Origin of the sequence: Petralouisia muris (assembly GCF_004793545.1) — a bacterium.
Lineage (GTDB): Bacteria > Bacillota > Clostridia > Lachnospirales > Lachnospiraceae > Petralouisia > Petralouisia muris.
On sequence record NZ_SRYA01000023.1, the window covers coordinates 1 to 83377 of the forward strand.

The window sequence follows — 83377 nt, forward strand, 5'->3', positions numbered from 1 at the left end:
TACAACAGAAAGTCCTGTGCGGCATTTTTTTATTAAAAAAGTTGTAAACTGGTGTCTACATAGATAAATCCATACCGTTTACGCAGTTCCCCCGTGGTGAAAGAAACAACATCAATACAGCCCCACGGAGTATATCCCATCAAGTCAACCCCATCATATTCTACCGCTTTTATCATCTCTTCAATATGTGCTTTCAGATATTCAATCCGGTAGCTGTCATCACAAGTACCATCCTCACTCAAAACATCCAGTGCACCAAGTCCATTCTCGACAATAAACAGTGGTTTCTCATAACGCTCATACATAAGATTCAGTGCATATCTAAGCCCAACCGGATCAATCTGCCATCCCCAGTCCGAAGCCTCCAGATAAGTATTGCGCACTGTATGGACATTTCTTCCATCTGTATTTTCATCCCCTTCGAGAACTGCATCTGCTTTTACTGCATGAGACATATAATAACTGAAACCGATATAATCTACTGTTCCTTCCTCCAGAATCTTCTCATCCCCATTCTCCATCACTGGCGCATTATTTTCCCTCTCCCAGATTTTCTTTGCATAAGATCCATAATGCCCCCGTACATGGACATCCATAAAATAGAAACGTTCATGCATGGACTCATGGGCAGTCATGACATCCTCTGGATTCATGGAATAGGGATAATATGGGATAAATGAACACATACACCCAATCTGAAAGTCAGGATTAATCTCATGCCCCTTTTTAACTACAATCGCAGAAGCCAGCAATTCATGATGCGCAACCTGATGCAATGCCTTTTTCGGATTTTCAAATTCAGAATATTTTACACCGGAATTCGTCCATCCATAAATATCCGGATTCGTCTTTACCTGATTATTGATTTCATTAAAAGTCATCCAGTATTTTACTTTATCTTTATACCGTTCCATAACTGTAAGTGCATAGTGTACAAAAAAATCAATGCACTTGCGGTTCAACCAGCCGCCATAATGTTTTGCAAGATAATATGGCATTTCAAAATGGCTCAATGTAATAACCGGTTCAATCCCATAACTTAACAAATTGTCAAACATATCATCATAAAATTTCAGTCCTGCCTCATTAGGCTCTTCCTCATCTCCATTTGGGAAAATACGGCTCCATGATATGGAAGTACGGAAACACTTAAAGCCCAACTCGCCAAACAATGCAATATCATCCTTATAGGTATGGAAAAAGTCAACCCCTTCATGATTTGGATAGCTTTCCCCCTCGAGCACTCCGTCCGTAATCCGGCGCGGAACGCCATGCGCCCCCGCTGTCAAAACATCACTGACAGAAATACCGCGGCCATCTACATCCCAGCCGCCTTCCAACTGGTGCGCAGCAACAGCGCCACCCCAAAGAAATTTTTTTGGTAAACCCATAATGTCCTCCCTTTCTTTCCCAGCACACAATCCAGGGAAATATGCTATATTTGTAAGAAAACACTTATTGAACCTCGTACAATGCCTCTCCTGCTTTTACAGAACCTGATTGCTTTATGAAATTAATTTCCCCATAATCATCAGCATTCGTAATCAGGATAGGCGTAATCGTTTTGAAATCTCTGCTAATTGCATCCAAATCAAATTCCAACAATAAACCGCCGGTTTTTATTTTATCTCCATCCTTTACTTTGGCATCAAAATATTTGCCATTCAAAGTCACTGTCTCTAAACCGACATGAATCAACATTTCACAGCCATTCGGACCACACAGGCAGACAGCATGCTTTGTATCAAATACAGAAGATACCGTACCCTCAAAAGGTGCATACAATCTGCCCTCTGAAGGAATAATGGCTGCTCCCTGTCCTAAAATACCTTCGGAGAAAGTAGCGTCTGGAACTTCGGAAAGCGGCTTTACTTCCCCATTCATTGGTGCACAAACCGTAAACGAACTGCCTTCTGAAATTTCGGAGACCGCTTCCCCCGCATCCGTCTCCGGTATATCCTCAGGAATCTCAACCGGATCATCAAACCCAACAATCTGAACGAATATAAATGTTACTAAAACAGCCACAGCGGTACCTATCAGAATACCAATAACTGAATTAGAATAATTGCCCGCATATCCCAATGCCTCACAATTCGCTGCTGCACTGTCTGTATAAATCGAATTGGGAATAGACAAAAACCCCGGTAATCCGGCATATACAAAATACCTTGAACCAAAGAAGGCTGTAATCGCACAACCAATCGCACTGCCGATGCAGCCGCATATAAAAGGTTTTTTAAAACGAAGGGTTATACCATAAATTGCCGGTTCCGTAATACCAAACAGTCCTGTAGCTGCTGAGGATGCTGCCATATTTTTCACTTTGGCATTTCTACTCTTCCAAAATACGCCAAAGCATGCGGCAACTTGAGCACACACTGCAATGCCTTTAAATGCCTGTAGAGTATCAAATCCCATATTCTGATAATTTGTCAATGAAATTGGCGTAAAACTCCAATGTATTCCAAAGATAACCAATACCTCCCATATCGCACCAAACAGACCGGAAGCCAGCCACGGGATGAATTTATACAACATATTATAAGCAGAAGCCAGACCATTTGACAGCACCGTAGAAACCGGGCCAATTACCAGGATTGTCATTGGCACCATAATTGCCGCACAGATAAACGGCGTTCCAATTGGACGCACCACTTCTGGCAGCCGGGGTTCTGCCCAGTGTTCCAGCTTACTAAGTATTGCCACCAAAATAATAGGCGGTATCACACTGGATGTATATGTTACTGATGTAAGTGGTACAAACAGAAAATCCAGCGCTGTTCCTTCACTGATTGTTGCGGCGATATTGCCCCAGGTAGGATTTGCCAAAGCCATACAGCACCACAAAGCAATATATACGTTACACTTAAAATGTTTTGCACCTGCCACAGCGATAAACACAGGCAAAAACGTAAAAGGCGTCCACGAAATCATGTTATAAATCTGTGCCGCGCCAGTATTCCCGATATCCGCAAACATCTTAATAATGATTAAAATCCCCTGCAATTACCCCGCTGCTGCCATGACGTAGACATATGACGCAATACAGCCGGACATTACGGCAATTACCCTGTTGACCAGGCTCTCTTTTACTTTTGGCGCTTCTTCTGAAAAATTGACCACGCCTGACAGGTGCTCATATACGTCTTTTGCATGTGGGCCAATAACAATCTGATACTGGCCGCCAGACGCCACAACCTGAATCACGCCAGACATCTGTTCTATTTCTTTTGTAGCAGAATCATCAGGCATCTTTTTTAATACTAAACGGAGTCTGGTAGCACAATGAGTTGCTGTCACAATATTTTCCGCACCAATTGTGTCCTTAATATCTGTGGCAAGTTTTTGATAGTCACGAACTTTATTTGCCATATCACATTCCTCCTAAAATTTTTTCTGCCAGATGGCCATTCCAGCAGTTTCCTGAATTGATTCCAGCACTGAAATTCTTTTCTGTTATCATTATAGCAACGGAAAACGACAATGTCATTGCTTCTGACATCAAAAAAAACAAGTCCGCTCTTTTGGAACTTGTTTTTTCTAAAAAACAATTTTGTTTTATTCCTCCTGCAATCGACTGGCAACCCGCTTGGCAAGTGTCTCCGCAACTATAACTGCCGGTGCCTGAGAGGTGTAGTCAATGATTGCTTCCACTCGTGGGTTCATAAAATCAGCATTATTTTCGCCTCTTCTCATTGTAATATAATGGCACAAATTCAATTCAGCAAGCTGGGCAACCGTACATTTTTCTGTATTTGTAATACTGATAATACGGCAATGGTGTTGTTTCAACTGATTTGTAATCTGCGTTACCTGTGAAACTTCACCAGATATGGAAAATACAAGCGCCACGGTATTCTCCATATCATTCATTTGCCACATTGGATAAAATGGATCTGTAATAGCCATACTGAATTTTCCAAACCCGGAAAAATACCGTGCCGCATACTGGGCAACATAACCTGAGTTTGATACGCCAACACAAAAAACACGGTCAGCCTGAGCAATCATAGAAGCTGCCTCATTCAGTTTCTGCTGATATGCTTCTGAGTCCACTCTCTCCAAAAAAACTTTCAATTCTGATAAATCCTCTGGAACATGAACATTTCCCTGGTTTCCTAAATGCTCTTTCATTTTCAATTTAAATTCTAAATACCCATCACATCCTAACTTTTTACAAAATCTTAAAATTGTTGTTGTAGACACGTGGGCATTTGAAGCTAATTCCCGGATACGCATATAAGGAATCGCGTCCTGATGCTGCATCACGTATTGATAAACACTCATTTCCAAATCATTTAGGTCTTGAATGTTTTGTATGGTAAACATCTACTATCTGTTCCCCGCTTTCTTTTATTAAAATATTGAATTACATTATCACATTTTTGTTTCAAAATACCTTGTATGCTTGTCAATATGCTCAATGACATATTACTATTATGCTTTTATATAGTCAAGACATATTAAAATTCAACTGTGCTAGCAGAAAAAATATCTGAAATAACAAACTCCTTAAAACTAACAATTCCAGATTCTATTGCGGCTTTTTATACAAGTATTCTTTACATAAAGTTCCTAATATACAGTTTGTAATCAACTCTATCCAGTCTGAAAATATCAATCAAGCTGCCACGAATAATACCAGCAATATAAGTATAAATTATGTAAAAGAGAATTTCCCCAACACCATTTTGCACAAAACATTTAGTACACATAGGTCACTTCTTGTTACCACTGTTTTGCTGATAGCAACTTACTTGATTTTATGACACTGTACCAACGTAAATATATGTGCAGAGAAGTGAGATGTTAAAAAGATGTGTTATCAACAATTTATGGCATTGGGGTTGTTCCCTCTTAATTTCAATTAAAAGCAGTTCCTTTTTTCCTGTTAAAACAGAGCTGGAAAAAAATATAATTCTATTTATGTCTGTCACAATAATAGACAAATTTGTCCACTATGTTGCATTTACTCCATTCTTCTTCCAGCCTGTCAAACGCTTCCCAGCATTCCTCCGATTTGACAGAATCCCTTGTAAATGCTTTTGACGCTTTACGCAGCGATTTCATCTGCTGCCGGAAAGTGCCACTGTTCTTTAATCTTGCTTCCAAAGGCTCTCCCGTGCGGGCAGCAATATATTCTTCAGACATAAATCCCAAACCTCTCTCATCTCCTTCTGTTAACAGAAATCATATGTTTGTCATTGTTACGAACGTATCCTAACAAACCAATTCCATCCGCTGCTCATTTTTTCCATACTCGTACATTTTCATGGACAACAGCTTGGTAATATTCTCCATACTGCTTATGAGAATTTCTAAATCCTTATCTTCATCCTCCCCCAATCTCCTGCACAGGTTCTGCTTAGCCAGATATGCTCTTTCATGCGATTGAGAACACTCTTTTCCCTCGGCAAATTCATCTTCAACAACCATTTTGGGAGAACCCGAAAAAAATTCTCCTTCCAAAAATCCTTTCATCTTTTCTTAAAAAAGTTCCTTTTGCATAATGCATCCTCCTTTTTCTCTCACTTTTTCAACCGTTTTTATCATTGCATTACTATAAAAACAATACAGATGGTGCAAAAAGTGAGACAAACGTGCGACAAAAAATCACATAAACCGAAATGACAGAAACGTCCACCGCTTCATCAACAATGAAATCAATCACATTTCCCTCGCTGTCCGTAAATCCCTCCACTGAGAGCAGCCTGTGGTTCGTATCCAGCTTTTTCAGATAACACAACCTTGGCAATGACCTCAAACTCTTCCCGTTTTTCAATTCTGTAATCCATTGTCGTTCCTCCTTCTAATGTGATTTTTACGGAAACTCTGGAAAAAGATTTGAGTGTAAGTTTTTCGCTTTTCGCTTGGACAGGCGTAATCCCGTGGAACTTTGTGAATGCCCTGCTAAAACTCTCTGGGCTGTTATATCCGTATTTCAGGGCAATATCTATCACCTTTTCATTTCCAGACGATAAATCCGTTCCTGCCAGTGACAATCGCCGGTTGCGGATATACTCGCCAATAGAATAGCCGCAGATAATATGGAAAACCCTCTGGAAATGGAAGCTGGAAGAATACGCCTGTTTCGCAATTTCAGCATAGTCTATATCTTCTGTAATATGATCTTCAATATAATCTATGGCCTTCTGTAACCCTTTCACCCATTCCATGTTTTTTTCCTCTTTCCGTAACCATAGTATAGTAAACTAACAACGGCCTTTCCTGATATTCTATGCTATGCTTTGCTTTGTTAAGTTTCAATTCTCCCTGCTCACTTAAATTTTAAATCATGCAGCCTGTTATCGCTGATAAATTTCTTCTTTCTTGGGTCGCCCTCTGCACGGTAAATGGCTAAACTTTCCAAGTCAAATATGGAACTCCAAACTGTTTCAAAGTCTGGCTCATTGTCATATTGGCACATAAATCCATAATCGCCTTTCAAAAGCTGCTCGGTAGTCTCGATATAATCGTCCCTTATCTTCCCCGAAGAAAAACTGTCTATGACAACCTTATACCGCTTGTGGGAATCATAATCATTCCCATTTGCATCGTCATAGGGCTTCATTTCATCAGAGATAAAGCTATTGACAGTACAAACAATCCTGTTTCCATAAAAGATTTCCGCTTCACGGACTTTTTTGAGAGTCGGCGTACATTCGACTACTGCCATATTGCCGCTTTTATCCGCAAGTAAAATGTTACAGTTAGAAGCTATTGGCAAATTCATAAGTAACGAAACTGCCTGCTCTGTATCATTTGCCTTTTCAAGCAAATACCGTACAATAAAACATGAGTTAAACCCTGCCTTTATCTTTTTAAGGTCGGTCATTACAAACGTCATTGCCACGGCAAGCCCATGTTCATTCAGCCCCTCTTCCCCGTTGATGAAAGAGGATGTAGTGATATTAAATCTGTTTCCATTCCTCGGTGCGTAAATTTCACTTTTACATCCATCACGCAGATAGGGCGGCAAGTCATTATTTCTGCCATATATCAATCTGCCATTTTGGGAATAGGCAAAAGCCGTACAGCCCCGAATCTCAATAGGGAAGTTATCCTCCAGATTATACATACAGCAGCCCATACACAGCATCCACGAAGCAAAATGCAGATAGTCTGCTCCTATGGCGTCACTTACCCCTCTTATTTCTGCACACACTTCTGGAAAAATCTTTCTTAACATTTCCTCACTTTGTTTTCCATGTTCCAGTTGAAAATTATCTAACTGAAGCGGAAAAGAGATTTGGCATTTGTTAAAAATTTTTCCACGCTTTACACCCATTTCATAATGGTTGCCTTTTAGTCTTAAATGATACATTTCCTATCTGTCCTCCTCTTTGATTGCAATCCATACTTTGGAATGTCCATGTGCCGGCTGGCTGTCACAAATCGGATACACTTCAATGTCTGGCAGTTCAGCATATTTATATCCAGAGAACGGCAGCCATTCCATATAAAACCGTCTGAATACACTTTGGACATCTTCTTTAAAACGTCCATCATTCTCAAATATAACCCAAGTTGCCGCAGGAATTTCATACTCGTACATATCCGCAGGGGCAGAAGCATCTGTAGCAACGCCGATATAATAATAGATTTCTTTTGGACTTTCATATACACTGACTCCTAAAATCCCATTTGGCTCTTGATTAGATAATTTGCATATTTCCGAAAACTGGTTTCCCTGCAATGTGGTTTTCCAAAAATCGGGAACTATCCTTAAATTTTCTTCCATATCACAGGTCAAAGGAATGCGGATTCCCACAATATGCAGGGATTGTTTTTCCGCAATGTGATACACCATAGCACTTCCTCCTGTTATTTCGATTCTAAACTGAATTGACGGATATGCTTGCAGGATACACCCCATAGCTTTCGCTGCTGTTGGCGTAATTCCATGAACATTCTGAAAAGCCCGATTAAACGAAGTCGGAGAGGAATAGCCATACTTCAAAGCAATATCTATTACTTTCTCGCCTGTCCGCTGCAATTCAAACGCTGCCTGTGTCATTTTTCGGCGGCGTATGTATTCTGCCAATGACACGCCCGAAACATAAGAAAAAATACGCTGAAAATAATAGGGAGAGCAACATGCAATGCGGGCTGCTTCGTCATATGATATTTCCTTGTCCAGATTATCTTCTATGTAATCAATGGCTGCTCCAAGTTTTTTCAACCATTCCATCTCCTTACCTCCTCGCAAACAAGAATAGCTTAATCTGCTTTATATTTCCTCTCTTTTTCTGCTATCTTTTGTAAACTTGCATATAGTGTATCTGAATAAAAAATTCGTTTCAATAACTTCCCGAAAAGAAAAACGACAGAGATTTAATCCTCTGTCGCTTTTCTTTTCGGGGAACTTTGATTAAAGTTCATATTTCTGCGCTTGATACAGTTCGTTTGAACGTCTATACTATATACAATACAAAACAGGAGGTCTAAAATGTTTGAATATATGACAGCACAGGAAGCCGCAGAAAAGTGGAATGTATCGCTTAGATGGGTACAACGGCTCTGCAAAGAAAACCGTGTTGAGGGGGCTTTAAATGTTAATCGTGTGTGGCTTATACCGCAAAATACTGTTAAGCCAGACGATGCACGAAAAAATAAAAATATTTCAAAAAACTTGTAAGATTCTTTGAAATGCGAAGTCTTATAAGTGAGTAGGAGGTGAGATAGTGGCAGGTTTTGAAGAAGAATTTGAGAAGATTTATAAAAGATATTTTAATGATGTATTTCTTTTTCTCAAAAAGCTGTCAAAAGACGGAAGTATTGCAGAAGAAATCACAAGCGAAACTTTCTTTAAGGCAATGCATTCAATAGATAATTTTCGTGGCGAAACAGATGTCCGTGTCTGGCTTTGCCAAATTGCAAAAAACTGTTATTTTTCCTACTTGAAAAAGCAACAGCGTATTGAAAATATTGATGATATTGATTTCCCAGACAATCAAGACACCATTGAAGAACAAATATCAAAGCAATATGATGCGATGCAAATACATCTCCTGTTGCATAATTTATCTGAACCTTATAAAGAAGTTTTTATGCTACGGGTCTTTGGAGAGTTAAGTTTTAAACAAATTGCAGATATTTTTCAAAAAACAGATAATTGGGCTTGTGTTACTTATCACAGAGCAAGAAATAAAATATTAACGCAAATGGAGGACAAAGATGAATAATAAATGTAATTTAATCAGAGACATCCTTCCGCTTTATGTAGAAGATATGGTAAGTACGGATACGCGAGAGTTTGTTAGTGAACATCTCGAACATTGTGAAGCGTGCCGTGCAGAGCTTGAACATATGCGGAAACCTGCAGACATTATCCCAAACACTGATATTGTTCCGCTAAGAAGAATAAAAAAGGAGTTATTTATCAAACGCCTTCAGACTGTTTTTTTAACAGCGATTTTGGCATGCGCCATAGTGACGGTTATCTTTGGGATTTTAACATCACCTAAATTTTTCTCCTATTCCGATGACTTGTTTAATGTTGATAGTGGCGCTGACGGGAGCATTACCATCGCCTTTGATAATAAGGTAACAGGTTATAGCTGTATGAAAGAGTTTAATGATGAAACGAAAACAGAGATTTATCAGATAAATGCTTGGACTACGACTTGGGACATATATTCGTCCAATCGTGGGAAACAAAATATGGTTATTCCCTTTGATAGAGAAACTAATGTTCAGATTTACTATGCTCAAAACGATGGTTCCGAAGATGTATTGATTTATGGGATAAATGATAATGCTTATCAAGATACTGTAACATTGCCAAGACAAATTTTCTTGCCATATTTTATGCTAGCTTTTCTTGTCCTTGCCATACTTGCAGTTCTGCGGTTTTTATTGAAAAACAAGCAAGCAATAATTGTATGGATTGACAGATCTCTACTTTTCCCGATATCCTATATGGCAGCGCATCTTTGCACAAAAGGAATTAGCTTTACGAGTTATTCGTCAAAACGAGATTTTTGCATTATCGTTTTGGTTGCGATGCTGTTTTATTTTGCGATGTTGACAGGAATATCCCTTTATAAAGCAAAAAAGAGAACATCTCAAAAGAACTTTGAAGATTAACTCTGAATGCTTTGAGGTGGTAGATATGAAAAAATCTCTATTTAGACCAGCGGATATATTAGAACTAAGCGCTGTGTATATCCTCTGTTTTTCCCTAAATTTTGCGTTTGATTATGTAAAGACTATCGACTTGGACTCCTACATTCTAAAAAGCTATTTTAGGCCATTTTTAGAATATCAACTTCTAATCGTTATATTATTTACATTCATTGTGGTAGTTTTTCATTACCAAATGTTGTGCAGAAAAAAAGCAGAGGTGTTTTGCAGAATACTTGTAGGAGATACGGCGTTTCATATTACAATTCGGTATGCAATGGATTGTCTACTGGTTTTAATGTTTGTTTATCTTCTATCAACTTTGGTAAATGTTTATTGGAATTTCAATTTAATTAGTAATCTTCACTTAGTTGCTATTTTTATCACATATATACTAATCAGTGCATGGCAGGTGCGAAAATATGAAAATTTTTAAGTATTTTATTTCAAAAATATTTTTAAGAAAAGCAGTACTCGGCATAAGCATGATTCTGTTGCTTTGCATGGCAAATTATATAACTTTTACTTCTTCTCGTTCGATTTTATCAACTTTTCAAGGGTATCAAGAAACAAAATATATCAATCAAGAAGGAAACTACATCGCTAACTTAGATCCAGATAGTCATATGGATATGGGTCTAATTAACGAAAATGGAACACAAGCAGTATATAGCTATTTAAATAGTTATTATAATTACGCTTTTTATGTGGATGGATTCATTGTATCTGTTCCTAATGTTGATGATATGGAAGTACACTTAAGCTATATGAATGAGAAGTATTACAAATTAAAACAATTTGAACTTTTACAAGGAGTGGATTTAAGCTTTGACTACCAACTTGATGATGAAATACCTGTTTTAGTTGGGAAAGGATTAAGTAAGACATATCCTGTTGGGTCAACGATTAGAATTGAAGAATCTGCCATTGGGCTTCCGATAACGCTTAAAGTCAAAGGGGTTTTGAAGCAAAATGCTTATCATTCTAATTATTATGCTCTCAATTCCAAGACATACTATAATTTTTCGATTCTCTTTCCTGTAAATAAGGATTTTATAAATCATGCGAATATAGACCTTCAATTGAATGGTCTCATGGATATAACAATCCTACAAACTTCAGAAGAGGGAGTTGCAGATTTAAGTGAGGTCTTGAAAGATAATTTGGGTTTAGACTTTAACTTTTTTAGCCAAAAGGAAAATTACGATTATTTTAATGAATACTATCTTCATTCATTAAAAATCATGGCGACAATAACCTTTGTTTTGCTTGCGGTTATAACTTGTATTTCTGTTTGGAACGCATTAGTCAGTGTTCGCTTAATGCTGAAAGACTTTACTATTAATTTATTGGTTGGATTAAGCTATTCAAAGCTAAGAAAAATATTTTATATCTATTTTGGAATGCTTTCCTTTATTAACCTTGCAGTTGTTTTCATATTCACCGCTTTTAACAGGTATGGCTGTTGGATAAGAAAAGACGCTACTTTTGTTACTTACGGACTATTTGGGTTGATTGGAATGGACTGGCTGGCTTTATTGGTAGTGGTTCTTTTGGATATTATTATTGGAATAATGATTGTCGAAACTATGTTAAGGAAAATCAAAAGAATTCCAATTTCTTTGGGGGTATTACAATGACTAAGATTATCGACTTAAGCATTAAAGAAAAAACCTATAAGAGTAAAAATTCGCAGCTTTCAATATTAAACAATTTCAACCTTGCAGTCGCTGCTGGTGAAAAAACCGCCATTGTAGGAGAATCCGGTGTAGGAAAAAGCTCGTTGCTTAATATTATCGGATTGATAGATAGGAATTATGTTGGCGCATATACTCTTTTTGGTTCGAAAACAAATAGCTTACATACAAGCGAGTTGGCACAGTGGCGAAATCAAAAGATTGGTTTTGTTCTTCAAGAGTCAGCACTTATCAATTCTTTGACAATTGAAGATAATATCAAATTGCCTTTACTTTATGCAGGTTCTGGAAAAAAAGAATTTAAGGCAGAAGATTTCGAAAGTGTAGTTGATGCAATTGGTATTAAACCAATATTAAAAAAGAAGCCGCTTGAATGTTCTGGTGGTGAAAAAGCAAGGGCCGTATTTGCCAGAGGAGTAATTATGAAACCTCAAATTATTTTGGCTGATGAGCCAACAGCATCTCTGGATGTGGAAAACAAAGAAAGAATTGTAACATTGCTTTTCAAAATGAACAAGGAATTTAGCACTACAATTATTACTGTAACTCATGATTTGGAAATAGCTAATCGTCATGATAGAGTAATTCATCTTGAAAGGAATAAATAAAATGGGATTTTTTGCAATGGTAGCGTCAATGTTATTAGGAATATTTTTTATTGCACTCGGAATAGTATTTGTTCTTATTGCGGTTTATTTTTGATATCCCAAATAAAAAAACGGTTTGCAATTTGAGGTAATTATATGCAGAAAAAAAATATGAAATGGTTATTATGTCCTCTTCGCGGCAGTAAAACCCGTAACAGGATTAGAGAGGATACCATTTTGAAAAACTACCCTCTTTGCTGTCGGAAGTGCAAGCAGGAAGTTTTGATTGAAGTCAAGGACTTACAAGTAACTGTCATCAAAGAGCCAGACGCATAAGACGCAGAGCCGATGAGCTTGTGAAATAAATCACAGTTTGTTGGCTCTGTTTTAGTTCATAACATTGGACAAGCGACTTCGGCGAATACCTTGAGGGAATGACAGACAGGGAACGGAATACCGAGGTAAAGACCGTTGCCGATTTACTGGATGAAATTGAGGACGAAACCCTGTATCGGGCATTGCTTACGGTGGACAGGCGTCCCCTGCAAATTATCCTGTTGAAAATGCAGGGCTATTCCACAAAGGAAATTGCCCCGCTTGTTGGATTGACAACAGGGGCTGTCTTTGCAAGGCTAGACCATCTGCATAAAAAGCTGCGGAAGATTTTATAACTATCTAAGATAGACGGTTTTTCAGCGGGCTATTGGATGGGGATAAAACTCTCCCATCCAATTTAAAATTAAATGAATAAAAATCCCGTCCACAGGGAATACTAAAATATTTGCCCAAAATCTTGACATGGGTGCAGCCGCTGCGGTATTCTGGAATACCCATAAGGGAATTGGAAGATTGAAAATGAAATAGCACATAAATGGAAGAATGGAATGTCAGCCAATGGATAAGGCTGACCGCCGCCGAATGTATGCTGCCCTTTTCGGCTGGCGTATGGCAGCATGGTTTTAAATCCCAAAGCCGTTACATAGCATTGCGAATCCGAGCAGGAGAAAACGCTCCCGTTATTCGTGGTGCAGTGTAGCGGCTTTTTCATTTATCCAAGAATTTTTGGGAGCAGAAAGCAAATCCGAAACGGAAGCCCTGCCCAGAAAAGCAATCGCTGACTATGAAGAACAGAAATTCGTTGTGAAGTCTGAAAACATCACGGTTGGCGAAATGCTGGATATGTGGATTGAAGAAGATTTGAAGCCCAGCAATTTTTTTCCCATCTTTTCCCCCTGTTTATTTGCTGCCTATATCTCTGCAATCTTTCCCTATCTGCTTTCCGCCTTTGCCGGAAGATAGGAAAAGCTCCTGCTGCCATGTTCATCATTAGAAGGTTATTTTTACTGTAACAATCCATTACTTTGTAATCCGTCCCGTTAAAGTTGCGCAGGACTTCCCCCATCTGAAAATCATGCTCCCTCTGCTCATAATGGAACATGCACCCTTTAACCCACCGCCCACATCAACGCTGCTCCTTTCCCGCAAAAAAGCACCCAAACCCAATATAAGGCTTAGATGCTTTCATCGGTCATTCTGTTATTATTATAATTTTCCTATGCCTGCGAATGTATTGCATCATTTCTGGATAACAGATATAAGCAATACTGGTTCATGCTGATCCCTTCCTGTTTGGAATGTTCGGAAAGCTGACGGTGCAGGCTTTTGGGAATCCGCAGCTTAAACTGCCCGGAATAATCATTCAGACCATCCGGCCCGGGAATTTCCTGCCCTTCCTCCAGCGCAGCCATAAGCCACTCTTTTTTTGCATCTTCCGCATTGCTTACTGCCGATTCCAGAGTTTCTCCACAGGTCATGCACCCCGGCAGTTCCGGAAACATCACGGCATAGCCTCCTTCTTCCTTATCCGGCACAATCTCCATACGGTAAGGCAGCTCCATATATTCATTCAGCGTCATCGGTATCCACCTCACTCTCTATTACCTCCCCCAGCGACTTCCCCGCCGGAATCTGCGTCGCACTGCTTAAACTGTCATAATAATTCATCTCATCAAAGACTTCTTTCAGATGTTTCTTCCCCTCGTCGTCCATGACATAGGCAGCCGCCTTTGCCGTTGATCCATCACATTCTTTACAAGGATAATGACACCCACCGCACCGATCACGGCAATCACTAACGTCTTTAAGTTGTCAAGCGGCTTTGTGACGGCACTGGTATCTCCATCCCTCTTTCCTGAATTACAAAATCCCCATGTCTCAGTTTATTCATATATCTTTCCCATATACAATATTTTCGCAAATGTTTTGTAATCCACCTTTTCCCAATCTACCGTATCATCAAAAACAGAACAGCCATCCACCCAACTTGCCATCTGTTTAATAATGTTGTGAACCCCCTCTATGTTTAGAGCTTTTTCAGGTAATCCTAAGATATCCGGCTCATCATCAACAAGCATAATTTTATTATTATTCACTTAACAGCACCCTTCCTTTGTTTTGTAGTTCCACCTGCTCGGAAATTTAATAACTCCAGGAACTGTCACAGATTTAACCTCATCTGCTGTCGCAAATCCTTCCATGTTTTCTCCGGCAGATCCCTTATGTCCCAGTAAGGCGGGTGCCAGAAAATATAGAGTTCTATGTGTTGTATTTTCATGTCTTTCAGCTCCGACAGCCTGTCGTTGCCATACTCATCATCAAAATGCCCTGATTCCCTGTGTTCTTTCGCGTCTCTGACTCTGGATATTCTATTATTTTTATACCAGACATTCTCCTTAACTCATCTGCATAATTAATTTGTACAACAAAAAAGTGCCTAAAGATACTATTCTTCAAACACTGTAAAACTGAAAACTCTAAATCACCTTATTGTCCAAATCCCTCGCTGCTTCTGGGGAATATTTCAGAATCTTCATATGCCAAGTCTCGCTTCCACATTATCGGCAGACAGCCATCCCTCCTGTCTCGCAGAAGCTTCTCCTTTTGCAATTTCAGAAAAAAGCGTTTTAATCGCATGTAATTTTTCCAGCTCTTTCCTGCTGACTATAGCAAAATCACCGCCATTCCCACTCGTCAAATAAACCTGATTTCCTATGGAAACTTCCCGCTGCTCGAACATTAGTTTCCGAGCTTGATATGGCGGCGCAGGCGGAAACATCATAGAAAACGCTGTTTCCGCCTGCGCCGCGCAACAGCGACAGAGAATTTTATGCGGACGCTGTGATAAAGATGTAAGAATGTGCTATTTCCTTATTACTGTTTCTTCAGATAACGCAGCCACAGGCTTCCTCCCTCCGTCTGCTTCACTTCTTTTAACGTAAACGCCACAGGCCCCTTGGGCGGAAGGAAATCAGCCCGTTCAAAATCTGCAGCAGCTGCCCGCAGTCAATCTGCCCTGTTCCCGCAAAAAGATATGAAACCTGACGCTCCCTGAGGTATGCAAGGTAATCCTCCGAAACTTTTTCTGTCAAAACCTCAATCACATGGGCTCTGGGACGGCCCTTTTTTTCAATATAACCGGAATCCCACCCCAGAATCCCTTCCGGATCAATGGAAACAATATACTGATCCACATCAGACGATGCAATAGAATCCTCTTTCAGGATATAGGAGGAAGCTTTCGGCAATTCCCCGGCCAATCCGTCCGAGTAACTGCCTTTCATTGTCGTTGTTCCATAAAGCGTTGCCTGGCAGCCGTAAAATTTCCGAATATTCCCATATTCTGCAGACGCCGGAGCGCACTCCGGCGCTGAGAAAAAGGAACCGTCTATTTTACCGTCCAAGGATGTAAGCATATGACAGATTACATATGGCCGTTCCATGACACTCCTCCTAATATTTTAACTTATTCACCCATTTGTTTACCGTTTTCTGAGATGGCACACCATAGAATCCGCGCCCTTTCAGCCAATTTGTTTTGGATGAAATTTTTGCTTTTGTCTTCAGGTTCTTTCCGCTGTCCCCATGGCCGCTGCTGATGGATGTGGAGAAAGGAACTACCGTTTTCCCTTTCAGGCTTACGTTTTCCACAAGGGTATAGACAATATGGGGCGCTTCTCCCCACCAGATCGGGTACCCGATATAAACAACGTCCGCTTTCTTCACTGCCTTCTTAATCGCTTTTAAATTAGCAATTTCCGGACGCACCGTGCTCTGGGCAGGAGAAGCTGCCGATTCATGTTCTTTGACTACGCGGCTGTCATCATTCCCATAATCCAAATCTTCCTCTGTATAAGGTTCTTTTGCTTTGATTTCAAGTACCTTGCCCTTTGTTTTCTTACCAATTCTTCTGGCTGTTGCCTTTGTAGTTCCTGTGCCTGAGAAATAAAGCACTACAATGTCCTTCTTATTCTTTGCTTTTGTTTTCGCCTCAGCGGTTCCTACATCTGTCAATGATATTATCATTACAAGCGCAAGGATAAAAGATACTGCCCGCAAAACATTTTTACTTCCTTTTTTCATCATTTTTACCATTCCTTTCTCTTACTTATTTTCTGCCAATCCTCTTCCAAAACTTTTCTCTCCATACCTGACTACTTGGATGTTACAGCTTCTTCTACATATCTGCTGATAGAAACGCTGTCTCTGGTAAATATACCGTTATCCGCAATTGCCCCTTTTGCACATTCCCTTACAAACGCCACTGACTGTTCATACTGCGAGACGTTCATAGAAGCTGACTGGGAAATTGGATAGATATGCTTTCCACTGAAATCATAACTTTCCAGAAATGTTCCCACTGTCATAGGTGCGGTATGCCACCAGATAGGATAGCACAATATGATTTTATCATACTGTTCTACCGAATCCAACTTTCTTTGATGGAAGGCCAGGCATTGGCTTCCGCTTCATCTTTCGCATCCCCATATGCAGTTTCATTATAATCCGTGCTATAGGGCGTTTCCCGTTCGATCCGGAATGCATCTGCTCCCGTCTGCTCTATCACATTCTGTGCAATCCTTGCACTTGTCTCGCTCCAGGAAAAATATGCTACTAATGCCTTTCCGCCTGCCGGACCACTTTACGCCCCTTTTGGGCCGCTTGATTTAAAGCCGCTTTCAGCTTTACTTTCTTTCCTTTTCAAGGTATATACCCTTTTATCCAAGTGTATGGAATACTTTTTCTCCTGAACCGCCGCCTGAGCCGGCATACACTGTCCCAGGATAAACGATGCCGCAAGTACCTAAATCAGCAGCTTTCTGTGTATTTTCCTTATCTCTAACACTTTCAAATCTTTCTCCCTAATTCACCTGCTTCTCTTTGATTCGTTGCCATCCCAGCATATTCCATCCCATAAAGCTTTGCAAAACGGCTCATGGTATATTCTCCAGCTTCTATCATCCATTTCTCAGGCGCAGCCCCCTGGAACAGAAAATAGAGCGTCCTTCCCGAAAATTCCCCATTTTTCACCAAACCATAAAAACGATCCAGCAGGTTACGTACAGAACCGCAGATATTATGCCAGTACAGAGGCGAACCCATTACAATCACTTCAGCCTCCTTCATCCTGTCAATCACTTCCTCAAGCTGATCGCCTTCCAATTTCTGCCCATAACTGCCAATCCGGTAATCGGTCAAATTCAAACTCTCATACTCTTTCCCTGTCAAAAGAGCTTCTGCCAGTGCAGCGGTATTTCCATGCTTGTTTGGGCTCCCATTAATAAATAAAATCCTCATCTCTGATTTCCCTCCATGATTTTTACTTTAATTGTTCCAAATCCAGATTAATCCGTTATAAATATACTGCATAGCGGCATCCCCATCATGGGAATTCCCTTCCTGCACCCGATATGCCAAATTTCCATCCTTTTCATGGTCAACATCCTTAAAAATTCCCTGGGGTCCTTCCAGCATCCCCTGGATCTGGCTGGAAAATGACCCATAGGCAAAATCCTCGGTTCCCGACATTGCGTAGATAAAGAAATCTTCAGCCCCATACCCGGCGTCAGTCACCAGATTCTCCATATACGCCCCATCAGAGGTCAGGTTGCCGCTGGAAGGCAGAAAATAGCGAAAATAATCCATACAATACTGAAAGGTATGCCATGTGGTGACAGAGCCCATAGAAAATCCGGCAAATGCACGGTAGTCACGGCTTTCTTTCAATTCCTTCAGAGAAGTTCCTTCTGCATACGTGCGGTATTTGCCTTCTACCGCAGGCATCAGGTCATTGACAAGTTCATTATGGTAATTGTCGGTCAGCCGAAGGGCAAGGCCGTAATCACCACTGTCCTCTGGGCTTTCGTTGTTGTATGTGGGACAAACCACAATCATAGGCTTCATTTTCCCCTCCTGTATGCCATGATCAATGACATTTTTCAACACATTCGGATGCTCCGGCGTACCAAGATAAGTGGTCTCATTGCTCCATCCCCCATGCATCAGGTAAAACACATGATACTGCTTCTCTTCGGTATATCCATAAGGCAGATAGACATAAGCCGTCTTCTCCAGTTGTGTTGTCCGGCTTTCATAACTCATGGATTCATAAGTCTGATAACTAAGCCTTTCTATGGTTCCCTGCTCTTGTGCCGGAGTGAAATATTCTTCCGGAATCCGGGCAAGCTCCGAAGGAATCCGGGCCGCATCTGTTTTTCCCTCCATATCTGAAACGCCTCCTGGATCGGATAATTCATTTTCCTCGTTGTTTGTCTCTTCCTGTCCTGGCCGTTCCTCCAAAGCCGTCTGCGTTTCATGGTCCGTTTCTCCTTTAGGGCCAGCACAGGCTGCACAAAACGCCAATAATACGATTGCCAGGCTTAATACGACATTCTTTTTCATTCCCAGCATTCCTCTAAAATTTCAAGGACTTCTTCTCTGGATAGTTTCTTACAGCATCCTGCCGTAAGGTTACAGGTGTCAGCCACCTTCTTTAACACGCTTTTATCCGTTATTCCCATGTCACGGAATGTGGAAGGCAAACCAATTTCCTTTACAAACTCTGCAAGGGCTTCAATTCCTGCTTCTGCCAGCTCCTCTTCCGATTTCCCTTCCGGAGAGATCTCCCATACCATTTGAGCCATACGCGCAAACTGTCTGACGCCGTCTTTACAAATATGGCGATAAAGAACCGGATGAATTACGGCAAGTCCCTGCCCATGATTGCAGTCTGTATAGGCTCCAAGCTGATGCTCTATCTGGTGCGCCTGAAAATCTGTCACTTTTCCAATTTTAAGGATGCCGTTTTCTGCCATGGCAGACGCCCACATCAATTCTGTCCTTGCCTCTTTGTCATTGATATCCTTTAACAGCAGCCGGATATTGCGGATTACATTACGCATTACGGCTTCTGCAATTTCATCCGATAACGTGACCTCCCGTGGGGAACCCAGATACGTTTCCATACTGTGGCTCAACGTATCAAAAGCTCCTGAAATCACCTGTCTTGGAGGAAGGGACATGGTATAGGCTACATCCAGCACTGCGAATTCTGCATAAGCGCCCAATACCCCCGCTTTCTCCTTCGTATCCTCATTAGTGATAACTGCGCCGTTATTCATTTCCGCACCAGTTCCAGAAGCGGTAACAATTGCTCCCATGGGAAGAAATTCCGTGGGATACACATGATCTTTAAATTCCATTTCCCAGATATCTTTTTCGGCCGCTGCCTGTGCCGCTATAATTTTGCAGCAGTCTATCACAGAACCGCCGCCTACTGCAAGGATAAAATCTACGTTTTTTTCTTTTGCAAGGGCTGCGCCTTCCTGCACTTTCTTATAAGTGGGATTGGGCATAATCCCCGGAAAATCAACAATCTCTTTGCCTGCTTCCTTCAGATAGCCGCAGATTTCATCATACACGCCGCTTTTCTTTATGGAGTTTTTGCCGTATGCCAGCATAACGGTTTTTCCTGTTTTTGCAAGTTCTGCCGGAAGCATTTTAGCTGCCGCTTTGTCACCAAAATATACCTTTGTGGGATAAGAATAAATAAAATCCTTCATTGTTTTTCTCCTTTCGCTATTCCTTCTTCGTAAAAATACAGACAGGTTTCACTCTTTTTTCCTCTATATTTTAATTAAAATTCCCAGCCCACTGTCTGATTTCTGCTTCACTGTCCGCAACATCATTTCTGGAAAGGGACAGGGTATTATCGCTTACCGAAGCATCGGGCTGCAATTGGGAAATATCGCTTAACGTATTGGAAAAACCGCTTCCTCCATGTGTAACAAATGGAATAATCGTCTTTCCAGTAAAATCATATTCTTCTAAAAATGTATAAACCGGCATAGGCAAATCACCCCACCAATTGGGATAACCCAAAATAATTCTGTCATACTGTTCTAAGTTTTCTATATGATTTTTCAATTCCGGCCGCAAACTGGCATCCTGTTCCTCTGACACCTGTTCCACTAATGGATCGTGTTCCAGAGGATACTCTTGTGTCGTCTCAATTCGGAATAAATCGCCACCCACTGTCTCCTGCACGATTCTTGCAACATACTCTGTATTGCCGTAAACCTCATTCTCTTTTACCACAATACTTGCACCTGCAATCGCATCCACGCCATCCGTATTTTCATTCTCTGGTATGGAAAAGTAAGCGATTAAAGTCCGTGAAGAACCGGCGCCTTCTGCCTGTTCCTGCTCTGTCCCTGCAGACGCTTCTGTATTGCCCGCAGGAAGCTGCAGCCCATTTACCCATTCCTTCACATCATCCTCCGAAGCCCTTGACTGGAACCTCTCTCCTTCCTGCCAGTCCCCGGTTCCTGCCAGTTCAGACAACAATTTTCCGCTTTCCCCTAACCCGGAAGTGGATGAGGTGCAGAAGGGAATCACCGTTTTCCCTGTAAAATCATTTGCTTCCACAAAGCCATTCACTGGCCATGCGGCAATTCCCCACCAGATAGGATATCCGATAAATACCGTGTCGTAAGAATCCCAGCCAGACACTTCTGTTGACCTCAATTCCACCGCTCTTTCCGCTTCATTGTCATGCTCTCTGGATACCCTGCTGTTTTCATTTGTCCAATCCAGATCCGCATCAGTATATGGCTCTGCGGGCTCCAGTTGAAAAAGCTCCCCGCCTGTTGCTGCTGCAATGTAATTTGCAATATTTTCTGTGTTTCCGGATGCCGAATAATAAACCACCAGCGTTTTCCCGGCTGTGCCGCCTTCATTTTCCTCATCGTTTTTTGCTTCCCCGTCTGAAGCTTCCGACGGCTCTGACACATCCTCGTTTGAATCAGAAACAATTTCCTTCTCCGGTTCACGCTCTGTCTCCCCAGCGGTATTCTGCTGCCGGCTGCTGCAGGCAGTAAGACTAAAGACAAATACAATACTGATCAAACACGCAACAATTTTTCTCATGATAAATTCCTCCTCATTTCTGAAATAAATTTTTCCAATGCATCTATTCCGGCAAAAGCAATTTCTTCCTCTGTCTTGCCCTCCGGGGAAATTCCCCATACATGAAGGGCAAATCTCCGGAACTTTACCGGACGCTCCTGATAAATACCGCGGAAATAAGCTGGAATATCTTCACTGGAATTACATGCTATACAAATTCCCGTCTGATCTCCCTTATAGCTGCATTGAGTATCGATACATTTCCCCAATCGGATGATCCCATTTTTTGCCATCGCTCCATTCCACATCAGGTTGCTTCTCGCCCTGTAATCCTTCGGATTCAAAACTGCCGCTCTGAGATTGCGGATCACACTGCCCATAAGGGCTTCGGCAATATTATCTGATACATTATCTTCATCCGGCCCGCTGAAATAAATTTCCATAATGTTAAAAAAGATTCCTAAACCGCCGGATATCATTTGATTGTTAGGTACACTGTAGGTGTATACAGGGTCCATCAGCGCAAACCTGGGGCTGCATTTGGGGTAATCCCGCCCGATTTTGAGCTGCAGCTTCTCATTGGTGAGAACTGCCCTGCCATTCATTTCGCTTCCAGAACCTGCCGCCGTTACAATTGCCCCGAAAGGCAGCGGCTCACACTCAATAATGCCGGGACGCTCCCAGAATCTCTCCCAGATATCTCCGTCATTAACAGCCGCCAGGGAAATTGCCTTGCAGCAATCCATCACAGAACCGCCGCCTATGCCCAGGATCATATCTGCCTGGTTAGCTCTCGCCAGCTTCCGGCCTTCCAACACTTTTTCATAAGTTGGATTCGGCATGATACCGGAAAACTCAATGATATTTTTCCCGGCTTCCCTCAATATGGAAACCACTTCATCATAAATTCCATTTTTCCTGACGGAGCCTTCTCCATAGCAGAGCATAACCGTATCTCCATAATTTTTCGTCAGACAAGCCAGGTATTCTTTGACACAGCCTTTCCCAAAATAGACTTTTGTTGTATTTTCAAAAATAAAATTATTCATCCAGCTTCACCTCACTTACCCATCTGTTTCTCCCAAAAGGCCACGGCCTCATCCAGCCAGCCCTCTGCCGCTGTTTTTGTTCCCAGCCCGAATCCATGTCCAAGGCCGGGATAACTGTGGAACTCTGCGTCAATCCCAAGACCTTTTAAGGCATTTATTCTGTTTTCCATTGTCCGCCAATTTGCTATCCCGTCATTTTTTCCCACACAGGCGTAAGTGGGCGGATCATTTTCTGTATAATCGGAATGCCCTGTATACTGCATGACCACTGTGCCGGGACGGGGAAGGGAATTCCCTCCGAACTCTTCGGGGCCGTAAGATCCCAGCCAGGCCGCCATTCTTGCCCCTGCAGAACCGCCCCACAGAGAATAGCATTCCGTATCCACCTCCAGTTCTTCGGCATGTTCAAAGATAAAGCTGATTGCCCGCGCCAAATCTTCACAAGCCGTCTGTGCTCTAGGACGATAAATCAATGCAAAAGCGTGATATCCCTTTTTGGATAATTCCAATGCATGGGGAAAACTGTCCTGCATGGCCCCTACATAGGCAAAGCCGCCGCCTGCACTGCACAGGGCAAACTTCTCTCCGGCATTTCCTCGAAAGAAAAACAGGCCGGTATCTTCTTTTGCCGGATCAGCCTCTTTTTCCTCCTGGGTATAAATGTCATAAAAAATCCTTTCTCCGGCTTCTGCCTGGGCTTTCATATAATTTGCAATCTCCACCGTCTTATCCGGATCGATATTGCTGTACCAGGTCAGACTGAGATTCCCCAGCGTATCCCCGCTGTAATATCCGCTGTCTGCTGGAAAAATCAATCTGCCATAGGCTCCAAAATCCGGATTGGATATAACTTCTGATATGGGAGTCTCTGCCGTATATGGTTCTTTGCTTTCTTTGGCTCCTCTCACGGGTTGTTCCTGCCTTTCTTCCTGCTGTCCAAAATCTCCTGCTGTTTCTTCCCCTGTGGATTCCGTATTTTCCACACTTTCCTGTGGATTTCCGGCGCCGCATCCAATCAAGAAAACCAGTAAGCAAACCAGACAAACTTCCGCTGCAATATGTTTCAACGCCTTCACCTCCATTCTTCTGATAACCATTCCGCCTGCACACAACATCCTCAATTTTTACCTGCAGTCCAGAGAACTTTCCTGTTTTCCTATAATATAAACAAAACGAGGCTTCATGAGAAGTCTCGTTTTGTTTCTTAGTTTATACCTAAAAGTTATAACTCAATCTTAAATTCATTTTTCATTCTGTAACTCCATCTTCTGTATCCTCCTTTATCTTCTGTATCCTCAATTCCATTTTGGAACCGTTAAAGCTGATCATCAGGACGCCAGCCATTGCCACCACAAAACCTATGAAAAAGCCTTCTGCACCGCCGCAAGAAATTCTTTCACAGTTTCTGAAGGCTGAAGAGAATACAAAAGCCCATAGGGAATGCTGTGCTCCCACTCCACCGGGATGACCTTTAGCAGAGGATGCACGCTTGCCCAGCCGGAAATGGCCAGCAGCACATCCTCACTGTTTTCACAGCGGTTAAAGGCTTCCATGTTGTAGAAATCAAAATCCACAATATGGATCTGACTGTGATTCTGCCAGATATCATCCCGAAGCCTGTCCACATAATCGCTCCAGTTCCGGCGCATCAGCATCAGATTCTCCCCGTACAAATCCTCTATCTGCAATTTGTCCTTTGCAGCAAGCCGATGGTGAATAGAAACCGCGCAGCAAAAAGGTTCCTGAGATAATTCCAGTCCTGCGCAGCGGCGAAGGCCAAGCATGGTGTCATCAAAAATTCCACCCACCACATCAATATGTTTGCCAAGGTTTCCAAGGATTTCCCTGGCGTTTTCCGGCGTATTTTCAAAGGGAATAATCTGAAACTTCATATCCGGGCAATGCACCTGTATTCTGGTCCAAAGCCCCATCAGAAGCTGTGCCGGGGTCATAGGAGAACTGCCGATCCGGATGACTTTTTCGTCTTTTTGCATGGCGTTTTTTGCCCGCGTCACAGAATCCCTGCAATACTGAATAATATATTTTGTATCCTGATACAAAGACTTTCCTGCGTTTGTCAGGGTTAATCCTCTGTGAGTCCGCTCAAATAATTTAACATCCAAAGAAGCCTCCAGCAGATTAATCTGCTTAATCACTGCGGTGGGAGTAATATAGGCTTCCTCAGCGGCCTTGTTAAAGCTGCCTGCGTCTGCCACCCGGATAAATGTTTCAAGCTGCGGATTATACATGATATTCACCTTCTCTTTCCTTTTTATGCATCCTGGTCTACTGTATAAACCATTCCACTACCATCCCCTGAGCCTTTCTGTCATAATAAATGTCCTGGTACTCCATCCCTTTCTGGCTGATTCTGGTTCCGAGAAACAACCCTGCTTCTTTTCCTTTTTCCGTGACTGCCTTGCAGCGCAGTCCATCCACAAGCTTTTCTTCTGACAATCCTCGCTCCTGGGATCTTCGAATGATTTCAGCTCCTGATGTTTTCTTCACTGTATCGGCGTCCCTCAGTTCATTCAGCTTCACCGCCAGCTCCGGCGCAAGATATTTATCTGCGTAAGGAAACTGCTTTGCCTGGGTTTGGCTGATGAAAAATTCTGCTTTCTTCTTTTTCCTTCCTGTATTTGCCGGCTGCTTGCCAGTTCCAGCTGTACGGCCGGCTTCCTCCATTTCTCCGAAATACAGTTTTTCTCTCTCTTCTCCAGTGTATGCTCTGATTTCTTCCAAAAACGGTTCCCCGTACTTTTTAAATTTATGCTCGCCCACGCCGTTTACTTCCAGCATTTCTTCCCGGGCAAGGGGAAGCCGGACGCACATATCTACCAGTGTTTTATCGGAAAATATAATATAGGGCGGCATTCCCTCCCGTCTGGCAATTTCACTGCGCAGGCTCCGCAGACGTTCAAACAACTCCAGACCCCTGGAATTCAGAATATCGGATTTGCGCCTGGAGACAGAAGAAGCAGGTTTTTCCGGAAGGGAGGATAATCCCCCTTTTACCTCTCTTACCACAACCTTTCCCATTCCCTGTGCAATTTCATCTGATTTGCCTGTCAGCCTTAACAGTGCATATTTATCCGGCGTAACTGTCAGATAACCTTCCATCAACATCTGGTTTATGATCTGCTTAATTCTCTGTTCTCCCAATTCCGCCAGGCTTCCGTAAGAGGAATAAGAGGTCATTCCATATTCCCTAAGCTTCGCCCTGTCGGCTCCTGCCAGCGTGCCTGCCGCCACATTAATTCCATACCTGCCCCGCATCTCTCTCACGCAGGAAATAATTTTTTCGGCCTGAGCCGTCACATCGGTTTCTTCAAATTCTTTTCGGCAATTGCCGCAGTTTTGGCAGTCTCCTCTGCTCTGTTCTCCGAAATAATTTAAAATATAGGCGCGCAGGCAATTTGCAGACAGACAGTAATAATTCATAATGCGCAAACGTTCGGTGTCTTTCTCCCGGATGGCCGCAAGCTCTTCCTCGGTAAATTCCGGATTCTGCTCTTTACTCTCCAGCAGGAACTGATTAATCATCACATCCTGGGGCGAATACAGAAGAATGCATTCTGCCGTCTCCCCGTCACGGCCGGCCCTGCCCGCCTCCTGATAGTAATTTTCCAGGCTCTGGGGCATATTGTAGTGAATCACATAGCGGACATTGGATTTATCAATTCCCATGCCGAATGCATTGGTGGCAGTCATTACAGGACATCTGTCATAAACAAAATCCTCCTGACTCTGTCTGCGTTCCTCCTGGCCCATTCCCGCATGGTATTTTGCAGAAGGGATTGCCAAATCCTGCATTTTTTCAAAGAGAGCGTCCACATTTTTTCTGGTGGAACAGTAAATGATTCCGCTTTCTGCAGGATGCGCTTTTATGTAATCCAGTACAAACCGGTCTTTCTGTTTAGGCGTTTCCACCGCAAAATACAGGTTCCCGCGGTCAAATCCCGTAATCAGAAGTTCGGGCTGTCTCAGCCCGAGAACGCAGACAATATCTTCCCGAACATGCTCCGTGGCCGTTGCGGTAAATGCGCTGACAATGGGGCGGCGCTCCAACTGCTGCAAAAACCGGACGATTTTCAGGTAGCTGGGCCTGAAATCCTGGCCCCACTGGGAAATGCAGTGAGCCTCGTCCACCGTAAGCATAGAGATTTCCGCCTGTTTTGCAAATTCCAAAAAAACATAAGTTTCCAAACGCTCCGGCGCTGCGTAAATAATTTTATAGGTTCCTTTTGCAGCAAGCTGCAGAGCTTTCGCAATTTGATTTTCTGTTAAAGAACTGTTGATATATGCAGCATGGATTCCTGCCTGATTCAATGTCTGAACCTGATCCTTCATCAGGGAAATGAGCGGTGAAATGACAATGGTAATGCCTGGCAAAAGAAGGGCGGGGACTTGATAACACAGGGATTTGCCTGCGCCGGTGGGCATTATGCCCAGTGCGTCCCTTCCTGACAAAACAGCGTCTATCAGGGTTTCTTGTCCCTCTCTGAACTGACTGTAGCCGAAATACTTTTTTAAGATGTCAAATTTATTCATACTGGTATTGAATTTCCTTCCTTTTAAACTTTTTCCCAGGCGCCGATGCGGCCGCTTTATGCATAAAATAGCTGTACAGCTGCATCTCAAAGATCCTGTTTGACACTGCCGCAGCCCCTTCCTTATCTTTAATAAATCCCAGCATCGTTCCAATATTAATCACTTTGTTATATTCATGATATGGATATAACATTCCTCTAAAAAGGATATTCTGCGGCATTATATTAAGTTCCGGATACTCCGTCACTTGTTTTATCATATCATCATACAATGTATTGGGCCTTTTGACCAATATTTTTACTGCTTCTTGAAGCCCTTCTCTTGCCCATGGACATTTTTTCATTCAGCAATTTACAGATATAAGAAACCAAAAACGGATAACCATAGGTATACTCAAATATCAGTTCAGACATCTCTGCCACATTCATACCAGTCATTCTGTTTCCCTCGTATTCCGTCAGCATTTTTTCAATGCCTGCTAGTTTCACCATGGCTTTCCCACACTTTCTCCTTCCGTATTAACTCCCGTTTACAAGTATTAATATACCACACAGCTTGGAAACCTGTAAAGCCTTCGGCCTTTTTAATATTTCCCCAGCGTTTAAGAATTTTCCGATTTGGAAAATATTTTTTTATTAATTCGAAAATTATGGTCTTTTCACCGAACCCAGACAGAGCTATATTATATTTGTTCAAACAAACAAGAAATGGGGCCTGATTTATGGAAATAAGATTATCACAAAAAATAAAAGCAAACAAAAGAAATTTTTCTCCTATGAATTGCGCTACCGGCATTGCGACAGCATCCCCATTGCTTTATAACCATCGTTGTAGCTACCGGGAAGAATAAAACTATCCGGCGCTCCCATTAATCGAGCGGCTTCACGAACAATTAATAAGCGAGCATGAATTTCATCATTTTTTTCACAACGAAATACTGCTTGCTGCTTCCACCTTCCGGCATTCGCAAACAACCGGCAATACCATCGAAGCGCAATTCTAGTTGCTGCTCTCCATGACGTGTTCGGCGATAGCCCGTAGTGACAACCGGATATTCCGGCAGACTCTTGGCTAATGCCTGCATCTGTGTTAGAATAGTCATTAGAGTGTTATCGACTTCTCGTAACACCCACACTGTCTCCTGTACCAGCATTTTGATCGATGGGGTATCGGAAGATACTGTGGGGATGCCTTCTTTTGCCAGCGCATAAATCTTGACAGCTTTATCCTGGCTCTGGTGGTATCCCTTCTCTTTTGCCCATTTTAGATAGCTCTCTATAAGCTGTTCCTCCGATTTCTTCGTGATAATGTCATAATGCCAGTATTCTTCCGCTTCATATTCTTTCAGCCGATACCAATGGTCAATCCCACAGTTAGAGATCGTAACAGCATCCTGCTTATTTCTTTTGACACATCAATTCCTACACTTATCATCTGTAACCTCCAAAATAAATTTGTAATTGTCCCATCCACACTTATTACCACTCATTTTAGTTCGTTACACCAAAGCGCCTTGCGGTTTTCAACCTGCTTAAACGACTGCTTATAATAAGGAGTGGTTGACAGTTTTCATGACGGATGTGGTTAATCCAAAAAGCGCCTCGCCAGACCAATTACTCCCTTATCATAAAAAAATAAGTGCAGAAGGTAAAGCACGAATGATATGCTTTATCTCTTACACTTATATGGCACTAAAAAGCCGGCCTGGAAGAACTGTTCCGGCGCAAAGGCAGCGATTATCTCTGCGGGGAAGGGGCTGCAGACTTTCCGGCGGAAAAAAGCAGCGGATTTCCATTGCAAGGTGTTTTCTAAAAGAGACTTCTGTGCTGATTGCGGATGAAGCTTCTGCTGCGCTGGACTCTGAAACCTCTTTTCATATTATGAATGAGATTCTGCAAATGAAGGTTCTGACAAGGATCGTAGTTTTTCACAGCATGAATCAAAGTCTGCTGAAGCAGTATGATCAGATTATTATCATGAAAAATGGGAAGGTACAGGAGGTTGGAAGGTTTGAGGAGCTGATGGAACGGAAAGGGTATTTTTATTCTTTGTATTGTATTGAGAAAGGACTATAGACCATCAGGGTTCCTCCCGGCTTGCTATGCTGAGGGAGTTCTTGGTTTTGAGCCGGGTCCCTCCTCATGGTAAATCATGGTAAATTCCAAAACTCCTCTATGGTTTTTTTTACTTGGGGGAGGGTTATCTGGAGGCAGTCTGACCATTCCCGGGGGAAGAGGCGTTGATAGCCTTCTTCTATAAAGCGCTCGTCCAGCAAAAGAATCACGCCTCGGTCTTCTCCGGTTCGGATGACCCGTCCTGCGGCCTGCAGTACTTTGTTCATGCCCGGATAACGGAAGGCATACTCAAATCCAGCCCCCTCGGTTTCATCATAAAACTGTTTCAGGATTTCCCGCTCATTGCTGATTTGGGGCAGTCCCGTCCCTACAATCAGAACGCCAATCAAGGAGTCCCCTTTCAAATCGATACCTTCTGCAAAAATCCCGCCCATCACGCAGAACCCAATAAGGGTTTTCTTTCGATTTTCTGAAAAATTCTCCAGAAATTCCTCACGTTCTTGTTCCGTCATACCGCTTTCCTGACAGATACAGTCCATTTCTTCTAAAATTCCCTCTTGTTCCAGAAATTCCTCCCACACCTGATTCATCATCTTATAAGAAGGAAAAAACACCATATAATTCCCCGTCTTTCCCTTTGCCGTCTCATAAATATAGGCGGCAATCCGTTGAAATTCCCGTTTGGTGCGTCTGGCGTATTTACTGCTTACATCTGTTCCCACCGCCAGAAGCCGCTGTTCATTCTCAAAAACCGTACTGGCGTACACGGCATAATTTTCTTCCCTGGTGCTGAGCAGCTTCTTATAATATTGTATGGGCAGCAGTGTAGCGGAGAAAAAAACGGCGCTTCTGCCTTTCTCCAGGCATTCCTGCAAATTAGCTGCAGGATTAACGCAAAACAGCTTCAGCTTAAACCTTTTGTCCTTTTCCTGTTCCGTATAGGTCACATAATTTTCATCCGCCCGGTCATACATATTCAGAAAATGCCGCACTTCCAGGTAGAATTCCTGCAGCTCTTTTTTCTCCGGAAAATTATTTTCCGTCTGAAAAAATTCTTCCAGGGCGGCTCCAAGCTGCATCAGAGAAAATACCAGATCGCCGATACTGTCTAACACCTGGTAATTTGCACACTGGCGTTTCAGCTCCAACAGCCGCTTATTGCACCGTTCCAGCGCCTGGACACATTTACGGCTGTGTGACTGCATTGCCTTTTTAAAACGCAGAAAGTCTTCTTTATACAGAACTGCACTGTACATCTCTCTTGCCCGATCCACCAAATTGTGGGCTTCGTCCACCAGAAACAGATATTCCCCTTTTACTCCCTCGGAAAAGAAACGTTTCAGGTACACATTCGGATCGAACACATAATTGTAATCGCAGATAATCACATCCACCCAAAGGGAAGCATCCAGACACATTTCAAAGGGACAGACCTGAAACTGTTCTGCCTGGGTCAGCAGAACCTCCCTTGTGATATCACGTTCTTTCAAAAGCAGATCAAACACTGCATCATTGACCCGATCGTAATGGCCTTTTGCATACATACAGTGCACAGGATTACAGTCCATTTCCTGACAAAAACAGAGCTTCTCCTTAGCTGTAATGGTAAGCACGCGCCCCTGATACCCTTTGCTTCGCAATATATCAAAGGCTTCCTTCGCCACTGTGCGGGTAATGGTCTTAGCGGTCAAATAAAAAATCTTATCCGCCAGCTCCTCCCCCACCGCCTTCACTGCCGGAAACACGGTGGTGATGGTTTTTCCAGTTCCTGTTGGCGCCTGAATAAACAGAATTTTCTTCCGGTTAATGGTGCGGTACACATCTCCTGCCAGCTCCCGCTGACCCTTTCGGTAAGGAAAAGGAAACTCCAGCCCCGCAATGGAAGCATTCCGTTCCAGCTTTGCCTCATACTGAAAATCAGCCCATTTCTCATAAGCCGCAATCAATTCTTCAAACCACTGCTGCAGCTCCAAAAAAGAATACGTTTCCCGGAATCTTCGGATTTCTTCCGTGTCCAAATTACAGTAAGTCATCTGTACCGAAATTTCCGATAGCTGCTGCTGTCGCGCCGCAATATAGGCATAACATTTTGCCTGAGCTAAATGTACCCCCGCCGGCCGTTCCATAATATTCACATCTTGGTAAATTCCTTTGATTTCATCCACAGTCACCTGTTCTTCTTCCACAATAAGCCCGTCTGCCCTGCCTTCAATGATCATAAGGTACCGCTGCCGCTTTAATTCTATTTTCAACGGAACCTCCGACTGATAGGAGGCCCCCATCCTTCTCTGAATTTTCCTGTGTATTTTGCTGCCCTCCTGCATGGCCTCCTTTTGAGCTGCCCGCCCATGCCGGTTATCAATATCACCGGAGCGCATAATAAATTCCACGAGATTTCTCACGGAAATTTTTATCTGTTCCATGCTGTGCCATTTCCCTTCATTTATTGTCTGGTCAGAAAAGTTTTCTCTGACCGCCCTGCCAGGTGCGGTCACGCAATGACATTTTCCATCCGCAGGGGTGCGCATCCGATCGTCTACACAAAAAAAGATGCATAACTTATTATGCATCTTTTTCTGACTTTTGTCTATTCCGTTGTTCCAATTTACGCTACAGCATATTTATTTAATACATTTTCAAAGGAAAGATCCTCGCCGCCGTATTTTACGGTCAGTTCTTTTCTGATACCCAGTCCCATCACTCCCAAAATAGACTTGGCGTCAATTACCATGCGCTGGTCTGAAATATCTATATCGAAATCACACATGCCAGCAGCACGAACAAAATCACATACTTCTTCAACATCTGCTAATCTAATAATCTTTTCATTCATAATTGATACCATCCTTTCTATACATTTGGACTACAGTTAAGTTCTCATCTGAACTTGTGGCAAATTATGCCACCTTTTTCCTATTTTGTCAACTCTTCTTTTTTCCTTCTCTCTTAGTAAAAAACACGAAAAACAACCATATTTTTTATACAAAACAAACTTCTTTTTTCCCAAATTCCACTAATTTCAAGTACTTCTTTCCTATAGTCCTATTCTCTTAATTGTTCACTTTTCTATCTTTTTACCGATTTTTTGTAAAAATTTGTGAAAGTTTCCATATTTTAAAAAAATCTATGTTTTGCACATAACCACCATTTCCCAATGCTTTCCTATTAAATTGTTCCCAATATCCAGAAAACTAAACTGTAATAATATTTTTTTGCATTTCTGAATGCTTTCTTGACTATTTTACGATAAAATTCTATAATAATTCGTAACTATTCAGAACTCCATGAAAGTAGAAGGTCAAAAAGGAGGCTGCCATGGAATCAAAACACATGTTATCCATTTTACAGCAGGTACAGGAAGGCGCTCTTGACATCCATACTGCTTATGAAAAATTAAAAATCAGCCCTTTCGAAGATCTGGGCTATGCCAAAATTGACCATCACAGAAAGATACGTCAAGGCGCTCCGGAGGTCATCTACGGCGCTGGAAAGACTGCGGAACAGATGGAAGGCATCATCCATTCTCTTTTGTCCCACTGCCCGGAAAATATTCTGATTACCCGGCTGTCTGAGGAATCTGCCTCTTATCTGTCCCAGCGTTTTCCTCTTACTTATGATAAACTTTCCCGCACAGGAATTGTAAACCGCAAAGAATGCATCACCGCCTCTGGAACAATTCTGGTTGCCACAGGCGGCACCAGCGACATTCCTGTTGCTGAAGAAGCCGCCCTCACTGCGGAAGTACTGGGCAACCGGGTGACGCGTCTCTATGATGTGGGAGTTGCGGGCATTCACAGGCTCCTTTCCCATGTGGACAGCATTTCCAAGGCAACGGTGATTGTGGCGGTTGCAGGTATGGAAGGGGCTCTTGCCAGCGTCATCGGAGGCTTAAGCGACTGCCCGGTGATTGCCGTTCCCACCAGTATCGGGTACGGAGCTAATTTTCAGGGATTGTCCGCATTGCTTTCCATGCTGAATTCCTGCGCCAGCGGAGTCAGCGTAGTGAATATTGATAATGGATTTGGTGCCGGCTATCTTGCCAGCATGATTAATCATATAGGAGGTAATGAATCATGAAAACATTATTTATTGAATGCAACATGGGCGCAGCCGGCGATATGCTGATGGGCGCCCTCTACGAGCTTCTAACGGAACCGGAGCAAAAACAGTTTCTGGAAACCATGAACGGCCTGTTCCCCGGCAAAATCATGATAAACGCGGTTCCTTCCGAAAAATGCGGGATCTGGGGAACTAAAATGAATGTTGTAATCTTAGGGCAGACTAACGCATCCGCTTCTCCGGAAAATGAAGAAAGACATTCTCACCCGGAGGAACATTCCCATGGGCATCATGCAGATGGCTTAGAGGGACATCCTCATGAGCACCGCCACCCACTCCATACAAGCTATCCGGAAATGCTTGCTCAAATTGACAGCCTTCCGGTTTCCGTCTATGTCAAAGAGCATGCAAAAGCAGTCTATACCCTGATCGGCGAAGCGGAAAGCTCTGCCCACCACACAGACATCTCCCAGATCCACTTCCATGAAGTGGGAACCTTGGATGCATTGATGGATGTGGTAGGATGCTGCACACTTCTGGAACTCCTGAATCCAGAACAAATTCTTGCATCCCCGATTCATGTGGGAAGCGGCAGCGTCCGCTGCGCCCATGGAATTCTCCCGGTTCCCGCTCCCGCCACAGCAGAAATCTTAAAAGACGTTCCCATATACGGCGGAACCATAGAAGGAGAACTCTGCACCCCCACCGGAGCTGCATTGCTCAAGCATTTCATCAGCCAGTTTACCCCTATGCCCCCGATGGCTGTGGAGAAAACAGGCTACGGCATGGGAACCAAAGATTTCTCCTCCGCCAACTGTCTGCGGGCTTTTCAGGGCAGCATGAGCATTTTGCCGGTTCCCTCACCCAGACAGCTTCCGGACTCCTATTCCGAAAGACCTCTTACCCGGATCACAGAGGAAGAGACGCATCCCGATTTCTACACAGAACAATTCCACAGCCTGGAACAGATTCTGGAGCTTTCCTGCAATCTGGATGACATGACGCCGGAAGCCATTTCCTATGCGGTAAACCTTCTGATGGAAGCAGGCGCATTAGACGTCTTTACCACTTCCATTCATATGAAGAAAAACCGCCCCGGCCTTCTTCTCACCTGCCTGTGCAACTTAGAGGAAGAAAGCCGTTTCAGCAGACTGATTCTGACCCATACCACCACCCGGGGAATCCGCATCCAGCCCTGCTACCGGAGAACACTGGATGCACAGTTTCGGAAAGTCCGCACCCCCTATGGAGAAATCACGGTGAAAATCAGTACTGGTTACGGCATCCACAAATATAAACCGGAATATGAAGATGTGGCTGCCGCCGCAAGGCAGTGTAAAGTGCCTTTTGCCAAAGTGCAGGAAGCTGTTCTGGAAGCCTGCCGCCATATGCAGGGATGAAACTTCATAACAGCACAGTCTTTTCCTATCCTATAAATCCTGTGAGAAAAAGAGCCTTTATCGCAATGATAAAGGCTCTTTATGTAGTACCTGCTTCGTATGGATATCTATGCAGCCCGTCAAAAGACTGGCCAATCCAAACATTTGTTCCTTACGGCAATGTGGATGCTGCTTCTGTATCAAACAAGCTTTCCTGCAATTTCACAATATCTTCTTCATTGGGAGTCCAAACCTTATCCTTCAATTCCACACGAACGATAACGCTCTGCTCATCCTCATAAGATACATTTGCCAATGCGTCCTTGAATGCATCTCTCAGCATAATAACAATCTGTTCATTTAATGCATCTTCATCGGAAGTATCTCCGTCATAAGCTTCTACTGCTGCATAAAAACTCTCCATGGTAGGTGCAAAAATATCCATCTTCTGACATTTTACTTCTACTTCGTAAACGTCATCTTTCTTTGTTGCATCTCCAACCGTATACTTCACACTCTTGTACACATCTTCTACTACCTGTCTGAATTCTGCTTCTAAATCTTCAGAAATCTGTATGCCGGTTGTCATGGTTGACATTTCTGTGTCAATCCCTTCCACATACAGCTTCTCAGCTTCTTCCTTCGTGCCAACCTTCTGCTCTACAAATTCTGTAGAATCACCCTTGTAAGAATTGTCCAACAAAGCTTTTACATAACCGCTGGCGTCAAAAGAACTGCCGCATCCTCCTAACATTGCTGCTGCCAAAACTGCAACCAGCAGTAAGGCTACTTTTCTCATTCTCTTCATAACATTACTCCTTTTCGTAAATTTAGCTACAGTATTATAGTAATCTCTTTTGCCTGTCCCGTCAATCTTTTTTTCCAGAAAATTTTCTTCAATTTGAATAAAACGACAAAGATCTGGCATACTATCAGTGAAAACTTTGCTTCCGCCGGGACAATTTGTGCCGCAGGAGGAATCTTTCTAAATGAACCCCGTATATTCTGCCCTCGGCAGAGACAACAGACAGCAAAAGGAGACTGGAATGAAAAAAAATTTTCTTCTTTGCGGATTTACCGGATGGTGCCTCGAAATACTTTTTACCGCTTTCGATTCCTTCCGCAGACGCGAACTGCAGCTTATGGGAAAAACCTCCCTCTGGATGTTTCCCATCTACGGCATGGCTGCTTTTTTCAAGCCTTTCTGCCATCTGATGAAACGTCTGCCTGCTTTGATTCGGGCATTTTTTTATTCCTGTTTTATTTTTCTAGGGGAATATGTAAGCGGCAGCATCCTGAAAAAGTATCAGATGTGCCCCTGGGATTACAGCAGCTCTCCAGCAAATATAAAAGGGGTAATCCGCTTAGACTATGCCCCGCTTTGGATGATCGCCGGACTTATTTTTGAAAAACTGCTGACAAAGTCCCCGGCAAAACAAGAGAAGAAATCTTACTGAATCTACTCTTTTGCCTCCCTTCCTCTTCCACTGTCAAAATAAAATCCAATTATCCTCTTGCGATTGATGAAACTTTATCTTGAAATTTGCCCCCTTCTGTTATATGATAATCAAAACCCATGATCCAAACTATTAAATTTCAGGAGGAAAAATATGCAACATTTAATGAGTCCGCTTGATTTGTCTGTGGAAGAACTGGACAAGCTGCTTACACTGGCAAACGATATTGAAAAAAATCCTCATAAATATGCCAAAGCATGCGAGGGGAAAAAGCTTGCAACTTGTTTCTACGAACCCAGTACCCGGACAAGGCTCAGCTTTGAAGCCGCTATGTTAAACCTTGGCGGAAGCGTCCTTGGATTTTCCAGTGCAGACAGCAGTTCCGCATCCAAAGGAGAAAGTGTTTCCGATACCATCCGCGTGATTTCCTGTTATGCAGATATATGCGCAATGCGCCATCCCAAAGAGGGTGCTCCCCTGGTAGCATCCCAGAGATCTACAATTCCTGTCATCAATGCCGGAGACGGCGGACATCAGCATCCTACCCAGACCTTAACCGATTTGCTTACCATTCGTTCCCTGAAGGGACGGCTCGATAATCTTACCATCGGTCTCTGCGGCGATCTGAAATTCGGACGTACCGTCCATTCCCTGATTCATGCTTTAATCCGTTATCCTCATATCAAATTTGTCCTGATCTCCCCAGAAGAGCTTCGGGTACCAAGCTATATCCGGGAAGACGTGCTGGTGAAAAATTATATCTCTTTTCGTGAAGTAGAGCGTTTAGAAGACGCTATGGGAGATTTGGACATCCTGTACATGACCAGGGTACAGCGGGAACGTTTCTTCAACGAGGATGATTATGTGAGAATGAAAGATTTCTATATTCTGGATCGGAAGAAAATGACCCTTGCCAAAGAGGATATGATTGTGATGCATCCCCTTCCAAGGGTAAACGAAATATCTGTAGACGTGGATGACGACCCAAGAGCTGCTTACTTCAAGCAGGCACAATACGGCGTCTATGTGCGTATGGCGCTGATTCTCACATTACTGGAGGTGGAAGTATGTTAAATGTAGGATTAATTACGGAAGGCTTTGTCTTAGACCATATTCAGGCAGGCACCAGCCTGTCCATCTATCACGATTTAAAGCTGGATCAGCTGGACTGCTGCGTTGCCATTATCAAAAACGCCCGCAGCAACAAAATGGGAAAGAAAGATATTCTGAAGGTAGAATGCGACATCGACACTCTGGATCTGGATGTGTTGGGTTTTATCGATCACAACATCACGGTGAATATCATCAAAGGGGAAACAATTGTAGAAAAACGGGAGCTTCATCTCCCCAAAGAAGTGAAAAACATTGTGCGCTGCAAGAATCCCCGCTGCATCACTTCCATTGAACAAGAGCTGGATCAGATTTTCCTGCTGACTGATCCAAAAACCGCTACCTACCGCTGCAAATACTGCGAGGAAAAGTACAAAGGTCATAAAAAATTACAATAATTATTATACTTCAAATCTCTGAACGGAACAGTAAAAAGGGGCATAAGCCCCCTTTTTATTGCCTGAATCAACAGGGCTTTTTATGATTTAGCAACCCCCTTTCCGGCAAATGATTTACAAAGATTCTCAGTCTGCACTGCTAACATTTCTTGCCCTCCTTTTTCCTTTTAAATAATGCCGCTGATATCATATAAAATACTGCGGACAATCCAACGCACCAAAGAAGAGAAACGATAAATCCGGAAACTTCTAAAGGCTTTCCTGCCAGCGCATTCCGCATGGTATCAATCACTGGCGTCATAGGCTGATATTCTGCAAAAACTCTCATAACCGGAGGCAGCGTTTCTGCCGGCGCAAATCCTGAGCTTAAATAAGGCAATATGACCATAAGAGCGGAACATGCGCTGGCCCCTTCAGCGCTGTTGGCCGCAATTCCAACCATGGCAGCCCCATAGGAAAAGGCCAGAATGCTGACAGACAGCAGGAGAAACAGCACGCCCAAATCAAAGATTTCAAGGGATGGGCGAACTCCCAGCAGCAGCGCCACCAACAGCACTACAAAAGAGGTAAGGCCGCTTCTCAAGAAGGCTTCCAGAATGTGTCCGTTTAAAATGGACGACTGTTTGATGGGCAATGTGCAAAACCTGTTCACAATGCCGCTTGTCATATCCTTATTTATCATGACGGCAGTTACGGAGGAACATTGACCGATACACTGCAGTAAAACCCCCGGCACAATATAATTTACATAAGAAACTCCTTCTATATGGATAAGACTTCCAAACAGGGACACAAACAAAATCATCATTAAGGCTGGAAGCATAATGCTGGTCAGCAATGTATCAGGATTTCTTCTGGAGCACAGTAAACAGCGCTTTGCCATCACAGCCGTATCCTTCCATCTTCTAACATAAGCTTCCATTTGATTCACCTCCTTTTTCCTGAATCATTGCCAGAAACACGTCTTCCAAATCCGGCGTCAATCTTGCAAAGTCCTGAATACTTACTTTATTTTTATAAAGTCTGTAAAAAATTTCTGCCAGCGTATCTGCTTTTCCGTCCGTAAATACCAATAATTCACGCTTCTCTGATTCCATGGACATTCTGTAAGTTTTTAAAAGATTCTTTGCCCGTTCCAGATTTTCGGCATCCTGAAATGACAATTTTATGACCCCCTGAGGAAGATACGCCTTTAATTCTTCAGGAGTTCCCTCTGCGATGATGCTTCCCTGATCCAAAATAGCAATGATATCGGCCAATTGCTCCGCTTCTTCCAGATATTGAGTAGTTAAAAAAACGGTCACTCCGGAATGATTCAGGTCTCGAATCATATTCCACATACTATACCGGCTCTGAGGGTCCAGTCCTGTGGTGGGTTCGTCTAAAAAAATCACTTTCGGATTCCCAACCAGGCTCATGGCAATATCCAGTTTCCGTTTCATACCGCCGGAAAACACAGATACCGATTTGTCAGCATCCTCTGACAGCCCAAAATATTTCAGTAATTCGCAAGCTTTCTTTTCAGGGGAAGATAGATGGTGAAGCTCTCCCATCATAATTAGATTTTCTTTTCCCGTCAAAACACTGTCCACCGCTGAAAACTGCCCGGTCAGACTGATAATTTCATGAACTTTCCGGGGGTGTTTTCCCACATCATATCCTGCAATTTCAACCTTCCCGCTGTCTGCTTTCAAAAGCGTGGTTAGGATTCGGACGGCCGTTGTTTTCCCTGCGCCGTTAGAGCCCAGCAAAGCATAAATCGTTCCGCTGGAAACCGAGAAATCAATGCCCTTGAGCACTTCCTTATCCTGGAAACATTTCCTCAAACCGGATACGGAAATTGCTGTCTTTAACTCTTCCATGTTCATACCTCCATTTGATATCTGTGTGCAGGATTTCCTGTTTCATTGATATCCTCTCTGAATTTTAAATACCGACCAAATGTATGTATATGACCTTAATAAAATTGCCTGTCATAAGGCAATTCTATTTTTCTTATTCAAAATAAGGCAATCTGCTTACACTGTTCTCGATTTCATCATCCAAAAGGGGCAGTCCCATTTTCTCAAGCATTTCTTTGATGCACCGAAACCGCCTTTGTATTTCCTCTTTATCACCAGGAAAAACAGATGGAATCAGCCAGATATCTGTCAGAACTAAAAATTCCGCCAGTTCTTTGGCATATTGTGTCTTTATGGAACCGTCCTTCTGCCCTTCCTCAATAAGTTCCTGCCAGTAAGGGCACAGCATCCGGCGGTTTGATTCAATCATTCCCGCCAGAACACGAGGATTTTTAAGCAGCGGCATTGCCTGCTCTGTCAGTTTTATCTTCATTTCTTCAGACTGATTCAGCAGGATTGCCATTTTCATTTTCTCAAGTCCGTTCAAATCCTTCCGCCGTTTCACTTTCTCAAAGGGATTGTCGCTAAAAAACATTTTATCCCCCAAAGCGTCCATAATTTCCTCTTTGGATTTAAAATGATGATAAATTGCTCCTTTTGTCAAGCCTCCTAACTCATCCACAATATCCTGAATCGTTGTGTTGTCATAGCCTTTTTCCAGAAATAACCGCTGTGACGCCTCCAATATTTTATCAACGGTGACCTCGGGATATTTATTCCTTGCCATCTTAAGAACCTCCTACATACATTCATATGGTATGTTTGTATCATAGCATGTAATTGTTTTTCTGTCAATGCTCTTCTGCCTCTGTAAAGCGTCATTCCATCCCTGTCACTGTCTGACATCAAGGTTCTTAACTCTTTTTGATAAATTCAGTCTTGCATTTCGGGCAGGTAATGCAGATCTTCCCTTTTCCTTTCGGAACCCGCACCTTCTGCTTACAGGAGGGGCACTTATAGAAATGATAAATCTTCCTCTGCTTGAAATGTTCCTTTCTCCGGTTCTTCTTCACCGCTAGCTGGTAGCGCCAATTTAAAAACTTCTGATTCTCCTGATACCGCTTTTCCACCTGTCTGGACAGCATCCGGTAATATTCATAACTCATCAGCCCCAATGCCAGCACATAAAAAATATTCCAGCGGGAAAAAAGAGAAATGAGCAGCAGTACCATGGAAGCCCCAAGATATATCTGTCCTAACTGGTCTGCGCCGTACCTTCCTGCCATAAAACGCTGCATCTTCTGTTTCATTCCTATCAACTCCTGTATTCTGTGATTTTCCTTCCATGTTTCGAAATATGTTTCCGAAACAGTGACTTGTTACAGTCTATGGTAGCGCAGAATATACAGGAAGTCAACGGAGTTATTTTCTTTTAAGAATATTTTATATTTTGTTTATTCCCAAATTTTAGCAGGTTTATTTTGGTGTATTACTGCTTCTTACTGAAAATCCCCGCAGCAAGCTGCGGGGATTATAAGCAGGGCTGTAAGCCGGGTTATGTCCTGGATAATCATCTGTCTAGCCTGACTGTTGCCAGTCAGATCCTGCGACCTACCTGAAGCTGGCGGGCCGCGTCAACGCTTCGAATCGGTCTTGCTTCGGATGGGGTTTACATGTGCCCCGGCTGTTGCCAGCCGGGCGGTAGTCTCTTACACTGCCCTTCCACCCTTACTATTATTGCTAATAGCGGTTCATTTCTGTTGCACTGTCCTTAGAGTTGCCTCCACCGGCCGTTAACCGGCATCCTGCCCTGTGAAGCCCGGACTTTCCTCACCTGCGGTCTTTCGACGCCTGCAGGCGCGATTATCTGCCCTACTTGATTGATATAACTGCAATACAGTACATATTTATCATACAATACACAGAATATTTTTTCAACAAAAACTTATATTCTGTCAGACATTAAAACAGCTTCCCCCGATAAACTCTCTTAAAATCGAATTCTTCTCAATATCCTCACTGGGCACCGGAAGAAAGTAATCCAGGAATTTCAATAGACGCTTGGCTTCCGTATATTCCGGACAATTTTTATCAATCTGAAACAGCAGCGGCTCCGCATATTGTTTCAGCACTGCAAGCTCATAAATCAAAGCGGAATTGAACATAACATCCGCTTCGTCCTGGAATGGAAAAATATACTGTTCTTCTCCCCGCCGCACAGAATCCCACATAGCAATGGTTTCTTTGGCAGAAATATTTCTGTTTCTGGCGTCCCTGACCATTCTCCGTATCATTCTTCCGTCTGTGGTGGGCAGATTATTGTGTTCGTCTATACTTAACTGTGTTAACGCACTGATGTAAATTTTCAGTTTGCTGGACTCCGGGAGTGAATAGGACAATTTGCCATTCAACCCATGGATTCCTTCTAACACCAGAATATCATTTTTGCCAAGCTGTTTGACAATTCCTTTGTACTCCCTCTTTCCAGTGCGGAAATTATAGGTGGGAAGCTCCACCCGCTCCCCTTTCAAAAGAGCCGACATATCATGGTTAAAAAGTTCAATATCCAATGCCTCTAAGCATTCAAAATTATAATTTCCATTTTCATCCTTAGGCGTATCCACCCGGTTTACATAATAATCATCCAGGGCAATGGGATGGGGCTTTAATCCCTGAGCCATCATCTGAATGGACAGCCGGTGGGAAAATGTGGTCTTTCCGGAAGAAGAAGGCCCTGCAATCATGACGAACTTCTTATCCGGCTGGGATGCAATCTGCTCTGCCAGAGTTCCGATTTTACGTTCCATCAATGCCTCTGCCACAAGAATCACGTCCCGGATTCTGCCCTGGGCCACCGCATCATTCAAGGCGCCTATGGTTCCGATTTGCATTGTTTCGCCCCATTCCGCCGATTCCCTCAGTACATGGAACAATTTATGGGAAGGGGTAAACTCTGCAGGCACTCTTGTATTTTTATCCGGAAACATCACCACAAAACCATCTTCGTAGGGTTCCAGCTCAAAATATTTCAGATATCCGGTACTTGGCGCCATATATCCATAAAAATAATCAGTATAATGGCCGATGCTGTAAATATTCACTTTCGAGCTTCTCCGATAGGAAAACAAACGCTCCTTATCATGCATGCCGGAATTCCGAAACAACTCCACCGCATCATCCGTAGAAATGCTTTTTTTCTGAATAGGAATATTTTCCTCTGCCATGCGCATCATTTCTGCTTTCAGTCTGGAAAGATATTCTGGATTTGGAGTATCTCCATTTAATTTGCAGTAATACCCCTGGCTGATGGAATGGGCCACTTTTACGGTAACCTGCTTTCCGTCGTCTTTGGCTAAATTATGTACAGCACGCTGCATCAAAAAGGTTACGCTTCTGCGGTATGCCTTTCTGCCTGCCTTATCTCTGACTGTTACAAAGACCAGTTCTCCCTCCCCTTTCACTCTCCGTCTCAGTTCACGCAATCGGTTATTGAACAGCACCAGCACAATAACGTCTTCATACTGCGGCTGGTATTCTGCTGCAATTTCCTGATAAGGCGTGCCTTTTAAATATTTTTTCTCCTCCCCGTTTATTTTAATGCTGTATATAGTTTCTTCCATATTCTTTCCCTTCTTCTTTACTGTTGATACACAAAGAGCTGCCTTTTTCCGGCATACGCACTTTTCTTATAGAAGCAAAACTGCCATTCTCCTTACTGATACACAAAAGGCTGCCGAACAGGCTGAGCAATAATCTGCATTCCCGATGTGCGGGCATTTAAATATTCTTTCATATAGGGGATAAACATTTTTTCCACTCCATAATGCCCTGCATCTATAATTGCAAGTCCTCGAGCCGCTCCGTCAATGCCGTCATGATGGTCTATATCCCCGGTAATCAGCACCTGGGCTCCCGCATCAATCGCCTTTCCGATCACACTTTTTCCAGAACCGGGGCAAATAGCTGCCCGTTTGATCCTTTTATCCGGCCTGCCAAAAATTTTTACCAGCTCTATGCCAAAAGCTTCTTTCACTTTTCCGGCACAGTCCGCCACCGTCATTTCACAGGGAAGCTCCCCAACTTTTCCAATTCCTGCCTGCTCCTGTTCCATCCAACAGGTAACATCCAATATTTTACAATCCTGAAGCTCCATTCGTTCTGCTCCAAGATCTGCCATGCCTTTTACATCAAAATTTGTATGCATGGCATAGCAGGAAATATCATTTTTGATCAGGGCAATTACCCTCCGGCCGATAAAATCCTCTGAATTCACCTGCTTCAGACCGCGAAATATCATGGGGTGATGGGTCAGCAGCAAATCCGCCTTTGCCTCTATGGCCTCCTGTATGGCTTCATCTGTGGCGTCCAGTGCGATATAGACCGTCTTTACTTCTTTTCCATAATCTCCCACCAGCAATCCCACATTATCCCAGCTGCAGGCATAACGCTCCGGCGACTGCTCCTGCAATATATCTATGAGTTCCCGGCAATTCATATGACTGCCCCCCTTTCTTTTTGTTTAACATAAGATATCAGGGTCATAATACGTCAAGGCCCTTTCGATATCCTTCAGTTCCTCCAGCAGCTCTTCTGTCCGCCTGGTTACATCCTGTCTGGCGTTTTTTTGCAGATTCTTCAGAATCTTCTGTTTTTGATTCTGCTGACGGAGCAGATACTGTTTTAACACAGGATGGCGGCGCTCTAACAGCAGCGGACCGAACTTACAGGCAACCCTGCTTTCTGCAGCATCCTCTCTGTTCCATTCCTTCCAACATGCTTTTGCATCCCGTCCAGCCACAGCAGTATTTGTTTCTTCTGTATCTGAAACGTCCGTTTTCTTTTTTACAGACTTTGCTGCAATCACAGGATAATATTTGTCCTCTTCCAGCACCATATCTTCCTCAGTAATCTGATATCCCTCTGTAAAAAGAAATTCCCGAAAAGCCGCCACTTCAGACTGGGGCTGCAAAACCAACTTTTTCGCTGCCCTTGCGATTTCTTCTCCCTGCATCAGAATTCGCCGCATCAAAGCTCCGCCCATGCCTGCAATGACAATGACATCCGCCTCCTTCGGCTTTAATGCCCGGCATCCGTCAGATAATCTGGTTTCTATTTCTTTTCTCAGCCCATATTGCAGAATGTGTGTTTCTGCCCGGCTCAAAGGCCCTGCATTGATATCCATGGCAATGGCTTTCTTTGCTTTCCCTCCGGCCACCAGATAGACAGGTATGTATCCGTGGTCTGTTCCCACGTCCGCTATCGTACTGCATTCCCCCACAAGATCCGCTACCGACTGCAGCCTTTTTGATAACTGTAACATATACAAAAACTGACTCCTATTCAATTTTGCCAACACTAATCCAGATAATCTTTCAGCTTCCGGCTCCTGCTGGGATGGCGGAGCTTACGTAACGCTTTTGCTTCAATCTGCCGGATTCGCTCTCTGGTTACATTAAATTCTTTCCCCACTTCTTCCAATGTTCTGGCACGGCCGTCATCTAATCCGAACCGCAGGCGCAGCACCTTTTGTTCCCGCTCTGTCAACGTCCCCAGCACTTCCACAAGCTGTTCCTTTAGCAGCGTAAAGGCCGCTGCGTCTGCCGGAACCGGCACATTATCATCCTGAATAAAATCCCCCAGATGACTGTCTTCCTCTTCTCCAATAGGGGTTTCCAAAGACACCGGCTCCTGGGAAATTTTCAGGATTTCCCGCACACGATCCACCGGCATATTCATTTCTTCCGCAATTTCCTCTGGAGACGGCTCCCGGCCTAATTCCTGCAGTAACTGCCTGGATACACGGATTAATTTGTTGATGGTCTCTACCATATGCACCGGAATCCGAATGGTTCTGGCCTGATCAGCAATAGCCCTGGTAATAGCCTGGCGAATCCACCAGGTGGCATAAGTGGAAAACTTATATCCTTTGCGGTAGTCAAACTTCTCCACTGCTTTAATAAGCCCCAGATTCCCTTCCTGAATCAAATCCAGAAAGAGCATCCCGCGCCCTACATAACGCTTTGCAATGGATACCACCAGACGTAAATTCGCTTCTGCAAGCTGCTTCTTGGCCTCCTGATCTCCCAGTTCCATCCGTTTTGCCAATTCAATTTCCTCTTCTGCGCTCAGAAGAGGAACCTTGCCGATTTCCTTTAAATACATACGAACAGGATCTTCAATGGAAATTCCATCCGGAACGGAAAGGTCAATGTTTTCAACTTCTACTTCTTCCTCCTCGTCTATGAGGATATCGTCATCGTCATCATCAGAAATCCGCAGTATATCAATGTTATTGGCTTCCAGAAAGTCCAGAATTTTCTCAAACTGTTCCGCATCCAATTCCATGTCATGAAAAAAGTCATTGATTTCCTGATATTCCAGGACATTCTTTTTCTTTTTGGCGATGCCTAACAATTCCTGCAGCTTTTCGATAAATTTCACACTTTTTTCTTCCATTTCGTTTCATCCTTCCATTCGTTGTTTATATTTTGTCCCTAATTGACGGAAATATTCATTACCATGAGCCTTACCATGAGGAGGGACCCAACAGCCGCAACTACTTTACACTTTCATTGTCTTCCAATGGCTGTTGGGAGGAGCCCTGATGGTCTTACCTTACCATGAGGAGGGACCCAACAGCCGCAACTACTTTACACTTCCATGTTCCTTCCCTGGCTGTTGGGAGGAGCCCTGATGGTCTTACCTTACCATGAGGAGGGACCTCTCAACTAAATCTCACCTTCCGCAGCTGCTGCAAACTCTTCTTATCCGCAACCAGTTTCTGCAACCCCTCCATATCCGCAGGCTCTAAATGGCGGGACCGTTCATTGATACTATTTTCCTTCAACCGAATGACTGTATCCTTCAATGCTTTCTCTTTCTCTGCCGGTGTCTCAATCTGCAGAATCCTTGCATTAAACAACCCTGCAATCTCCCTCTGCTGCTCTTCCTCTGTGAACATACTGACAATCTTAGCCGGATTCAGCTCTCCTGCCCGATGCTGGGCAAAAACCTCCTCTGCCGCCTGCCGGTACAGTTCCTCGGTAAAATCCTCCGGCCCTATATACGGTTCAATCAATTCAAACAGCTCTGGTTGTTCAATCAGCCAGGTCAGCATCAATTTCTGTGACTGTTTGATGCCGTCCTCCTTCTTTCGTTTTTTATTTTCCTGAACGCCGGATTTCAGCGGACGGCTCTCCCTGCCAAAGCCTGCTTTTGTTCCAAGATGCATCACCAGCTTCCGCAGATTCTCAAATCCCGTCTGATATTTCTCAGCTACGGCTTCGATATAATTATCCCGCTCTAATTCTTCCTCAAATTCCAGAATCTTTCTTGCCGCCGCATTGTAAAACGCCGTCTTGCCCTCCGGGTCTTTCATATCATATTCCCGCTCCATAGTTTCCAGTTCAAACATAAAGCTGTTTTGTGCCTGGTCGATCCGTTTTTGATACTCCTCGGCCCCCTCTGCCCTGATAAATTCATCCGGATCTTTATATGGCTTCATATTAATAATTTTCACACTGATCCCTGCATCCTTCAGCATAGGGATTGCTCGCAGCGCCGCTTTGATCCCTGCGCCGTCGCTGTCAAAGGTACAGAACACTTCTTTGGCATACCGCTTCAGCAGCGCCGCATGGCCCTGGGTAAACGAGGTTCCCAGCGCTGCCACTGCATTATCAAATCCCGCCTGGTGCAGCGCAATCACATCCATATAGCCTTCGCACAGCAGAATCCCCTGTTTTCTGGAGGATCTTGCAAGATTCAATCCATAAAGATTCCGGCTCTTGTCAAAAATCATGGTTTCCGGCGAGTTCACATACTTGGGTTCCCCCTCTCCCAGCACCCGCCCGCCAAATCCAATGACCCGATGATTCACATCCATAATGGGAAACATCACCCGATTCCAGAATTTGTCCCGGCCGCCCCGGCTCTCATCCAAAGTAACCAATCCTGAATCTTTCAGAATCTCATCTTCATATCCCTGCTTACGGAGATATTGATAGAGATCATCACTGAACTTGTTGGAATAGCCCAGCCCGAATTTCTTCATGGTCTCCGGGCCAAGACCTCTGTTAGTAAAATAATTCATAGCTGTCTGCCCCTGCTCCATACGAAGCTGAGCATAGAAATATTTCGCAGCCGTCTTATTAATTTCCAGAAGCCTTGCCCTTTTGTCCGCCTCCTGTCTTGCCTTGCCTGACATCTCCTGCCTGGGAAGATCAATCCCCGCTTTCTGTGCCAGCGTCTCCAACGCCTCTGGAAATGTGGCGTTTTCATACTGCATCAGAAAAGTAATTGCATTCCCCCCTGCTCCGCAGCCAAAACAGTAATACATCTGTTTTCCCTGGGATACGGAAAAAGACGGCGTCTTCTCGTTGTGAAACGGACACAGGCCAAAATAGGCGCTTCCCTTTTTCTTCAAACGCACATAAGCGGAAATCACATCCACAATATCATTAGCTGAACGAACCTCTTCTATCAGTTCATCGGAATAATATGGCATCTATGTCTCCTTTCCATTCATGATCCTGGCACACTTCTGGTATGAAATGTGAATATTTCAAATAACGGAAGTCCCTGCAGGCCCCATTAAAATTATAAATATTACAGATAACGAAAATTCCACAGTTCCCAGATTAATTAATCTGCCATGCCTTAGGCATAAAATACTCTTCGAATTTCGCTATGGCATAGCGGTCTGTCATTCCTGCAATATAATCACAGACCACCCGTTCCCGTTCCTCTCCCTGCTCTAACATATCAAGATATTGTCCCGGAAGATGATCAATATGCTTGTTATAATAATAGAACAACCGATTCAGCAAATCCTTTGCCCGTTCTTCTTCTCCCTTTGCCATTGGATTGCGGTACACATGCTCAAACATAAACTTCCTCAGTCCCTTCATGGCCTGCTCCACATCTTCTGACATACAGATATCGTTCTTCCCAAGACTGTTTGTTATTATATTATGTATCAGGGTATCCAGACGTTTCCGGGTAGTATTGCCCAAAACCTCCCGATATTCTGCCGGAATATCCTCTTCAGACAGTACCCGTCCCCGGATAGCGTCATCAATATCATGATTAATATATGCAATTTTATCAGAAAGGCGGACGATTTTTCCTTCCATGGTGGAAGGCATCAGCCTTGTCTGATGATTTAAAATTCCGTCCCGCACCTCCCAGGTCAGATTCAGCCCTTTGCCATTTTTTTCCAGAATCTCAACGATCCGCACACTCTGTTCATTATGCTTAAAGCCTCCTTCATAAATGGAATTCAGCATATATTCCCCTGCATGTCCGAAAGGAGTATGCCCCAAATCATGCCCCAGCGCAATGGCTTCCACCAGATCTTCATTAAGCCGCAGCGCCTTTGCAATGGTTCTTGCATTCTGGGAAACTTCCAGCGTATGGGTCAGCCTGGTGCGGTAATGATCCCCCCGGGGAGTCAGAAAAACCTGGGTCTTATGCTTCAGGCGCCGAAATGATTTGCAGTGAAGGATTCGGTCCCTGTCTCTTTGAAACACTGGCCGGATATCACATTGAGGTTCCTGCCTGTCACGTCCTCTGGAATTCTCGCTCAGAGTGGCAAAAGGGCTTAAATAGGTTCGTTCTAATAACTCCATATTTTCTCTTATGAGCATTATCCATCACCTCTATATGATATATTCCGCACAAATTCTTCATTTCCTTTATTTTTTCGCAAAAAACCACAGAATTTTACAAAACTGCCCTGGCATTTTCTGAGAACGCTTAAGAACAAAGCAAGAAAACTCCCATGCCCTTAAAAACGAGGGCACTGAAAAACACAGTTTTTTCAATTTTTGTTTTTAAGGGCATAAGAAATCCACCAGTCTCAGATTGACTTCTGGTGGATTTTCTGAATTATGGATTCCATTTGATTGAATTTATATGCTAAACCTGATTATTTTTCTTCTATTAACTTTATGATCCTTTTAAGGTTTACTGCAAATATAGTCATTGCTCCCTGCATTTCCATGCCAATAAGACCTGACGATGACGCAACGTCATAACCATGTCTGCGTTTTAATTCACTATTCTTGGCTTCTATTTTATATCGCTCTTTTGCCTTGCTTTTAAAATATTTCGTTTCCTGAAATTGTGCCTGTTCACTATGGCTGTCATAGATAAGCGTTTCCGTATATTGTTTTGATTTCGCGCCTTCTTTATAACAGCCTTCCCTATATGGACATCTTTTACATTTCTCAATATCGAAAAAATATACCACTCTTGGATTTTTACCCTCTGAGCTCCTGCTGTCTTTTGTCTTTCGCATTGCCAGATGCCCTGCCTTACATTGGTGCATACCTGCATCTTTATTAAACTCAAATTCATCTGGCTTTGTACGATTCCCCTGGGCAACAATACTGTTTCATCGGGATATAAGTTTATATTCTCCATCTTTAGCTGCATCTATATTTTCTTTGCTTGAATACGCTTTGTCTCCAATTACGGTTTCGATTTCCATTCCCGCTTCTCGGCTTTTCTGAATCAACGCCGGCAATTCTTTTCCGTCTGTTTTTTCTCCGCTGGTAACAGTTGCTGCCGTAATGATCCGTTCTTCTGTCATGGCGATATGAGTCTTATATACAAAGAAAGATGTATCGGCTGTTTTATGACCGATTTTTGCATCTCCATCCTTTGAGGTTTCCAGATGTTCCATATCATCGATGATAGATTCTTCCAACAGATTTAATTACTCGCCGCAGTCTCTTAGATTGATCCTGAAGCGCCTGACGCGGGGTTTTTTGATTGCATCTTGATTTTGTATGGGTAGCGTCTACAATAATAGATTTTGATTTTAGAATTCCTTTATCCAATGCAATCTGAGCAATCTGAACCGTTTTAGCGAACAGCATATCTAAAAGGTTCATATCTTTTAAGCGCCGCTTGCGAAACTTTGTCAATGAGCTGGAATTTATGACAGCTTCTTCCGGCGACATGTCCAGAAAATATTTAAAAGACATATCATATTTAGAACGCTCCACAACATCAACATCAGACAAATCATAAATTGATTTTAAAAGCAGATATTTAAACATTCGAATTGGCGGGATTGCTAATTCATATATTTCTAAATATGGACTTAACACCATTTTCTGCTGTTGTTCTATCATAAAAACTGAGGGGAATTTTTTTAACAGAAAAAGAGCTATTGCTAATTGCAACAGCTCCCTCTTCACATGCAGGAGATGGGACTTGAACCCACACGATATTGCTACCACAGGCACCTGAAGCCTGCGCGTCTGCCAATTCCGCCACTCCTGCGTAACACTGACAATAGCTATTATATATACTATGGAGAAATTTGTCAACACTTTTTTTCAAATTTTTCAAAAAAATGATTTTACCGATAAACGCCATAGATGAAACAGCGCCATAAAATAAAGCCCGTCTCCGATCAGCCCACAACGGAAAAGATTTGTCAAATGCATTCTAAGGAACTGTCCCTAAGGCAAATCCAAGCTTCCAATCACTTCCTTAAGGGTATCCGCCGAATGTTTCAGCAGTTCCATTTCTTCCTCATCCAAAGAAACAGGCACATGGGCTTCTATGCCGGATCCCAGCACTCTCTGTTCCGGAAATTCTCCGATTTTTACCGCTGCATACGTCAAAATATCCACCGAATGGACGCCACCAGAAGAATTCCCTGAAATAATGGCGGCGTCTGCAACATCATCATAAGTTCCGGCATAAATTTTCATCTGCCCGGAAAAAGGAATTCCATGGGCAATATCCCTGGCCTCCCCGTCTGCCTTGTCAAAATTGGCGTCCAGAAGAACAAATTCCGTAAAAGGCCTGCTCTGCATCAGGGTAAAGGCTATAGCAGAACCTACGAGCGGCTGCTATTCTTTCCTGCTTTTCAATTTTTCAAACACGCTCTAATCCTTGAGGAGTCCCGTTTCCAACGCACTTTTTCTGATTCTGGTATAAAATTCTTTTTCATCTTCGTGATGGATATACGCCCCATTCTTCTTCTGCACCTGGATAGACCCAGGGTTATCTTTGCGGACTGACAGATAGATTTCCTCTTCCCGAATCAGCTTCCATGCCTGCTCTACGGCCAGCCTTAATCCTTCTGATGCATAGCCTTTTCCCCTGCATTCTTTACGGATTCCATATCCGATATGGCCTGCGCCGTTGGCAAGGGCCTCTGTCAGATAATGGCGTATCCGGAATAATCCCACAATTCTATCATCCTCCCATAAGAAAAATTCTGTTTCCGGCACCCAGCCCTCTTTCAGTCCAACGCCCTTTGCCGCATTGAGGTAACCGGGCAATATCTTATGTTCAAATTCTTCTCTGGAACATCCAAATGCAGGATTAGTAAAACCATTTTCTTCTTCCGGAGTATTTGTGATAAACTCAAATTCCTTTTCCAGATCCTCTGGATTTGCTTCTTTTAAATACAGCATATTAGCTTCCTCTTCATTGACAATGAAATCTTCATCAAATGTATTATCACTTATCATATTCACCAAACATAACAATTGGCCAGAAATGAAAAAAAAGAGAATTTATAAATATGTATTTCAATCCTCACAAAAGTCTTAGAAATGAAAAACCCTAGTAAACTCTAAATTTACTAGGGTTAAATGCGGAAGATGGGACTTGAACCCACACGTCTATACAGACACAAGATCCTTAGTCTTGCCTGTCTGCCAATTCCAGCACTTCCGCATTTCTGACGACTTATAAATGATACCAAATTCACCGGAAAATGTCAATGGCATTTTTAAAATTTATAAATATTTTTTTTCAAAATCTTCCACCTTCATAGGTTTGTCAAAATAAAACCCCTGTATCATATGAATCTGCATCTTCTTTAATATCTCATACTGGCGCTCATGCTCCATGCCTTCCACGCACACTTTCATACCGATGACAGAAGCAAGTTCACAGACTATCCGCACAAAAGCGTCTGAAAATTCATCGTTCCCCAAATCTTCAATAAAGCATCTGTCAATTTTGATAACGTCAATAGGCATCTCCCGGATATGATTCAGGGAACTATAGCCTGTACCGAAATCATCCAGCGCCACCCATACGCCCAATTCTTTAATCTGTCCCAAAATCCGCTTCATCCGCGTCATATCATTGATGGCAAGGCTTTCTGTTACCTCCAGCGTCAGATTCCCGGGATTCAGCCCTGTCCGCTGCAGCACATTCTTCACTCGCTCCGCCATATCATTCCGCAGAAGCTGCACCACGGAAAGGTTCACATTTACCTTATATTCCGGATGCCCGGAATCATTCCAATGCTTGCAGCGGCGGCAGGACTGCAGCAGCACATGATCCCCGATTGGATTAATCAGCCCCAGATATTCTGCAAGAGGAATAAACTCTGTCGGAGAAATAAATCCAAGACTCTCGCAATTCCAGCGAATCAACGCCTCTGCACCCATACAGGGATGATCCGGCTTTGAAACATCCACAATTGGCTGGTAATAAACCTCAAATTCATTGCAGGCGTTTACAATGGCATTGCGCATATTTTTTTCCAAATCCAAACGCTTAAAAGCGCTCCCTTCTTCCTCTGCCGTGTAAAACACGTACCTGTTTTTCCCCGTCGCCTTTGCCTCAAAAAGAGCCAGATCCGCTTTCTTGATCAACTCCTGCACCGTATCCCCATCTGTGGGAAACCGGACAATTCCCATGCTCATGGTGCAGTAATAATCCGCCCCTTTCAAAAACCAGGGTTTCTCAAAAATTCCGCAGATATCTCCCAAAATTCGGTTTAACATAGAAACCCTGGTATCTGTTACAATAATAATAAACTCATCTCCGCCCATCCGATAACAGCTGCTTTGAATTCCTGAAATCCTTTTCAGGCTGCGGGAAATCCCCTGCAGCAGCACATCACCGTACTGGTGACCCAAACCACCATTAATATGCTTGAAATCATCCAAATCCATATACAAAAGCGCGCCTTCTCCGCCCTTTTCCCTGATCAGAGAAATCTGCTCTTCCAAATCCTTCTCGCAGCGCATCCTGTTATAAAGGCCTGTAAGAAAATCATTGTTGGCCTGCTTTTCAATTCTCTGCTGATACTGTTTTGTTTTTGTAATGTCATATACCGTATACAGTTCTGCGGCGCTCTGATCCATCCAGCGTATTTTCTTCCTGTGGACATCAAACCACCTGTCATCTTCTTCTATATATAACTCTCCGCTGCTGTCTTCTTCCCCGCCTTCCAATGCCTGGGACAGCAGCTTTTTCACGGTTTTTCCGTCCATTTCGCCATTTAGAAAAGCGCTGAACCTCTCATTTGCAAACAATACCTTTTCCTGGGAAGAGCATACGCAGATTCCACAGCCTACGTTATTTAAAATTTCCACTCCAGAAATATAAAAGCTCACATCCATCTCTTCTGTCTGTACCAGCTTACTGCTTTCTTCCTGCTTTTCTGTCTGCTTTATCATTTACATCGATTCCTTTTTTCAATAATAAACAAACTGTACATCCCTTTTTCATCCATACTGTATTCCTTAAGCAAGGTAAATTTTTTTCTGAGCCGGAGCTGCTTTTTGATATAATTTTTCTCATTGGAATACAGAATCATCCTGCCGCTGTCCGTCAAAACCTCCTCTGCTTTCTCAAAAAATTTCCGATAAAATAAATCATGCTCCTCTCTGGATTTCTTTCCTCTGTCCGGCATATTTGTAATAATCTCGTCAAAAAGATATCCATGCTGGAAGGTAAAAAAGTCCCGATGGATATAATTTACCTGCTTTCCCGCCAGTCTTGCGTTCTCCCAGGCTCCGTCAATGGCTTCCCCGAACGTATCAATCCCATACATCACCCTGGCCGGACATATTCTGTCCCGTTCCAGCAGCATCGTCCCCACACCGCAGAAAGGGTCCAGGATCTGCGCCTGTTCGGCCAGATAAGGTCTGGCTAAATACGCAATCAGAGCTGCCTGTTCCGGCCGTATGGACGCGGCTACTGCGCGTTTTCGATAGGCAAAACGATCCTCCTGAAAAGTATACAGCTTCACCAACGGCAAAAACGATCCTTCCCGGCCTTCCATCAGTCGGATTTCCACTTCATAATCTGAGGCAGAATTATACAGCCTGCGTCCGGTTTCCTGTTCCAATGCAAATCCGCATTTTTTAACAAAATCACTGCGTTTATTCAGGGGCATCCGGCTGTGGATTCCCAAACGGAAGCAATAACTGTCACTTGCTTTATGAGCCTTGTCCAATAATTCCAGAAGATTCGATTCTGCCAATGCCTTTGCCGCCAGCTTGGGATTGGGCTCTAGCCTCTTAAGATTCAGCGGAAACAGCATTTCTCTGTATGTGGGAATTGCCAATATGGGCCTGATATGGCTGGTAACGACGCGGACTCCGCTTTTCAAAATAGCAGTGTCTCCATTCTTGATCTGTTCTGCCGTCGCCTGCTGATATTGCTTCCCGGTGGTAAGAATCAGTTCATACGTCTCATCATATCCCTGAAAAGTATGTTTTTTCAAAGGCTCTTCCCGGCCCACAAGGGACCGAAGGATCTTAAGCTCTTCCCGAATATGCTTCTCTTCTTCTACTCCAGGCTTCACAGCCTCCAACTCCTTTAGCCGCTCTCTCAATTGGGGAAGATATTCCGGACAATCCAGCTCTGCCAGCGCAGACAGGTAATTGCTTTTAATAAAAAGCTTCTCTTCCCTTCCATACGCTTCATAAATTGGAGATGCAAATTCCTCCTTTTTAAGCCTGCCCAGTACCAGAGCTGCATTGCCCCGCACCTTGGGTTCCTCATGCTTCAAAAGGTCTGTCAAAACCCTGTAATCTCCCTGCAGCAGCTCCAGAAATTCTTCTCTGGCTTCTTCCAATTTCATTTCCTGTTTCAGAGCAATCAAAACTTTTCTCAGATCATTTCCTGTTTTCAGGCTTTCATATTGTTCCCTTATCATATGATTCTCCTGTTCTTTTACATTTTGGAACTCCCAATTCTGTTATTCATTGTACTTGATTATCCTTTGTTTGGCAATAGGCGCCGTTTATTTCAAGAAAAAAAGAAGGCTGTCATTTCCCGGCAGCCTCCTTTATTTACTTTATTCTGTTCCGTTAAATTCTGCGGAAAACAAACAGGGATGCTTTCCCTTCCACTATTCTTCCGGCTCCGTTCCATATGTATCCAGATATTTCTGTACATCTTCCTTGAAACGCGTCCAGGCGTCTTCATTTTTTACATAATAGATCGGACATTCCTTGCCAGTCACGTCATAATGACGAATGACGTCTTCCACCGGAAGGTTGAATTTGCCGCAAAGCCATGCAGTCAATTCCACCAAAGAATCATAGGTCTCCTGGGTAAACTGCCCCGTCTCATCCTTGTGGCAGCACTCAATAGACAGAGTATCCACATTGCGGTCATTGGAAGCATAAGACATCTCTGTACTGGGAATACACTGGATAACCTCTCCCTCTATTCCCACAACAAAATGGCTGCTTGCCTTCGTCTTCTGGGTATCCTTCAGGCTCTCAAAATAACTGCGGTTCTGAGCCGCTGTGGTTCCCGGATTGGCTGTGTAATGAACCACAATTCCTTTCACCTCCTCTAAGACCGTCTGAGGCCTGGAGTAAGGATTAGGCGTCAGCAAATCTACTTTAAATTCCGGAGTCTGGGCAATCACCTTCTGCTGGAATCCCTTTTCTTCTTCCTTTTCTGTCTTTACAGTCTTCGGCGCTTCCTTTTTTGCCTGCACTTCATTGGGCGCAGCATCTTTATGAAAAATCCTTGTAATTCCAAACACTATCAAAAATATCCCAAAGCCGACAATAGCCGCCCTCTTTATAATCTGTATCGTTCTTCTCCGCTTTCTGCGCCGTTTTCTGGCCAAATACGCTTCTTTCCTTCTTCTTTCTTCACTGGTCACTGTACTTCTCTCCACTCTTTCCGTAAAATATAACCCTGCTTTTTCTTTCATTTATTATAACACTACTTGTTTAAAAAAGAATTAACTTTCTTTAAATTTTTTGTAAGAAAAAAGTAAGAATGCTGCTGTTCTCATCTGCGGCGTTGGCAGCCATGCAAAAGTTAGTATTTTCACCTGCAGCCTGCCAGAAAATATTGTTCCATGATTTTCAGTGTTTCATTCAGTATTTCCTCTGTATGAGCCAGTGACAAAAACATTGCTTCAAACTGAGAAGGCGCCAGATACACGCCATGAGCCATCATATGTTTGCAGTAAGCGGCAAATGCTTCGGTATCTGAAGTTTTAGCGCTCTCATAGTCTGTCACTTCTGTTTCTGTAAAATAAAGACACCCCAGAGAACCCACATGGTTTACCTGCCAGGAATACCCGGATTTCTTAAGAATCTCCTGCATATTGCAATAAAACTTATCCGCTTTCTCATTAAGTTCTGTATAATACTCCGGATGTTCCTTCAATATCGTAAGCTGCGTGACGCCGGCTGCCATGGCAACAGGGTTGCCGCTTAAGGTTCCTGCCTGATACACGCCGCCTACAGGAGAAACCAGTTCCATAATTTCCCGTCTGCCGCCATAAGCTCCCACCGGCATGCCGCCTCCAATAATTTTTCCAAAGGTGGTAAGATCCGGTTTCACGCCGTAATAGCCCTGGGCGCCGTCTATCCCCAGACGGAATCCGGTAATCACTTCATCAAAAATCAGCAATGCGCCGTATTCTTCACAGATACTCCGAAGTCCTTTTAAAAAGCCGGGTTTAGGCGCCACTACCCCCATATTAGCCGCAACAGGCTCTACAATTACCGCAGCAATTTCTTCTCCGCATCTTTGAAAATGCTCGGTTACGGTATTTAAATTATTATACTCTGCAGACAGCGTATCCTTGGTGCATCCGGCAGGAACCCCCAGACTGTCAGGGACTCCCGCAGTCATTACGCCGGAGCCTGCCTTCACCAAAAGGCCATCGGAGTGCCCATGATAGCATCCTGTAAATTTGATAATTTTATTCCTTCCGGTATAACCTCTTGCCAGACGAATGGCGCTCATAACGGCTTCTGTGCCGGAATTTACCATCCGCACCATTTCTATGGACGGAATCAGCTCACAAACCAGCCTGGCCATTTCCACCTCAATGGCAGTCGCCGCGCCAAAACTCAGCCCTCTTTTGCATGCATCTACAACACTGTCAATCACTGCTTCCTTGGCGTGTCCCAAAATCATCGGCCCCCAGGAGCCGACATAATCAATATACCGGCTGCCGTCCTCATCATAAAGGTACGCTCCCTTTGCGCTTTTGATAAATCTGGGAGTTGTTCCCACGGAGCCAAATGCCCGTACCGGTGAATTGACTCCCCCCGGCATTACCGTTACCGCCTCCTGAAATAATGTTTCTGATTTATTCATCTGATGCTCCTTTCCTGAATCCTTCCGCTGCAATCTTCGTCCTGTATGCTTCAGAAATCTCTTCCTAATTTCCAGTAACCACAAAAGGAATGGCTGTTCCTCTGCAGCTATCCAATTCTTCCCTCGTCCATAAATTTCGCCAGCTCCTGTGCAAAATAAGTGATATAAATATCTGTTCCGGCCCGGTATGCGCTTGCTGCCATCTCGCACACGATGCCGGCCTCATCCACAAATCCCGCCTGGGCAGCGGCTTTTACCATAGAATACTCTCCGCTGACTGAATAGGACGCTAACGGAAGGTTCGTTCTGTCCTTCACTTCACGGATTAAATCTCCATAAGCCATTGCAGGCTTTACCATCAGGATATCGGCTCCTTCTGCCGCATCCAGCATCGCTTCCTTCAAGGCTTCCCTGCGGTTATGGTAATCCATCTGATAAGATTTGCGATCGCCAAAGGCCGGCGCCGAGCCTGCTGCATCCCGGAAGGGCCCATAAAAAGAAGATGCAAATTTCACTGCATAAGACATAATCGGCGTACTGCAGTATCCGTTTTGATCCAGCATCCGGCGGATTGCAGCCACCCGTCCGTCCATCATATCAGAGGGAGCCACCATATCTGCACCTGCCTGAGCCTGAGAAAGGGCTGTTTTTGCCAGAAATTCCAGGGTCTTGTCATTATCAACCTCCTGCCCGCATAGGATGCCGCAATGTCCATGGGAGGTATATTCACACATACAGACATCCCCAATCAAATATAAGTCCGGAAAAGTTTCTTTTGCTTTCCGAAACGCTCTCTGAACAATCCCATCCTGGGCGTAAGCGCCGCTGCCCATCTCATCCTTATTTCCCGGAATTCCAAAAAGCATCACAGAGGTTACTCCTGCCGCCAGAAGCTCCGTCAGCTTCTCTTCCATTCGATCCACGCTGTAACGGTACTGTCCCGGCATAGAAGGAATTTCTTCTTTTTGATTATTTCCTTCCATCACAAACATAGGATATGCCAGAGATGATTTATCCATTCTGGTTTCCCGCACCATTTTACGCAAAATGCCGTTTCCCCGCAGACGACGGGGACGATTTAATAATTCCATCTTTCTTTCCTCCTGATTTTCCTTGGCCTTTACTTCTTCACCAAATCCCCAACATGACTTCTTTCCTTTTCCTGTTTGTTTGGCCAAATCCTCTGAAACGGCTTCTTTCATTTACTTTCTTGTGCTATCTGTTTTACCAAATCTTCTGAAATGGCTTCTTTCAGATAGTTTCCGCTTTTTTCCAGTTTCTGCACATATTCCTGCTTCAGATCCTCTGTGGATCTTCTGATTTCTTCCTGAAATTCCCTGGCTGAAATCAACCCGCAGCCCTGCCCCCGAATAATAATCTGTTCCAGCCCGTCAGAGGTCACCACAGTAACCCGATACTTTTCCGCACGCTCATGGGCAAATTTTTCAATATACTGGTCAGCCGTTTCCGCCTCCTGGGTAAACACCACATGAATATTGTGATAGTCCAAAATCTCCGTTTTATGCTGCTGCACCCGGTAAGCGTCAAACACCACAATCAAATGGCAGCCCCGGATTCCCTGATAATTGGAAAGAATATCCTGTAATTTTCCCCTGGCTCCGTCAATATTGTCCTTTGCCAGATTGCGCAAATCCTCCCAGGCAAAAATCACATTGTAGCCGTCCACCAGAAGATATTCTTCTTTGATTTCCGGACTGCGGTATGTGCGGGTCACAGAGAATTTCCGTTCCTCAGACAATGATTTCTTCTTATGATATCCCTTCCGCCCTGTTTGCTTCTCTCTTTTGTTGGCGTTTAAAGCGTGAGACAATATGGCTTCCACTTCTTCTTCCCCTATCCAGTCTTCCTCTGAGAAACTGCTTCTTGTCTCCTGCTGCCCCTTTGGCTGCTTGTCCTCTCTGACGTCCTTATTTAGAAAAGAAGGACTTTCCACATGCATATATTCCTTTACCTGATTCCATTTTACCACAAAACCCGCCCCATGTGCACAAAACACAGAATCCGGAGAATGTTCCAGATCACTTTGCGCATCATAGGCTGTTTTCTCAATCACTTCCTGCTGATTCCAGCAAGGCTCATATCCTTTCAGGCTGCAGGAAAGCCGGCCATTTCCCCTTGTATATGAAATTACTTCCCGCTGATAATCCCCCAGAGCCGCCACTGAAACACTTCCCTCCAACACTGCCGTTCCTCCCTGGATCAAAGGCGGCCCGCAAGTCCCATGCATCCGTTCTATATCTGTCATTGCACGTCCCACCAAAGCCTCTGGCACTTCCAGCTGAAAGTTATAATATGGCTCAAGCAAAACAGATTCCGCCTCCATCAAACCCTGGCGCAGCGCCCGATAAGTGGCCTGACGAAAATCCCCGCCCTCTGTATGCTTCAAATGAGCCCGGCCCGCCACCAGCGTAATCTTCATATCAGTAAGTCCGGCTCCGGTGAGAACCCCTTTATGCTCCCGTTCCTCTAAATGAGTTAACACAAGCCGCTGCCAGTTTCTGTCCAGCATATCCTCGCTGCAGCGGGTATCAAACACAAGGCCGCTTCCACGCTCTCCTGGCTCTAACAGCAAATGAACCTCTGCGTAATGGCGGAGCGGCTCATAATGGCCCACCCCTTCCACCGGATGGGCAATTGTTTCTTGATACAAAATATTTCCGGTTCCGAATTCCACCTGGATTCCAAAACGAGCTTTTATCATGCTTTTTAAAATTTCCAGCTGCACCTCCCCCATAATCTGCACCTGAATCTCCTGCAAACCTTCATCCCAGACGATATGAAGCTCCGGTTCCTCCTCCTGCAGCTGATTGAGACTGGAAAGTATGGACGTTACCTGGCATCCCTCGGGCAGAATCATCTGATAGGTCAGCACAGGAGTCAGAAGGGGCTTTTGAGAATCCCGCTCCCATCCAAGCCCTGTTCCCGGGCAGGTATCGTTTAACCCGGTAACGGCACAAACCATGCCTGCCTCTGCTTCCTGGACCATTTCATATTTATCACCAGAATAAATGCGTATCTGATTGACTTTCTCCTGGGACTGGGAAGGAGCTGCTTTTACCTTCAGGCTCCCGCCGGTTACTTTCAGAAACGTAAGCCGGTTTCCCTGATGATCCCTTGCGATTTTAAAGATTTTCGCACCAAATTCTTTGGGGTAATCGGGCTTTCGGGCAAACCGTTTCAGCGATTCCAGAAAATACTCCACGCCAATTAATTTCAGCGCAGAACCAAAAAAACAGGGAAACGCCTTCCTGGCCCTGATTAACGACTGAATCTGCTTTTCTTCCACCCGTTCCTGTTCCAGAAAATACTCCAGAACATGTTCCTCGCACATGGCAATATTTTCATAAAACTCCTGAGTGTCTGTCTGGGAGAAATCCACACAATTTTCATCCAGCCCCTTTTTCAGCTGCTCTAACAATTCCTCTGCATCTGTGCCCTGCTGATCCATTTTATTGACAAAAAGAAATACTGGAATCCTGTATTTTCTCAGCAGCCGCCACAAGGTGCGGGTATGGCCCTGCACTCCGTCTGCGCCGCTAATTACCAGAACCGCATAATCCAATACCTGCAGCGTCCGCTCCATTTCTGCGGAAAAATCCACATGCCCCGGCGTATCCAGCAATGTAATGGTCATATGCCCTGTCTTCAGCACCGCCTGTTTGGAAAAAATCGTAATCCCTCGGGCCCGCTCCAATTCATAGGTATCCAAAAAAGCATCCCTGTTATCCACTCTTCCCATTTTGCGGATACTGCCGCCTGCATACAACAAAGCCTCCGACAATGTGGTCTTGCCTGCGTCTACGTGAGCCAGTAACCCCAGGGATATCTGCTGTTCTGGTATATTTTCAGATACTTCACCCATCGGAGAATGCTCCTTTCCTTAAAATAATGTCATAAATCTCCTTTCGCTCATTCTATCACTAATCAATATTCCTGACAACATCCTTATCTGCCGCTGGCAAATTCCAGCGCATCTTCATTTTCCATCGATTCCTTTTTCTTCCCGTCTGCAGAATCTGCCCAGCAGCAAATAGGCTGCGCCGGCCAGCAGAAAAATCGCCACATACCATTCCGTATGGGAATTTTCTCCTGTTTTAGGCTCATTTCCGCCTATTCCGGATACTGCCGGTTTTTGCGGTTCATTTTCCTTGGAACCGGGCATTTCCCGTTTTGGCAGTTATCTTCCTTGGAATTCTATTTTTCCTTCCCGCTTTATGGCGCCGCCATTAATTAAAATATTTTCATTAATGCTCACCTTTCCCGTCAGGGTCAGCATAATTCCGCTGTTTATGGTAATTGTTCTATTCTCGTTTATTTTCTGATGCAGGAGCTTCTGTTTCAGGAACTTCTGTTTCAAGCTCCTTTATTTCAGGCTCCTCTGTTTCAGGCTCCTTTGCTTCAGGTTCCTCTGCTTCCAAAATGCTTTTCGGCTCTTCTCTGTTATTCTGCCAAAGTTCCTCTTTCCCTTTATCTGAATCTGGTACGCCTGCCTCGGATTCTTCCCTGGTTTCGGGCAATATAGTCTCCTGCTTTTCGTCTGCAAACACTGGCGTTTTACAAAATTCTGCCGACAGGAATGCAGTAAGGACGCTGATGGCAGCCAGCTATACTGTTATACGCTTCCAATGGCGTTTTCCTTCTATGGCAGCTCTTTTTCATTCTATCCCCTTCTTTCATGAACTCCAAAGCTCTCCCTTTCCAGCACTTCCTGATATTTTCCCATCAGCTCATGATTGGGAAGCTCCCGCTCTGTAGTTCTGCTATTCCTTCAAAGATTCTTCCTGCAGCTTATCAAATTCAGCCAGGCATTCTTCCACAGTGGCACCGTTTAACAATTCCCGAACGATATTGCAGGTATTTCCCCACTGCTCCACCTTCATATTCGCATTGGAACCCAATACATAGACATTCTCATTTATTCTGTCATTCAAAGGTTTTAAAGCGTCAATACAGTCTACCTGAACATTTTTGGAGGGGGAAATCACTTTATTGGTTTCCGTGTACACCTGCAGAGCTTCATCCGAAAGAATTACATCCAGAACATTCATGGTATCCTCCATGTGTTCCGCTTCTGCGCTGACGCCATAGCCTGTCAAAGGCACCACCGGCATCTGGCCCCGTTTGCTGGGAAATCCAATCACCTGCATATTAAATTCCGGCTTTCCATAGGCTGTGTCAGCATTTGCAGCGCCCCAATACGCCATTACAATCGGCGTCTTCTGTGCCAGGAAATCCGGGCCTTCCCCTTCAATTGCCTCAGAGACATAGGCTTTCTCGGCATCCACGTATCCCTTGTCAATCAGTTCCTGCAGAAATTCAAAGCCGGGCCGCATATAATCGCTGTACTTTGCTTTTCCGTTGTTTAAAGCGGCAATTTCCTCTTCTATACTGTCTCCATTGTACAAATCTGCATAAGCCTGAGCCAGAACAAAGTTTTCCAGCCACCAGCGGTTGGCCCCTACTGGAGTTTCAACGCCATTTTCCTTAAATACTCTGCAGCACTCTAAAAACTCTTCCGGCGTATTGGGTAATTCCAGATGATATTTGTCAAACATATCTTTATTGACAAACAGCCCGTTTACCACGATTTCCTGAGGGATTGCCACTAATTTTCCATTGACGGTATTCGCAGTTCTCACAACTTCCCTCAGATTCTCTGCACAGTCGAGCCCGGACAGATCCGCCAGTTTACCTTCTTCCCCCAATGCCTGTATGGCATCCGGATTCAGCAGGTAAAAATCATCCATGTTATTCCGCGCCCGATCCAAGGCCACTTCATCATAGGTCTTCTCCTGGTAATTTTCTGCCGTATACGTCCGATATTCCACAGTTACTCCCAGCTGCTCCTCCGCCATTCCCACCGTAATGTCAAATGCTGTTCTTGAAACATTCTCATTATCCGGATCAGACTTCTCCATAGGGGCAAACAGCAAAACCGATCGAATACGCTCCTCCTCATCCTCCGTCAGGTTTCCCTCTAATACTTTATTCTGACCGCAGGCCCCTGCCGAAACCGCCATAAGTCCCGCCAGTAATACCGCTCCTAATTTCCATGCTCTTTTCTTCATTTCCTATTCCCTTCTCTGGATATATTGACGCACTGTTTTCTTTAACAGCCCCATATCCACCGGCTTTGCAATATGGGCGTTCATGCCTGCGTCCAAAGCATCCTTCACATCCTCAGCAAATGCATTTGCAGTCATGGCAATAATCAGCACACTGGCTGCATCCTCACGCTCCAGTCCTCGGATAGCCTTTGTAGCTTCATAACCATTCATTTTCGGCATCTGCACATCCATCAAAATAGCGTCAAATTCCCCAGGAGCTGAATTCTGGAAACGCTCCAGAGCCTCCTGACCGTCCTCGGCAACTTCACAGACAGCCCCTTCCAATTCTAACAGCTGTAACAGAATCTCCGCATTGATCTCATTATCTTCTGCTGCAAGAAAGCGGCAGCCTTCCAAACTGTCCTGTTCTGCACTTTCATTGTTTTCTCCTTTGTCCTCTAACGCTGCATGGAGTTCCAGAATTTTTTCCTTGAAAGCAGATACAAAAAATGGTTTTGCAAGAAATCCGTCAATTCCCGCCTGGGCAGCTTCCTCTTGCAGCTCTTCCCAGTCATATGCCGTTAAAAACAAAATAGGGACATGGGCTTCCACAACGGCCCGAATTCTTCTTGCCGTTTCTATTCCGTCCATACCAGGCATTTTCCAGTCCAGTAAAATCACATGATAAGGCTTATTCTGCTCTTTTGCCCTGCATACCTGACGGATTCCTTCCTCTCCGCTCAATGCTGTATCCGCCAAAACCCCGGTATCTTCCATCAATATCTGAACATTCCTGCAGATATCCCCATCATCATCCACCACCAGAATTCGTGAAATCTCATGATTTTTCCAGAAATTCCGGTCTACCTGTTCTTCGGGAATCCTAAGCTCCAGCTCCACGGTAAACAGACTTCCTTTCTCCACCTCACTGACCACATGGATGCTGCCGCCCATCAATTCCACAATATTTTTGGTAATCGCCATCCCCAGCCCGGTTCCCTGAACTTTATTGGTAGTACTGTTTTCCGCTCTGGTAAATGCGTCAAAAATAGTTTCCAGATACTCCGGCGTCATGCCATATCCGTTGTCCTCCACTTCAATCCGGATATGCTCGAACTGGCTGGAACGCTGCGGTAAACCGATAATCCGAAACCAGATGCTTCCGCCTTCCTGGGTATATTTGACTGCATTAGAAAGCAGGTTAATCAAAATCTGGTTGATCCGCGTCTCATCTCCCACAAGGCGCTCATTTTTTATTCCTGTAACTGTCACCTCAAACTTCTGCCCCTTAGCTTTCGCGGCAGGACGGATAATGGCGTCCACAGAAGACACCATATTGCTCAGGGTAAATTCTCCAATGGAAAGCACTACTTTTCCGCTCTCAATCTTAGATACATCCAGCACATCATTAATCAGGCTGAGCAGATGCTGGCCGGATGTAGTGATTTTCCTGGTGTATTCCCGTACCTTGTCCGGATGATCCGCATCCTTGGCAAGAAGAACGGTAAATCCCAGAATCGCATTCATAGGAGTCCGGATATCATGGGACATATTGGATAGGAACATGGTCTTGGATTTATTCGCCACCTGCGCCGCCTGCAGCGCCTCCGCCAGACGCCTGTTATGAAGCTCCCGTTCTTTCCTGGCCTTGATCTGCTGTCTTTGTGTGAAAAAATACAGGACGCAGCAGATGAAAAAAGCAATCAGCATCACAGCCGCCACAATAAAAATATTCTGATTGACTGCGCTGCCTTCCCGCTGTATGGCTTCAATCGGAACATACCCAATCAAATAAATCGCTCCATCATTCACCGCCCACATATAAACCAGGGATCTTTTCTTCTGAATGTCGTGATAAAACATCACATTTTTCCCTGCTTTTACTTTTCTTGTTATCTCTTCTTTTACATCCTCTTCTAAAATATGATTTGCACGGTAAAAATCTTCCAGATTAACATGACCGGCCTCCCGCTCTCCCATTCCTTTTGGTTTCAGTACAAGCCTCTCACTTTCTGCGTCCATAATATAAAGAGACGCCATACTGCTGTAAAATCTGTTGGGCAGCGCAGTATCAAAAGATTCATAAATATATTCAATATAAAGAGTTGCCGCTTCCTTATTTTCCTGAATAACAGGACATTTCAGGGTGTAAGCCCAGGCCCCCAAATGGTTCACATAAGATTCGGAGACTGGCAGGCCCTCCACCATTTTTCCACCAGAAAAATCCAGTTCCTCCGGATCAAAGGTTCCCCCCATATTTGTCACTCCCTGGACTTTTCCAGCAGATACCAGAGACACTTTCACCATCGTTTCATTTCCGTTATAAGATTGAATAAACTCCTCCGGATCCTCCATTAATTCTATTTCTCTGGCAATCAGCTTCTGGAATTCCGCTTCCTTTTCCAGGATTGCCTCAATGGTCCCGCGAATTAAATCCAGGCTTTCGCTTAGGTTATCAATGGCCGCTGCAGACATTTCCCTTGAGATTCTTCCTGCAACATGGAATACAAACGCTCCTAAGATACAGAAAATCAGCACAATAGGCACAATCAGGACGATACCATTGCTGTTTTTTTCTTTCCTTTGCTGTTTTTTCATTTTATAAATCACCTTTAAAATACATTACAATATTTACATTTTCTATTGTACCCTGAACGGCATGGCAAAGTCAAGAAAAGGCTGGTTTTCAACATATCTCTTTTAGCAATTCACGGATTCTTTCCGTTACCTTTTTCGCTTTCTTGTGGTTCTTTCCGCCGGCAGTCACCCCCACCGTAATCTCTCCTTCTTTTGCAACTCCCGGAAAGTAAAAATCACATTTTTCCTGATCAGAGGCCACATTTACCGGAATCTCTTTCTGGCGGCACTCCATGAAAATCATATCATTCACTTTATCCTCACAGGTGGCCGCAAGAACCAAATCCACTTCCTTAAGCTCTCCCCTTTGATACCTGCGGTATTCCAAGGTCAGGGAATTCTCCTGTTCTGCCAGCTTCTCCAATTCCTTAGAGATCATTGGCGCTGTAACCTTAACCCTGGCCCCAAACTCCAGAAGGGTAAGCACACGCCTTGCGGCAATCTTTCCGCCGCCAAATACCTGCACCCGTTTTCCCTCCATATTGATAAATAGCGGAAAATAAGCTCCCATATCCTCTCCTTTCGGTTATCGTTCCCACATCAGATAAACTTTTATTGATTTCTTTTTGAAGGCTTATCTTCTCCTTTCGGTTATCGTTCCCATATCAGATAGAGCAGTGCATTCACAATAGCCGCTGCCACATTACTGCCGCCTTTTCTCCCTTTTGCTACGATATAAGGCACAGAAAGTTCAAGAATCATCTCCTTGGACTGAACCACATTCACAAACCCCACCGGAGCTCCGATAATCAGTTCCGGCTTCAATTTTCCTTCCTGCACCAGTTCATAAATACGGATCAGCGCAGTAGGCGCATTTCCCACTGCAAATATGACAGGGCGGTTTAAGGCTGCCGCCTTATCTATGCAGGCCACCGCCCGGGTGGTCCCGTTTTTTTTCGCCGCCTCTGCCACATCTTCATCCGCCATAAAATTAAAAATTTCAATTCCAAGGCTCTGCAGGGCTTTCTTATTAATGCCCGCCTTTGCCATCTGAGTGTCGGTTACAATGCAGGCTCCCTTTCGAAGGGCCTCTAAGGCGATTTCCAGCACGCCCGGAGAAAATGCCAGATTCTCTGCATAGTCAAAATCCGCTGTAGTGTGAATCACCCGTTTAATCACTGGGGCGTACTTCTCTTCGATCTCTTTGCCGCCCAATTCTTCTGTAATAATCTCAAAGCTGCGCGCTTCTATTTCTCCAGGCAGCACCTGTTCCAGTTCTGTTTTCATTTCTATCCTCCTGTACTAATTCTTTTTCTCATCTCTTACTTCCCTTACCATTCGATTCCCTGCCTTGCCGAAATCCCCTTATCATAGGGATGCTTTTTCTTCTCCATCACAGTGATATAATCTGCCAGGGCAGACAATTCCGGCGCAGGATATCTCCCGGTTAGAACAATTTCCAGATTCTCTGGCTTTTCTTCCAGAAAATGTAAAAGCTCCTGGCGATCCACCATATTCTGGCGATACGCCGCAAGAATTTCATCCAAAATCAGCAAAATTCCCTGTGTTTTTTCCTTGTTTCCACCTTCTGTTTCCATGTCCGCCATACTCCGTGCAGCCGCCAGCACATCATGGAGATATCCGCTGTAATACGCTGCCGCTTCCTGCTTTTCCTCCGGCGACATCTGAAAGGTGAATCCAAAGCTTCTTTCACAGAGCATCAGCCTCACTTCCCGAATTTCCTGGAGTATCTTTAATTCCCCGGAATTATTTTTCTTCAAAAACTGAGCAAACAGCACGCTTCCGCCTGTTCCGGCAAAGCGGACTGCCAACCCCACTGCCGCCGTGGTTTTTCCCTTTCCTTCCCCTTCATAAATATGAATCAGACGTTTCCTGTCTGCGGAGCTGTTTTGTCCCTTCATGCCTCCACCCCTTGTTCCAGAATCTCATAAATTTTCTCCATATTCAAATGGCGGCGCATCGTATCCGCCAGAATATCATACTGCTTTTCCTTGTATTGCCAGCGATCCATTGTTTCTGCCGTCTCCAAAACAATTCCTTTCTTCTTTGCCAAAATCTTCACGAAAGCCTGGGCAATTCCCTCTCCGTCAAAAATTCCGTGGACATAAGTTCCATAGACATTTTCAAGGTGGCAGCCGTCTGATTTCTGATGCTGGCCTTCCTCTGCGCCTTCCGACTGGGCCTGTACCGCTAGCCTGGCAACCTTTTTGCCGCCGTCTTTCGTGCTTTTGGTAAGTCCCATATGAATCTCATAGCCTTCCAGCTCCATTCCGGACAATTCTGCCAGCGCCCCTGTCAGCGTTTCAAAGACTCCGGTAACCCGGGTTCTTGTTTTTTCCTTTGTAAAGGTCGTTTCCACCGGAAGCAGTCCCATGCCCCGCATCTTTCCGCCTTCCTCCACCTGGTACGGGTCTAAAAGCAGCTCTCCTAACATTTGATAACCTCCGCAAATGCCGAAAATAATACATCCTCTCTCTTTCGCCCGCAAAATAGCCGGTTCCAGGCCGCTTTCCCTGAGCCATTTTAAATCAGACATGGTATTTTTGGTTCCAGGCAGAAGAATCATATCCGGTTCTCCCAGTTCATTGACGGCTGAAACATAGGAAAGACTTACCTGCTCCATGCATTCCAGCACCGCAAAATCCGTAAAATTAGAAATTCTTGGCAGCCTGATCACCGCTATCTGAATGGGACCCTTCCCTCCCGGCCGGGAAAACCGTTCGGTCAAACTGTCTTCCTCCTCCAAATCCACCTGCATGTAAGGAGTAACTCCCACCACAGGAACCCCGGTGATTTCCTCTATCATTGCCACTCCCGGCTCCAGAATGCTTTTATCTCCCCGAAACTTGTTGATAATGGTTCCTTTGACATATTTTTTCTCTTCTTCTGTAAGCAGCTGCAAAGTTCCTGCCAATTGAGCAAATACCCCTCCCCGGTCAATATCCCCTGCCAGCAGAACCGGAGCCTTTGCCATCCTGGCCATTCCCATATTCACAAGCTCATCCTGCTTTAAATTGATTTCTGCGGGAGATCCTGCCCCTTCAATGACGATGATATCGTTTTGCCGCTCCAATTCCTGATAGGAACGCAGAATATCCGGTATCAACCGCTTTTTATAAGCAAAATATTCCCGGGCGCCCATGGTTCCAAGCACTTGCCCGTTGACAATCACCTGGGAGCCTGTATCATTGGTGGGCTTTAACAGGATTGGATTCATCAGTACCGAAGGCTCAATTCCTGCCGCTTCCGCCTGCATGACCTGGGCGCGGCCCATTTCCAGCCCTTCCCTGGTAATAAAAGAATTCAGCGCCATATTCTGTGACTTAAAGGGTGCGGCTTTATAACCGTCCTGTTTAAAAATTCTGCATAACCCTGCCGTAATCAAGCTTTTTCCCACATTGGACATGGTGCCCTGTACCATAATTGATTTTCCCATCTTTCACCTCTTCACATCTTCTCGAAAAAACCGGAGACCTTCATCCTGAAAGTCTCCGGCCGTTATGTATCCTTTATTAGTCTAAATCTGACGGCAAAATAAACTTGCCAATCAGTTCATCCAGACAAATTGCCTGTGCGGACAACTGCTGACTGGTTGCAGAAGATTGCTCTGCGGTAGCGGAATTAGACTGTACCACTTCTGAAATCTGGTTTACTCCCTGCTCCGCCTGTTTCATTGCAACAGCCTGATCTGCTGCCGTACTGCTCACTGCCCTGGAAGAAGATGCAATCTTTCCAATTCCTTCCACAACCGTTCTAATTGCCTCGGACGCCCGTTCTGCCGCTTCATTGCCTTCAGAAACTTCTCTGATTGCGCCCTCAATCAGTTCCCGCGTCTCTACGGCTGCAGTGGAACTCTGCTCCGCAAGCTGACGGATCTGATCCGCTACTACAGAGAATCCGCGTCCTGCTTCACCGGCTCTTGCCGCTTCAATCGAAGCGTTCAGGGAAAGCAGATTGGTCTGGGACGCAATATCTTCAATCTCGGAAATAATATTTCCGATCTTCTGGGAAGCCTCATTAATACGATCCATAGCAGCGACCATCATTTCCATCTCCGCACGGCTGCGGTCTGCCTCATCTGCGTACTTCTGCGCTAACTGATAAGATTCCTCCGCCTTCTCTGCAGCCATTTCAATATTATCTGTAATGGTCATAATCGTTGCCTGCATTTCTTCTACGGCGCCGGCCTGCTCTGTCGCTCCCTCCGCAAGGCTCTGAGACGCTTCCGCCAGATTGGTGGAACCGGCAGAAACCTGTGTGGACGCCTCGTCAATGGACTGAATCGTAGCAGCCATCTGCCGCTTCAGTTCACGCATAGAATGAAGAATCTGCTCGAAATCTCCGGTATATCTGGTTCCGTCTTCGGAACGCACATCATAATTGGAATTCGCCATTTCTCCCAGCAAACGCTCTTCATCCGCAATAACAAAATTCAGCGTTGTAGCCATTTCCCGGGCTACGGCTGTCATTTCTGCAATTTCATCCTGTGCAGACACTTCTGGGAACGGAGAAGAAAGATCTCCTTTTGCAAAGGTAGCCAGGCGGTCTTTCAAATGTTCAATGGGAACAGCAATGCTTTCTGCAATTGACGTGCCCAAATGAAGCGCAAGAAAGATTGATCCGACAATTGCCACAGCCAGGATAACCACTAATGCAATGCCTAATATGAAAAGCTTGTTTGACAAGGAAGAACCCTTGGACACCTTAATCTCCATTATCTCTGTCAGATCGTCATAAATCTCATTGTACATAGGAGCCAGCTGATCCATTGCCATATCCTGGGCCTGAATGCACTTCTCCTGGTCAATGGTTGCACCCAGATCCAGAATCTCCTGCTCCAATACCCAATAGGTTTCCAGCTCTGTCTTAATCTCACTGTAGATTGCTTTGTTGGCATCTGTAACCATCGTGCTTTCCAGACCCGCAAACTCAACCAGAAATTCTGCTTTACACTTATCATGCTGCGCTACCATTTCATCAATGGCTGTCTGCTCTTCATACCCTATTGTTCCGCGCAATGCTGATCTGATATCTGCAAAGCTTGCCATAGCCCGTCCTACATCTCCCTGAGCAAATCCATAATTCGTCAGCGCATCGCCATACAGATTCGATATAACAATCAGCATCACTACGCCAATGGCTGCCACAACTGCCATAATCACTGAAATCAAAGTAAATGATTTCTTCAGGCGTTCCCGAATTTTCAGGTTATTCAGTTTTTCTAACATAATCCTCTTCTCCACCCTTTTTATTTTTGTCTGTACATAGTATTTTGTATTTATAGTCTACCCCATTCTCCCTTTTCCGTCAATAATTTTAGTTCAATTTCAACAAAAAAATAACAAATTACTATCTATTTTTTCTCAATTTTCTTCAATGCTTTTACAAGAAGCTCATTTTCTCTTCTGGTCCGCACCGCAATCCGGTACCAGCCTTCCTCAAGTCCTCTGAAATTACTGCAGTCCCGTATCAGAATTCCATATTGTTTCAAATCCTGAGCCAGCCCTGCTTTGCTGCGGAAAAAAATAAAGTTTGCGGCATGGCCGTAAATCTGGATCAAATCATCCGGAAGGCGATTTCGCAGATATGCCTTTTCCTCTGACACCGCCTGTCTGGTTCTTCTTAAAAAATCTTCTTCCCGGGCAGCGGCGATCCCTGCCTCCTGGGCGGGAACCGACACATTCCAGGGCTGAGTCGCTTCCCTTATCCGGTCCAGCCTTGCTTCATCTCCGCAAAAGCCATAGCCCAGACGGAGTCCGGGCATTCCAAAAGTTTTTGTAAAAGCTTTTATAATAAAAAGGTTGGGATATTCTTTTAAATATTTTTTTACAGAGCAGGAAGCCGGGATGGTTTGGGGCTGCTGCCCCTGTTCCTGGCTGACAAAATCCAAAAAGCACTCATCCACCGCAAGGAGCGCCCCCGCCTGCCTGCACCGTTCCAGCAGCCTCTTCAACATTCCTGCTTCCGTAAGAATTCCGGTGGGATTGTTGGGATTGCACAAAAACACCATATCCACCTCAGGGGTAATCTTTCTAAGGTTATGCTCCAAAAGCCGGAATCCCTGTCCTGGCTCCAGATATTCCCAGCAGATTTCGCAGCCCACAGTCTTAAGGGCCTGCTCATATTCATGAAACGTAGGGGCAAACAGCAGCGCCTTTTTCGGCTTTTCCGCCAGCGCCAGAGAAAAAATCAATTCTGCCGCACCGTTTCCGCAGATAATTTGCTCCATATCCACCTGTTCCATCTCAGAAATCGCCTTTCGCAGCCTTTCGCAGCCCGGCTGGGGGTAGTGAAGGATTCCATCCATGGCGGATTTCGCCTGATTTAAAACATTCGGCGGCACGCCCAACAAATTAATATTCGCCGAAAAATCTATAAAATTAGGATACTGATAAATATCTCCGCCATGTTTGTGCATCATTTCCTCCTGTACTTTCCCTCCCGGACGAGGGATTTGATATTTTTGTCTATGAAGCCTGCAGGCAGCCGCCCAAGCCCTGGATCTTTTTACCGCCAGGGCGTCTCGATATCTGGGATTTCCATTGACCGCTATCTGCCGGCTTTCTCCCGAAGCAGGATCGCCCCCGCCCCGAGAACCGCTGCCGCCCCCATCATCACAGCGGCAAATTCATAGCTTCCTTTCATCATCTGAAACAGTGCAAATTTCCCCAAATGTTTGGCTGCTCCGATATTTGCAATAAAATAAATCACCGACGCCATATATCCCAGAACCACCTGATTGGTAATTCCGCTGACAAAAAATCCGATGGCGCCCAAAAAGAGGATTTCACTGAAAGAACCAACCCACAACTTTCCCCATGCAAACTGGCTTCCTCCCTGCTGCATCCTCACAAGAAACAGAGTAACCCAAGCTGCCAGAAGCATCATGGCCAGCAGCAGGCGAAGCAGATACAGCTTCCACAAGGGCATGGCTTTGGATCGTTTTAGCAGCCAGATTTCCCGGTTCTGCTCCGGCAAAAACAAAGGCGTCAGCAGAAGAATCCCGCCGAAAGCCGCATACATTTCCATCACCTTCGCAGCCTGCCCAGCATCCAGATTCCGATAACTGATAAAAAAACCGGACATCAGAAGAACCAGCAGCGCCAGCAGCAAATGAGGCGCATACTGCCTGCGGATAAAGCTACTTCCTGCGCTTAAATAATTTTCCATAAAGCGTCTCTCCTTCCCTGCGTTTTTTCTCATAAAACAATGCCGTCAGGGCCAAAAAGGCCAGCGACAGCCCAAAATAGAACCCCCGGTTTAAAAAGAGCTGCTGTCTCTGCTGCCAGAATTCACTGGTTCTTCCGAAGGCGTTCCAACGCGCCACCAGTTTCAGGGAAAAATCCCCCGTCAACGCACTGGCTCCCATCAGGCTTGCCATGGCCCAGAACACCTGGATAAAAATAGAAATCACGTTCTCTGTCAGCTCTGTAATAAAAAAGGATACGGCCAGCACAATCATGATTTCCGGCAGCAGCCAAATCAGATCGTACTTCAAAAACGCCAGCAGATCCGGAGAAATTCCCACCGTATTGGAATGATACTGGTAAGGCGTCTGTATCACAAAAGAGGTGACAACCACAGGAAGCGCGGCCATAAACACATTGGCCAGATAACGGCTTCCGATGATCTGAAAGGCAGAGGCTTTATGGGCGAACACTACCTGGGAAGCCTGAGCCCGCTTGTCCCTAAGACACCGGGTTACTCCCAGGAAAATCGGAAGAACGGAAAGGATAATTCCAGCATAATCACAAAACAGCCTGGAAACAGCTCCAGTAATCCTGTCTTTCTCACAGAGGGCTTCATATTCTTCCACCGCCTGTTCGTATGTCATAGGCACGCTTACCCCGCCCTCTATAGATTTCCTGCTGTAAGAGCTTCCGGCTCCGATAATGCTGCAGACTTTTTCCATATTTTCACAAAACGCATCATAATTTAATGATTCTTTCGCAAAAATGGAATATTCCGACTGAGCCGCCATCGCTCCTTCAACGGTGGTCCGATCATATTGACTGAAATGAGCCGCCATCTCTTTCATCAGCTCTTCCCAGGATTTTCCTGTACAGGTCTCAATAATGCCGATTACCTCATCCAACTCCCGCTGATTCAGCGTAACTCCTTTATAGAATCCCATAGGATAGGTGGCGTAAGAATTGTGTTCCGTCTCCATTACAAGCTCTGCCAGAATTTTTTCCATCACTGCCGAAGGCTCATGGCTGACAATAGTTCCATACCCTTCCTGATCTGGAAGAGGCTTTTCCATTCTGTCAGTCAAATCGCCGCTTAACTGACTGGACAGAAATATCATAAATACTGCCACATAGATATAGTATACCATGCTTTTGAGAATCTGTTTACATTCTTTTACAAATAGTGCGCCAAACATTCCATCCACCTCCTATCCCCTGTGTCCCTGGGCCTGATGCATCAGATACATATAGGCGTCTTCCACATCTGCTCCAGCCGGGCCTGCACCCTTCATGGGAGGCTTTTCTGAAATGATTTTAATAGTTGCGCTGCTGCCGCTTGTCAAAATCCCTGTCACCAGAAACTTTTCCTGTATGGCAGGCAGCTCCATGGCAGACACCTCTGCCGTATAAACTTTTCCTTTGACTGCCTCTAATAACTGAGACACTTTTCCCCGGAAAAGGATTTCTCCCTGATTCAGCACTGCAATATTTTCACAGGTGGCTTCGATGTCTCCTACAATATGGGTAGAAAGCAGGACAATCCTGTCTTTGGCAATTTCACAGAGCAAATTGCGAAACCGCACCCGCTCTTCCGGGTCCAGCCCTGCTGTGGGCTCATCCACCACGATAATTTTCGGATCGTGGATGATCGCCTGGGCAATGCCAAGCCTGCGCTTCATGCCGCCGGACATGGCTTTTACTTTCGTCTTATGCTGATCCCCCAGATTCACCTTTTCAAGCATTTCCGGCACTTTTTCGGCCCGTTCCTGCTTACTCATGCCGGAGAGCACAGCAAGATAATCCAACGCTTCGTAAGCTCTCATATTCCCATACATGGAAAACTCCTGAGGCAGATAGCCGATGATTCTGCGGATCTGGCTGCTTTGCTCCACCGGAATATTGCAAAGCGTCACCTCTCCGCTGCTCTTTTTTGTCAGAGTGGTCAGCACCTTCATCAAGGTGGTTTTCCCTGCTCCGTTAGGGCCAAGTAAGCCGAACATCCCCTGATCGATCTGCAGATCGATGCGCTTCAGGGCCTGCTTCTTTCCAAAATTTTTCGATAAATCCTTGATTTCTATTCTGGTTTCCATAATTCTTCCTCGCTTCCTTTCTCTGAAAGACAATATAGCAAGAATTTATCTATGAATTTCCTATAAATCTATATTTTTTCCAAAGGCCTTCCTTCACAATTTCCGCACTCCCGTCACCAGCCCGGCAGCGGCAATGGCCCCCTGTTCCACACTGTTTTGTAAAGACAGGCTTCCCCCATGGCTTTCACACAGCATCCGGCAGATAGACAGGCCAATGCCAAAATGCTCCCTGCTGTTTTCCTCCTCGCTGAAATACGCCTCCGTTCCCATCCGCAACGCCTTTTCTGAAAATCCGGGTCCGTCATCTTTGACAAAAACAGTCAGCTCCCTTCCTTTTAAAACGGCTTTTGCCTGAACAGTATGAACTGCGTAACGCAATGCGTTGCTCAGCAGATTTTCAAATACCTCTATCAGAAGATTGAGATCCAGAAACAATTCCTTTTCAGGCAAATCTGCATTCAGAATCAATTGAAGCCCTGCATTCTGCCTCATGCCATATATTACCGCCTCCAACTGCCCCGCTATCTGCCTGCTGCTGTGCCAGCTGCAGGAAAGCTCTCGTTTTTCAATGTTCTGAATCGTCGTCATGGTTTCAGAAAAGCGGAGCAGACGTTCCTCCTGCTCATGCATGGTATTTAATTTCTCCATCAGCATATCTTCTGTGACACGGCCGCCGGGCACATATTTCTGCAGGAATTCCGTATACCCCCGGATGACCGTCAGAGGAGTCCGGATATCGTGGGCGAAGGCCGCATTGATTTTCCGCTGCTCCTCCTGCTGCCTCCACTGATCCTTTTTCTTTTTCAGCATTTCTCTTCGCATCTGCTCCATTTCTCCGCAAAGCAGACTCATCTCATCCTTGCCCTGCCAGACAATTTCATGGCTGTAATCTCCCATATTGATATAATTTAACCCCCGGGTAATGGCGGCAATCGGGGGCTTTATCCTGGTTTCCAGAAAAACCTTCCCTGCTGCGGCAAAGCCAAGCAGAATATAAAGGTACAGGCAGGAATGGTAAAAAAATCTGAGAATCCTCAGACAGAAATCTTCCCAGTTTCCCTGTTCCGCCAGAGACGCCCGCAGCCGCGGGTCCCAGTAATAGACGTTTGTAAGCGCCTGGTTCTGCCGTTTCTCTAAAACCCCTATCCACGCCAAACAGAGATTTCTGGTAATCCAATACGCCGCGATCACTCCAACTGCACTGATGCACAGATACCAGATCAAAGCCCGCACTAGGGACTTATCCTGCAAAATTTTCCGCAACTGTTCTGTTTTCTCTTCTAACCAATCCATTTGTAGCCCACTCCCCAGACTGTCTCAATATGTTTTGTTTCCCCGTCAATTTTCTGGCGGATTCTGCGCACATGCTCTGCAATAATCGAGGGGTCCGCTTCCCCGTCAAAGCCCCGGACCCTCTCATAAATCTGTTCCTTCTCAAATACCTGCCCGCTGTGAGAAATCAGCAGTTCCACAATGGAAAATTCTGTTTTCGTCAATCCCGCATCTTCTCCCTTCAGAAGCACCTGACGTCCGGAAAAATCCACCGTCAAATCCCCCTTGATATAAACGCTGCCGCTTTGCTGCCTGCGGGCTTCTCTGCGCAGATGGGCCTCTACCCGGGCAAGCAGTTCATCCATGCCGAAAGGCTTTACAATGTAATCGTCTCCCCCTGCCTTAAACCCGTTCACTCTGTCCTGTTCTTCGGTGCGGGCAGTGAGAAAGAGAATAGGGCAATCCACATAATCCCGGATTTTTTCACAGACGGTATAGCCGTCCAAATCCGGCATATTCACATCCAGGATAATCAAATCCGGCTGATGCTTTAAGCCCTCCATGGCTTCCATTCCATTTTTGGCCGTGTAGACCAGATATCCTTCCATTTCCAGAGATTCTTTCAGAAGGTTCCGGATATCCTGTTCGTCGTCTGCTGCAAGTATTTTCTTCATGTTTGCCTCCACTTCTGAATTTGGTTCTAAAAAATCCGAACTATACATCAAGTTTTCCTTGTGTACCGCTTTTCTATCACACAGCTGTGCGGCTTATTTTTGTTTTCCCTATCATAATTGATCCCCTCCAACAAGTTCAATATAAATCGCAGAATTAAGAGACATCTGAAAACTTCTGTTTCCCGGATTCAAACAAATTCCCATAAAATCAAATTCCTTTCTGAAATCTGAGTTTATTTTCCAAACAATTCCCTGGCCTGTTTCATATTTTCCACAATGGATACCTCAAAGGGACATCTGGTTTCACACACCCCGCACTGCACACATTCTCCTGCATGGCGTTCCAGCCCTTCGTAATGCTCCCGCACCGTCTCCGGCATTTTTCCCTGGGCTCTGGCCAGATTCAAAAACTTTGTGACAGACGCCACATCTATCTGCTTGGGACAGGGCGCGCAATGGCTGCAGTACATACAATGGCCTCTCCAGCTTATATTGGGAAATGCGGCAAACGCCAGCGCATAATCCTTCTCTTCTTCTAAAGCTGTCTCGTAGGAAAGGCTTTCCCGAAGCTGATCAAAGGAATGGGCGCCTGCCAGAACGGTTGCAACTGCCGGCCGGGTCAGGGCGTAATGGAGACACTGAACCACAGTCAGGGCTTTTCCTGCTGGGGATAAAGAAGCATCCAGCAAATCTCCGCCGCCGAAAGCCTTCATTACTGTAATGCCAACGCCTTTTCTCTGGCAGGTTTCATACAAATTCTGCCGATCTGCATCCATATTCACCAACGGCTTCTCATAGTTTTTGTCATTCCACAATTCTTCCACATCCTCTCCTGCCGGCTGCAGGTCATAACAGGGATTGACGCTGAACATTAAGACCTCAATCTGTCCGCTTTCCACGGCCTTTAACGCTACCTGGGGATTATGGCTGCTTAACCCGATGTGAAGAATTTTTCCAGATTTTTTCAATTCCTGTACATATTCCATTACAGGCCCCTGGCAGATGTTTTCCCAGTCTTCCATAGAATCCACATAATGGATCATTCCCACATCAATAAAATCTGTCTGAAGCTGGGCAAGAAGTTCCTCAAATCCTGCCTGTACCTCACCGATTTCCCGACTCCGTTTGTACTGACCGTCTTTCCATATCGAACAGATGTGAGCCTGTATGATGAATTTCTTTCTTCTGCCTGCCAGCGCAAGGCCCACTGCAGTGCGTACCTGGGGATTGGACGCATACAAATCAAAATAATTAACGCCTGCTTCTTCGGCTGCGTCCAGAAGCTCCTTTGCTCCTTTGCAGTCGTTTTCGGCAAAGCCTTCGCAGCCCAGTCCGATTTCACTTACCTTTAATCCTGTGTTTCCTAATTCACGATATTTCACACTATTTTCCTCCTGCTTCTGTCAAGTTCTAAATCACTGATTTTCATGCTGTCTTGTTATGATTGCATATCTGGCTTTGCCAATTTTTCGATAATACAGCTGTGAGGCCTGTCTGCCTTATTCCTGTCATAATTAATTCCCACCAGCAAAATATCCCCTGCATAGCCTTCCAGGGCTTTGGAATACTGTCTGTCTTTGATCTGCTGTATGGCAGACTTTGCTGTCTTATCGTATTTTAATTCCACAATCAGCGCCGGTTTCCCGCAGGAAGGCAGCGGCAGAAAAACAATATCCGCAAAGCCGCGGCCGGCCGGAAGTTCCCGGATCAGCCTGTAATCCTTCCTTGCGCTGTAGTAAGCCAGGCCGATGGCGCAGGCAAGAGAATTCTCATCGTTATAAGTCAAAATTGACGCCGCTTCCATATGAGCCAAATCGAGCCCTTGAGCAACGCCTGCTTCATCTCCCAAAAGCGTATCCTCCAAAAGCTTTTCCGATGCTTTAAGAATGCGCATCACTTCCGGCCAGCCGCCTACGCTCATGGCATTTTCAAATTCCCCGAGAATTTCTTGATTGGGAATAAACGTCTCTTTTTTCTCAGAATCATATCCCAAATATCCCAGATGAATCAGCAGCGTAAGCACATCATCCTTCGTCTTGAAGGTTTTCATATCATTCTGGAAACTAAACGCGTTCACTCTGACGCGGCCGCCGCCAAGCATATGGACAATATCCTGCCTGAGCCCGTCAAAATCCATTTCCATATAGATTTTCAACGCTTCATAGGTTTCTGTAGAGGTCCAATAGCTGGAACAATGCCCGCATTTCATTGCTTCCACTACAGACCTTGGATTATAAATATGATGAAATTTCCGAAAGGCATAACCGTCATACCAACTGCTGATTTCTGCAAAATCCATTCCATACCGCCCGCACAGTTCCTTCACTTCCGTTTCTGTAAATCCAGTGTACTCCTCTAATGTTTTCTGGTCTGTCATGGAATATTCCCAGAACATATTCAGAGCAGAGTGGGAACCGTATTTCTTGACAGGCAGGACGCCTGTCATATAGGCAAGGGCTACATATTCCCTATCCTTTAAAAGATTGCGCAGAAAATCAAGATACTGTCTCTGCAGGCCTTCCGCATCCTTCTTTTCACGCATTACGCAGTCCCATTCGTCAATCAGAAAAATAAATTCCCGGCCTGTCTTTGCATATATTTTCCGGAATGCGGCGGCTAGTCCCAGATCCTGACGTTTGAGCAGCTCCCCGTAGGCTTCCCGGAGTTCTTCCAGAACCTCCTGTTCCAGATACTCTATCATTGTGAAAGAATCTGCTTCGCTTAAAAATTGCTGCACATTCAAATAAATAACATCATATTGATTTAAATGCTCCAAAAAACTGTTATTTTTCTCAATCTTACATCCCCGGAACAATTGAGCGGAATCACAGCCGCGGCTGTAATAGGCGGCAAGCATTTCAATCGTCATGGATTTCCCGAACCGGCGCGGTCTGCTGACGCAGATGAATTGCTCTCTGGTATTTAAACATCTGTTTGTATCTGCAATCATCTCTGTCTTATCCACATAAATATCGGAGCGGATAGATCTCCAAAAACCTTTATTTCCTGGATTCAAATAAATTCCCACAGGCGGCGCCTCCCATCTGATTTTCATTTATCCTTTATTATATGGGAAATGAAACAAATTAGCAATATGGGATTATATTAGGACAGAAGCATTGGAAAATAGTTTTAAACTGTACTGGTTCTGTTGATCAATCGTACGGTAAACTCCTCAAAACACAGAATATCTGACAATTCCTCCTGTAAAACATCTGTAAAAGACAAATTTGTGGATTCAGCTTCTAACAAAAACTGTTGCCATTGGATGCCTGTCACCCGATAAATCTTATCTGCTACGGATAAATATTTGATATTTTTATTCATAAAATATCTCCATTTCTATTTGTTTTTTATAACAACAAGAGCTGCTGCAGGAAAGATTCTTAATATGTGATATGGTATTTACTAATAAAATGTCCCACATCCCACATAATTTTCCTTAAAGCGTTCAAGAAAAACGCTTCCCGACAATGATGGGAATAATTTTTCAAACACACTCCTGAGCAGCAGCCCTGTTTCACAGTTATATTTACTTTATTCTAAGTTTTATACTTGCCTTTTTATTAGTTCCGTCAATTGACATTGCTTTGATTGTTACCGTCTTACCTTTTCCTGCTTTTTTGGCAGTTACTACGCCTTTTGTACTTACCGCTGCATATTTTTTATTGGAAGTGGTCCAAACTAATGTTTTATTGACATCCTTTCCAGTAACAGACACTGAGGTTTTTAACGCAATTTTCTTCCCAGCTGCAATTTTTTTGCTATCGCTCTTTATGACGATTTTCTTTATCGCATGATTTACCACAATAATCTGATAAGTTCCTGATATTCCGGAACCGTCTTTGGCTGATGCTCTGATGACTGCAGTCCCTTTTCCTCTGGCGGTTACCAGTCCTTTATCATCCACTGAAGCGACTGCTTCTTTAGAAGAAGTCCATTCCAAGCTTTTATCTGCCGCATTGGCCGGAGCCACAACCGCTTTGAGCTGAACCGTCTTTCCTTTGGCCAGTTGCTTTATAGAGCCATCCAAAGTTATTCCGTTTACCTTTATCTGATTCGAAACCTGTGTATTCACTTTCTTTAATTCCTGATAAGCTTTTTTCAACGCTTCAATAGCCTGATTTACCTCTGTTTCTGAATAACTTCCTTTCTTCTGCAAATCCAGCAAAGCCTGACAAGCTTTTTGGTAAGCATCCCAACTTTCCTTGGTATATTTTTCTTTCTCGCTGTCTGCCACAGTATAATCCTTAGCCGCCTGGTCTATTGCAGCTTTTAATTCCTCCGGGTTTGGCCCTGGGTTTGGCTCCGGACTAGGAACCGGGTTTTCCTTCTCTTCTAATTTTTGGTGTGCATCCTGCAATGCCTCAATAGCTGTATTCAACTGTTCTTCCGTATACCCACTCCCCAGGTTCTGCACTGCTTGATATGCTGTCCAATATGCATTCCAACTTCCTTCTGTATAGAAATCCTTATTGCTTTCTTCTATTTTATAGGTATCCAGCGCACCCTGACGAACAGAATCCAGTGTAACCAATCCTTTTTCTGCTGCAACAAGTCTGTCAAACGCTTCTTTTGCCTGTTCTGCTGAAACATTTTCTTTCTTTAATACATTTTCCGCCACGGTCAAAGCAGACTGAAATCCGAGCCAACTTGCACTGGTATATGTGACAGGAAGCAGCTCTTTTTTAGCAAGATACAATTCCCTAAGTTCTGCTTTAACATCTTCCGTTACAATTAATGTAAAATTGCAGTTCCCTGTCTTTTTTCCCTCACTCTCAGACGCTGTAATAGTTACAGTATATTCCCCCTTTGCAATTCCCTCCGCTATTTTTAACTGATGGGTTGTATGATCCCAAGTAATCTTTCCACCACCAGTATTTCCAGATAATTCTACTATTGGATTCTCAAAGCCCAAAACGGCAAAACTGTCTGTTTCTGCTGATGCATACCCTTCCTGCAGTCTCATGGTCGCCGGACCTTTGACTTCAGGCTGCTGAGGCACGTTCAGAAGAATTGCCGGAGCCATATCTGATGTGGCTTTCTCATATTTCCCCGTACCTTTACCGTCTGTGCCAAGGGCGCCTTCCCTGCTGACAAAATAGTGCTCCAATCCTGCAGAATCATTTACCGCTAATGTTAATGACTTTGTATTCTTCTCCAAAGCAGCATTGATAAAATCTGTAATATCAATATTTATCGGGCTTCCGTTAATAGGGAAATCCTTTTTCGGTTTATCATTTTTATCTTTTGCCCATTCTTCCCCTAACTCATATTCCTGAGACTTCCTTACTGCATTTTCCTCAACAGTAAAAGTTGGTCTATTATTCCAACTAAGTTCTGTTTCACTCCATTCTGTATCTTCCACCACTGCCGCCTGCAAAACAGCTTTCTTTCCTATCTCCGACTCTTTTCGGAATGTAATATATGTTAAGGAAAGTTCTGCCTGATCGTACTGTCCTTTCTTCTCCTCCATACCTGATATTACTTTGGCGGTTAAATATCGACAATGCCTATGGTGTTCCGGATGAATATTTGGTATCATATAATTATGGAG

Annotated in this window: 79 protein-coding genes, 2 tRNA genes, 1 other RNA gene and 6 pseudogenes; 15 read left to right on the forward strand and 73 right to left on the reverse strand. The window is 44.3% G+C overall.

Going from position 1 to position 83377, the window contains the following annotated elements; all coding sequences use genetic code 11:
- Positions 1 to 32: 32 nt before the first annotated feature.
- From E5329_RS12555 to E5329_RS12590, 9 genes are all read right to left on the reverse strand, one after another.
- On the reverse strand, positions 33 to 1391 hold the full coding sequence (locus tag E5329_RS12555) for a 6-phospho-beta-glucosidase (RefSeq protein WP_275443227.1): 1359 nt from the start codon (positions 1389 to 1391) through the stop codon (positions 33 to 35).
- Between the two features lie 64 nt (positions 1392 to 1455).
- Positions 1456 to 3009, reverse strand: a complete 1554-nt coding sequence (locus E5329_RS12560) for a glucose PTS transporter subunit IIA (RefSeq protein WP_275443228.1) — start codon at positions 3007 to 3009, stop codon at positions 1456 to 1458.
- Complete coding sequence (locus tag E5329_RS30660) at positions 3010 to 3375, reverse strand: PTS transporter subunit EIIB (protein WP_275443229.1); 366 nt, start codon at positions 3373 to 3375, stop codon at positions 3010 to 3012. It lies immediately after the preceding gene.
- A gap of 186 nt (positions 3376 to 3561) precedes the next feature.
- Positions 3562 to 4332, reverse strand: coding sequence for a MurR/RpiR family transcriptional regulator (locus E5329_RS12565; protein ID WP_135989876.1), 771 nt, complete (start codon positions 4330 to 4332; stop codon positions 3562 to 3564).
- Positions 4333 to 4923: 591 nt separating this feature from the next.
- Positions 4924 to 5163: a hypothetical protein gene (locus tag E5329_RS12570; RefSeq protein WP_135989877.1), complete on the reverse strand. Its 240-nt coding sequence runs from the start codon at positions 5161 to 5163 to the stop codon at positions 4924 to 4926.
- A 60-nt stretch (positions 5164 to 5223) separates the two neighbouring features.
- Positions 5224 to 5484, reverse strand: a complete 261-nt coding sequence (locus tag E5329_RS12575; RefSeq protein WP_135989878.1) for a hypothetical protein — start codon at positions 5482 to 5484, stop codon at positions 5224 to 5226.
- 182 nt (positions 5485 to 5666) lie between these two features.
- Complete coding sequence (locus E5329_RS32560; protein ID WP_135989879.1) at positions 5667 to 6179, reverse strand: helix-turn-helix transcriptional regulator; 513 nt, start codon at positions 6177 to 6179, stop codon at positions 5667 to 5669.
- A 101-nt stretch (positions 6180 to 6280) separates the two neighbouring features.
- Positions 6281 to 7327: a C45 family autoproteolytic acyltransferase/hydolase gene (locus E5329_RS12585; protein ID WP_135989880.1), complete on the reverse strand. Its 1047-nt coding sequence runs from the start codon at positions 7325 to 7327 to the stop codon at positions 6281 to 6283.
- Between the two features lie 3 nt (positions 7328 to 7330).
- On the reverse strand, positions 7331 to 8194 hold the full coding sequence (locus tag E5329_RS12590) for an AraC family transcriptional regulator (protein WP_135989881.1): 864 nt from the start codon (positions 8192 to 8194) through the stop codon (positions 7331 to 7333).
- A 258-nt stretch (positions 8195 to 8452) separates the two neighbouring features.
- On the opposite strand from E5329_RS12590, the gene E5329_RS12595 reads away from it, so the two are divergent.
- The 9 genes and pseudogenes from E5329_RS12595 to E5329_RS12635 form a co-directional block, all read left to right on the forward strand.
- Positions 8453 to 8641 carry a helix-turn-helix domain-containing protein gene (locus tag E5329_RS12595; protein WP_135989882.1) on the forward strand — a complete coding sequence of 63 codons (189 nt, stop codon included), beginning with the start codon at positions 8453 to 8455 and terminating at the stop codon, positions 8639 to 8641.
- A gap of 46 nt (positions 8642 to 8687) precedes the next feature.
- Positions 8688 to 9188, forward strand: a complete 501-nt coding sequence (locus E5329_RS12600; RefSeq protein WP_135989883.1) for an RNA polymerase sigma factor — start codon at positions 8688 to 8690, stop codon at positions 9186 to 9188.
- Positions 9181 to 10092 carry a zf-HC2 domain-containing protein gene (locus E5329_RS12605; protein WP_135989884.1) on the forward strand — a complete coding sequence of 304 codons (912 nt, stop codon included), beginning with the start codon at positions 9181 to 9183 and terminating at the stop codon, positions 10090 to 10092. Before E5329_RS12600 ends, E5329_RS12605 begins: the two co-directional genes overlap by 8 nt.
- A gap of 458 nt (positions 10093 to 10550) precedes the next feature.
- Positions 10551 to 11768, forward strand: a complete 1218-nt coding sequence (locus tag E5329_RS12615; RefSeq protein WP_135989886.1) for an ABC transporter permease — start codon at positions 10551 to 10553, stop codon at positions 11766 to 11768.
- Positions 11765 to 12433, forward strand: coding sequence for an ABC transporter ATP-binding protein (locus E5329_RS12620; protein ID WP_135989887.1), 669 nt, complete (start codon positions 11765 to 11767; stop codon positions 12431 to 12433). The genes E5329_RS12615 and E5329_RS12620 overlap by 4 nt, the downstream gene beginning before the upstream one ends.
- 150 nt (positions 12434 to 12583) lie before the next feature.
- Complete coding sequence (locus tag E5329_RS12625) at positions 12584 to 12748, forward strand: cysteine-rich KTR domain-containing protein (RefSeq protein ID WP_135989888.1); 165 nt, start codon at positions 12584 to 12586, stop codon at positions 12746 to 12748.
- Positions 12749 to 12813: 65 nt separating this feature from the next.
- Positions 12814 to 13083, forward strand: a pseudogene (locus E5329_RS12630) (sigma-70 family RNA polymerase sigma factor); the annotation flags it as partial.
- Between the two features lie 200 nt (positions 13084 to 13283).
- Positions 13284 to 13448 carry a hypothetical protein gene (locus tag E5329_RS29750; RefSeq protein WP_168356607.1) on the forward strand — a complete coding sequence of 55 codons (165 nt, stop codon included), beginning with the start codon at positions 13284 to 13286 and terminating at the stop codon, positions 13446 to 13448.
- 17 nt (positions 13449 to 13465) lie between these two features.
- Positions 13466 to 13615 (forward strand): annotated as a pseudogene (locus tag E5329_RS12635) (site-specific integrase); the annotation flags it as partial.
- Positions 13616 to 13965: 350 nt separating this feature from the next.
- Here the strand turns inward: E5329_RS12635 and E5329_RS12640 are convergent.
- From E5329_RS12640 to E5329_RS32830, 20 genes and pseudogenes are all read right to left on the reverse strand, one after another.
- Positions 13966 to 14328: a type II toxin-antitoxin system HicB family antitoxin gene (locus tag E5329_RS12640; protein ID WP_135989890.1), complete on the reverse strand. Its 363-nt coding sequence runs from the start codon at positions 14326 to 14328 to the stop codon at positions 13966 to 13968.
- Positions 14315 to 14461 carry a hypothetical protein gene (locus E5329_RS29755; protein WP_168356608.1) on the reverse strand — a complete coding sequence of 49 codons (147 nt, stop codon included), beginning with the start codon at positions 14459 to 14461 and terminating at the stop codon, positions 14315 to 14317. The genes E5329_RS12640 and E5329_RS29755 overlap by 14 nt, the downstream gene beginning before the upstream one ends.
- Before the next feature lie 170 nt (positions 14462 to 14631).
- On the reverse strand, positions 14632 to 14844 hold the full coding sequence (locus tag E5329_RS30670) for a hypothetical protein (protein WP_275443230.1): 213 nt from the start codon (positions 14842 to 14844) through the stop codon (positions 14632 to 14634).
- 437 nt (positions 14845 to 15281) lie between these two features.
- Positions 15282 to 15530 (reverse strand): prevent-host-death protein, encoded by a 249-nt coding sequence (locus E5329_RS12650; RefSeq protein WP_275443231.1) that lies wholly within the window; start codon positions 15528 to 15530, stop codon positions 15282 to 15284.
- Between the two features lie 151 nt (positions 15531 to 15681).
- Positions 15682 to 16191, reverse strand: a complete 510-nt coding sequence (locus E5329_RS12655; RefSeq protein ID WP_275443232.1) for a hypothetical protein — start codon at positions 16189 to 16191, stop codon at positions 15682 to 15684.
- A 10-nt stretch (positions 16192 to 16201) separates the two neighbouring features.
- Positions 16202 to 16834 (reverse strand): flavodoxin, encoded by a 633-nt coding sequence (locus tag E5329_RS12660; protein ID WP_168356609.1) that lies wholly within the window; start codon positions 16832 to 16834, stop codon positions 16202 to 16204.
- A 68-nt stretch (positions 16835 to 16902) separates the two neighbouring features.
- On the reverse strand, positions 16903 to 17181 hold the full coding sequence (locus E5329_RS12665) for a flavodoxin (protein WP_168356610.1): 279 nt from the start codon (positions 17179 to 17181) through the stop codon (positions 16903 to 16905).
- Positions 17169 to 17360: pseudogene (locus E5329_RS12670) on the reverse strand (hypothetical protein); the annotation flags it as partial. The gene E5329_RS12665 and the pseudogene E5329_RS12670, both read right to left, overlap by 13 nt.
- Positions 17361 to 17596: 236 nt before the next feature.
- Entirely contained in the window at positions 17597 to 18046 is a 450-nt protein-coding gene (locus E5329_RS12675; RefSeq protein ID WP_135989894.1) for a flavodoxin family protein, read from the reverse strand.
- A gap of 27 nt (positions 18047 to 18073) precedes the next feature.
- Positions 18074 to 19150 carry an alpha/beta hydrolase gene (locus E5329_RS12680; RefSeq protein ID WP_168356611.1) on the reverse strand — a complete coding sequence of 359 codons (1077 nt, stop codon included), beginning with the start codon at positions 19148 to 19150 and terminating at the stop codon, positions 18074 to 18076.
- Entirely contained in the window at positions 19147 to 20310 is a 1164-nt protein-coding gene (locus tag E5329_RS12685; protein WP_135989896.1) for an iron-containing alcohol dehydrogenase, read from the reverse strand. The genes E5329_RS12680 and E5329_RS12685 overlap by 4 nt, the downstream gene beginning before the upstream one ends.
- 70 nt (positions 20311 to 20380) lie before the next feature.
- On the reverse strand, positions 20381 to 21676 hold the full coding sequence (locus tag E5329_RS30675; RefSeq protein WP_275443234.1) for a flavodoxin: 1296 nt from the start codon (positions 21674 to 21676) through the stop codon (positions 20381 to 20383).
- The gene (locus E5329_RS12695) at positions 21673 to 22704 is read right to left on the reverse strand and encodes an iron-containing alcohol dehydrogenase (protein WP_135989897.1); all 1032 of its coding nucleotides are present in this window, start codon (positions 22702 to 22704) and stop codon (positions 21673 to 21675) included. The genes E5329_RS30675 and E5329_RS12695 overlap by 4 nt, the downstream gene beginning before the upstream one ends.
- Before the next feature lie 11 nt (positions 22705 to 22715).
- Complete coding sequence (locus E5329_RS12700) at positions 22716 to 23801, reverse strand: alpha/beta hydrolase (RefSeq protein ID WP_275443235.1); 1086 nt, start codon at positions 23799 to 23801, stop codon at positions 22716 to 22718.
- A gap of 261 nt (positions 23802 to 24062) precedes the next feature.
- Positions 24063 to 24953 carry a LysR family transcriptional regulator gene (locus E5329_RS12710; RefSeq protein WP_135989898.1) on the reverse strand — a complete coding sequence of 297 codons (891 nt, stop codon included), beginning with the start codon at positions 24951 to 24953 and terminating at the stop codon, positions 24063 to 24065.
- A 37-nt stretch (positions 24954 to 24990) separates the two neighbouring features.
- The gene (gene recQ, locus E5329_RS12715) at positions 24991 to 27255 is read right to left on the reverse strand and encodes a DNA helicase RecQ (RefSeq protein WP_135989899.1); all 2265 of its coding nucleotides are present in this window, start codon (positions 27253 to 27255) and stop codon (positions 24991 to 24993) included.
- Positions 27248 to 27448, reverse strand: a complete 201-nt coding sequence (locus E5329_RS12720; protein WP_135989900.1) for a hypothetical protein — start codon at positions 27446 to 27448, stop codon at positions 27248 to 27250. The genes recQ and E5329_RS12720 overlap by 8 nt, the downstream gene beginning before the upstream one ends.
- A gap of 70 nt (positions 27449 to 27518) precedes the next feature.
- Positions 27519 to 27746, reverse strand: coding sequence for a hypothetical protein (locus tag E5329_RS12725; protein WP_135989901.1), 228 nt, complete (start codon positions 27744 to 27746; stop codon positions 27519 to 27521).
- A 294-nt stretch (positions 27747 to 28040) separates the two neighbouring features.
- Positions 28041 to 28229, reverse strand: coding sequence for a DNA cytosine methyltransferase (locus E5329_RS32565; protein ID WP_408634655.1), 189 nt, complete (start codon positions 28227 to 28229; stop codon positions 28041 to 28043).
- Positions 28230 to 28297: 68 nt separating this feature from the next.
- Positions 28298 to 28666 (reverse strand): annotated as a pseudogene (locus E5329_RS32830) (IS110 family transposase); the annotation flags it as partial.
- Between the two features lie 247 nt (positions 28667 to 28913).
- Here E5329_RS32830 and E5329_RS12740 point away from each other — a divergent pair.
- Positions 28914 to 29330 (forward strand): ATP-binding cassette domain-containing protein, encoded by a 417-nt coding sequence (locus E5329_RS12740; RefSeq protein WP_168356612.1) that lies wholly within the window; start codon positions 28914 to 28916, stop codon positions 29328 to 29330.
- Positions 29331 to 29404: 74 nt separating this feature from the next.
- Here the strand turns inward: E5329_RS12740 and E5329_RS12745 are convergent, their stop codons facing one another.
- Complete coding sequence (locus E5329_RS12745; RefSeq protein ID WP_135989903.1) at positions 29405 to 31753, reverse strand: ATP-dependent DNA helicase; 2349 nt, start codon at positions 31751 to 31753, stop codon at positions 29405 to 29407.
- Positions 31754 to 31935: 182 nt separating this feature from the next.
- Entirely contained in the window at positions 31936 to 32163 is a 228-nt protein-coding gene (locus E5329_RS12750) for an HPr family phosphocarrier protein (RefSeq protein ID WP_135989904.1), read from the reverse strand.
- A 482-nt stretch (positions 32164 to 32645) separates the two neighbouring features.
- Here E5329_RS12750 and larB point away from each other — a divergent pair, with 482 nt between their 5' ends.
- Together larB and larC are read left to right on the forward strand one after the other, a co-directional pair.
- Complete coding sequence (larB, locus tag E5329_RS12755; RefSeq protein ID WP_135989905.1) at positions 32646 to 33407, forward strand: nickel pincer cofactor biosynthesis protein LarB; 762 nt, start codon at positions 32646 to 32648, stop codon at positions 33405 to 33407.
- Positions 33404 to 34789 carry a nickel pincer cofactor biosynthesis protein LarC gene (gene larC, locus E5329_RS12760; RefSeq protein ID WP_135989906.1) on the forward strand — a complete coding sequence of 462 codons (1386 nt, stop codon included), beginning with the start codon at positions 33404 to 33406 and terminating at the stop codon, positions 34787 to 34789. The genes larB and larC overlap by 4 nt, the downstream gene beginning before the upstream one ends.
- Positions 34790 to 34940: 151 nt before the next feature.
- On the opposite strand, the gene E5329_RS12765 is transcribed toward larC, so the two are convergent.
- Positions 34941 to 35576: a hypothetical protein gene (locus tag E5329_RS12765; RefSeq protein ID WP_135989907.1), complete on the reverse strand. Its 636-nt coding sequence runs from the start codon at positions 35574 to 35576 to the stop codon at positions 34941 to 34943.
- Between the two features lie 238 nt (positions 35577 to 35814).
- On the opposite strand from E5329_RS12765, the gene E5329_RS12770 reads away from it, so the two are divergent.
- The 3 genes from E5329_RS12770 (at position 35815) to E5329_RS12780 (ending at position 37733) form a co-directional block, all read left to right on the forward strand.
- Complete coding sequence (locus E5329_RS12770; protein WP_135989908.1) at positions 35815 to 36225, forward strand: putative ABC transporter permease; 411 nt, start codon at positions 35815 to 35817, stop codon at positions 36223 to 36225.
- A 153-nt stretch (positions 36226 to 36378) separates the two neighbouring features.
- Positions 36379 to 37299, forward strand: coding sequence for an aspartate carbamoyltransferase (pyrB, locus tag E5329_RS12775; protein ID WP_135989909.1), 921 nt, complete (start codon positions 36379 to 36381; stop codon positions 37297 to 37299).
- Positions 37293 to 37733: an aspartate carbamoyltransferase regulatory subunit gene (locus E5329_RS12780; protein ID WP_135989910.1), complete on the forward strand. Its 441-nt coding sequence runs from the start codon at positions 37293 to 37295 to the stop codon at positions 37731 to 37733. The genes pyrB and E5329_RS12780 overlap by 7 nt, the downstream gene beginning before the upstream one ends.
- A gap of 139 nt (positions 37734 to 37872) precedes the next feature.
- Here E5329_RS12780 and E5329_RS12785 read toward each other — a convergent pair whose 3' ends face one another.
- The 41 genes and pseudogenes from E5329_RS12785 to E5329_RS12985 form a co-directional block, all read right to left on the reverse strand.
- Positions 37873 to 38655 carry an ABC transporter permease gene (locus tag E5329_RS12785; protein ID WP_135989911.1) on the reverse strand — a complete coding sequence of 261 codons (783 nt, stop codon included), beginning with the start codon at positions 38653 to 38655 and terminating at the stop codon, positions 37873 to 37875.
- On the reverse strand, positions 38639 to 39595 hold the full coding sequence (locus E5329_RS12790; protein ID WP_275443237.1) for an ATP-binding cassette domain-containing protein: 957 nt from the start codon (positions 39593 to 39595) through the stop codon (positions 38639 to 38641). The genes E5329_RS12785 and E5329_RS12790 overlap by 17 nt, the downstream gene beginning before the upstream one ends.
- A 133-nt stretch (positions 39596 to 39728) precedes the next feature.
- Positions 39729 to 40361 (reverse strand): TetR/AcrR family transcriptional regulator, encoded by a 633-nt coding sequence (locus tag E5329_RS12795; RefSeq protein ID WP_135989913.1) that lies wholly within the window; start codon positions 40359 to 40361, stop codon positions 39729 to 39731.
- A gap of 127 nt (positions 40362 to 40488) precedes the next feature.
- Positions 40489 to 40884, reverse strand: coding sequence for a hypothetical protein (locus tag E5329_RS12800; RefSeq protein WP_135989914.1), 396 nt, complete (start codon positions 40882 to 40884; stop codon positions 40489 to 40491).
- A 220-nt stretch (positions 40885 to 41104) separates the two neighbouring features.
- An RNA gene (gene rnpB, locus E5329_RS12805) (RNase P RNA component class A) lies at positions 41105 to 41453 on the reverse strand.
- A 76-nt stretch (positions 41454 to 41529) separates the two neighbouring features.
- Positions 41530 to 43194: a nucleoside kinase gene (locus tag E5329_RS12810; RefSeq protein ID WP_135989915.1), complete on the reverse strand. Its 1665-nt coding sequence runs from the start codon at positions 43192 to 43194 to the stop codon at positions 41530 to 41532.
- Positions 43195 to 43286: 92 nt separating this feature from the next.
- Positions 43287 to 44069, reverse strand: coding sequence for a Nif3-like dinuclear metal center hexameric protein (locus E5329_RS12815; protein ID WP_135989916.1), 783 nt, complete (start codon positions 44067 to 44069; stop codon positions 43287 to 43289).
- Between the two features lie 24 nt (positions 44070 to 44093).
- Positions 44094 to 44894 (reverse strand): tRNA (adenine(22)-N(1))-methyltransferase, encoded by an 801-nt coding sequence (locus tag E5329_RS12820; protein WP_135989917.1) that lies wholly within the window; start codon positions 44892 to 44894, stop codon positions 44094 to 44096.
- A 35-nt stretch (positions 44895 to 44929) separates the two neighbouring features.
- Entirely contained in the window at positions 44930 to 46030 is a 1101-nt protein-coding gene (rpoD, locus tag E5329_RS12825) for an RNA polymerase sigma factor RpoD (RefSeq protein ID WP_135989918.1), read from the reverse strand.
- 268 nt (positions 46031 to 46298) lie between these two features.
- Positions 46299 to 48077, reverse strand: a complete 1779-nt coding sequence (dnaG, locus tag E5329_RS12830) for a DNA primase (protein WP_135989919.1) — start codon at positions 48075 to 48077, stop codon at positions 46299 to 46301.
- Between the two features lie 133 nt (positions 48078 to 48210).
- Positions 48211 to 49218: a deoxyguanosinetriphosphate triphosphohydrolase gene (locus E5329_RS12835; protein ID WP_135989920.1), complete on the reverse strand. Its 1008-nt coding sequence runs from the start codon at positions 49216 to 49218 to the stop codon at positions 48211 to 48213.
- A 281-nt stretch (positions 49219 to 49499) separates the two neighbouring features.
- Positions 49500 to 50712 (reverse strand): annotated as a pseudogene (locus E5329_RS12840) (transposase).
- A 67-nt stretch (positions 50713 to 50779) separates the two neighbouring features.
- Positions 50780 to 50863, reverse strand: a tRNA-Leu gene (locus E5329_RS12845).
- 386 nt (positions 50864 to 51249) lie between these two features.
- Positions 51250 to 51420, reverse strand: a pseudogene (locus tag E5329_RS32570) (lactate/malate family dehydrogenase); the annotation flags it as partial.
- Positions 51421 to 51477: 57 nt separating this feature from the next.
- A complete protein-coding gene (locus E5329_RS12855; protein ID WP_275443238.1) occupies positions 51478 to 52068 on the reverse strand; it encodes a GNAT family N-acetyltransferase in 591 nt (196 codons plus the stop codon).
- 124 nt (positions 52069 to 52192) lie between these two features.
- Positions 52193 to 52276: transfer RNA gene (locus tag E5329_RS12860), tRNA-Leu, on the reverse strand.
- A 62-nt stretch (positions 52277 to 52338) separates the two neighbouring features.
- Complete coding sequence (locus E5329_RS12865) at positions 52339 to 54018, reverse strand: sensor domain-containing protein (RefSeq protein ID WP_135989922.1); 1680 nt, start codon at positions 54016 to 54018, stop codon at positions 52339 to 52341.
- On the reverse strand, positions 54015 to 55505 hold the full coding sequence (locus E5329_RS12870) for a methyltransferase (protein ID WP_135989923.1): 1491 nt from the start codon (positions 55503 to 55505) through the stop codon (positions 54015 to 54017). Before E5329_RS12870 ends, E5329_RS12865 begins: the two co-directional genes overlap by 4 nt.
- A 195-nt stretch (positions 55506 to 55700) precedes the next feature.
- The gene (locus tag E5329_RS12875; protein ID WP_275443239.1) at positions 55701 to 56471 is read right to left on the reverse strand and encodes a peptidoglycan recognition protein family protein; all 771 of its coding nucleotides are present in this window, start codon (positions 56469 to 56471) and stop codon (positions 55701 to 55703) included.
- 170 nt (positions 56472 to 56641) lie between these two features.
- Positions 56642 to 57928 (reverse strand): glutamate-1-semialdehyde 2,1-aminomutase, encoded by a 1287-nt coding sequence (gene hemL, locus E5329_RS12880; RefSeq protein ID WP_135989925.1) that lies wholly within the window; start codon positions 57926 to 57928, stop codon positions 56642 to 56644.
- Between the two features lie 107 nt (positions 57929 to 58035).
- On the reverse strand, positions 58036 to 59019 hold the full coding sequence (gene hemB, locus E5329_RS12885; protein WP_135989926.1) for a porphobilinogen synthase: 984 nt from the start codon (positions 59017 to 59019) through the stop codon (positions 58036 to 58038).
- Positions 59020 to 59126: 107 nt separating this feature from the next.
- Positions 59127 to 61811: a translation factor GTPase family protein gene (locus E5329_RS12890; protein ID WP_135989927.1), complete on the reverse strand. Its 2685-nt coding sequence runs from the start codon at positions 61809 to 61811 to the stop codon at positions 59127 to 59129.
- Positions 61812 to 61925: 114 nt separating this feature from the next.
- Positions 61926 to 62111 carry an LPXTG cell wall anchor domain-containing protein gene (locus E5329_RS12895; protein WP_135989928.1) on the reverse strand — a complete coding sequence of 62 codons (186 nt, stop codon included), beginning with the start codon at positions 62109 to 62111 and terminating at the stop codon, positions 61926 to 61928.
- 139 nt (positions 62112 to 62250) lie between these two features.
- A complete protein-coding gene (locus tag E5329_RS12900; RefSeq protein ID WP_135989929.1) occupies positions 62251 to 62466 on the reverse strand; it encodes a hypothetical protein in 216 nt (71 codons plus the stop codon).
- A gap of 243 nt (positions 62467 to 62709) precedes the next feature.
- Positions 62710 to 64017, reverse strand: coding sequence for an ABC transporter substrate-binding protein (locus E5329_RS12905; RefSeq protein ID WP_135989930.1), 1308 nt, complete (start codon positions 64015 to 64017; stop codon positions 62710 to 62712).
- Between the two features lie 3 nt (positions 64018 to 64020).
- Positions 64021 to 66594: a hybrid sensor histidine kinase/response regulator gene (locus E5329_RS12910; RefSeq protein WP_135989931.1), complete on the reverse strand. Its 2574-nt coding sequence runs from the start codon at positions 66592 to 66594 to the stop codon at positions 64021 to 64023.
- Between the two features lie 88 nt (positions 66595 to 66682).
- Positions 66683 to 67144 carry a precorrin-2 dehydrogenase/sirohydrochlorin ferrochelatase family protein gene (locus E5329_RS12915; protein ID WP_135989932.1) on the reverse strand — a complete coding sequence of 154 codons (462 nt, stop codon included), beginning with the start codon at positions 67142 to 67144 and terminating at the stop codon, positions 66683 to 66685.
- A gap of 80 nt (positions 67145 to 67224) precedes the next feature.
- Positions 67225 to 67860 carry a precorrin-8X methylmutase gene (locus E5329_RS12920; protein ID WP_135989933.1) on the reverse strand — a complete coding sequence of 212 codons (636 nt, stop codon included), beginning with the start codon at positions 67858 to 67860 and terminating at the stop codon, positions 67225 to 67227.
- Positions 67861 to 67904: 44 nt separating this feature from the next.
- Positions 67905 to 68495 carry a cob(I)yrinic acid a,c-diamide adenosyltransferase gene (locus tag E5329_RS12925; protein ID WP_135989934.1) on the reverse strand — a complete coding sequence of 197 codons (591 nt, stop codon included), beginning with the start codon at positions 68493 to 68495 and terminating at the stop codon, positions 67905 to 67907.
- On the reverse strand, positions 68492 to 70030 hold the full coding sequence (locus tag E5329_RS12930; RefSeq protein WP_135989935.1) for a cobyric acid synthase: 1539 nt from the start codon (positions 70028 to 70030) through the stop codon (positions 68492 to 68494). Before E5329_RS12930 ends, E5329_RS12925 begins: the two co-directional genes overlap by 4 nt.
- 76 nt (positions 70031 to 70106) lie before the next feature.
- Complete coding sequence (locus E5329_RS12935) at positions 70107 to 71822, reverse strand: methyl-accepting chemotaxis protein (RefSeq protein WP_135989936.1); 1716 nt, start codon at positions 71820 to 71822, stop codon at positions 70107 to 70109.
- Positions 71823 to 71947: 125 nt separating this feature from the next.
- Positions 71948 to 73015 (reverse strand): pyridoxal phosphate-dependent aminotransferase, encoded by a 1068-nt coding sequence (locus E5329_RS12940; RefSeq protein ID WP_330572153.1) that lies wholly within the window; start codon positions 73013 to 73015, stop codon positions 71948 to 71950.
- A 128-nt stretch (positions 73016 to 73143) separates the two neighbouring features.
- Complete coding sequence (locus E5329_RS12945; protein ID WP_135989937.1) at positions 73144 to 73764, reverse strand: hypothetical protein; 621 nt, start codon at positions 73762 to 73764, stop codon at positions 73144 to 73146.
- Positions 73736 to 74980 carry a hypothetical protein gene (locus E5329_RS12950; protein ID WP_135989938.1) on the reverse strand — a complete coding sequence of 415 codons (1245 nt, stop codon included), beginning with the start codon at positions 74978 to 74980 and terminating at the stop codon, positions 73736 to 73738. Before E5329_RS12950 ends, E5329_RS12945 begins: the two co-directional genes overlap by 29 nt.
- Positions 74981 to 74992: 12 nt before the next feature.
- Positions 74993 to 75874: an ABC transporter ATP-binding protein gene (locus E5329_RS12955; protein WP_135989939.1), complete on the reverse strand. Its 882-nt coding sequence runs from the start codon at positions 75872 to 75874 to the stop codon at positions 74993 to 74995.
- 93 nt (positions 75875 to 75967) lie between these two features.
- A complete protein-coding gene (locus E5329_RS12960; protein ID WP_135989940.1) occupies positions 75968 to 77167 on the reverse strand; it encodes a sensor histidine kinase in 1200 nt (399 codons plus the stop codon).
- Positions 77155 to 77820, reverse strand: a complete 666-nt coding sequence (locus tag E5329_RS12965; RefSeq protein WP_135989941.1) for a response regulator transcription factor — start codon at positions 77818 to 77820, stop codon at positions 77155 to 77157. The genes E5329_RS12960 and E5329_RS12965 overlap by 13 nt, the downstream gene beginning before the upstream one ends.
- 233 nt (positions 77821 to 78053) lie before the next feature.
- Entirely contained in the window at positions 78054 to 79202 is a 1149-nt protein-coding gene (locus tag E5329_RS12970; RefSeq protein ID WP_135989942.1) for an aldo/keto reductase, read from the reverse strand.
- A 56-nt stretch (positions 79203 to 79258) separates the two neighbouring features.
- A complete protein-coding gene (locus E5329_RS12975) occupies positions 79259 to 80848 on the reverse strand; it encodes an AAA family ATPase (protein WP_135989943.1) in 1590 nt (529 codons plus the stop codon).
- Between the two features lie 104 nt (positions 80849 to 80952).
- On the reverse strand, positions 80953 to 81147 hold the full coding sequence (locus E5329_RS12980; RefSeq protein WP_135989944.1) for a hypothetical protein: 195 nt from the start codon (positions 81145 to 81147) through the stop codon (positions 80953 to 80955).
- 205 nt (positions 81148 to 81352) lie between these two features.
- The coding region (locus E5329_RS12985; protein WP_135989945.1) for an Ig-like domain-containing protein at positions 81353 to 83377 on the reverse strand (2025 nt) is incomplete at its 5' end.

Coding starts and splice junctions, on each gene's coding strand:
- E5329_RS12555 (WP_275443227.1), bottom strand. CDS start 1,391: ATGGGTTTACCAAAAAAATTTCTTTGGGGTGGCGCTGTTGCTGCGCAC.
- E5329_RS30660 (WP_275443229.1), bottom strand. CDS start 3,375: ATGGCAAATAAAGTTCGTGACTATCAAAAACTTGCCACAGATATTAAG.
- E5329_RS12565 (WP_135989876.1), bottom strand. CDS start 4,332: ATGTTTACCATACAAAACATTCAAGACCTAAATGATTTGGAAATGAGT.
- E5329_RS12575 (WP_135989878.1), bottom strand. CDS start 5,484: ATGAAAGGATTTTTGGAAGGAGAATTTTTTTCGGGTTCTCCCAAAATG.
- E5329_RS32560 (WP_135989879.1), bottom strand. CDS start 6,179: ATGGAATGGGTGAAAGGGTTACAGAAGGCCATAGATTATATTGAAGAT.
- E5329_RS12585 (WP_135989880.1), bottom strand. CDS start 7,327: ATGTATCATTTAAGACTAAAAGGCAACCATTATGAAATGGGTGTAAAG.
- E5329_RS12590 (WP_135989881.1), bottom strand. CDS start 8,194: ATGGAATGGTTGAAAAAACTTGGAGCAGCCATTGATTACATAGAAGAT.
- E5329_RS12595 (WP_135989882.1), top strand. CDS start 8,453: ATGTTTGAATATATGACAGCACAGGAAGCCGCAGAAAAGTGGAATGTA.
- E5329_RS12605 (WP_135989884.1), top strand. CDS start 9,181: ATGAATAATAAATGTAATTTAATCAGAGACATCCTTCCGCTTTATGTA.
- E5329_RS12615 (WP_135989886.1), top strand. CDS start 10,551: ATGAAAATTTTTAAGTATTTTATTTCAAAAATATTTTTAAGAAAAGCA.
- E5329_RS12620 (WP_135989887.1), top strand. CDS start 11,765: ATGACTAAGATTATCGACTTAAGCATTAAAGAAAAAACCTATAAGAGT.
- E5329_RS12625 (WP_135989888.1), top strand. CDS start 12,584: ATGAAATGGTTATTATGTCCTCTTCGCGGCAGTAAAACCCGTAACAGG.
- E5329_RS29750 (WP_168356607.1), top strand. CDS start 13,284: ATGGAAGAATGGAATGTCAGCCAATGGATAAGGCTGACCGCCGCCGAA.
- E5329_RS12640 (WP_135989890.1), bottom strand. CDS start 14,328: ATGACGCTGAATGAATATATGGAGCTGCCTTACCGTATGGAGATTGTG.
- E5329_RS29755 (WP_168356608.1), bottom strand. CDS start 14,461: ATGGACGACGAGGGGAAGAAACATCTGAAAGAAGTCTTTGATGAGATG.
- E5329_RS12650 (WP_275443231.1), bottom strand. CDS start 15,530: ATGATGTTTCCGCCTGCGCCGCCATATCAAGCTCGGAAACTAATGTTC.
- E5329_RS12655 (WP_275443232.1), bottom strand. CDS start 16,191: ATGGAACGGCCATATGTAATCTGTCATATGCTTACATCCTTGGACGGT.
- E5329_RS12660 (WP_168356609.1), bottom strand. CDS start 16,834: ATGATGAAAAAAGGAAGTAAAAATGTTTTGCGGGCAGTATCTTTTATC.
- E5329_RS12675 (WP_135989894.1), bottom strand. CDS start 18,046: ATGAGGATTTTATTTATTAATGGGAGCCCAAACAAGCATGGAAATACC.
- E5329_RS12680 (WP_168356611.1), bottom strand. CDS start 19,150: ATGAAAAAGAATGTCGTATTAAGCCTGGCAATCGTATTATTGGCGTTT.
- E5329_RS12685 (WP_135989896.1), bottom strand. CDS start 20,310: ATGAAGGATTTTATTTATTCTTATCCCACAAAGGTATATTTTGGTGAC.
- E5329_RS30675 (WP_275443234.1), bottom strand. CDS start 21,676: ATGAGAAAAATTGTTGCGTGTTTGATCAGTATTGTATTTGTCTTTAGT.
- E5329_RS12695 (WP_135989897.1), bottom strand. CDS start 22,704: ATGAATAATTTTATTTTTGAAAATACAACAAAAGTCTATTTTGGGAAA.
- E5329_RS12700 (WP_275443235.1), bottom strand. CDS start 23,801: ATGGTTATCAGAAGAATGGAGGTGAAGGCGTTGAAACATATTGCAGCG.
- E5329_RS12710 (WP_135989898.1), bottom strand. CDS start 24,953: ATGTATAATCCGCAGCTTGAAACATTTATCCGGGTGGCAGACGCAGGC.
- recQ (WP_135989899.1), bottom strand. CDS start 27,255: ATGAATAAATTTGACATCTTAAAAAAGTATTTCGGCTACAGTCAGTTC.
- E5329_RS12720 (WP_135989900.1), bottom strand. CDS start 27,448: ATGTTATATCCATATCATGAATATAACAAAGTGATTAATATTGGAACG.
- E5329_RS12725 (WP_135989901.1), bottom strand. CDS start 27,746: ATGGTGAAACTAGCAGGCATTGAAAAAATGCTGACGGAATACGAGGGA.
- E5329_RS12740 (WP_168356612.1), top strand. CDS start 28,914: ATGATATGCTTTATCTCTTACACTTATATGGCACTAAAAAGCCGGCCT.
- E5329_RS12745 (WP_135989903.1), bottom strand. CDS start 31,753: ATGGAACAGATAAAAATTTCCGTGAGAAATCTCGTGGAATTTATTATG.
- E5329_RS12750 (WP_135989904.1), bottom strand. CDS start 32,163: ATGAATGAAAAGATTATTAGATTAGCAGATGTTGAAGAAGTATGTGAT.
- larB (WP_135989905.1), top strand. CDS start 32,646: ATGGAATCAAAACACATGTTATCCATTTTACAGCAGGTACAGGAAGGC.
- larC (WP_135989906.1), top strand. CDS start 33,404: ATGAAAACATTATTTATTGAATGCAACATGGGCGCAGCCGGCGATATG.
- E5329_RS12765 (WP_135989907.1), bottom strand. CDS start 35,576: ATGAAGAGAATGAGAAAAGTAGCCTTACTGCTGGTTGCAGTTTTGGCA.
- E5329_RS12770 (WP_135989908.1), top strand. CDS start 35,815: ATGAAAAAAAATTTTCTTCTTTGCGGATTTACCGGATGGTGCCTCGAA.
- pyrB (WP_135989909.1), top strand. CDS start 36,379: ATGCAACATTTAATGAGTCCGCTTGATTTGTCTGTGGAAGAACTGGAC.
- E5329_RS12780 (WP_135989910.1), top strand. CDS start 37,293: ATGTTAAATGTAGGATTAATTACGGAAGGCTTTGTCTTAGACCATATT.
- E5329_RS12785 (WP_135989911.1), bottom strand. CDS start 38,655: ATGGAAGCTTATGTTAGAAGATGGAAGGATACGGCTGTGATGGCAAAG.
- E5329_RS12790 (WP_275443237.1), bottom strand. CDS start 39,595: ATGGAAGAGTTAAAGACAGCAATTTCCGTATCCGGTTTGAGGAAATGT.
- E5329_RS12795 (WP_135989913.1), bottom strand. CDS start 40,361: ATGGCAAGGAATAAATATCCCGAGGTCACCGTTGATAAAATATTGGAG.
- E5329_RS12800 (WP_135989914.1), bottom strand. CDS start 40,884: ATGAAACAGAAGATGCAGCGTTTTATGGCAGGAAGGTACGGCGCAGAC.
- E5329_RS12810 (WP_135989915.1), bottom strand. CDS start 43,194: ATGGAAGAAACTATATACAGCATTAAAATAAACGGGGAGGAGAAAAAA.
- E5329_RS12815 (WP_135989916.1), bottom strand. CDS start 44,069: ATGAATTGCCGGGAACTCATAGATATATTGCAGGAGCAGTCGCCGGAG.
- E5329_RS12820 (WP_135989917.1), bottom strand. CDS start 44,894: ATGTTACAGTTATCAAAAAGGCTGCAGTCGGTAGCGGATCTTGTGGGG.
- rpoD (WP_135989918.1), bottom strand. CDS start 46,030: ATGGAAGAAAAAAGTGTGAAATTTATCGAAAAGCTGCAGGAATTGTTA.
- dnaG (WP_135989919.1), bottom strand. CDS start 48,077: ATGCCATATTATTCCGATGAACTGATAGAAGAGGTTCGTTCAGCTAAT.
- E5329_RS12835 (WP_135989920.1), bottom strand. CDS start 49,218: ATGCTCATAAGAGAAAATATGGAGTTATTAGAACGAACCTATTTAAGC.
- E5329_RS12855 (WP_275443238.1), bottom strand. CDS start 52,068: ATGATAAGTGATAATACATTTGATGAAGATTTCATTGTCAATGAAGAG.
- E5329_RS12865 (WP_135989922.1), bottom strand. CDS start 54,018: ATGATAAAGCAGACAGAAAAGCAGGAAGAAAGCAGTAAGCTGGTACAG.
- E5329_RS12870 (WP_135989923.1), bottom strand. CDS start 55,505: ATGATAAGGGAACAATATGAAAGCCTGAAAACAGGAAATGATCTGAGA.
- hemL (WP_135989925.1), bottom strand. CDS start 57,928: ATGAATAAATCAGAAACATTATTTCAGGAGGCGGTAACGGTAATGCCG.
- hemB (WP_135989926.1), bottom strand. CDS start 59,019: ATGGAATTATTAAATCGTCCCCGTCGTCTGCGGGGAAACGGCATTTTG.
- E5329_RS12890 (WP_135989927.1), bottom strand. CDS start 61,811: ATGGGTGAAGTATCTGAAAATATACCAGAACAGCAGATATCCCTGGGG.
- E5329_RS12895 (WP_135989928.1), bottom strand. CDS start 62,111: ATGCCCGGTTCCAAGGAAAATGAACCGCAAAAACCGGCAGTATCCGGA.
- E5329_RS12905 (WP_135989930.1), bottom strand. CDS start 64,017: ATGAAGAAAAGAGCATGGAAATTAGGAGCGGTATTACTGGCGGGACTT.
- E5329_RS12910 (WP_135989931.1), bottom strand. CDS start 66,594: ATGAAAAAACAGCAAAGGAAAGAAAAAAACAGCAATGGTATCGTCCTG.
- E5329_RS12915 (WP_135989932.1), bottom strand. CDS start 67,144: ATGGGAGCTTATTTTCCGCTATTTATCAATATGGAGGGAAAACGGGTG.
- E5329_RS12920 (WP_135989933.1), bottom strand. CDS start 67,860: ATGAAAACAGAACTGGAACAGGTGCTGCCTGGAGAAATAGAAGCGCGC.
- E5329_RS12925 (WP_135989934.1), bottom strand. CDS start 68,495: ATGAAGGGACAAAACAGCTCCGCAGACAGGAAACGTCTGATTCATATT.
- E5329_RS12930 (WP_135989935.1), bottom strand. CDS start 70,030: ATGGGAAAATCAATTATGGTACAGGGCACCATGTCCAATGTGGGAAAA.
- E5329_RS12935 (WP_135989936.1), bottom strand. CDS start 71,822: ATGTTAGAAAAACTGAATAACCTGAAAATTCGGGAACGCCTGAAGAAA.
- E5329_RS12940 (WP_330572153.1), bottom strand. CDS start 73,015: ATGATGCACAAACATGGCGGAGATATTTATCAGTATCCTAATTTTATA.
- E5329_RS12945 (WP_135989937.1), bottom strand. CDS start 73,764: ATGGAAAATTATTTAAGCGCAGGAAGTAGCTTTATCCGCAGGCAGTAT.
- E5329_RS12950 (WP_135989938.1), bottom strand. CDS start 74,980: ATGTTTGGCGCACTATTTGTAAAAGAATGTAAACAGATTCTCAAAAGC.
- E5329_RS12955 (WP_135989939.1), bottom strand. CDS start 75,874: ATGGAAACCAGAATAGAAATCAAGGATTTATCGAAAAATTTTGGAAAG.
- E5329_RS12960 (WP_135989940.1), bottom strand. CDS start 77,167: ATGGATTGGTTAGAAGAGAAAACAGAACAGTTGCGGAAAATTTTGCAG.
- E5329_RS12965 (WP_135989941.1), bottom strand. CDS start 77,820: ATGAAGAAAATACTTGCAGCAGACGACGAACAGGATATCCGGAACCTT.
- E5329_RS12980 (WP_135989944.1), bottom strand. CDS start 81,147: ATGAATAAAAATATCAAATATTTATCCGTAGCAGATAAGATTTATCGG.